This window comes from Xanthomonas sp. BRIP62415 (genome assembly GCF_003993515.1).
Lineage (GTDB): Bacteria > Pseudomonadota > Gammaproteobacteria > Xanthomonadales > Xanthomonadaceae > Xanthomonas > Xanthomonas euroxanthea.
The window spans coordinates 1-96813 of record NZ_QEZH01000030.1; the positions used below are offsets into that span (position 1 = coordinate 1).

Below are 96813 nucleotides of genomic sequence, written 5' to 3' on the forward strand. Positions count from 1 at the left end.
GGGCGAGAAGGCGCGGTGTGCGCGCCATTGGCGCGCGTGCCTTGGAGCGGCCGCGCGGCCAGCGCGGGCCGGGGCGCGGAGCGGGGATTGGGGGTGAGGGTAGGGGTGAAGCCTCGCTGGAATTCGATGCGGGTGGCGTCGCTCTTACCTCAAGGAAGGTGCATGTAGCTTCGCTCGCAGCCTCATCCGCCCCTGCGGGGCACCTTCTCCCGACGGGAGAAGGAAAGAGGGTCATGCGCGCTTCCAACGTACGCCTTGCGGGGTGTCTTCCAGCACGATGCCTTCGTCGGCCAGCTGGGTACGGATGGCATCGGCGCGGGCAAAATCCCTGGCCTTCTTCGCGGCATTGCGTGCTTCGACCAGCGCAGTGATGCGCGCATCGTCGCCGGCGTCGGTGCCGCGCGAGAACCAGGCGGCCGGATCCTGCTGCAGCAAGCCCAGTGCCAGGCCTGCGCCGAGCAGCCGCGACTTCAGTCCGGACAGCGCGGTAACACCTGCCGGTGCGTCGCCGCCATGCGCGAGTTGGGTGCGCAGCGCGCGGGCCTCGGAGGCGATGCTGGCGATGACCGACAGCGCGAGCGGCGTATTGAGGTCGTCGTCGAGCGCGGCCTCCACCTCGTCGGGAATCGCGGCCGGCGGCGCGGGGGCGATCCCTGCGGCGTGCTCGGCCGCGGCCAGGTCGCGCACGGTGCCGTACAGCCGATCCAGCGTGTTCTTGGCCTGTTCGATCAAACCATCGGACCAGTCCAGCGGCTGCCGGTAATGCGCGCTCAGCAGCGCGTAGCGCAGCGCCTCGGGCGGGTGCCTGGCGATCAGGTCGTGCACGGTCTCGATGTTGCCCAGCGACTTGCTCATCTTGGCGCCGCTGAAATTGAGCATGCCGTTGTGCAGCCAGAAGCGGGCGAAGGTGGCGCCGCCATGCGCACATTCGCTCTGCGCAATCTCGTTCTCGTGATGCGGGAACTGCAGGTCCACGCCACCGGCATGGATGTCGATGGTCGGGCCCAGGTGCGCGGCGGCCATCGCCGAGCATTCGATATGCCAGCCCGGGCGGCCGCGGCCCCAGGGCGAGTCCCAGCCGGGCAGCTCGTCGCTGGAGGGCTTCCACAGCACGAAGTCGCCCGGGTCGCGCTTGTACGGCGCCACGTCCACGCGCGCGCCGGCCAGCATCTCGTCCGGATCGCGGCGCGAGAGCTTGCCGTAGTGCGCGAAGCTGGCCACCGCGAACAGCACATGGCCCTCGGCGGCATAGGCATGCCCATTGGTGATCAGCTGCTCGATCATCGCCACGATCTGCGGGATATGCGCGGTGGCTTCCGGTTCGATGTCCGGCGGCAGCACGCCGAGCGCGGCCATGTCCTGGCGATAGATCGCCGCGAAGCGGTCGGTGATGGTCGAGATCGGCACGCCCTGCGCCTGCGCGGCGGCATTGATCTTGTCGTCCACGTCGGTGATGTTGCGCGCGTAGCGCAGCGCCCCGAAGCGCCGCCGCAGCAGTGCGGCCAGCACATCGAACACGACCGGGCCGCGGGCGTTGCCGATATGCGCGTAGTTGTAGACGGTGGGGCCGCACACATACAGGGTGGGGCTGGACGGATCGAGCGGTGCGAACGGCTCGACCCGCCGCGTCAGGTTGTTGTGCAGGCGCAGGCTCATCGGCATCTGGAAAAGGATAACCGGGCGATTCTAGCCGGTCGCGGCGGGATGGCGAACCAGCCGTCTGCCTACCACGATGCCGGTGACCGGATGGGCTGCGTTCAGCCCAAGGGATCGCAAGCTCCATACACTTACGTATTGCTTCGCTCCGCCCCCCTGGTACTGATGCGACCTTCCCCGTTCTTCCTGCTGCTGTGTGTGTTCGCTTGGCAGGCACCGTCAGCGCATGCGGCAGAGACCGATCCCAAGAACAGGGTGGTGGTGATCGAGAACGTGAAGCTGGATTACGCGCAGGTGCTCAACGTCGAGCCGGTCTACCAGACCTTGCGTGCCACCCGCATCGAAGAGCAGTGCGAGGCCGAGCCGGTCGCGCCGGTGGTGCCGGCCGAGGACGAAGGCCGCATCAACCGGATGGTGGATTCGGTCAAGGAGATGTTCTCGCGGCGCCCCGAGCCGGCCGCCGTGCCGATGGCAGTGCCACCGACCAGCACGCGGCGCAACTGCCGGGTGGTGGAAGTGCCGCGCGAGTTCCGGCGGCCGATCGCCTTCGACGTGGACTACGTCTACAAGGGCACCAAGTACCGCTCGCGGCTGCCGGAAGACCCGGGCAACCGGCTGCGCATCCGTGTGTCGGTTACCCCCTACATCCCCGACGCCATCGTCGCGCCGCCGCGTTGAGCTGCGCAGCGGTTGCGCCGTACCCGCATGCATGCGAGGATTCGCGCCCTATGCACGCAAACGCCTTTCAGCACGACACCAGCGCCGCCCGGATGGCCTCCGGCATGACCTCGCGTGCCCGCCGACCGGAATCCCACATTTTCGCTGGGTAACCGGAGCGTTTGGCTGTTCCGCTGTTGAAAACCCAGCCCTGAGGCTGGGTTTTTTCGTTTTGACGTCACAAAAGTTTCAACCGCAAGAAACGCGCATGTCGCGCACCCCGTCGCTCCTGGCGGACCACGCAGCAGAAGCACGCAGCACAAGGATCGATCGATGTCACTGAAGCACTTCTTGAACACCCAGGACTGGAGCCGCGCCGAACTGGACGCGCTGTTGACCCAGGCTGCGTTGTTCAAACGCAACAAGCTGGGAAGCGAGCTGAAGGGCAAGTCGATCGCGCTGGTGTTCTTCAACCCGTCCATGCGCACGCGGACCAGCTTCGAGCTGGGCGCGTTCCAGCTGGGCGGGCATGCAGTGGTGCTGCAGCCGGGCAAGGATGCCTGGCCGATCGAGTTCAATCTGGGCACGGTGATGGATGGCGACACCGAGGAGCACATCGCCGAAGTGGCGCGCGTGCTGGGCCGCTATGTCGACCTGATCGGCGTGCGCGCGTTTCCGAAGTTCGTCGACTGGTCCAAGGACCGCGAGGACCAGGTGCTCAGGAGCTTCGCCAGGTACTCGCCGGTGCCGGTGATCAACATGGAGACGATCACCCACCCGTGCCAGGAGCTGGCGCACGCGCTGGCCTTGCAGGAACACTTCGGCACCCAGGATCTGCGCGGCAAGAAGTACGTGCTGACCTGGACCTATCACCCCAAGCCGTTGAACACCGCGGTGGCCAATTCCGCGCTGACCATCGCCACCCGCATGGGCATGGACGTGACCCTGCTGTGCCCGACGCCGGACTACATCCTGGACGAGCGCTACATGGACTGGGCGGCGCAGAACGTGGCCGAAAGCGGCGGCTCGCTACAGGTCAGCCACGACATCGACAGCGCCTATGCCGGCGCCGACGTGGTGTATGCCAAGAGCTGGGGCGCACTGCCGTTCTTCGGTAACTGGGAGCCGGAAAAGCCGATCCGCGACCAGTACCAGCACTTCATCGTCGACGAACGCAAGATGGCGCTGACCAACAACGGCGTGTTCTCGCACTGCCTGCCGCTGCGTCGCAACGTCAAGGCCACCGACGCGGTGATGGATTCGCCCAACTGCATCGCCATCGATGAGGCCGAGAACCGCCTGCATGTCCAGAAGGCGATCATGGCGGCGCTGGTCGGCCAAGGCCGGGCATGAGCGGCCACACCCATCACTACACCGCGCAGGTCACCTGGACCGGCGATCGCGGCGAGGGCACTGGGAGCTACCGCGGCTATGGCCGCGAGCACGAGATCGCCATCGCCGGCAAGCCGACGCTGGCCGGTTCGGCCGACCCGGCGTTCCGCGGCGACGCCTCGCGGCACAACCCCGAGGATCTGCTCGTGGCCTCGCTGTCGGCCTGCCACATGCTCTGGTACCTGCATCTGGCCGCCGAGGCCGGCGTGGTGGTGCGCGGCTACGTCGACGAGGCCGGCGGCACGATGCTGACCGACGCCGGCGGCGGCCAGTTCCGCGAGGTGGTGCTGCATCCGGTCGTCACGATTTCCGCCGGTGATCCGGCGGCCGCGCAGGCGCTGCACCATGCCGCGCACGCGGCCTGTTTCATCGCCCGTTCGGTCAACTTCCCGGTGCGCTGCGAGCCGCGCGTCGTGGTTGTCGAGTAGGTTCCCTTTTCTACCTTCCCCCCAGGATCTTCGTCATGAGCAGCAAAGATATCGTTCTCGCCTTCTCCGGCGGCCTCGACACCAGCTTCTGCATTCCGTATCTGCAGGCGCAGGGCTATGCGGTGCACACCGTGTTCGCCGATACCGGCGGCGTGGATGCGGAGGAACGCGACTTCATCGAGAAGCGCGCCGCCGAGCTGGGCGCGGCCAGCCATGTCACCGTCGATGGCGGTCCGGCCATCTGGCAGGGCTTCGTCAAGCCGTTCGTGTGGGCCGGCGAGGGCTACCAGGGCCAGTACCCGTTGCTGGTGTCCGACCGTTACCTGATCGTCGATGCCGCGCTCAAGCGCGCCGAAGAACTGGGCACGCGCAGCATCGCCCACGGCTGCACCGGCATGGGCAACGACCAGGTGCGCTTCGACCTGGCGGTCAAGGCGCTGGGCGACTACCAGATCGTGGCGCCGATCCGCGAGATCCAGAAGGAGCACACCCAGACCCGCGCCTACGAGCAGAAGTATCTGGAAGAGCGCGGCTTCGGCGTGCGCGCCAAGCAGCAGGCCTACACCATCAACGAGAACCTGCTCGGGCTGACCATGTCCGGCGGCGAGATCGACCGTTGGGAAGCGCCGGGTGAAGGTGCGCGTGGCTGGTGCGCGCCGCGCAGCGAGTGGCCGGCCGAAGCGCTGACCGTCACCCTGACGTTCGTCGAAGGCGAGGCTGTTGAACTCAATGGCAAGACGCTGCCCGGCGAGCAGATCCTGGCCCAGCTCAACAAGCTGTTTGCGCCCTACGGCGTGGGCCGCGGCGTGTATACCGGCGACACCGTGATCGGTTTGAAGGGCCGCATCGTCTTCGAAGCGCCCGGCCTGATCTCGCTGCTGACCGCGCACCGCGCGCTGGAAGATGCGGTGCTGACCAAGCAGCAGAACCGCTTCAAGCCGGATGTGGCGCGCAAGTGGGTGGAGCTGGTGTACGAAGGTTTCTACCACGACCCGCTCAAGACCGATATCGAGGCGTTTTTGAAGTCGTCGCAGTCCAAGGTCAACGGCGAGGTCACGCTGGAAACCCGCGGTGGCCGCGTCGATGCGGTGGCGGTGCGTTCGCCGCATCTGCTCAACACCAAGGGCGCGACCTATGCGCAGTCGGCCGACTGGGGCGTGGAAGAGGCGGAAGGCTTCATCAAGCTGTTCGGGATGAGCTCGACGCTGTATGCGCAGGTGAATCGCTGAGGCGACCGCTCCGCAGGCAGCCGGCATCTTGCTTCTCCCGCGTGCGGGAGAAGCTGGCGCATCGCGCCGGATGAGGGCGACCTGCCGCATGCCCCCATCCGCCCTGTCGGGCACCTTCCCCCGCAGGCGGGGGAAGGGCCAGAGGGGCGTTAGAAAGACCGACCACCCTCTGGCCGACGCAATCAAGACGCGATCAATGACCACACTGCTCGACAACACACTGACGCATCTGCAAAAGCTGGTGTCCTTCGACACCCGCAACCCGCCGCGGGCGATCGCTGCCGAGGGCGGCATCTTCGATTGTCTGCGCGCGCAGCTGCCCGGGTTTCAGGTCGAGGTGATCGACCACGGTGCCGGTGCGGTGAGCCTGTATGCGGTGCGCGGTGCGCCCAAGTACCTGTTCAACGTGCATCTGGATACGGTGCCGGATTCGCCGCACTGGAGTGCCGATCCGCACGTGATGCGGCGTACCGACGATCGCGTGATCGGTCTGGGCGTCTGCGACATCAAGGGGGCGGCAGCGGCGCTGGTGGCGGCGGCCAATGCCGGGCAGGGCGATGCGGCATTCCTGTTTTCCTCCGACGAGGAAGCCAACGACCCGCGCTGCATCGCCGCGTTCCTGGCCCGCGGCGTGCCGTATGAGGCGGTGCTGGTCGCCGAGCCGACCATGAGCGAGGCGGTGCTGGCGCATCGCGGGATCAGCTCGGTGCTGATGCGCTTTGCCGGGCGTGCCGGGCATGCGTCGGGCAAGCAGGATCCATCCGCCAGTGCGCTGCACCAGGCGATGCGCTGGGGCGGCAGGGCACTGGAGCATGTGGAGTCGCTGGCGCATGCGCGCTTCGGCGGCCTGACCGGCCTGCGTTTCAACATCGGCCGCGTCGAGGGTGGCATCAAGGCCAACATGATCGCGCCGGCGGCCGAACTGCGTTTCGGCTTTCGTCCGTTGCCGTCGATGGACGTGGATGGCTTGCTGGCCACGTTTGCCGGCTTCGCCGATCCTGCGGCAGCGCAGTTCGAAGAAACCTTTCGCGGGCCGAGCCTGCCGTCGGGTGACATCGCGCGTGCAGAAGAGCGCCGCCTGGCCGCACGCGATGTCGCCGATGCGCTGGACCTGCCGATCGGCAATGCAGTGGATTTCTGGACCGAGGCCTCGCTGTTCTCGGCCGGTGGCTATACCGCACTGGTGTACGGACCGGGCGACATCGCCCAGGCCCACACCGCCGACGAGTTCGTGACGCTTGCGCAGTTGCAGCGTTACGCCGAGTCGGTCCATCGCATCATCAACGGCTGCAACTGAAGCCGCGTTCCGCGCCTGGCGCGGCCATTCCTCTCTTCGATCACGGCAATGTCCCTCTCCGCACAGCCCCACAAACAGACCCGTCAGACCATCGTGCGCCTGCTTTCGAGCATGGCCAGCGCCAAGGAAATCAGCCAGTACCTCAAGCGTTTCTCGCAGCTGGATGCCAAACGCTTTGCGGTGGTCAAGGTGGGCGGCGCGGTGCTGCGCGACGACCTGGACGCGCTGACCTCCTCGCTGTCGTTCCTGCAGGAAGTGGGCCTGACCCCGATCGTGCTGCATGGCGCCGGCCCGCAGCTGGATGCGGAGCTGTCTGCAGCGGGCATCGAAAAACAGACCGTCAACGGCTTGCGGGTGACCTCGCCCGAAGCCCTGGCGATCGTGCGCAAGGTGTTCCAGGCCTCCAACCTCAAGCTGGTCGAAGCGCTGCAGCAGAACGGCGCGCGTGCGACCTCGATCACCGGCGGCGTATTCGAAGCGCAGTATCTGGATCGCGACACCTATGGCCTGGTCGGCGAGGTCAAGGCAGTGAACCTGGCGCCGATCGAAGCCAGCCTGCAGGCCGGCTCGATTCCGGTGATCACCAGCCTGGGCGAGACGCCGAGCGGGCAGATCCTCAACATCAACGCGGATTTTGCTGCCAACGAACTGGTGCAGGAGCTGCAGCCATACAAGATCATCTTCCTCACCGGCACCGGCGGTCTGCTGGATGCCGATGGCAAGGTGATCGATTCGATCAACCTGTCCACCGAGTTCGATCACCTGATGCAGCAGCCGTGGATCAATGGCGGGATGCGGGTCAAGATCGAACAGATCAAGGACCTGCTCGATCGCCTGCCGCTGGAATCGTCGGTATCGATCACCCGGCCGGCGGATCTGGCCAAGGAGCTGTTCACGCACAAGGGCTCGGGCACGCTGGTGCGGCGCGGCGAGCGCGTGTTGCGCGCGACCTCCTGGGACGAACTGGACCTGCCACGGCTCAAGACCCTGATCGAATCCAGCTTCGGTCGCACGCTGGTGCCCGAGTACTTCAGCAACACCAGGTTGCTGCGCGCCTATGTCAGCGAGAACTACCGCGCCGCGGTGATCCTCACCGATGAGGGCATGCTGGGTGCAAGCGCGTTGATCTACCTGGACAAGTTCGCGGTGCTCGACGATGCGCAGGGCGAAGGCCTGGGCCGCGCGGTATGGAACGTGATGCGCGAGGAGACTCCGCAGCTGTTCTGGCGCTCGCGGCACAACAACCAGGTCAACATCTTCTACTACGCCGAGTCCGACGGCTGCATCAAGCAGGAGAAGTGGAAGGTGTTCTGGTACGGGCTGGAGACCTTCGAGCAGATCCAGCATTGCGTGGCGCATTGCGCGACGCGCCAGCCGACGCTGCTGGGCTGAGTACGATGGCGCCCGTCGCGTTGCCATCGCTTTGGCGCGAGCTGCCCACGCTACGTGGGCAACTCGCACTACTGGAACCCTTGCAGGCTGCGCATGCCGATGGTCTGCGCGCTGCGCTGGGCGATGGGGCCTTGTCGCGGCTGTGGTACACCGGCGTGCCGGCACCGGCGCAGGTGGACGACTACGTGGGCGCGGCGCTGGCGGCGCAAGCCGACGGGCGGGTGCTGCCTTACGTGGTACGCGATGTGGCCGGTGAGGTCGTCGGCTGCACGCGCTATTACGGGCTGGATGCGACAGTGCCCAAGCTGTCGATCGGCTACACCTGGTACGCGCCGCGCGTGCAGCGCAGCGGCGTCAATACCGACACCAAGCGGATGCTGTTGCAGCACGCCTTCGAAACGCTGGGCTGCCTGAGCGTGGTGTTCGAGACCAGCTGGTTCAATCACACCTCGCGCGCGGCGATTGCGCGGCTCGGTGCAAAGCAGGACGGCGTGCTGCGCAATCACACCCGTCACCCTGACGGCACACCGCGCGATACCGTGGTGTTCTCCATCATCGATACGGAATGGGCCGGGGTCAAACGCCACCTGCAGTTCCGCCTGGAAGCAAACGCATGACTGTTCAAGCAACGACCATCGGCATCGTCGGGGCCCGCGGGCATACCGGATCGGAATTGATCAAGCTGGTGGTGGCACACCCGCATCTGCAGCTGCTGTTCGTGTCCTCGCGCGAACTGGCCGGGCAGCCGGTGGCCGACCACAACGCTGCGTATCGTGGCGAGCTGCGCTACGAGAGCCTGGATGCCGATGCGGTGGCCGCCAAGGCCGCCGACGTGGTGATCCTGGCATTGCCCAACGGCAAGGCCGAGCCCTTCGTCGCGGCGATCGATGCGGCCAGGCCGCAGACGCTGCTGATCGATCTGTCGGCCGATTACCGCTTCGATCCGGCCTGGTATTACGGGTTGCCGGAGCTGACGCGCGGCAGCTACGCCGGGCAGCGACGCATCAGCAATCCGGGCTGCTATGCCACCGCGATGCAGCTGACGATCGCGCCCTTGCTCGACCAACTGGCCGGCCCGCCGCAGTGTTTCGGCGTGTCCGGGTATTCCGGCGCGGGCACCACGCCGTCGGACAAGAACAACCCCGAGTTGCTGGCCGATAACCTGATGCCGTATGCGCTGACCAACCACATGCACGAGCGCGAAGTCTCTGCGCAGCTCGGCGTGCCGGTGGAGTTCATGCCGCATGTGGCGCCGCATTTCCGCGGCATCACCATGACCGTCAACCTGTGGCTGCAGCAGCCGCTGACACGCGAGCAGATCCAGGCGCGCTACACGCAGCGTTACGCCGACGAGCCGCTGATCGAGATCGTCGATGAAGCGCCGTGGGTCAGCCGCATTGCCGGCAGGCATGGCGTGCAGATCGGCGGCGTGACGCTGGCGCCGGGCAACAAGCGGGTGGTGGTGGTGGCGACGCTGGACAACCTGCTCAAGGGCGCGGCGACGCAGGCGATGCAGAATCTCAACCTGGCGTTGGGCTGGGACGAATTGACTGCGATTGGCTGATGATGCGAGTCCCTCGCAAGAGCCCGCACATCCTTGTGCGGGGATTCGAAGATGCGAGTCCCTCGCAGCAGCCCGCACCTCCATGTGCGGTGATTCAACTGGACGACTTACTCGAGACGCTTTCCGATGACCAATCTGTTGTGGCAAAAACCCGGCGTGGCGGTGGACGCCAAGATCCAGAGTTTCCTGGCCGGCGACGACGTCATCCTGGACCGCGAGTTCTTCCTGTACGACATCGCCGCCAGCAAGGCGCATGCGCAGGGGCTGCAGCACATCGGCATCCTGTCGCTGCAGGAGCTGGGCGGGCTGAGCGAGCAACTGGATCTGCTGGCTGCCGATTTCCGCAGCGGCGCGTTCGTGCTGGACGAGCGCTACGAGGACTGCCATTCGGCGATCGAAGCGCGCCTGACCGAGCGGCTGGGCGATGCCGGTCGCAAGATCCACACCGGGCGCAGCCGTAACGACCAGATCCTGGTCGCCACCCGCCTGTGGTTGAAGGACAAGCTGCAGCGCGTGGCCGAGCTTGGCGCGGAGATCGCCAAGGTGGCGCTGGATCGCGCGCAGGCAGAAGCCGCGTTGCCGGTGCCGGGCTATACGCATATCCAGCGCGCGGTGGTGTCCTCGGCCGGCATGTGGTGGGCGGGCTGGGCCGAGGCCTTTATCGACAATGCGGTGCGTGCGGCCGACACCCTGCGTCTGGTGGACAGCAATCCGCTCGGTACCGCGGCCGGTTACGGCGTCAACCTGCCGCTGGACCGTGCGCATACCACCGCCGAGCTGGGCTTTGCTCGGCTGCAGGTCTCGCCGATCTATGCGCAGCTCTCGCGTGGCAAGTACGAACTGGCCGCGCTCGAGGCGCTTGGCAGCGCAACGCTGGACCTGCGCCGGATTGCCTGGGACCTGTCGTTGTTCACCAGCGGCGAGTTCGCCTTCGTCGCGCTGCCGGCGCAGTACACCACCGGCAGCTCGATCATGCCGAACAAGCGCAACCCCGACGTGATCGAGCTGATGCGCGCCACCCACGCCAGCGTGGCCGCCGCGCGTACCGAGATCGAACAGCTGCTGTCGCTGCCGTCGGGCTATCACCGGGACCTGCAGAGCAGCAAGGGCGCGATCGTGCACGGCTTCGGGCGCGGCATGGCGGCGCTGGAACTGCTGCCGGCCCTGCTGGCCAACCTGGAATGGCGCCCGGACAAGCTGCGTGCGGCGATCGATTCGGGCATGTACGCCACCGACGTGGCGGTGGAAGCGGCCGTTGCCGGTGTGCCGTTCCGCGAGGCCTACAAGGCCGCGGCGGAATCGGCCGACACCGCCGGGCAGGGCCGCACGCCGGAAGGCAGCCTGGCCGCGCGCGTCTCGCCAGGCGCCGCCGCGGACCTGCAGCTGGACGTGCTGCGTGCCCGCTGGGAGGCGCTGGTCTGATGGCCGTGATCAGTACCGACAGCGCAGAACATTATCCCTGGGGCGAGGCCAGCGATGGCTGGCACCTGCTGCGCGACCCCAACCTGAGCGTGCTGGAAGAACGCATGCCGCCGGGCGCTGCCGAACTGCGCCATCGGCACAGCCGCGCACGGCATTTCTTCTATGTGCTGGCCGGCGAGGTAATGCTGCAGCTGGACGGCGAGCAGCATGTGCTGCGCGCGGGGCAGGGCCTGCATGTGCCGCCCGGTTCCACCCACCAGATGCACAACCTGTCCGAGAGGGAAGCGCGCTTTCTGGTGATTTCCACGCCGTTTGGCCGTAGCGAAGCAACACCCGACAAGGAGGCCGGCTGATGGCGACGCGCTATCTGGTATTGGCGATACGCAAGCCGGATTTCCCGGCCGATGTGGTGCAGCCGCATCGTGCATTTCTCGACACGCTTCGTGCGGCCGGGCAGCTGGAGCTGACCGGCGGCTTCAGCGATGGCAGTGGTGGCGCCTACGTGCTGGTCAACGTGGACAGCCTGCAGCAGGCGCAGCAGATCGTGGCACGTGATCCGCTGGTACTGCGCGATGCCTCCACGCTGACCGTCCATGAGTGGAACACGCACTGAGCAGATCGTCGCCATGAGCACGCCCATCGCCACTGCTGCGTCGTTTACCGAGCAGGCGCTGCCGCCGTGGCGACGCGCAGTGCTCAAGGTCGGCAGCAGCCTGCTGGCCGCCGATGGCGGTGGCTTGTCGCCACGGTTCGCATTGGGCCTGGCGCAATTCGTCTCGGCCAATCTGGCCGCCGGGCGCGAGCTGGTGATCGTGTCGTCGGGCGCGGTGGCGGCCGGCCGGGCGATCCTGCCCAGGGCGGCCGAGGCCGGTGCGCCGATCGCCGCGCGCCAGGCGCTGGCTGCGCTGGGGCAGGCGCAGTTGATCGCGCTCTGGCAGCGTTTTTTCGAGCGCCCGGTGGCGCAGGTGTTGCTCACCCACGACGACCTGCGTAACCGCCGCCGCTATCTCAACGCACGCGCCACCCTGGGCGAGTTGTTGCGGCTGGGCGCGTTGCCGGTGATCAACGAAAACGACACCGTGTCGGTGGATGAGCTCAAGCTGGGCGACAACGACAACCTGGCCGCGATCGTCGCCGCCCTGGTCGATGCCGATGCCTTGTTCATCGCCACCGATATCGACGGGCTGTACAGCGCCGACCCGCGCAGCAATCCGCTGGCGCGGCCGCTCGACGAGGTGCCCGAGCTCACTGCCGAGGTGCTGGCGATGGCCGGCGGCAGCGGCAGCAGCGTGGGCACCGGCGGCATGCGCACCAAGCTGGAGGCCGCTGCCAAGGCCGGTGCGGCCGGCATCGAAACCTATCTGTTCAACGGCCGCAATGGCGATGTGGTGCGCGCCCTGGCGCAGGATCGCCTGCATGGCACGCGGATCCATGCCGCGCGCACGCGCATTGCCGCCCGCAAGTACTGGCTGCGCCACGCACCGGTGGAGGCTGGCGCGATCCTGATCGATGCCGGTGCCGCCGCCGCGCTGACCGACAAGGGCGCCTCGCTGCTGCCGGGCGGGGTGGCCAGTGCGCACGGCGACTTCCGGCGTGGCGACATGGTGGAGATCCGCCTGCGCGATGACGCCGGCGAGCGCTGCCTGGCACGCGGCGTCAGCCAGTATTCGGCCGTGGATATCCGCCGCATCGCGCGCCGCCACTCGCGCGAGATCGAGCCCGTGCTCGGCTACAGCTACGGCGAGAACGTGGTGCATCGCGATGATCTGGTGCTTTTGTAGCGGGGATTGGGGAATCGGGATTGGGGATTGGCAAACGCATGTGCGCCGCGTTTCTCAAACCCCGCCTCCGTGTCCCTACGACTGATTCCCTTGTGGTGATAAAACGGTGTCGTCCGCTTTTGCCAATCCCCAATCCCGACTCCCCGATCCCGGCCCTCCAATGACCATCAAATCCCTCGCCCTGCAATGCCGTGATGCGGCGCAAGTACTGTCGCAACTGTCCGCGCAGGCCAAGCAGGCCTTGTTGGAGGCGATGGCTGCCGCGCTGGAAGCCGATGCCGCATCGATCCTTGCCGCCAACGCGCGCGATCTTGAAGCCGCCCGCGCCAAGGGCACCGGCACGGCCATGCTCGACCGGCTGGCACTGGACGACAGGCGCCTGGCCGGCATCGCCGTAGCCTTGCGCGAGGTCGCGCAATTGCCCGATCCGGTCGGGCAGGTCACGCGCGAGGATGTTCGCCCCAATGGCATCGTCGTGCAGAAGGTGCGCGTGCCGCTGGGGGTGATCGCGATGATCTACGAAGCACGCCCGAATGTGACTGCCGATGCGGCAGCGCTGTGCATCAAGGCCGGCAACGGCGTGATCCTGCGGGGCGGCTCGGAAGCGATCCACTCCAATACCGCGATTGCGCGCGCCCTGCAGCGCGCCTTGCGCGAGGCCGGCGTGCCGGAAGCGGCGCTGACGCTGGTCGAGGATCTACGCCGCGAGACCATGCTGGAGCTGCTGCAACTCAGCGATATCGTCGATCTGGCGATTCCGCGTGGTGGCGAAGGACTGATCCGCTTCGTCGCCGAGCATGCGCGCGTGCCGGTGATCAAGCATTACAAGGGCGTGTGCCATCTGTTCGTGGATGCGTCGGCGGACGTGGATCTGGCCGTGCGTCTGTTGGTCGATGGCAAGGCCAGCCGGCCATCGGCCTGCAATGCGCTGGAGACCTTGCTGGTGCATGCCGACATCGCCGCGCGTTTCCTGCCGGCGGCCGCGCAGGCCCTGCGCGGCCGTAACGTGGAGCTGCGTGGCGATGCGGCAACGCGCGCACTGTTGCCGGATATTGGCGCCGCCAGCGACGAGGATTACGCCGCCGAATTTCTCGACCTGATCCTTGCCATCCGCGTGGTGCCGGATCTGGACACCGCGCTGGCGCATATCCGCCAGTACGGCTCGGACCACACCGAGGTGATCGCCACGCGGGACGCCGCCAATGCCGAGCAGTTCGTGCAGTCGCTGCGCTCTGCCGTGGTGATGGTCAACGCGTCCTCGCGCTTCTCCGACGGCGGCGAGCTCGGCCTGGGTGCGGAGATCGGCATCTCCACCACGCGCCTGCATTCCTACGGCCCGATGGGCCTGGAAGCGCTCACCGTGGAGCGCTTCGTGGTGCGTGGCGAGGGCCAGGTACGGCACTGATCGGCGATACGCAGGCCAGCCACCCGGCTACCACGACCTACCCGGCAACCACGACCTTTGACACTCCCCCGGCAGGCCGCGTCCTGCCTACAGTCGAGGACTGCCCCCGCACGTTCCGGAGTCGTCGATGCGCCGTTTTGCCGCCTGCCTGCTCGCCACCGCCATTGCCGCCGCCACCGGCGGCGCGCTGGCGCAAACCTCGCCGATGACGCCGGACATCACCGGCAAGCCGTTCGTGGCCAGCGATGCCGCCAACGACTACATCAAGCGCGAGGTGATGATCCCGATGCGCGACGGGGTCAAGCTGCATACGGTGATCGTGCTGCCCAAGGGCGCACGCAACGCACCGATGGTGCTGACGCGCACCCCGTACAACGCCAGCGGGCGCACCGAGCGCATGGCCTCGCCGCATATGAAGGACCTGCTCGCACAGGGTGATGACGTGTTCGTGGAAGGCGGCTACATCCGCGTGATCCAGGACGTGCGCGGCAAGTACGGCTCGGAAGGCGATTACGTGATGACCCGGCCGCTGCGCGGTGCGCTCAATCCCAGCGAGGTGGACCATGCCACCGATGCCTGGGACACCATCGACTGGCTGGTGAAGAACGTGAAGGAGTCCAACGGCAAGGTCGGCATGATCGGCTCGTCCTACGAAGGTTTCACCGTGGTGATGGCGTTGACCAACCCGCATCCGGCGCTCAAGGTCGCAGTGCCGGAAAGCCCGATGATCGACGGCTGGATGGGCGACGACTGGTTCAACTATGGTGCGTTCCGCCAGGTCAACTTCGACTATTTCACCGGCCAGCTCACCCAGCGCGGCAAGGGCATCGGCATCGCGCGCCAGGGCCATGACGACTACAGCAACCTGCTGCGTGCCGGCTCGGCGGGGGATTTCGCCAAGGCCGCCGGCCTGGAGCAGCTGCCGTGGTGGCACAAGCTCACCGAACACGCGGCCTACGACACGTTCTGGCAGGAGCAGGCGCTGGACAAGGTGATGGCGCGCACGCCGCTCAAGGTGCCGACCATGTGGCTGCAGGGGCTGTGGGACCAGGAGGACATGTGGGGCGCGATCCATAGCTACGCGGCGATGGAGCCGCGCGACAAGGGCAATACGCTCAACTACCTGGTGATGGGCCCGTGGCGGCACAGCCAGGTCAACTACGACGGCAGCGCGCTGGGCGCATTGAATTTCGACGGCGATACCGCGCGCCAGTTCCGTCACGACGTGCTGCGCCCGTTCTTCGATCAATACCTGGTCGATGGCGCACCCAAGGCGAACACGCCGCCGGTGTTCATCTACAACACCGGAGAGAATCACTGGGACCGTCTGCAGGCCTGGCCGCGCAGCTGCGCCAAGGGCTGTGCCGCGACCAGCAAGCCGCTGTACCTGCAGGCCGGCGGCAAGCTGTCGTTCCAGCGGCCGGCGGCGGGGCAGCCGGGCTTCGAGGAGTACGTGGCCGACCCGGCCAAGCCGGTGCCGTTCGTGCCGCGCCCGGTGGACTTCGGCGATCGCAGCATGTGGACCACCTGGCTGGTGCAGGACCAGCGCTTCGTCGACGGCCGCCCGGATGTGCTGACCTTCGTCACCGAGCCGCTGACCGAACCCCTGCAGATCGCCGGCGCACCGGAAGTGCATCTGCAGGCCTCCACCAGTGGCAGCGACAGCGACTGGGTGGTGAAACTGATCGATGTCTATCCGGACGAGATGGCGTCCAGTCCGAAAATGGGCGGTTACGAATTGCCGGTGTCGTTGGCGATCTTCCGCGGCCGCTATCGCGAGAGTTTCAGCACGCCCAAGCCGCTGGCGTCCAATCAGCCGCTGGCGTTCCAGTTCGGCCTGCCGACTGCCAACCACACCTTCCAGCCGGGCCACCGGGTGATGGTGCAGGTGCAGTCCAGCCTGTTTCCGCTGTACGACCGCAACCCGCAGACCTACGTGGACAACATCTTCTTCGCCAGGCCCGGCGATTATCAAAAGGCCACCCAGCGCGTCTACGTGACCCCGGAGCAGCCCAGCTACATCAGTCTGCCGGTACGTTGACCACGCCGGCGCCGCGCGGCGCCGGTGCCCAGACGTCTTCCAGCAGCTGCGGGCGGCAGGCCACCCAGGCTGCCGCCAGTTGCAGCAGGATGCAGATCACCAGGAAGACGAATGGCGAGCTCCAGCCGCCGTGGTGGGCGTGCAGCCAGCCGAACAGGAACGGCCCCAGGCAACTCATCGCATAGCCCATGCCCTGCGAAAACCCGGACAGGGCGGCCGAGCCGGCCGCGGTGCGGCTGCGCTGGTTGACCAGCACCAGTGCCAGCGGAAACGTGCTCGGCCCCAGGCCGAGCAGGGTCACCCACAGGATCGGCGCGGCCAATGGCGCCCACCACAGCCCGGCGAACGCGACCAGATGGCAGGCCGCGCACAGCAGCACGATCGGAAACGGGTTGGGCATGCGCACTGCCAGCGCCGGCATGGTCAAGGCACCGACCATGCCCAGTGCGGCGAACAACGCCACCATGGTGCCGCCGAACGCGGGCGAGGCGCCGGCTTCGCGCAGCAGGGTCGGCAACCAGGTGAACATCGAATAGGTGACCAGCGAGGTCATGCCGAAGGTCACCGCCATGCTCCAGCCCAGGGCGGTGCGTGCCACGCGGCCCTCGGCTTCTGGTGTGGGCGTGACCGGTGCCGGTCCGGTCGCGCGGAGACGGCGGTGGTTGGTGTGCACCATGGCCCAGGCCACCAGTGCCAACAGCGCCGGCAACACCCACACCACCATCGAGCTGCGCCAGCCCAGCGCATCGGCCACCGGTACCGCCAGCAGTGCCGGCAGCAGGGTGCCGACCTGCAGCACGGTGATGTAGAGCGTGCTGACGCCGCCGACGCGATCGCCGAAATAGCGCTTCACCAGCGGCGGCAGCACCACATTGCCCATGCCCATGCCGGCCAGCGCCACCAGCGATCCGATGAACAGTCCGGTGGTCTGCGGCAACAGCGGGCGCAACACCAGGCCGAGGGTGGCCAATGCCATCGACAGCAGCGCCGTGCGCAGCAGGCCGAAGCGGCGCAGCAACGCCGGCGTGGCGACCCCGGTCAATGCGAATGCCGCCGTCGGCAACATGCCGAGCGCGCCCATGGTGGGCGCGCCGAATGCGTACTCGTCGGCAATGCGCTCCAGCAGCGGCGTCAACGAGGTCACCGCGGTGCGCAGATTGAACGCAGACAACAAAATGGCAGCCAGCACCAGGCCGCGACCACGCAACCGGGCGGACGGGGAGGCAGCGGCAATGACAACAGACATGACAGACCATCCGCACTGCGCACCTGCATGCGCCAGCGCCTGAAAACACAAAACCGGCACGAGGCCGGTTTTGTGTTTTGAAACTGGTCGGGGAGACAGGATTCGAACCTGCGACCTCTACGTCCCGAACGTAGCGCTCTACCAGACTGAGCTACACCCCGAAGGAGCCGCGTATGTTACATAGGGAATGCCAGATCGGCAAGCATCTATCGAAAATATTTTTTACCGATGCGGCTGGCCACGCTCGGGCTCGCGTGCTTCGAACCACATGCCGTTGAGCACCGCAGCCAGTGCGGCCAGACCGGTGCCGAGGATCCAGGCGAAATACCACATTGTCATTCTCCTTGAGTCGTTGAAATACGTGAGACGTTGAAGGCCCGCCGCGGGCGCCATGCGCGCAGCAGCGCAGCGGGGCTTGCTCAGTAGGCGTTTGGATTGGCCGACAGTTCGTCGGCGGTGACCTTGCCCTTGAGCACGCGATAGACCCAGCTCGTATAGGCCAGCACGATCGGCATGAACAGCGTGGTCGCCAGCAGCATGATCCACAGCGTCAGGCGGCTGCTGGAGGCATCCCACAGCGTCAGGCTTGCGCTCGGTGCGGTGGACGAGGGCAGCAGGAACGGGAACAACGCAAAGCCGACGGTGAAGACGATGCCGACGATGGCGCAACCCGACGCGAGGAACGCCAGGCCGCCGCGACGTACGCGCAACAGCAGCGCATTCATCGCAAGCCCGATCAGGCCGACCAGCGGTGCGATCAAGGTGGCCGGCATGCTGCTGTAGTTGTGCAGCCAGCCGCCGGCCGCGGTGAGTGCGGCGGTCTTGGCCAGTGGATTGGTCGGCGCATCGGTGGCCAGCACCGAGGTCACTGCATACCCCGGCAGACCCAGCGCCACCCACGCACCGGCGGCCGCAAACAACGCCACCGCGCCGAGCGCGGCGATGCTGCCGAAACGCGCGGCGCGCGCGGCCACCGGTCCGTCGGTCTTGAGCACCAGCATCGCTGCGCCGTGCGCCATCAGCATGGCCACGCTGAGCAGGCCGGCGAGCAGCGCGAACGGTGTCAGCAGTCCGAACAGGTTGCCGGTGTAGAAGATGCGCATGCTGTCGTCGAAGTGGAACGGCACACCGAGCAGCACGTTGCCGACCGCCACGCCCATGATCAGCGCCGGAATGCAGCCGCCGACGAACAACGCCCAGTCCCAGTTATTGCGCCAGCGCTGATCGACCAGCTTGCCGCGGAACTTGAAGCCGACCGGGCGCAGGATCAGTGCGAACAGGATCAGGAACATCGCCAGGTAGAAGCCGGAAAAACTCACCGCATACAGCGGCGGGAATGCGGCGAAGATCGCGCCGCCGCCCAGGATCAGCCACACCTGGTTGCCTTCCCAGACCGGGCCGATGGTGTTGATCACCAGCCGCCGTTCGGCATCGTTGCGGGCAACCAGCGGCAGCAAGGTGCTGACGCCCAGGTCGAAGCCGCCCATCACCGCGTAACCGGACAGCAATACGCCAAGCAACAGCCACCAGATCACGCGCAGTGTGGTGTAGTCGAGCAAGATGAAATCCATGGTGTCTCTCCTGGCTTACGGTGCGCCGCCGGCCAGCGCGCCGGTGCTCAGTGGGGCGTTGGGTGAGGACGCGTGGGGCGAGTCGTTGTGCGGTGCCGGGGTGCGGTGCGTCGGCGGGAACAGCGCATCCGGGCCCTTGCGGATCGTCTTCAGCGACAGCTTGATCGCGATCACCAGCAGCGTGGTGTACAGCGCGGTGAAGCCGACCAGGGTCAACACGATTTCGTACAGGTCCAGTCCCGAGGCGGCATAGAAGGTCGGCAATACGCCTTCCACCGCCCACGGCTGGCGGCCGTATTCGGCCACGAACCAGCCGCACTCGATCGCGATCCACGGCAGCGGCAAAGTCCACAGCGCCACCGTCAGGAACCAGCGTTTGTCCTGGAAGTTGTGCTTGCAGGCGAACCAGAACGCGATGGCGAAGAACGCAATCAGGTAGATGCCGATGGCGGCCATGATGCGGAAGGTCCAGAACAACGGCAGTACCCGCGGCACCGTGTCCATGGCGGCCTGGGCGATCTGCTGCGGCGTGGCATTGCCGATGTCGTCGCGATAGCGCTTGAGCAGCAGGCCGTGGCCCAGATCCTGCCAATGCGCATTGAAGACCTGGCGTGCCTGGGCATCGTCCTTGTTGGCACGGATGCGCTCCAGTGCGCCGTAGGCGATCTGGCCCCCGCGGATACGGTGTTCGGCACGGCCGACCAGTTCCAGGATGCCGGGGATCGGCTGGTCCAGCGAACGTGTGGCGATCAACCCCATCAGATACGGAATCTTGATCGCGTAGTCGTTGCGATGGGTCTGCTGGTTGGGAATGCCGAACGCGGTGAAGTCGGCCGGCGCGGCTTCGGTCTCCCACATGGCCTCGATCGCGGCCAGCTTCATCTTCTGATGTTCGTTGGCGGCATAGCCGCTCTCATCGCCGAGCACCACCACCGACAGCGACGACAACAGGCCGAACGCGGCAGCCACCGCGAACGAACGTCGTGCCATCTCCACATGCTTGCCGCGCAGCAGGTAGAACGCGCTGATGGACATCACGAACACCGCACCTAGCACGTAGCCGGCGCTGACGGTGTGCACGAACTTGGCCTGCGCCACCGGGTTGAACAGCACCGCCATGAAATCGACCACTTCCATGCGCATGGTGTCCGGGTTGAACACTGCGCCGGTCGGGTTCTGCATCCAGCCGTTGGCGATCAGGATCCACAACGCGGAGAAGTTGCTGCCGAGTGCCACCAGCCAGGTGGTGGCCAGATGCTGCACCTTGCTCAGCCGGTTCCAGCCGAGAAAGAACAGGCCCAGGAAGGTCGCTTCCAGGAAGAACGCCATGAGGCCCTCGATCGCCAGCGGTGCGCCGAAGATGTCGCCGACGTAATGGCTGTAGTACGACCAGTTCATGCCGAACTCGAACTCCATCACGATGCCGGTACCCACGCCCATGGCGAAGTTGATGCCGAACAGCACGCCCCAGAACATGGTCATGCGCCGCCAGATCTCCTTGCCGGTCATCACATAGACGCTCTCCATGATGCCGAGCAGGAACGACAGGCCCATGGTCAGCGGCGGAAAGATGAAGTGGTACATCGCGGTGACTGCGAACTGCAGCCGCGACAGTTCAACAACTGTCGAGTCGATCATGGCGGGTGGGCCTGGTTGGGTGTCGATGAAGGAATGCAGCCGATCATCTGCGCTTGCCGCGACATGCGCGTTGATCCAGATCAATGCCGCGGCGGACGGGTGCGGCACAATGCGCAGCCCGGAGCGGGAGGTGGCGCCTTACAATCGCCTGCAACACGATGTCTTCCCAGAGAGCGATGTGAGCCAGCCCAGCGTGCGAGCCAGCGAAACGCCAGCCCAGCGCCGCCAACGCGGCCGGTGGCTGGATGCACTGGCAGCCCCGGCCACGCGTGCGCGGCGCCTGGCCGGCGTGGCGGTGGCGGTGTCCGGCGTGCTGCTGCTGGCGCAGGCGGCGGCGATCGCCTGGTTGCTGCAGGCCGTGCTGGTGCAGCATCTGGCGCTGACGCAGCTGCGCGACGTGGGCGCGGGGCTGGTCTGTGCGCTGGTGGGGCGGGCGATGCTCAATGCCTGGGCGCAGTCGCTGACCGGCGAGGTGGCCGATGTGGCCAAGCGCGAGCTGCGCGCCCGCATCGCGCGGCGCCTGGTGCAGCACGGGCCGGTATGGTTGCGCCGGCAACGCAGCGGCGAACTGGGCGAGCTGAGCCTGGCGCACACCGATGCGTTGGAGGGCTACTTCGTCGGCTACCAGCTCGCGCGCACCGAAATGACGCTGGTGCCGCCGCTGATCCTGCTCGCGGTGTTCTCGGTCGATTGGGTGGTGGGCCTGGTGTTGCTGCTGACCGCGCCGCTGATTCCGTTTTTCATGATGCTGGTGGGCTGGGGCGCCGAAGCCGCCGGGCGCGAGCAGTTGGGCGAACTGGCACGCATGGGCGGGCACTTCGCCGATCGCCTCAAAGGCTTGGGCTTGCTGCGCGTGTATGGCCGCGGCGACGCCGAGTTGAGCGGCATTGCCGCCGCGGCAGAAGGCGTGCGCGAGCGCTCGCTCAAGGTGCTGCGCATCGCCTTCCTGTCGTCCACGGTGCTGGAGTTCTTCGCCTCGGTGAGCGTGGCGATCGTGGCGCTGTACTTCGGCCTGACCTATCTGGGCATGTTGAATCTGCATGGCTTGCCGACGCTGGGCGAGGGCATGTTCTGCCTGCTGCTGGCGCCGGAATTCTTTGCGCCATTGCGGCGGCTGGCCGCGCATTACCACGACCGCGCCAATGCCCTGGCGGCGGTGGCCGAAGCCGAGCGTCTGCTGGAAGGATTCGAGCCACCGTCGGCAACGGTGCGGGTGCCGGTGCCTCCGTTGCGTGTGATGGAACCTGCCCAGACGCAGGCCCCATTGCTGCAGGCGCATGATCTTGCGCTGCGGCCGCCGGGCGCGCCACACAGCGTGGTCGCGCATTTTTCGCTGACCTTGCAGCCCGGCCAGCGCGTGGCGGTGATCGGTGCCAGCGGTAGCGGCAAGAGCACCTTGCTCGAGGGGCTGGCCGGCTGGCTTGCGCCGGAGGCAGGCAGCGTGGTGCTGCGTCCGGATGCCCGCATCGGCTATGCCACGCAGCGGCCGTACCTGTTTCACGGCAGCATCGCCGACAACCTGCGCCTGGCCGATCCACAGGCCGGCGCGGCGCGCCTGCACGCGGTGGCCGATGCCGCGCAGGTGCTGCGCTTCGCTGCGCAGTTGCCTGCGGGCCTGGACACGGTGATCGGCGAACGCGGTTTCGGGCTTTCCGGCGGCGAGGCACGGCGCGTGGCCCTGGCACGGCTGTTGCTGCGTGAGCCGGACCTGTTGCTGCTGGACGAACCCACCGCCTTTCTCGACCCGGACACCGAAGCGGAGTTGCTGCGCACGCTGGGTGTATTCGCACGCGGCCGCGCGGTGGTGGTGGCCACGCACAGTGCGGCGGTGATGCAATGGGCCGATACGGTGATCGACCTGCGCGGCGCCACCGTGGTATCGGAGCAGCCATGAACCCCGCACAGCCCGATCGTCTGCGCACCGTGTTCCGCCGGCATGCCTGGCGCCTGCTGCTGTCGGCCCTGCTGGTATTGGTCACCATGCTGGCCGGCGTGGGCCTGCTCGGCCTGTCCGGCAGCTTTCTGACCGCCGCTGCCCTGGCCGGTGTCGCGGGCATGGGCACCGGTTTCAATTTCTTCTCGCCTTCGGCCGGCATCCGTGCGCTGACCTTCGCGCGCATCTTTTCGCGCTATGGCGAAAAATTGATCGGCCACGACGCCACGCTGCGCATCGCCCGCGATCTGCGCGTATGGTTCTTCCGCCGCGCGTTGCCGCTCGCGCCGGGCCGCTTGTCGGCCACGCGCACCGGCGATCTGCTGGCGCGGCTGATGTCCGACATCGGCGAGGTCGATGGCGTGAGCGTGCGCGCGCTGGCACCGTTGAGTGCATTGCTCGGCATCTGGCTTGCCGGTGTGGTTGCCGCGGCGCTGATCCATCCGCCAGCTGGCCTGTTGCTGGTGGTGCTTGGCGTGGTCATCGGTGGTGTGGTGCCGTGGCAGGTGGCGCGCGGCGGGGCGCAGCGCGAACAGCTGCGCGCCCGGCAACGCACGGCATTGCGAACGCAGGCATTCGAGGGCCTGGAAGGTGCGGCCGATCTCGCCGCGGTGGATGCGCAAGGTGCCTGGCTGCATCAGGTCGATGCGGCGGCGGCGGCAGTGGTCGATGGCGATCGCCTGCAGCGCCGCCGGCTGATCGGCGGCAATCTGCTGCATGCAATCTGCGGCGGTCTCGGCCTGGCCGGCATGCTGTGGCTGGCACTGGGCGCGGCCGAACGCGGATCGATTGCGGCGGGCATGGCGGCCGGGCTGGTGTTCCTGACCATGGCGCTGCTGGAAGTCTGGGCCGGCGCCGGGCTCGCCTTGCAGGCGCTGCAGAGCGCACGCGTTGCAGCCAGGCGCCTGCAGTCCATCGTCGACCAGGCGCCGTCCGTGCTCGATCCCCTGCAGCCAGTGGAGGTGCCACGCAGCGGCACGCTGCAGCTGGATCAGGTCGGCTTTGCATGGCCGGGCAGCGCACGTCCGGTGCTGCAGGCGCTCGATCTGACGCTGGCGCCCGGCGAACGCATCGCCATCAGCGGCGACAGCGGCAGCGGCAAGAGCACCTTGTCCGCAGTGCTGCTGCGGCTGTGGGACCCGCAGGACGGGCAGGTGCGCTACGCCGGTATCGACCTGCGCGACGTGGCGCAGACGCACTGGCATCGCCGCATCGCCTGGCTGCCGCAGAATGCCCCGGTGTTTGCCGGCACGGTGCGCGACAACCTGATCATCGGCGATGCGGACGCAAGCGATGCGGCGATGTGGAGCGTGCTGGACCAGGTGCGTCTGCGTGCGTGGGCCACCGCGCAGAACGGCCTGGACACCTGGGTGGGCGAAAACGGCGCCACGCTCTCGGCCGGCCAGGCGCGCCGGCTGGCGCTGGCGCGAGCCTTGCTGCGCGATGCAGCGATCCTGTTGCTGGACGAACCCACCGACGGCCTGGACGTGGATACCGCGCACGCCTTGCTGCTGGATCTGTCGGCGGCACTGGGCGAACGCAGCCTGGTGATGATCACCCACGACAGCGTGCCCGAGGGCGTGGTGCAGCGGCGCTATCGCATGCGCGCCGGTGCACTGGAGCCGTTGGCCTAGGGGTCCTTGCGCAGGCGGCTGCCATCAGCGAGGATCGGGTAACCACTTCGACAGGAATCGATGATGCAGCACATGCAAGGATGGATGAAGGCAGTGCTCTGTGCGGCTGCGTGCATGACGCAGGCCGCAGTGGCCGAGGTCTCCAGGCCTTCGGCGTTCATGACACAGGTCAGGGTCGAGGTCGGTCCCGATGGTTCCATCGTTTCGGCGCAGGCCGATCAAGGCCTGCACGAGAAAGTGCGGGAATCCATCGAGCGTCGCGTAAGCGCCTGGACGTTCGCACCGCCAACCGAGCAAGGCAGGCCGGTCTCGGCGGTCACTTATGTGCAGGTCGCAGCATGTTTGGTGTCGAAACAGGATGCAGTCAGTCTGGCGATCGCCAATGCGGGCAATGGTCCTTACCGGCCGCCGCGTGTTGAGTTCCAGCCCAGATCGGCGCCACCCCCGGGCCTGCTGTCCGCCACGGCGTTGCAGCTGACAATTGACTACAACGTGCTGGCGAACGGGCGCGCAACGTTCGAGCAGGTGCACATCAACAGCCCGACCGACGTACGCGGAGCGCGCTGGTTGGAGGGAATGGCTGCGCAATGGGTCAAGGCGCAGCGTTTCAAACCCGAGCAGTTGAACAATGTGCCGGTGTCCACCCGCATGCAGACGAATATCACGTTGTCGGGCGGCCCGACCACTAAGCGCGATCTCGATAACCAGCGCTCGTTGGAGTTGCCGCGGCAGGCGTTGTCGCGGGAATGCCTCCAGGCGCTTGGAGACACCGTAGACCAGACCGTGGTGGTGGACTCGCCGGTAAAGCTGCTGTCCAGGGGCGAGTCGTAGCCGGCCGACCAAGGCACCGCGCATGCATGCGGGCAATGCTCGGTCGCAGTGAACGCGTGAGTTGCCTCAACCAGGCAATGTGTCCAACGCAACCATCAACGCGGGGTGTTGCCATGCCCAACACAAGGCAGCGACGTTCACCACGACGGTGACCCAGAACCGTAGCTGGAAGGTCGCCTTGCTGGATTTGTGCCGGAACAGTTGCTGCGCCAGCAACGCGCCCGGCCAGCCGCCGAGCAGCGCGATGAGGTGCAGGGTCGCTTCCGGTGTGCGTTGCCCGCCGCGTTGGGCCGCGCGCTTGTCGCGCCAGTAGGCGAGCATCGCCACGATGCTGGTGGCCGCGTACCACAGCGCCAGCAGCGTTGGCAGGCGACCTGCAACCGCCATCGCGGCCATGCCGACCAGAAACAGCAGGGCCAGCGTCTTGCGCGGCAGGCCATGCGGGTGCGACGGGCCACGCGGGTGCGACGAGCCACGCGGGTGCGACGAGCCACGCCGCCGTTGCGCAGGTCTGGAAATCAGCAAGCGTCCAGGAAGTTGCGTACCGCCGGCCCGAAGCGCGCGAAGTCGACCAGGAAGGCATCGTGGCCTTGTGGCGAATCCAGCCCGATGAAGCGTGCATCGGCACCGCCGGCACGCAGGCCTTCGGCGATCTGTTCCTGTTGCTGCACCGGGAACAGGATGTCGGTATTGGCACCGATCGCCAGCGCACGCGCGATGCGGATCTGCGCCAGGCCGGCCAGTACCGTGGCGTCGGTCGAGGCGCCCATGTCCGGCTTGGCGGCGAGGTGTGCGCTGTCGATCTGCGTGCCATCGACACGCGCGTCGACGGTCGGCGTATCGTCGACATACTCGGCCAGGTCGAACCAGTCCATCGAGCGGCTCAGATACAGATAGCAGTTGGGATCGAAGAAGCGCACGAAGCGGCGCGCATGGCCTTCCAGATAACTTTCGACCTGGAATTCCAGCCCGAACGGATCATCGGCAGCCTGCTCGGAATCCAGCCGCACCCGGCCAAAACGGCCGTCCCATTCCAGCGCCGAGCGATAGGTGATCACGCCAAGCTTGCGCGCCATGCGCATGCCCGATTCCGGGTAACGGGTGTCGTCGTAATGGCCGCCGTTCCAGTGCGGATCCAGGCGGATGGCTTCGCGCTGCAGCGAGCGGATCGCGATCGAGAACGGCAATGCCTGCGCACTGCCGGAGATATTGATATGGCTGCGCGCGATACCCGGGTGCCGCAGCAGCAACGCCAACGCGGTCATGCCGCCCATCGAATTACCGATCAGGCAGGCGAGTTGTGAGATGCCCAATGCGCGCACCACGTCGGCGGCGGCATCGGCCACATCTTCGATCGACAATTCCGGGAAGCTCAGGCGATACGGCGCGCCGGTGGCAGGGTCGATCGATGCCGGACCGGTCGAGCCCTTGCAGCTGCCCAGGGAATTGACGCAGACCACGAACCAGCGCCCGGTATCGATCGGCTTGCCTGGCCCCAGCATCGCCTCCCACCAGCCCGGCTCGGCATTGGCCTGATTTGCCGCAGCATGGGCGTTCGGCGACAGGCCGGTGACGATCAACACCGCGTTGCTGCGATCGGCGGCCAGCGTGCCCCAGGTTTCGTAGGCCACGTGCGCCTGGTGCAACACGCCGCCGCGCTTCATCGGAAACGGCGAGGGCAGCGCGTGGAACAGCGTGCCGGGGGGAATGAATTCGGTCATGCGGCAATTCTATCTGCCATGGCATGCGCCGGGGTGCAGGATGGAAATGGGGAATGGGGAATGGGGAATGGGGAATCGGTTTGAGGCCTTCCGCTGTGCGATGCCACTCTGCAGAGCGGCGGACCTGCGGCCTGGCTGCAAGGCCCTTGCCCGCCCACCATCGCGGGACACGCCGCAAGTACGTCCATGTAGGCTCCGGCGCGGCATCCATGCCGCTCAGGGTCCCGCGACGGTGAGCGGGCAAGAGCCAGTCAAGACGGTCGGTGTGCATGGTTTTCAATAAAGCAGCCGACCAACTGTCTGGTGCGGTGAGGGCGCCGCGCCCTCGACACTGCGAGTGTGCTGCAGGGCCCTTGCCCGCCCACCATCGCAGGACACGCCGCAAGTACGTCCGTGTAGGCTCTGGCGCGGCATCCATGCCGCTCAAGGTCCCGCGACGGTGAGCGGGCAAGGACCAGTCGAGATGGTCGGTACGCATAGTTAAGAGCAGCGCCTGATGCGCTTTGTTCGATCGTGAAGCATCGTGTTCACGTCTGATGCGCACCGCGCGACAAACAGCTCTTCAAACAAAGAGCCGACCAATTGTCTGGTGCGGTGTCCTTGCCGGTTGCGGGACCGTGTGGCGGCATGGATGCCGCCACCGAGCCCCCAGGGACGGGTTCACGGCGTGTCCCGCAAGCGGTGAGGGCACCGCGCCCTCGACGCTGCGGGTTTGCTGCAAGGCCCTTGCCCGCCCACCATCGCGGGACACGCCGCAAGTACGTCCATGTAGGCTCCGGCGCGGCATCCATGCCGCTCAGGGTCCCGCGACGGTGAGCGGGCAAGGACCAGTTGAGACGGTCGGTGTGCATGGGAAGAGCAGTGCTGGATGCGCCTCGTTGAATCACGAAGCAGCGGTTCCACGTCTGATGCACATCGCACGACAGACGGCTTTCCGATGAGTGCCGACCAACTGTCTGGTGCGGTGTCCTCACCGGTTGCGGGACCGTGTGGCGGCATGGATGCCGCCACCGAGCCCCCAGGGACGGGCTCACGGCGTGTCCCGCAAGCGGTGAGGGCACCGCGCACACGACGCTGCGAGTTGGCTGCAGGGCCCTTGCCCACCCACCATCGCCGGACACGCCGCAAGTACGTCCATGTAGGCTCCGGCGCGGCATCCATGCCGCTCAAGGTCCCGCGACGGTGAGCGCGCAAGGACCAGTCGAGATGGTCGGTGTGCGTGGGTTTCAACAGTGCAACCGACGCACTCCGGTGCAGTGTCATCGTCGATTGCGTCGCAACGACATATGGCGAGCAATCAGCGGCCGATCATCAACTCCACTGGCGCGGCGGCGGGCAGTTCCACCATCACCGGCGCGCTCTCGACATCATCGGCCTGGCGTATCGCGTTGCCGCTGCGCGAAAGTCGCGCCAACACCTGCACGGTGTCCAGCGACGATAGCGCACGTGTCGGCATCGGGCTGTCGCCATCGTCCAGGGTGATGGTCAACGGCAGCTCGCTCAGCGTGTGTCTTTCCACTGCTACCGGCATCGGGGTGTCTGCAGCGCGTGCGATGACGAAGACGCTGGTATCGCCGGGCATTCCGGCGCGTTTGGCGAACTCGGCATCCAGCGTAACCCGCACCTGGATGCGTTTGCCGCTGGCTGCATCGATGGCGGGCGCAGCCGGTGCCTGGATCGGCGCCAGCCTGGCTTCCTGTCGCGCGGCATTGATCTGTTCGAGCAGGCCGGGGCGGGTCGCGGCATCGACCACACGCAGCAACGGCTCCCAGGTCTCGCTGGCCCTGGCCGGCTGACCGGCCTGTCGTTGCACCACACCCAGGAACCAGCGTGCACGTTGATGGTCCGGTTGCACGCTGAGCGCATGTTCCAGCAGACGCATGGCCTGCGGATCCGGGTGCCCGCTGTCGTCGGCGAGCATGCGCGACTGCGCGGCAGCCACCAGTACGTCCGGCTCGTCCGGACGCAGTGCGACCGCGCGCGCAAACGCATCGCGCGCTTCGGCAAATTTCTGTTGGCTGGACAGCGAGCGCCCCAGCAACACCCAGCCTTCGGCCTGGTCGGGATCGCGCGCCAGTGCCGCGCGCAGCTGCACGATCGCTTCATCCAGCGAGCGTGGCGTGGCCGGTCGCTCGGCGGGCGCCTGGATCGCGCCAGGCGTGCCGACCTGCCAATACAGCGCCGCGCTCGCCGCCAGCAGCAACACCGCGATGCCGGCAGTCAGCCCGCGCGCATCGCGCCACAGCGGCCGCAGCGCCACGCCGAAGACGATCAGGGCCAGCACCACCGCCGCAATGACGAAGCCGACCATCACCACTCCTGCTCATCTGCGGGCAAGGCGGGCGCAGCCACGCTGCGTCGGCGCACCACCAACGCGACGGCGCCACCGCCGATCAACAGCGCCAGCAGCGGACCGAACCACAACAGCCAGGTCCGCGATTCCACACGCGGGCGGTACAGCACGAACTCGCCATAGCGCGCCACCAGGAACTGGCGGATCTGCGCATCGCTGCGCCCTTCGTGCATCAATGCCAGCACTTCGCGGCGCAGGTCCTGGGCGATCTGCGCATTGGAATCGGCCAGTGACTGGTTCTGGCACTGCACGCAGCGCAGCTCGGCGGTGAGCGCATGGAAGCGCGCCTCTTCGTCGGCCGAGGCATAGCGCAGCGGCGCCGGGTCGCCGGCCGGCTGGGCCAGGGCCAGCCAGGGCAACAGCAGCAGCGTCAGCAGCCAGGCGCGCATCATTGCTTGGCGTGCAGGTCCGGTGCGGCACTGGGCGAGCGCTCGATCTTGCGCAGCACCGGAATCAGCTGGGTGTCGATGACGGACTGGGTGAGCATGCCGCTGTACTTCCAGCGCACCACGCCGCGCCCGTCGACCAGAAAGGTCTCCGGCGCCGCGGCGATGCCGAAGTCGATCGCGGTGCGGCCATCCTTGTCGGCCACCACCAGCAGGTACGGGTTGCCCAGTTGTTCGAGCCAGCGCAGTGCATCGGTGCGCTCGTCCTTCCAGTTGTAGCCGATCACGCGCACGCGCTTGGTCAGCGCAAAGCGGCTCAATACCGGATGCTCCTCGCGGCAGGCCGGGCACCAGCTGCCCCACACATTGATGATGTACGGTGCGCCGCGTAGTTCGCGCTCGTGCACCACGATGCTGGGGTCGTGCAGCAGCGGCAGCGCGAACTCCGGCGCAGGCTTGCCGATCAGCGCAGAGGGCAGGGCATCGCGATCGTCCTGACCGGAGCGCACCACCGCATAGACCAGCAGCGCTGCCAGTGCGAGCAGCAGCACGATGGCACCCACCAGAACCGCAGTGGGCAGGCGGGGTGAACGTGACTCAACCATCTTGGATCTCCGGAGAACGACGAAAACGCCGGTCGGCCGCGGTGACCAGGCCGCCGAGCGCCATCAGCAGCGCTCCCAGCCAGATCCAGCGGACGAACGGTTTGAGGTGGACGCGGACCGCCCAGGCCTGATTGCCCAGCGGTTCGCCAAGGGCGACATACAGGTCGCCGAACGGGCCGGGGCGGATCGCCGCCTCGGTCAGGGTCTGCCCGCCGCTGGCGTAGCGGCGTTTTTCCGCATGCAGCAGGCCGACCGGCACATCATCCTCGAACACCTGCAGGTTGGCACGGTCGGAGACGTAATTGGGCCCGCGCAGTTCTTCGACGTCATCGAAGTGCAGCGCATAGCGGCCGATCTGCATCTGCTGCCCGGGCGCCAGCGCGACCTCGCGCTGCAGGCTCAGCGATTCCACCAGCAACGCACCGGCCAGGAAGACCGCCACGCCCAGGTGGGCCAGCACCATGCCTAGCATTTCGGCGGTGAATTGACGGCCCTTGGCGGCGCGCCGTGTCCACAAAAAGCGCAGCGTGCCCAACAGCACCCAGGCCGCGCCGGCCACGCCGATCGCCGCCTTCCACTGCCCCTGCGGCGCGGCGAACCAGGCCAGTACGCCTGCGGCAACCGCCAGTCCGGCCCAGGGCCCGAGCATCGCCACCGGGCGCGAGGCCTGCTCGCGCTGCCAGCGGGTCAGCGGACCGAACGGCAGCAGCGCCACCAACGGCGCCATCAGCACCACGAACAAGGTGCCGAAGTAGGGCGGGCCGACCGACAGCTTGCCCAGGCCCAAGGCGTCGGCGAGCAGCGGATACAGCGTGCCCAGTAGCACCATCGCGCAGGCGCAGGTGAGCAGCAGGTTGTTCAACAGCAACAGAGTCTCGCGCGAGCTGCCGGCAAAGGCGCGGCGCGGATCATCGACCAGCGACAGGCGGGGCGCGCGGATCGCGTACAGCACCAGCGAGCCACCGACCACCGCCAGCAGGAACACCAGAATGAACAGGCCGCGCGAGGGATCGGCCGCAAACGCATGCACGCTGGTCAGCACGCCCGAGCGCACCAGGAAGGTGCCCAGCAGCGATAGCGAAAACGCGGCGATCGCCAGCAGCAAGGTCCAGCTGGCGAAGCTGCCGCGCTTTTCGGTGACCGCCTGCGAATGCAGCAACGCGGTGCCCACCAGCCACGGCATGAAACTGGCGTTTTCGACCGGGTCCCAGAACCACCAGCCACCCCAGCCCAGCTCGTAATACGCCCACCAGCTGCCGAGCGCGATGCCGACGGTGAGCATCGCCCAGGCCACATTGGTCCATGGCCGGGTCCAGCGCAGCCAGCGCGCATCCATGCGGCCTTCCAGCAGCGCGGCGATGGCGAAGGCGAATGGCACCGCAAAGCCGACATAGCCGCAGTACAACATCGGCGGATGGATGATCAGCCCCGGGTCCTGCAACAGCGGATTGAGGTCGGCGCCTTCCAGCGGCACCGGCAACAAGCGCGCGAACGGATTGGAGGTGAACAGCAAAAAGGCCAGGAAGCCGATGCTGACCAGGGCCATCACCCCGAGCACGCGCGCGATGACGTGTGCGGGCAGCTGCCGCGACCACAACGCCACCGCACCAGTCCACAGCGCCAGCACCAGCGTCCACAGCAGCAATGAACCTTCGTGCGCGCCCCACACCGCCGAATAGCGATACATCACCGGCAGCAGGCTGTTGGAATTCTCGGCGACGTAGCGCACCGAAAAATCCTGCACCAGGAATGCATGCGTCAACAGCGCGAAGGCCGCCGCGATCAGGCCCAGCTGCACCAACGCGGCTGGCCGCGCCACGGCCATCCAGCTGCTGCGTCCGCGCTGCGCACCGGCCAGCGGCAACGCGGCCTGCAGCAGGGCCACCAGCAACGCCAGAATCAGCAGGAAGGTGCCGAGCTCAGGCAGCATCGGGTCGGCGCATTGGTGAGCATGCAGTGGGGCAACGAGTGCGGGCGCAAGGCAGAGGCGGCATCCATGCAGCATCTGCACGCGCCTGCCCGCGCACAGCGGCGGCGTCGGCCGCGCAAGCACCTTGCACGCCAACACCGTGCAGCAACGCGAACGTCGTGATGCCTGACGTCACCGCAGCGCTCCGGCCTGGTCCGCGGCCGCCGGCACATCGTGCTTGCGGTGCGCGCTGCCCATCTTGTCGGCGACTTCCTTCGGCATGTAGGTCTCGTCGTGCTTGGCCAGCACATCTTCGGCAACGAAGACGCCGTTCTGCATGCGCCCGGTCGCCACCACCGCCTGTCCCTCGCGAAACAGGTCCGGCAGGATACGGTCGTAGCGCACCGGCAACTGTGCATCGCCATCGGTGACGCGGAACTGCGCTTCCAGCGAACCGGACGCACGTTGAAACGAGCCTTTCTCCACCATGCCGCCGAGCCGGAAGCGCGCATGCTCGCCGGCGTCGCCGCGCAGCACTTCCGACGGTGTGTACAGGTAGGCCACGTTGCGCTGCAGTGCCATCGCCACCAGCGCGGTCGCCAGGCCACCGGCCAGCACCAGCGCGATCACCAGCCAGATCCGGCGGCGCCGTTGCAGGTTCACCGGATCAGCTCCGCATCGCTGGGCACCGCGCGCTTGCGCTCGCGCAAACGCCGCGCCTGCGCGATCTTCAACGCGCGGCGCAGCTGCCAGCGGCCGGCAATCAGGTCCCACAGCAGCACCAGCACGAATACCGCGTAGGCGGCGATGACGTAGGGCAGGTAGCTCATGCCGCGCCCTCCGGCGCATCGTGCACGATCCAGGCCTTGCCAGCCTCGCGGCGCAGGTTGTCGGCGCGCGCACGCGTCAGCAGCGAACCGGCGAACCAGAACTTGGTGCCGATCACCATCAGCCACAGCGGCAGCAGCATGCTGGCATCGATGCTGGAGGGGCCGAGCAGGCGGATGCTCTGGCCCTGATGCAGCGAGTTCCACCACACCACCGAATAGCGGATCACCGGCAGCAGCGCCACGCCGACGATCGCCAGCAAGGCGGCCGCGCGCGCGGCCTGACGGCGATCGTCGATGGCCTGGTACAGACCGATCACGCCCAGATACAGGAACAGCAGGATCAGCTCGGTGGTCAGGCGCGGGTCCCAATCCCACCAGGCGCCCCACATCGGCTTGCCCCAGATGCTGCCGGTCAGCAGGGTGATCACGGTGAACGCCGCGCCGATCGGCGCGCAGGCCATGGCAAGGATTTCGCAGATCTTGATGCGCCAGATCAGCGCGATCGCCGCGTACACCGCCATCAGCCCGAACACGAACAGGCTCATCCACGCGCTTGGCACATGGATATACAGAATGCGAAAGCTGTCGCCCTGCTGGTAGTCGGCCGGCACCGCAAACAAGGCCTGCCAGATGCCCGCGCCCAGCAACACCGCGGCCAGCGCGTGGCACCACGGCGCCCAGCGCGCAGTGAAACGGTCGAAGGTCGGGGGCGAGGCGAGTTGATGGAACCAGCGGACGACGACGTTCATGCGATGGCAACGGCCTTTGGAATGGCATTGGCTCTCGAAACAGCAACAACGCAGTGAGTGGAGCGTCTTATCGACAGCGCATCGACCGCACGGCTCAACTCAACGAAATCCGGATCGCGGCAGCCGCAGCCAGCGGTGCCAGCACCACGCCGATCACCAGCCCGGCGCCCAGCAACAACAACGCACCCACCGCATCCTGGCCCTGGCCGCTGGCCGCCACGCTGCCGGCACCGAACACCAGCACCGGTACGTACAACGGCAACGCCAGCAACGCCACGAGAATACCAGAGCGTTTCATCGTCACCGTCAGCGCCGCGACCACGGCGCCGAGCAGACTCAGAAGCGGTGTACCCAGCGCCAACGATGCCAGCAGCACCGGTAGTTGGTCATGTGGCAGGTGCAGCAATTCGCCCAGCAGCGGGGTCACCGCGATCAACGGCAGCGCGCTGGTGGCCCAGTGCAGCAGCACGCGCACCGCGATCAGCCACGCCAATGGCACCGGTGCCAGCAGCCATTGCTCCATCGAGCCGTCTTCCACATCGCTGCGGAACAGCGCATCCAGCGACAGCAGGCCGGCCAGCAGCACCGACAGCCACAGCACCGCCGGCGCGGCCTGCGCCAGCAGGTCGGGGCGCCCGCCCAGGCCCAGCGCGAACAACACCACGATCAGCAGGGCGAACAACGCCGGCTGCAAGGCATCGCTGCGACGGCGCCACAGCAGCTGCAGGTCGCGGCTGAGCAATGCACGCGCGGCCTGCCACAGCGACGGTTGTGGCGAATGCAGGCTCATGCCGCCGTCTCCAGCTTGAGCATGCGCGTGCGCACCGGCGGCGCCGCGTAGGCACCGTGGGTGGTGACCAGCGCCGCGCCGCCACCGCGCAGGTGCGCGGAGATCATCCGGTTGACCAGGGTGATGCCGTCCAGGTCCAGGTTGGCATAGGGCTCGTCCAGCAGCCACAGCGGGGCCGGCGACAACCACAGCCGCGCCAGCGCCAGGCGTTTGCGCTGGCCGGCCGACAGCTGCCGCACCAATGCGTCTTCGTAGCCGGCCAGGCCGACGATGGCCAGCGCGCTGCCAGGCATCTGCTTGGCGCGTCGGCCATGCAGGCCGCACAGGAAGTGCAGGTTCTCCAGCGTGCTGAGATCGGCCTTCAGGCCCGGCAAATGGCCCAGATAGGCCATGAAGCGGCTGCGATCGCCGCGCCGCGCAGTCTTGCCGTCGATCTGGATCTGCCCCCGCTCCACATGCAGCAGCCCGGCCAGCACCCGCAGCAGCGTGGTCTTGCCGGCGCCGTTGTCGCCCTGCACCAGCAGCGCTTCGCCGGCATCGACATGGAAATCCAGCGGGCCGAACACCGGCTCCTCGTTGCGGCTGAAAGCCAGCGCGCGCGCCGCCAGCAGCGGTGGCGCAGTGTGCAGCGGTTCGATCATCGGCGCAGCGGGCTCCCGTCGCAGGACGGCATGGGGTGGGCGAGCGGGTGTCTTGCCATCGCGGGGAAGCAGCTGGCACGACACGCTGTGAGGCAGGGCGCGCATTGTAGCGACGATGGCCCGCTGCCGGGGGCGCATCGGGCGGCGTGATGTGTCCGGGAACGCTGTTTTGCACCGCCCGGGCGCACCCGCCTGGCGGCTTTGCGTACACTCGCGGTCCCCCGTTTGCTGCCTGGACAGGCCCGATGCCCCTCACGACCAAGCTGCCCAAGGTGGGCACCACCATCTTCACCGTCATGTCGCAGCTGGCGGCCGAACACGGCGCGGTGAATCTGGGCCAGGGTTTTCCCGATTTCGCGGTGCCGTCGCGGCTGGTCGAAGAACTGACCAGGGCCATGGCGGCCGGCCACAACCAGTACCCGCCGATGACCGGCGTGGCGGTCCTGCGCCAGGCCATTGCCGGCAAGGCGCAGCGCTGCTATGGCGCGCAGGTCGATGCCGACAGCGAGATCACCGTCACCAGCGGTGCCACCGAGGCGATCTTCAACGCCATCCACGCGGTGGTGCGTGCCGGCGAGGAGGTCATCGTGCTGGACCCGGCCTACGACTGCTACGAGCCGGCGATCGACCTGGCCGGCGCGCGCGCGGTGCACGTGGCGCTGGACCCGCAGACCTTCGCCGTCGACTGGCCGGCGCTACGCGCGGCGATCACGCCGAAGACGCGCCTGCTGATGATCAACTCGCCGCACAATCCCTCCGGCGCGATGCTGTCTGCCGACGACATGCAGATCCTGACCGAGCTGCTGCGCGGCAGCGACATCTTCCTGCTCTCGGACGAGGTGTACGAACACATCGTGTTCGATGGCCGCCGCCACGAATCGGTGCTGCGCTGGCCGGAATTGCGCGAGCGTGCGTTCGTGATTTCCAGCTTCGGCAAGACCTATCACTGCACCGGCTGGAAGATCGGCTACGCCATCGCGCCGCCGGCACTGAGCGCCGAGTTCCGCAAGGTGCACCAGTACAACACCTTCACCAGCTTCGGGCCGGCCCAGCATGCATTTGCCGCGATGATCCGCGACGAACCCGAACACGACGAGCAACTCGGCGCGTTCTACCAGGCCAAGCGCGACCGTTTCCGCGAGCAGTTGCTGACCACGCGCCTGCAGCCGTTGCCGGTGCCCGGCGGCTATTTCCAGCTGGTGGACTATTCGGCGGTCAGCGACCTGCCTGACACCGAGTTCGTGAAGTGGCTGACGGTGGAGAAGGGCGTGGCCGCCATTCCGCTGTCGCCGTTCTACCAGACGGCGCCGCAAGGACAACGGCTGGCCCGGCTATGCTTTGCCAAGAACGATGCAACGCTGGATGCGGCGATCGCGCGGTTGCAGCAGCTCTGACGAGCTGGGATTCGGGAATCGGGAGTGGGGATTCGTAACGGCGGTTGGTCGTTTGTTGACGAGTTCGCAGACTGCCGATGACAGGAAGCCACCCGAGACCCGCCGTTCGAATCCCCAATCCCCACTCCCGAATCCCGAATCCCGAGCATCAGCATGCACGACCTCCGCATCTCGCTTGTCCAAGGCGACACCCGCTGGCATGACCCGGCCGGCAATCGCGACTATTACGGTGCGTTGCTGGAGCCCTTGGCCGGGCAGACCGATCTGGTGATCCTGCCGGAGACCTTCACCAGCGGGTTCTCCAACGATGCCATCGACAAGGCCGAGGACATGGACGGGCCGACTGTTGCCTGGCTGCGTGCGCAGGCTGCGCGGCTGGGGGCGGCGGTCACCGGCAGCGTGCAGCTGCACACCGGGCAGGGCGTGTTCAACCGGCTGCTGTGGGCCGCGCCGGACGGGGCGCTGCAGTCCTACGACAAGCGCCATCTGTTCCGCTTCGGCAACGAGCACCTGCGCTACGCGGCCGGGCGCGATCGCCTGACGGTGGAGTGGAAGGGCTGGCGGATCAATCCGCAGGTCTGCTACGACCTGCGCTTTCCGGTGTTCTGCCGCAATCGCTTCGATGTCGAGCGCCCGGGCCAGCTGGATTTCGATCTGCAGCTGTTCGTTGCCAACTGGCCGTCCGCACGTGCGTATGCCTGGAAGACGCTGCTGCGCGCACGTGCGATCGAGAACCTGTGTTTCGTGGCGGCGGTCAACCGCGTCGGCGTCGATGGCAATCAGCTGCACTACGCCGGCGACAGCGCGGTGATCGATTTCCTCGGCCAGCCGCAGGTGGAAATCCGCGAGCAGCCGCAAGTGGTCACCACCACCCTCAGCGCTGCCGCCCTGGCCGAACATCGCGCACGCTTCCCGGCGATGCTGGATGCCGATGAATTTGTGATTAGGGATTAGGGATTGGGGATTGGTGCAAGCAGGCAAGGCACAGCTATCCGTTTGCCCGCTGTTGCGAATCCCCAATCCCAAATCCCCAATCCCGTCTACTCACCCAGCTTGATCTCGTAGATCTTCGGCCACCGCTTGCCGGTGACGAACAGGCGATCGTGCTCGGCATCGTAGGCGATGCCGTTGAGCACATCGTTGCCGGGGTCGGTCAGGGTGTCGGCGTCCGGTACCAGCGCCTGCAAGTCGATCCAGGCGATCACCTTGCCGCTGGCCGGGTCGATGCGCGCGATGCGGGTGGTCAACCAGACGTTCGCCAACAGCTCGCCTTTCACCCATTCCAGCTCGTTGAGATTGTCCAGCGCCTTGCCGCCGGCAGTGACCTTGATGCTGCCGACCTGCTGCAGCGTCTGCGGATCCAGCCGCCGAATGCGGGCAGTGCCATCGCTCATGTACAGGCCGCTGTCGTCGCGGGTCAGCGCCCACCCCTCGCCGGAATAGCTGAACTGCGTGCGCGGCGTCAGCGTGGCCAGGTCGTAAACAAACCCGCGCTGGTTGCGCCAGGTCAGCTGGATCAGGCGGTCGTGCCAGGCCACGATGCCTTCGCCAAAAAAAGGCAACGGTGTCGTGACCTGCTGCAGGACGCGGCCGGTCTCCAGTTCAACCTTGCGCACGCTGGACCGGCCCAACTCACCGGTGCTCTCGTACAGGAACCCGTCGAGATAGAACAGGCCTTCGGTAAAGGCGGCGGTGTCGTGCGGATAAGTGCGCACGACGGTATAGCCCTGGGTCGGGACGGCGTCGCTGCAATGGGCGAGCGGAGGCAGCAGCAGGGCGGCGAGGAGCAGGCTGTAGGCAGTTCGTGGCATGTGGCGATCATCCCACGCCGCGGTTGCAGACCGTCATGGCGCAGGCAGCAAGCGGCGAATAATCATTCGCTGAACGGTCGCCTGCGCGGTGCCGGCATGTTGTCGCGGCTGCCACATCGGCACTGCTAGGCTCGGCGCCACGTTCACCAACCGGAATGCCCGCATGATCAAGTCACTTTCCCTTTTCGCGCTGCTGGGCGCCGCCACGCTGGCACCGCAGGCGCAGGCCGCCGGCAACATCGACTGCCAGCTGTCGTTCAACCTGTCGGGCTGGTCGGTGTTCTACAAGACCGCCAGCGGCACCGGCACCATCACCTGCGACAACGGCGCGGTGATCCCGGTCAAGATCTCCAGCAAGGGCGGTGGCCTGACCGTCGGCAAGTCTAAGATCGTCGGTGGCCGCGGCAGCTTCTCCGGCGCCTACAGCCTCAATGATCTGTTCGGCACCTATGCAGCGGCCGAAGCGCATGCCGGCATCGTCAAGTCCAGCACCGCACAGGTGGTCACCAAGGGCGACATTTCGCTGGCACTGGCCGGAACCGGCGAGGGCGTGGATCTGGGTGTCAATGTCGGCAACTTCGTGATCGAGCGCCGCAAGTAATTCGCCGGTCGAGCGCGCGGTGCCCCGCCGCTCGCGCGGCCCGCGGTGACTTCATCGAGCGGGGCAGATCACACCGACCCATCCGCGCTTTGACCTGGACGTCAGGCGTGCCCTGAGCAGCAACGAAAAACGGCCCTTCGCAGGGCCGTTTTTCATGTGCGTCTTGCCAGCTTAGCGTCCGCGATTACCGCCGCCTGGCGGGCGACGATTGCCACCACCCGGCGGACGACCACCCGGGCCGCCGGGGCCACGCGACGCGCCGCCGGGACCACCGGGACCGCGATTGCCGCCCGGACCACGGTTGCCACCGGGGCCGCCTGCACGTGCGCCGCTCGGGCGGCCGGCTGCCGGACGTGCCGCGCCATACGGGCTGAAGCCCGGGTTGGCGTGGTCGGACGGAAAGCTCGGCGCATTGCCCGGATGACCATAGGGATGCTTGCGCTGACCCTGGCCCTGCGACTGGCCCTGTCCGCCACCGGCGCCGCCACGCCCCTGGCCAGCTGCGCCGGGACGTGCATTGCCCGGGCCGCCGCCTGGACGCGCACCACCCGGACCCTTCTTCGCATACGGGCGCGCCTGGCCGGTGCCGGGGCCACTGGGGCCGGCATTGCGGTGACCGCTGGGGCCGGTACTCACGCCATCGGGCACGTACCAGCTGCGGAACGCGGCCGGGTTGCCGTCCGGCAGGGCACGGTCGCCCTTGCCGGGAGCGCGCTGCTTGAACGGGCGCTGCTGCGACTGCTTGGCCGCCGCTTCGCCGCTGACGGTGAGGCCGCCGCGGAAACCGCCCGGCTTGCCGCGGCCACGGCCGCCACGATCCTCGCGCAGATTGTCGAAGCGACGCAGCTCGCGGCCTTCGTCGGCGCCGGAGGTCTGGCCGTTGACATAGGCATTGCTGCGGCCATCGCGCGAGACGTGCACGGTGGACTTGGCGGCGCGGCGCTGGCCGATCACCGGCTGCAGCGTCAATGCCGACGGCGCGCCGTCTTCCAGCTTGAGTTCGGCGCGCAGGGCATCGACCTTGTCCTGCGCCACTTCGATCGACTGCCCACGCAGCAGCTCGCGCGGCAGCGAGATCTTGCCGTAGCGGCTGCGCTTGAGGCGACTGACCTGGCAGCCCTGCGACTCCCACAGCCGGCGCACTTCGCGGTTGCGGCCTTCCTTGACCACCACGCGGAACCAGTCGTGCGAGTCGGTGCCGCCGATGCGTTCGATCTCGTCGAACTTGGCGCCGCCGTCTTCCAGCAGCACGCCGCGCGATAGGCGCTCGATGATCGCGTCGGAGACCTTGTCCTCGCCTTCCGGCGCACGCACGCGCACTACGTATTCGCGCTCGACCTCGTAGGAGGGATGCATCATCGCGTTGGCCAGCTCACCGTCGGTGGTCAGCAGCAGCAGGCCGGTGGTGTTGATGTCCAGGCGGCCGATCGCGATCCAGCGCGAACCCTTCAATACCGGCAGCGACTCGAACACGGTCGGCCGGCCTTCGGGATCTTCGCGCGTGGTCACTTCGCCTTCGGGCTTGTTGTAGATCAGCACGCGGGCCGGTTCGGTCAGCGCGCTGGCCACGAAACTGCGGCCATCGAGCTCGATCTTGTCGCCGCTGCGCACCGACATGCCGGTCTGCGCGACGGCGCCATTGACCTTGATCAGGCCATCGGCAATGCGCTGTTCCAGTGCGCGGCGCGACCCCAGGCCGGCCTGGGCCAGCACCTTGTGCAGGCGCTCTTCCAGCTTGGGCGCTTCGGGCGCGCTGTCGCGCTTGAGGGAAAGCTTGTTCAACGACAGCTTGCGGGGGGTGTCACTCATGTGTCTGGCTCCGGCCGACGCGTTGCGGGTCGGCCTCTGGGTCGGAATCGGCTTCGTCAACAGCCACGGTCGTCGTCGCGACGGCGTTGTCTTCGTCTTCGTTCACTGCTTCCGCGCGCGTTCCCGGCGCGGTGTCGGGGTCGCCCTCACGGGCGTCATCTGGGTCCAACGGGTTCGTGTCCTGCGCCGAGGCATGCCCGGCGTGTTGCGCTGTCTGGTCACTCGCCTCATCGGCGCTGGCGCGGTCATCGACCGCGTCGGCGTGGTATTCGTTTTCTTCGTCGACGGCAGTTGCGGTGCCGGCCGTCTGATCCTCGACATCGCCATCGACGTGCATTGCATCATCGGTGTCGCCGGTTGCGTCGGCCGTGCTGTCCGCTGCCGGCAGACCATCTGCATCGCGGTATTCCGGCGCAGCGTCGCTCGGACCGGCATCGGCGTCAGCGCCACCCTCCGACTCCACGCCAGCCGCAGCGGTGGTCGCCGCACCAGCGCCGTCAGCACCTGCCATCTGCGCATCGGCGTCCGCAGCCGGACCTGCTTCGGCAAGCTCGGCATCCATTGCTGCCGACGCCGGGACCGCGCCATCCAGTTGCCCGTCGCGGTCCAGCGGCAGCTGCGGTTCCAGCTCGGCGATGTCCTTCAACTCAGACAATGGCGGCAGCTCGTCCAATCGCTTGAGCCCGAAGTAATCCAGGAAGCCCTTGGTGGTACCGAACAGGGCCGGCTTGCCGGGCACGTCGCGGTGGCCCACCACGCGGATCCACTCGCGTTCTTCCAGCGCCTGGATGATGTTGCTGCTGACCGCCACGCCGCGCACCTGTTCGATCTCGCCGCGGGTGATCGGCTGGCGGTAGGCGATCAGTGCCAGGGTTTCCAGCGTGGCGCGGGTGTACTTGGTGCGGCGCTCGGTCCACAGCCGGGCAACCCAGCCATGCACCTCGGCCTTGACCTGGAAGCGGAAGCCCGAGGCCACCTCGACCAGTTCCACGCCGCGCTCGGCGCAGCCCTCGCGCAGCAGTTCCAGCGCGCGCTCGACGCTGCCGGGCGGCGCCGGCTCTTCTTCGGGAAACAGTCCCTGCAGCTGCGCCAGCGTCAGCGGCTGGCTGCTCGCCAGCAGGGCGGCTTCGATAATGCGGGTGATCAACGCTTGATCCATTCGATGATCGGCTTCAGATAGGTTCGTTGGCGGCATCGCTGTCATCGAATTCGCTGGAGAATTGCAACGGCGCATTGGTGTTGCCCAAGGCCAGCGACTTCACGTAGATCGGCGCCAGCGGCGCTTCCTGCACGATGTCCAGCAATTGCTCCTTGGCCAGTTCGAGCAGCGCCAGGAAGGTGACCAGCACGCCGAGCTTGCCTTCCTCGGCCGTGAACAGCGATTCGAAGCGGTAGAACCTGCCATCGTCCAGACGGCTCAGCACATCGCCCATGCGCTGGCGCACACTCAGCGCCTCCCGCTTGATCGCATGGCCGGTGAACAGTTCGGCGCGCTTGAGCACGTCGTACAGCGCCATCAGCATTTCTTTCAGTTCCACCGGCGGCGGCAGCTTGACCGCGGCGCGCTCGGGCAGATGCGCCTGCACCGGCGCACTGTCGCGGCCCATGCGCGGCAGGGTGTCCAGATCCTCGGCGGCCTGCTTGAAGCGTTCGTATTCCTGCAGGCGGCGTACCAGCTCGGCGCGCGGATCGTTTTCCTCGCCTTCCTGGCTGGGCGGGCGGGGCAACAGCATGCGCGACTTGATCTCGGCCAGGATCGCGGCCATCACCAGATATTCGGCCGCCAGTTCGAAGCGCAGCTCCTGCATCACGTTGATGTAGGCCACGTACTGCCGGGTGATCTCGGCGACGGGGATGTCCAGGATGTCCAGGTTCTGGCGGCGGATCAGATACAGCAGCAGGTCCAGCGGACCTTCGAAGGCATCCAGGATGACTTCCAGCGCGTCCGGCGGAATATACAGATCCTGCGGGATCTGCAGCACCGGTTGCCCATGCACCACCGCCAGCGGCATTTCCTGCTGCTGTGGCGGCGCGCTCGTGGCTGGCGGATTCGCGTCGTGCGCGAGTTCGGAATTCATCAGGTCGACATCGGGTCTTACGGTCGCCGGCCGCGGTCTGGGCCGCGCCTGCAGGGCTTTGCCTTGAGTTATTGCAATCAATGTCGTGCCCGTGCCGGCACGATCCTACAAATCCACATACAACGTGCGCCGCGTGGCATGCGGCGACGGGACAGCGAGGAGGTCGTCTACGCGGGTCGGCGGTGGGCAGCGAATCGGTCGTCGAGTGAGGCGTGGGGCCTGGGCCGACGGGCCGCTGCGTCCGATTGCGTGTGCAGTGGTGTCAAGGGTAATGCGTGCGCAGGGCCGGTGTCCAGCGCCGAGGCGGCTAGAATCCCACGGCTGATCTTCAGGTTCTTGGCGAGGTGGTCGATGTGGTACGTAATCGAAGGGTATGACCGGGACGATGCACTGGCGGCCCGGCAGCAGGCGCGACCGGCGCACCTGGCCCGTTTGCAGGCGCTGGCGGCGGCAGGTCGCTTGCTGGTGGCGGGCCCGTGCCCGGCGATCGATGCCGAGGATCCGGGCCCGGCCGGTTTCAGCGGCAGCGTGGTCATCGCCGAATTCGACACGCTGGACGACGCGCGCGCCTGGGCCGATGCCGATCCGTATGTGGAGGCGGGCGTGTATGTGCGCACCGAGGTCCGCCCGTTCCGCCGGGTGCTGCCATGAGCCGGGTCGAGCGGATCCGCGCCGCGCTGCAGTCGGCCCTGGCGCCGACCGAGCTGGAGGTGGTGGACGACAGCCATCGCCATGCCGGGCATGCCGGTGCGCGCGACGGGCGGGGGCATTTCAATGTGCGCGTGGTCAGCGCCGCCTTTGCCGGCAAGCCACCGTTGGCACGTCACCGCGCGGTCTATGCCGCGGTCGGCGAGATGATGCAGACCGATATCCACGCGCTGTCGATCGAGGCCTTCGCACCAGGCGAGGCGAGGTAACCAGGCCGATCAAGCCGCCGCCGTAGGAGCGCACCCGGGCGCGACGCAGGTTACCGGTAAGGACGGTCGCGCCCGGGTGCGCTCCTACGGGCGGGCATTGCCGGGGTGGACATCCGACAATCGGGCGCAATGGCTGAAGGCTGGCTTTCTTGCAGGGGCGCGCCCGAGCGAAACCGCGTCACTGGCAATCCGATTGGCGCTCGCACTCGCAATATCGATACGCCAGGCGAGGCCGATGACTGAATCCGCCAACTGCGTAGTAGGAGCGCACCCGGGCGCGACGGAGGTTACCGGTAAGGCCGGTCGCGCCCGGGTGCGCTCCTACGGGGTCCATGCGCAGCGGGCCGAACCACCCCAACCGTGATCGCCGTCGGTCTTCATCCGTGGACATATGGGCAGTATTTGTTGCGTCGCAACACAGTGCTTCACGTATTCATCACTTGCAGATGCTTGATCTGTAAGCGTTTTCACGGGCGTGAAGACAGGGGTTTACGCCCTTGTATGAAAACGCTTACAGTCCGCGCCAGTTTTGGGACTCGGTCGCGGAGGGCGACACGAATGGCCAAGGGTGCGGTCACCATCAAAGATGTCGCTCGGGAAGCACAGGTCTCCGTTGCAACGGTGTCGCGTGCGCTCAATGGGCACGACAACGTCGCCGGGCCGGTGCGCCAGCTGGTGCAGGACGTGGCCGCACGCTTGCGCTACAGCCCGCATGCGGCGGCGCGCAGCCTGAGCAGCCGACGCACCCAGACCCTGGGCGTGGTACTGCCCGATCTGTACGGCGAATTCTTTTCCGAGCTGATCCGCGGGATCGACGGCGCGGCGCGTGCTGCCGGCCAGCATCTGCTGGTGTCCAGTTACCACGGCGACCCCGAAGCGCAGGGCAGGGCGTTGCAGTCCATGCGCGGGCGGGTGGATGGTCTGCTGGTGCTGTCGCCGTATGCCGAGCAGCCCGGGTTCCTCACCGACAACCTGCCGCAGGCGCTGCCCACGGTGCTGATCAACGCGCACGTCCCGGGCGACGCCTATCCGGTGCTGAGCATCGACGACCATGCCGGCGCGATGGCGATGACCGAACACCTGCTCTCGGCCGGACATCGGCGCATCGCCTTCATCGGCGGGCCGGCGCTCAACTTCGATGCGCGCGAACGCCTGCGCGGCTTCCGCGATGCGATTGCCGCACACGGCGACACCGCGCAAGGCATCGAATTTCCTGGCGACTTCGACGAGGCCTCCGGCCACCGTGCCGGGCAGGCGATGCTGGCCGACGGCGCGCTGCCCGACGCGGTATTCGCCGCCAACGACATGACCGCGCTGGGCTGCCTGTACGCCTTTGCCCAGGCCGATGTCTCGGTACCCGGCGACGTGGCACTGGCCGGCTTCGACGATATTCCGCTGGCCCGTTTCGTCCATCCGGCGCTGACCACGATGCGGGTCAGCATCGCGCGCCTGGGCGAACAGGCGATGAGCCGGCTGATGCGGCTGGTGGACCAGCCCGGCCACGATGACGGCATCCGCCAACTGCTCACGCCCGAGTTGGTGGTCCGCGCCTCCTGCGGCGCCGGCGAGCCCGGCCTCTGACGTTTCCAGCCCCTGACCCTTTCGCGGACGTCCTGTCCGCTCCCGCTGCCCCCCGCAGCGGTCGTTCCTGCAAGCCGCAACGCCACAACAACATTCTGTACCGATCCCTGGAGGGACCAATGCGCCACCACTACCCCCATTCCGCCAGTCCGGCGCGCAAGCTGCTCAGCTGCGCCCTGGCCAGTTGCCTGCTGCTGGGCGCCGCCCCGGCCTTCGCGCAGAGTGCTGCCGCGACGATCCGCGGCCAGGTCACCGTCGACTCGGCACCTGCCAGCCAGGCCCAGGTCACCGCGACCAATCTCGCCACCGGCCTGACCCGCACCGTACAGGTCAGCAACGGCGGCTACTCGCTCGGTGGCCTGCCGCCGGGTTCATACCGCCTGGACGTCACCGCCAACGGCCAGACCACCTCGCAGAACGTCACCGTGCAGGTCGGCCAGACCGCGACCCTGAACCTGGGCGTCGGCGGCGAACCGGCCACGGCCGAAGGTGGTAACGCCACCACGCTGGACGCGGTGCAGGTCAAGGCGCCGCCGGTACTGGTGGAAACCCGTACCTCCGAGAACGCCACCTATATCTCCAACGTGCAGATCCAGAACCTGCCGCGTGCCACGCGCAACTTCCTGGAACTGGCCGACACCGTGCCGAACGTGCAGTTCACCCGCGATGCCAACGGCACCACCAAGGTCCGTTCGGGCGCCACCTCGGCCGAAGGCACCAACGTCTATATCGACGGCGTCAGCCAGAAGAACTACGTGCTCACCGGCGGCGTCAGCGGCCAGGACTCCAGCCGCGGCAATCCGTTCCCGCAGTCGGCGATCGGCGAATACAAGGTCATCACCTCCAACTACAAGGCCGAGTTCGACCAGGTCAGCGGCGCGGCCATCGTCGCCTCGTCCAAGTCCGGTACCAACGATTTCCACGGCAGCTTCTTCTGGGACACCAGCAACGACAGCTGGCGTGAAGAGAGCCCGCTGGAAAAGCGCGCCGGCGTGCGTGACGACTTCGAGGAGACCCAGTACGGCGCGACCTTCAGCGGCCCGATCCTCAAGGACAAGGCACATTTCTTCGTCGCCTATGAAGCCAAGGAATACACCACCCCGAACGTGGTGATCCCCGGCTCGATCTATTCGGACCGCGTCGATCAGCTGCCTGCGCAGTTGCAGCCGCTGGTCGCCACCTACAGCACGCCGTTCAAGGAAGACCTGTACTTCGCCAAGATCGACTGGACCATCGGCGACAACAGCCTGTTCGAGCTGAGCGGCAAGTACCGCAAGGAAGACGAGCTCAACGACGTCGGCGGCACCTCGACCCTTGAGCACGGCAGCATCAACGGCCAGGAAGAAAAGCGCGCCAACCTGCGTTGGCAGTACAGCGGCGCCAACTTCCTCAACGAGGCCAACCTCAGCTACGAGAGCGCGTTCTGGAACCAGGCGCCGATCAACAACGGCAACGGCTACATCCTCAGCTACACGCCCAACCGCGGCAACGAGACCGATGTGCTTGCCGCAGGCGCCGGCAGCAGCTTCCAGCGCAAGGGGCAGAAGGGCTGGACCTTCCAGGACGACCTGACCTTGAACAGCCTGGAATGGCACGGCGCGCACACCGTCAAGATGGGCGTGAAGTTCAAGAGCATCGATCTGGATTCCACCCAGTTCAACCCGGCCAACCCGCAGTACTACTACAACATCCTCAGCGATGTGGAAACGCCGTACCGGGTGCGCTTCGGTGCGCCGCTGGTCGAAGGTGGCGGCTCGGTGGTGTCCGAGAACAAGCAGTACGGCATCTATCTGCAGGACGACTGGGAGGTCAACGAGCACTGGACCCTGAACCTGGGCGTGCGCTACGACTACGAAGAAACCCCGGCATTCCTGGACTTCGTCACCCCGTCCGACGTCGCCGGTGCCTTGCAGAACTGGACCAACCTGCGCAACGCCAACTACGACATCAACAACTTCATCAGCACCGGCAACAACCGCAAGGCGTTCAAGAATGCCTGGCAGCCGCGCCTGGGTGCCTCCTATGACCTGTTCGGCGATCAGGCCCACGTGATCTACGGCGGTGCCGGCCGCGCCTACGACCGCAACATCTTCGACTACCTGGCGCTCGAGCAGCTCAACAACTCGTTCAATTCCTACAGCTACTACTTCACCAGCGCCAACAACCAGGCCTGCCTGGGCGACCCATGCACGGCATGGAATCCGGCCTACGGCACGCAGGAAGGGCTGAACACCCTGACCGGCAGCAGCACCGGCGGCGGTGGGCGCGAGGTCTACCTGATCGACAACAACATCAAGACCCCGTACTCGGACCAGTTCAGCATCGGCATGCGCAACATGGTGCCGCTGTGGGGCCAGGACTGGTTCACCGACGTGACCCTGAGCCGTATCGAAAGCCATGACGGCTTCGCGTTCGTGCGCGGCAACCGCCTGCCGGACGGTTCCTTCTTCCAGCCAGGCACCACCTCCGGCTCGCCGACCGACGGCCCGGACGGCTACAGCGCCATCGTGCTCGGGACCAACGGCGTGGAAACCCGCAACAACCAGCTCGCCCTGCAGGTCGAAAAGCCGTTCGACGAGGAATCGGGCTGGGGCCTGACCGTGGCCTACACCTATTCCGATGCCAAGGAGAACCGCCAGTTCGGCGAGCACTACGCACTGGATCGCGAACGCATCGAGGACTATGGCTGGCGCGAGGCCGGCGGCATTCCGAAGAACCGCCTGGTGGTCACCGGCATCTACGAGCTGCCCTACGAGGTCAAACTGTCCGGCAAGCTGTCGCTGGCCAGCCAGACCGCGCGTTACGGGCAGAATTGCCTGGCCGGCAACGACCAGTGCTACATCGTCCAGTTCAAGCCGGACGGCACGCTGGGCTACAAGGAGTTCAGCATCGCCGCCAATAAAGAATGGGATACCGGCGGCGGTGTCAAATTCAACGTGCGTGCGGATATCCTCAACGTGTTCAATTGGGTGAACTACGCCAACTTTAACGGCGAGACCGGGACACTCGGAGACTTGAACACGGCTTACGGCACCCCGACCGGTGTGCTGGCGTCGCCGATGCGTACCTTCCGTCTGGCCTTCGGCCTGAACTGGTGAGGTACCCGACCGCCCCGGCAGCTGCCGGGGCGGTCGAACTCGGCGCTTGGATAGGGTAGGTTGGCGTGCGAGATGTAATCGATTACACGAGTGGGGGGCGGATGAACAGGGGCAGGACTTCGTATTGGTTGACGATTCCACTATTGCTGGGCGCGCTGGTGCTGGCGTCCTGCAAACAGGCAGAGGAGCCCAAGGTGGCCGAAAAGAAGGCACCGGTGAAAGTCATCCTGGTGGAAGCACAGCTGCCACCCAAGCCGGTCAAACCGGCGCTTCCGCCGCTGTTCTCGGACATCGAGCGTCGCACCTTCCAGTTTTTCTGGGACACCACCAACGAACTCAATGGGTTGTCGCCGGACCGCTTTCCGTCGCGCCCGTTCGCCAGCATCGCCTCGGTGGGGTTCGCGCTGACCGCGTATCCGATCGGGATCGAGAATGGCTGGGTCAGTCGCAATCAGGCGATCGACCGTACCTTGACCACACTGAAATTCTTCCGTGATGCGCCGATGGGGCCGCAGCGGACCGGTAGGGCCGGGTACAAGGGCTTCTACTACCACTTTCTGGACATGCAGCAGGGCAACCGCTACGACAGCTGGGTCGAGCTGTCGAGCGTGGATACCGCGCTGCTGATGATGGGCGTGCTGTTCACCCAGTCGTACTACGACGGCGACGACCCGCGCGAAAAAGAGATCCGCCAGATCGCCGATACGCTGTACAAGCGCGTGGACTGGCGCTGGCTGCAGCAACGCGCACCGCTGATCTCGATGGGCTGGTTCCCCGAGAGCGGCTTCATCGACCACGACTGGATGGGCTACAACGAGGCGATGATGCTGTACATCCTCGCGCTCGGCTCGCCGACCCACGGCGTGGATGTGGATGCGTGGACCAGCTGGACCCGCACCTACAACAACGACTGGGGCGTCTACCAGGGCCAGGAATACCTGTCCTTCGGCCCGCTGTTCGGTCACCAATACAGCCATGTCTGGATCGATTTCCGCGATATACAGGACCAGTACATGCGCGAACGCGGCATCGACTATTTCCTCAACAGCCGCCGCGCCACCCTGGCCCAGCGCGACTACGCCATCGACAACCCGATGAAGTGGAAGGACTACGGCGAGAACGTCTGGGGTCTGACCGCCGGCGACGGCCCGCAGAACACCAGCCAGGAATACCGTGGCGAGCAGCGCCAGTTCCGCCATTACTCCTCGCGTGGCGCCGGCCTGCGCGAGAATTTCGACGACGGCACCATCGTGCCGTCGGCGGCGATTTCCTCGATCGTGTTCGCCCCGGAAGTGGTGATCCCGGCCACCGAGGAGATGCACAAGCGCTATGGCGACTTCCTGTACTCGAGCTACGGCTTTCTGGATTCGTTCAATCCCAGCTTCAACTACGACATCCCGCTCAAGACCGGGCGCATGGTGCCGGACCGCGGCTGGGTGGCCAGCGATTACATCGCCATCGACCAGGGCCCGATCCTGGCGATGATCGCCAATTACCAGAACGAATTCGTCTGGACCGTGATGAAGAAGAACCCCTACATCCGGGCCGGTCTGGAACGCGCCGGCTTCACCGGCGGCTGGCTCACCCCCGAAGGCGAGCCGCAGCCGGCGCCGCAGAAGGACGAGCAGAAGGCCGCCGCGCGTTCGCTGGGCATGGCCGAGTCGCGTGCCGCCGCTGCCCAGGCCCAGCAAGACCCCTCGCAACGCCAAAACTCCACGCAACGCCCCAAACCCGAGTAATCCGTGCGCCTTTTGAAACTGTTGATACTGTCCGCCACACTCTGTCTGGGTGTGGCCGGATGCGAACGCTCCGATCCAGGCAAGACCACCGTGCGCTTCTGGGCCATGGGCAAGGAGGCCGAAGTGGTCGCCGAGCTGGTGACCGACTTCGAGAAGCAGAACCCGGGTATCCACGTGGATGTGCAGAACATCCCGATGACGGCGGCGCACGAAAAGCTGCTGACCGCCTTTGCCGCAGACGGCTTGCCGGACGTGTGCCAGCTCGGCAACACCTGGCTGCCGGAGTTCGCCCTGCTGGACACGCTGGAACCGATGCAGCCGTACGTGGCGCGTTCCAGGATCGTCGACCCGCAGGATTATTTCCCCGGCGTGTGGGACACCAACCTGGTCGACGGCACCTTGTATGGCGTGCCGTGGTATGTAGACACCCGGCTGCTGTTCTATCGCAAGGACCTGCTGCGCGAGGCCGGCTACAGCCAGATGCCCAAGACCTGGGTCGAGATGGAACAGGTGATGGCGGCGATCAAGCGCAAGGTCGGCCCGGACCGCTACGCCATCCTGATGCCGCTCAACGAGTTCGAGCAGCAGCTGTCGTTCGCACTGCAGCAGGACGACCGCCTGCTGCGTGACCACGACAACTACGGCAACTTCCGCGGCGAAGGCTTCCGCAAGGCGCTGGGCTTCTACGACACCATGTACCAGAAGGGCTGGGCGCCGAAGGTCTCCGAGACCCAGGTCTCCAATGTCTGGTACGAGTTCTTCAACGGCTATTACGCGTTCTACCTGTCTGGCCCGTGGAACGTGCGCGAGTTCAAGCTGCGCCAGCCGCCGGGCATGGAAGGCAAGTGGGGCACTGCGCCGCTGCCGGGGCCCAATGGCCTGGGCGCGGGCATCGCCGGCGGTTCCAGCCTGGTGATCTTCAAGTCGTCGCAGCACAAGGACGCCAGCTGGAAGCTGATCGAATACCTGTCGCAGCCGCAGGTGCAGGCGCGCTTCCACGCCATCATCGGCGACCTGCCGCCGCGTCGCAGCACCTGGAAGTTGCCCTCGCTGGCCAACGACGAACTGGCGCATGCCTTCGGCGACCAGCTGGAGCGGGTCAAGGCCACGCCCAAGGTGCTGGAGTGGGAGCGCATCGTGCAGGAAATGCGCCTGGTGACCGAGCGCGTGGTGCGTGGCGGTCAGTCACACGAGGCCGCCGTGCAGGAGCTGGATAAACGCGTGGACGAGATCTTGGCCAAGCGCCGCTGGATTTTCGAACAGGAGGGCGGGCATGTCGGTCCGGCCGGTGAATCCGCAATGCCTGCGGCGACACCCGCCGCAGCGCCAGCGCCGGCAGCAGGCAAGGGAGCGGCACGATGATGAAGCGTAATTCCGTTGCCGGCTGGGTGTTCGCCGCCCCGTCGATCCTGGTGCTGGGCATGTTCTTCGGCGTGCCGGTGTTCGCCGCGCTGGTGCTCAGCGTCACCGACTTCGACCTGTATGCATTGGCCGACAGCAGCCACCTGCGCTTCGTCGGCCTGGGCAACTACATCGACCTGCTGCAGACGCCGCTGTTCTGGAAGTCGTTGTGGAACACCACGTACTTCGTGCTGCTCGGCGTGCCGATGTCGATCGGCGTGTCGCTGGGCGCCGCGTTGCTGCTCAACGCCAAGGCCTCGCGCTTCAAGGCCCTGTTCCGCACCGCCTTGTTCGCTCCGGTGGTGACCACGCTGGTGGCGGTGGCGGTGATCTGGCGCTATCTGTTCCACATCAAGTACGGCCTGGTGAACTTCGGCCTGAGCCATCTGGGCATCGCCCCGATCGACTGGCTGGGCGATCCGCGCTGGGCGATGCCGACCATCATGCTGTTCGCGGTGTGGAAGAACTTCGGCTACAACATGGTGATCTTCCTGGCCGGCCTGCAGGCGATCCCGCAGGACCTGTACGAGGCCGCGCGCATCGATGGCGCCTCGCGCTGGAAGCAGTTCCTGCATATCACCCTGCCGATGCTCGGCCCGGTGCTGATGGTGGTCGGGGTGATCACCATTTCCGGCTATTTCCAGCTGTTCGCCGAACCCTATGTGATGACCCGCGGCGACCCATTGCAGAGCACCGTGAGCGTGCTGTACTTCATGTTCGAGGAAGGCTTCAAGTGGTGGAACCTCGGCCGCGCGTCGGCGGTGGCGTTCCTGCTGTTCCTGATCATTCTGGCGGTGACCACCGTGATGCTGCGCTTTGGCCGCAAGAGGGATTTGATATGAGTCGTGATGTCGGCCAATCGCGCTGGAATGCCGTGCTGATCAACGGTGGCCTGCTGGTGCTGGCGCTGGTCAGCCTGGCGCCGCTGCTGTGGATGCTGTCGGTGTCGTTCATGCCCACCGGCGAGGCCAGCCGCTTCCCGCCGCCGATGCTGCCCTCGGCGTTCACCACTGCCAACTACCACGAGCTGTTCGCGCGCACCGGCATGGCGCGCAACTTCGCCAACAGCCTGATGGTGTCCGGGCTGATCACGCTCGGCTCGCTGCTGATCAACACCATGGCCGGCTATGCGTTCGCCAAGCTGCAATTCGTCGGCCGCGAGCGCATCTTCAAGATCCTGATGGCCGCGCTGGTGATCCCTGCGCAGGTGGCGATGCTGCCGTTGTTCCTGTTGATGAAGCAGCTGCATCTGGTCAACAACATCGGCGGGGTGGTAGTGCCGGCATTGGCGACGGTGTTCGGCATCTTCCTGGTGCGCCAGTACGCGCGCAGCATTCCCGACGAGCTGATCGAAGCCGCCCGCATCGATGGCGCCAGCGAGATGCGGATCTTCTTCCAGATCGTGCTGCCGATGCTCAAGCCGGTGCTGGTCACCTTGACCATCTTCACCTTCATGGGCTCGTGGAACGACTTCATGTGGCCGCTGATCGTGCTGACCGACCAGGAGCAGTACACCTTGCCAGTGGCATTGGCGGCGCTGTCGCGCGAGCACATCATGGACGTGGAGCTGATGATGGCCGGCGCGGTGGTGACGGTGATTCCGGTGCTGCTATTGTTCGTGGCGCTGCAGCGTTACTACATCCAAGGTCTTCTGCTGGGGAGTGTGAAGGGGTGAAACCAGTGTTCCTGCGACTGTTTGCCATGACCGCTGTTGCGACGTTTGCGGGCACGGCGCAGGCGCAGGAGCGCGTGCTCGACGGCTTCAACGACATCGGCGCCTGGCGCCTGGTGGTGTCCAACCAGGTCAGTGGTTCGCTGCGGCCGGTAGCCACCAGTTCCGGCGGCCACGCCCTGTGCCTGGACTACAACTTCAATGGCGTGTCCGGCTATGTCGGTATCCGCCGCAACCTGCCGATCACCTATCCGGACAATTACCGCATCGGCTTTTCGCTGCGCGGCGATTCGCCATCCAACGACCTGCAGGTCAAGCTGATCGATGCCAGCGGCGACAACGTGTGGTGGGTCAACCGGCCCGGCTTCAACTTCCCGAAGGCCTGGACCACCGTCGGCTATCGCAAGCGCAACATCGAAAAGGCCTGGGGCCCGGGCCAGGACAAGCAACTGCGCAGCAGCGCAGATGTCGAGTTCACCATCTACAACAAGGTCGGCGGCAAGGGCACGGTGTGCTTCGACCGTCTGACGCTCACGCCGCTGCCGCCGGAAGACACCTCGCCGTTGAAGGCCGAGGCCATCACCGACACCGCGCCCGCGCTGGAACAACGCCTGGCCGACGGCAAGCCGGACACCTTCTGGCTCAGTGGCGCGGTCAAGCAGCAGACCGTCACGCTGGATCTGGGCAAGGTGCGCGAATTCGGTGGCGCGGTGGTGCAGTGGGTTCCTGGCCTGCAGGCCTCGCAATACGTGGTGCGCGCGTCCAGCGACGGGCGCCGCTGGCGCGATCTGCGCACCGTCACCGCCGGTGCCGGCGGCACCGACTGGCTGGCCTTGCCCGATACCGAGGCACGTTACCTGCGCTTCGATCTCAAGGACGGCCCCAACTGGCGCTACGGCATCAAGGAAGTCCAGCTGCAGCCGCTGGCCTTCGCCGCCACACCGAACGAATTCATCAAATCGCTGGCCGCGCAGGCGCCGCGCGGCAGCTATCCGCGCGGTTTCTCCGGCGAGCAGCCGTACTGGACCATCGTGGGCCTGGATGGCGGTACCGAGCAGGGCCTGATCGGCGAGGACGGCGCGGTGGAAGTGGGCAAGGGCGGCTTCAGTATCGAGCCGTTCGTGGTCACCGGCGGCAAGCTGCTGCATTGGTCCGACGTCAGCAGCGAGCAGAGCCTGCAGGACGACTACCTGCCGATTCCCAGCGTCGACTGGCATCACGACCTGATGAATCTGCGCGTCACCGCATTCGTGCAGGGCACGCCCGATCAGGCGCAACTGGTCGCGCGCTATCAGCTGCACAACACCGGCAAGGACGCGCGTGAGTTCACCCTGGCCTTGGCGGTGCGTCCGTTCCAGGTCAATCCGCCGACCCAGTTCCTCAACACCCTGGGCGGTGTCAGCCGGATCGACCAGCTGGCGGTGCAGGGCGCACAGGTCAGCGTCAACGGCAAGCCGCGCGTATTCGCCGCGCAACCTCCCGATGCCGGCTTTGCCAGTGCCTTCGACAGTGGCATGGACGTCAGCCATCTCACCGCCGCCACGCCGCCGGCGATCACCCAGGTCAAGGACGAGACCGGCCTGGCCTCGGGCGTGCTGCTGTATCGCTGGAAGCTGGAGCCTGGTCAACGGCGCGAGGTGGCGCTGGTGATTCCGCAGACCGGCACCGCGCAGCTGCCGGCCGGCTTCGATGCCGACAAGGCACAACAGCAGGTGGCCCAGCAGTGGCGCAGCAAGCTCGATCGCGTGCGCATCAGCGTGCCGGCCGAAGGCAAGCCGGTGATCGACACCTTGCGCACCGCGCTGGCGCATATGCTGATCTCGCGCATCGGCCCGCGTCTGCAGCCGGGGACGCGTTCCTACTCACGCAGCTGGATCCGCGACGGCGCAATGATTTCCGAAGGCCTGCTGCGACTCGGTCGCGAGGACGTGGTGCGCGAATACGTCGACTGGTTCGCGCCATACCAGTTCGCCGATGGCATGGTGCCGTGCTGCGTGGATGACCGCGGCAGCGACCCGGTGCCGGAGAACGACAGCCACGGCGAGCTGATCTTCAACATCGCCGAGTATTACCGCTACACCGGCGACAAGGCATTCCTGGAAAGGATGTGGCCGCACGTGACCGGTGCGTACGACTACATGGAAACGCTGCGTGCCAGCGAGCGCACCGAAGACAACTTCATGCGCAACCCGGCCTTCTACGGAATGATGCCGGTGTCGATCAGCCACGAAGGCTATTCGGCCAAGCCGGTGCATTCGTACTGGGACAATTTCTGGGCGCTGCGCGGCTACAAGGACGTGGTGATGCTGGCCGGCGCGCTCGACAAGCCCGACGAGGTCGCCCGCTTCAGCACTGCACGCGACGAATTCAGTGGCGACCTGATCGCCTCGCTGGGTGCGACGGTGCGCCAGCACTCCCTGGATTTCCTGCCCGGCTCGGCCGAGCTGGGCGACTTCGATGCGACCTCGACCACCATCGCACTGGCACCGGGGGGCGAGCAGCAACGCCTGCCGCAGGACCTGTTGAGCAATACCTTCGAGCGCTACTGGAAGGAGTTTTCCGACCGCCGCGACGGCAAGCGCGAATGGAAGGACTACACACCCTACGAATGGCGCAACGTGGCCGCGTTCGTGCGCCTGGGCTGGCGCGAACGCGCCTGGGATGCCACCGCGTTCTTCTTCAAGGACCGCGCGCCGCAACCCTGGAACCAGTGGGCCGAGGTGGTCTCGCGTACGCCGCGTACGCCGTTCTTCGTCGGCGACCTGCCGCATGCCTGGGTCGCCTCGGATTTCGTGCGCTCGGTGCTGGACATGTTCGCCTACGGGCGCGAATCCGACGCCAGCCTGGTCATCGCTGCCGGCACGCCGACGCGCTGGTTCGAGGGCAAGGGGATCGGCATCGCCGAATTGCGCACCCCGTATGGGCGCCTCAATTACACCTTGCAGCGCACCGACAAACAGCTGGTGCTGCAACTGCAGCCGGGGCTGATCCTGCCGCCGGGCGGGGTGGTGTTGCCATGGCCGTACCAGGGCACGCCGGGCAAGGCCAGCATCAATGGCGAATCGGCCGAGTGGCAGAACGGCGAATTGCGGATCCAACAGCTGCCGGCCAACGTGCAGATCGATGTGCCCAGCGCGGTGCGGCGGGCCGAGCGCGCCACGCAATGACTGACGCACCCCGACCGGCCTGGGCAGCGCCGGCGTGGCGACGTGCGGGATGGCCGGTCGTGTTGGCGGCGCTGCTGCCGTGCCCAGTTGCCGTACAAGCCACGCAGGCGACCCAGGCCGTGCAGGCCGTGCAGGCCGCGCAACCTGTGCAGGTCGACAGGCCCGATCGCGCAGAACCCGCATCCCGGGCAGTGCCATCGACCAGCGCAGTGCAGCGCGAGATGACCCTGGTCACGCTCAACCTGCATCACGACCGCGAAGACTGGCCGGCGCGTCGTGCCCATATCGCCAAGGAACTCAGGCAACTGGCGCCAGACGTGATCGCGCTGCAGGAAGTGATCGAACGCCGCGGCAGCGTGGAGAACCAGGCCGCCTGGCTGGCGCGCAAGCTGGGGTACGCCTACAGTTTTGTCTCTGTCGACCCGGTCGATGCGCCCAAGCGCTACGGCAACGCATTGCTGAGCCGGCGCAAGGTGCTGGCCCGGCATCAGCGCCTGCTGCAGCCGCTGGACGATTACCGCGTTGCCGCGCATCTGCAGGTCGACATCGACGGCCAGCCGATCAACGTCTACGTCACCCATCTCAACGAGCGTGCCGATGCACGCGGCACGGCCACGCGCACGCGCCAGGTCGCGGACCTGCTGGATTTCATTTCCTCCACCAGCAATCAGGCACCGGTCGTGATTGCCGGCGACTTCAACACCGCCGCCGATGCCCTGGATCTGGAGGCGCTACGCAAGGGCTATGGCGACAGCTACGGCAGTGTGCATCGTAATAGCGACGCCACCGTGAGCACCTTGAACCTGCATGTCTTCGACAAGCCGGCGCGTATCGACCATGTGTTCTTCCAGCAGAAGCGCCTGCTCGCCCGCGAAGCACGCATCCTGTTCGACACGCCGTATGCCGCGGGGCGCTGGGCCTCGGACCACTACGGCGTCTGGGTACGCCTGCAGCTGGCGCCCGATCAGCCAGCTACTCCGTAACTCGACCACACGTAGGAGCGCACCTGGGCGCGACGGCATTACCGATAACGCCCGTCGCGCCCAGATGCGCTCCTACAAGGCGTCGATAGACCACACGCCGTGACGGCTTTTTTAATCACCCGTGCAGGCGATTGAAGATCTGCACACCCGCCAGCCATACACCGGCCATGCTGCCGACGTTGGTCAGCAGGAACGTCAGCACCACGCGCGAGACGCGGTTGCGGTACCAGCCACGCAAGGTCTGCGCATCGTCGCGTAGCGACAGGAAATCGCCATAGGCCGGTTTGCGCATGTGCACCTCGACCAGCGCGGCAAACGCGCCGGTCGGCACGCTCAGGCGGAACGGCTTGAACGGCGCCACGACCGCCGCGGTAAGGATGCTCAGCGGGTGGCTGCCGGCCAGCAGGCAGCCCAGCGCGGCCAGGCCGCCGGTATACATCGCCCATTGCAACAACAGGTCCGCGCCCATGCTCAGGCCGCCGCGCCAGAACCCGATGCCGATGCCGGTGATGATGATCGCCAGAATGCCCAGCGTGATCCACGGAATGCGCTTGCGCTGCTGCACATACTCCAGCGACTCGCGCAATGGGCCGGGCGCGTCGGTATCCTGTTCCAGGTGGCGCGCAAGACCGGCCAGGTGTCCTGCGCCGACCACCGCCAGTATCTCGCGCTGGTCCGTCCTGGCTTCCTCGCGCAGGCGCGTGGCCATGTACTGGTCGCGCTCGGCAATCACGGTTTCGTACAGTTCCGGGCTTTCGCTGGCGAAATCGCCGAAGCTTGCCTCCAGCATGTCGCCTTGCTTGAGCTTCTCGATTTCCTCTTCGCCCACCTCGTCGGCCGCGAACAGCCCACCGAGCAGGCCACCGGCCAGTTTCATCTTGCCGAAGAATCCCAGCCGCCCGGACGCGCGCTTGAAGGTCAGGCCGACTTCGCGATCGATCAGGTGCACCGGCAGACCTTGCGCGCGTGCCAGGTTCACCGCTTCCTTCAACTCCGCGCCCGGCTCGATGCCGAGCTGCTTGGCCAGACGGCGCTGGTAGGCGGCCAGGGCGAGATTCGCCGCAAACAAGGCCACCCGGCCCTTGCGAATCACCTGCACCAGGTCCAGCCGGGCGAGGGCATCCGGGTCGCTGAGCGCCTGCAGGCGCTGTGCGTCCAGTTCCACCGCCACCGCGTCGTAGCGGCCGCTGCCGATCGCCCGCTGCACCGCAGCCACGCTGGCGAGTGACACATGCGCGGTGCCGAGCAAGGTATAGCGCACGCCATCGCGTTCGACGATGCGATGCGGCTGGCCGGACAGCGCATCGTCCAGAACGTGGGTGGTCTGCTCAGTCATGGGGTCATTCATCAGAAGGAGGGGCGGTGTCGCCGGAGCCGGGCGTGCCTTGCAACTGCACGCCGTCCAGCCGGCGACCATGCGTGCGGCCGTTACCGGTGAACATTCCGACCGTGCGAAAACCAAAACGTTCATGCAGCCGTCGCGATGCCAGGGTGTCGGCATCGCCGATCACCGCAATCATCGGTCGACCGCTGCGTTGTTTGCCGCGTGCGATCAGCTCGCCAAGCACGGCTTTGCCGCGGACAGCGCCAGCCTTGCGCAACTCGACTGGCATGCGGTCAGTCGATGTAGCGCTTGAGCAGATCGCCATACGCATCGATGCGGCGATCGCGCAGGAACGGCCAGATGCGACGCACGTGTTCGCTGCGCTGCAGGTCGACGTCGCACACCAGCACGGTCGGGTCCTGGCCGGCTTCGGCGATGAATTCGCCCTGCGGCCCCAGCACATGGCTGTTGCCCCAGAACTGGATGCCCGACGCGCCCAGCGGCGAGGGCTCATGGCCGACGCGGTTGCACGACAGCACCGGCACCCCGTTGGCGACCGCATGGCCGCGATGGCTGAGCACCCAGGCATCGCGCTGGCGCTCCTGCTCGGGTTGCCGGTCGTCCGGATCCCAGCCGATCGCGGTGGGGTAGAGCAGCAGTTCCGCACCGGCCAGCGCCATCAGGCGCGCGGCCTCGGGGTACCACTGGTCCCAGCACACCAGCACGCCCAGCCGGCCGACCGAGGTATCGATCGGCGCAAAGCCCAGATCGCCCGGGGTGAAGTAGAACTTCTCATAGAAGCCCGGATCGTCCGGGATATGCATCTTGCGGTACTTGCCGAGCAGGCGGCCGTCCTTTTCGAACACCACCGCGGTGTTGTGATACAGCCCGGCCGCGCGGCGCTCGAACAACGAAGCCACCAGCACCACGCCATGCTGCCTGGCCAGCGCGCCCAGACGCTCGGTGCTGGGGCCGGGGATCGGCTCGGCCAGGTCGAATTCGTCCACCGACTCGTGCTGGCAGAAATACGCACCGTTGTGCAGTTCCTGCAACAGCACCAGCTTGGCGCCCTGCGCGGCGGCTTCGGCCACGCGCGATTCGATGATGGCCAGATTGGCCTCGGCGTCGCCGTGGTTGCGCTCCTGGATCAGCGCGACGGGAAGGAGATGACGGGTCATGGCGATTGGTCCAGCGAAGTGGCGCACTAAGGTAGCGCGCGATGGCGTAACACCGGCCTGCCGGCCGGAACAGGAATGGATCAGCCCGCCAGCAAACCGGCGGGCAGCTGCATGGTCAGGCAGTGCAGGCTGCCGTTCTGCCAGATCAGCGGGCGGCACGGCACCGGCACGATGGTGTGCTGCGGAAACGCTTCGGCCAGCACCGCCTGCGCGCTCGCATCGGCCTTGTCGCCGTAGGCCGGCATCAGCACCGCCCCGTTGACGATCAGGAAATTGGCGTACGAGGCGGCCAGGCGCCGGCCCTGATCCAGGATCGGCTCGGCCCATGGCAACACGAACAGGCGATACGGCTGCCCATCGGCGGTGCGCAACGCCGCCAGTTCGGCGCCCATCGCCTGCAGTTCGGTGTAGTGCGAATCGGTGGCCACATCGCAGCCCTGGTAGACGATCGCATCCGGGCCGGCAAAGCGTGCCAGCGTGTCGATATGCGCGTCGGTGTCGTCGCCTTCCAGGTAGCCATGATCCAGCCACAGCACGCGGTCCTGCGCCAGCCACGCGGCAAGGTCGGCACTCAGCGAATCGCGCGTGCGCTGCGGATGCCGCTCGTGCAGGCACGTCCAGGTGGTCAGCAATGTGCCGGCACCATCGGTCTCGATCGCGCCGCCTTCCAGCGCAAAGTCGACCGTCTGCACCTGCGAGGGCACGAACACCTGCGCCGCATCCAGCGAAGTGACCAGCTGATCGTCCAGGCTGGCCTCGAACTTGCCGCCCCAGCCGGTGAAACGGAAATCCATCAGGCGGAAGCCGCCATCCTGGCGCAGCGTGATCGGGCCGGAATCGCGCAGCCAGGTGTCGTTGTAGGCCGCAATCACGAAACGCACCCGCGCCATGTCCACCCGCGCCGAGCGCAGCCGCGCTTCCGCGTAGATCTGCAGATCGTCATCGGCCACGCACACGATCACCGGCTCGAAGCGGGAAATCGCCGTGACCAGCGCGATATAGGTCTCTTCCACCTCGGCAAGGCGCTCGGCCCAATCGGTGCCCGCATGCGGCCAGGCAATCAACACGGCGGATTGAGGTTCCCACTCGGCGGGAAAGCGGACGCTATCGGTCATACCTGAAAATTACCCATCAATGCCCAGGCAAGCCCAGGCTGTTAATTCAAATCCCCGCACATGGATGTGCGGGCGCTTGCGAGGGACTCGCCTCAAATCGGCGCGTGCGGGTAACTCGCATCGACGCTCGCAATCTGCCTGCATCCGGGGTGTGCTGCACGACATCGCCGTTGCATGAAGCGCGCAGTGATCGTATCCCGCGCATCATTGGATCAGACCAGCGTTGCAGCCACCATCCGATGGCGCTCGAACGCCACCCGATCACCTGATCGGTGGCTTGGGACCGATCTCGTTGGCATCGGCCTGATTGGCCACCACGTCGATCACCCGGCTCTTTTCGAAGTACACGGTGAAGGCCGGATACACCCAGCGGTGGATCGTCGGCCACTGGCGCTTCTGGCCGCCGCGCGGTTCCAGCTTTTCCTGCGGCGCACCGTAACGGCCTTCGACCTGGCTCATGCTGTCGCCACGCAGGGGCAGGGCCGCGGCAGGCTTTTGCTGTACCCGGTCCACCAGCAGCGTATCGGCCGACGCGACGGCGCTGATCCCCATCAGTGCGATCAGCGGCAGGACAAACAAACGGTTGCGCATGTCATCTACTCCCCAGTGGACAAGATTCGGATGGGATTACAGCAAAAACTCAGGACGGGCGTGCCTGCAGGGCGGTGTTACCCAACGCCGCGCCGGATGTCGGTCAGTTTGAATGCCGCGCCAAGCCCGCCATGCCCCGACACACTCCAGCCTGCATGTAGCCATCGCCGGCGTGAAGCATCGGCCAAGAAAAAACCGCCCGGAGGCGGCTTTCTCGGGTCTTGCACGCGTGGCGAAAGCTTAGCGCTGACGCGCCTTGAAACGCGGGTTCGACTTGCAGATCACGAAGACCTTGCCGCGGCGGCGGACCACCTTGCAGTCGCGGTGACGGGTCTTCGCAGACTTCAGGGAGGACAGGACTTTCATGGCACACCTCGGCGTAAACGGTTGGATTCGATGGAAGAGTGCCCGCAATCGAGGGTGCACCCGGAATTAAGCCGGCAATTCTAACCGGCTTTTCGTCGTGCTTTCAAGTGGTTGCATCGCAATCGCTGCGAGCGGCGCTACACTACCGGCTGATGACCTTCCGGAAACCTGAATGACCGACCTTTCGCCCGTCCTTACCATCGATGGTCCCTCCGGCGCCGGCAAGGGCACCGTGAGCCGGATCGTGGCCGCCCGGCTGGGCTGGCATTACCTCGATTCGGGCGCACTGTATCGCGCCGTGGGCGTGGCGGCGAGCTGGGCCGATCTGGACGTCTCCGACCCGGCCGCTCTGGTGCGCTGCACCTTCGATACCAAGGTGGAGTTCGACGACGCGGGCGAGGCGGGGCTGCGGGTACTGGTCAACGGCGTCGATGCCACTGGCGAGCTGCGCCTGGAAACCACCGGGGCGCTGGCTTCGGCAATTGCCGCCATTCCCGAGGTGCGCAGCGCGCTGAAAGAGCGCCAGCGCGCATTCAGGCGCGCGCCCGGCCTGGTCGCAGACGGGCGCGACATGGGCACGGTGATCTTCCCCGATGCCGCCTTCAAGGTGTTTCTGACCGCCAGTGCCGAAGAACGTGCGGGCCGTCGCCATAAACAGTTGATGGAAAAGGGTGTTTCGGTTATCTTTGACGACCTGCTGCGCGAGATCATGGCTCGAGATGCCCGTGATGCGCAGCGGGTGGTGGCGCCATTGCGGCCGGCCGAAGACGCCGTGCTGATCGATACCAGCGGAATAGGGATCGAGGATGTCGTCCAGCGTGTGGTCGGGGTGTTAGCCGCCCGCACGTCGTCGTAAGCGTTCCGCAAGCGGGCATGTCCCGCCGACCGTAAGGCGTTCCAAGGCTCCGTCGCACATCCCGTGTGGCGGTTCTATGACTACTTAACCGACTCGCTGTCCGGAGTCGACCAACAGGCTGGGCGCTTGGCATCTGTCGCATTCGACGATCAACGCCCGTGTGTTCAACTGAGTAAAATTCAAATGACAGAATCTTTTGCTGAACTGTTCGAAGCCAGTCAAGCCAATCTGGCGAAGCTGAAGCCGGGCTCGATCGTCACCGGTACCGTCGTGGAAGTGCGCGGCGACGTGGTGGTGATCAACGCTGGCCTGAAGTCCGAAGGCATCGTGCCGATCGAGCAGTTCCGTAATGACGCTGGCGAGATCGATGTCGGCGTAGGCGACCAGGTCAAGGTTGCCCTCGATTCCATCGAGAACGGCTTCGGTGAGACCGTGCTGTCGCGCGAGAAGGCCAAGCGCGCAATGGTGTGGGACGAGCTGGAAGAGGCGTTGGAAAAGAACGAAACCATCACCGGCCGCATCAGCGGCAAGGTCAAGGGTGGTTTCACCGTGGACATCAAGGATGTCCGCGCGTTCCTGCCTGGTTCGCTGGTGGATGTGCGCCCGGTGCGCGACCCGGCCTACCTGGAAGGCAAGGAACTCGAGTTCAAGCTGATCAAGCTGGACCGCAAGCGCAACAACGTGGTGGTTTCGCGTCGTGCCGTGGTCGAGAGCGAGCACTCGGAAGAGCGCGAGCAGCTGATGGACAAGCTGCAGGAAGGCGCGATCCTGAAGGGTGTCGTCAAGAACCTGACCGATTACGGCGCGTTCGTGGACCTGGGCGGTATCGACGGCCTGCTGCACATCACCGACATGGCCTGGAAGCGCGTGCGCCATCCGTCCGAAGTCGTCAACGTCGGCGACGAGCTGGACGTGCGCGTGCTGAAGTTCGATCGCGAGCGTAACCGCGTCAGCCTCGGCCTGAAGCAGCTGGGCGAAGATCCGTGGGACAACATCGCCCGTCGTTACCCGGCCAACAGCCGCGTGTTCGGCAAGGTCTCCAACGTCACCGATTACGGCGCATTCGTCGAGATCGAGCCGGGCGTCGAAGGCCTGGTGCACGTCTCCGAGATGGATTGGACCAACAAGAACGTCAACCCGTCCAAGGTCGTGCAGGTCGGTGACGAAGTCGAAGTGATGGTGCTGGATGTCGACGAGGAGCGTCGCCGCATCTCGCTGGGCATGAAGCAGGTTGCCGCCAATCCGTGGGAAACCTTTGCTGCCACCCACAAGAAGAACGACAAGGTGTCCGGCCAGATCAAGTCGATCACCGACTTCGGCATCTTCATCGGTCTGGACGGCGGCATCGACGGCCTGGTCCACCTGTCCGACATCAGCTGGAACACCACCGGCGAAGACGTCGTGCGCAACTACAAGAAGGGCGACACGCTGGAAGCCGTCGTGCTGGCAGTCGATCCGGAACGTGAGCGCATCAGCCTGGGCGTCAAGCAGCTGGAGCAGGATCCGTTCGGCCAGTACATGGCGTCCAACCCGAAGGGTTCGAAGGTCGAAGGCGTGGTGCGTGAAGTGGATGCCAAGGGCGCCACGATCGACCTGGCCGATGGCATCGAAGGCTACGTCGCTGCACGCGACATCGCCAACGAGCGCGTGGACGATGCGACCCAGCACCTGAAGGTCGGCGACAAGATCGAAGCCAAGTTCGTGGGCATGGACCGCAAGGGCCGCACCCTGCAGCTGTCGATCAAGGCCAAGGACGATGCCGAAATGCGCGAAACGCTGGAGGAATACCAGTCCTCCGCTGCGTCGGGCGGCATGACTCAGCTGGGTGCGCTGCTGCGTGCACAGTTGAACAGCAACAAGTCCGAGTAAGCGCGTAGCGCTCGCAAGAGCGTGATGGATCGGCCCGGGCTTGCCCGGGCCGATTCCGATGTGTCAGTCGAAAAAGCAAGTCTTCCCATGACCAAGTCCGAATTGATTGAAATCCTGGCGCGACGTCAAGCGCATCTGAAGGCGGACGACGTGGATCTGGCAGTCAAATCGCTGCTGGAAATGATGGGGCAGGCGCTCTCCGATGGTGATCGGATCGAAATCCGCGGGTTCGGCAGCTTCTCGTTGCACTACCGCCCGCCACGTCTGGGCCGTAATCCGAAGACCGGTGAATCGGTCGCGTTGCCGGGCAAGCATGTTCCGCACTTCAAGCCTGGCAAGGAATTGCGTGAGCGTGTCAGCTCCGTGGTCCCGGTCGATCTGCTTGATGCGGCCGACTGACGCTCGTTCTGCCGCTGCGTTTATGTCGGCTCGGTTAAGCTAAGCCTCTTTCGACGGAGTCCGGCCATGAAGGTGTTTCGTTTGCTGGTGATGTTGGCCTTCCTGCTGGTCGGTCTGATCATCGGCGCGGTCAATTCCCAGGACGTCACTCTCGACTTCCTTTTCTCCAGTGTGCATACGACCTCCGGGATCGCGATCATCGTCGCGCTGCTGGTCGGTGTGTTGATCGGTGCCGGCATGGTGCTGGTCAGTGTGGTGATTCCCCTCTATTCCAAACTGCGCCAGGCCAACAAGGCCGTTGCAGTCAGTCGCACCGATGCCAGGCCGATTGCGCCTGCCGCAGTCGAGCCGCGCCCCTTTGATGGACTGTAAGCGCGTATGGACTTTCTGACCGAGTGGATCTGGTTCTTCCTGTTCGTGCCGTTGGCAGCGCTGGGGGGCTGGGTCGTTGGCCGCCGCGGTGGCCAGCGCCATGGCGATACCCAGGTCAGTCGCTTGTCCAGCACCTATTTTCGCGGGCTGAACTATCTGCTCAACGAGCAGCCGGACAAGGCGATCGAGCTGTTTCTGCATATCGCCGAACTGGACAAGGAAACCTTCGAGACCCAGGTCGCGTTGGGACATCTGTTCCGCCGTCGCGGCGAGGTCGATCGCGCGATCCGGCTGCACCAGGGCCTGGTGCAACGCGCCGACCTGACCGACCAACAGCGCGTGCAGGCCTTGCTTGCGCTGGGCGAGGACTACATGAAGTCCGGTCTGCTGGATCGTGCCGAGACCGTATTCACCGAGCTGGCGCAACTGGATCAGCGTGCGCCGCAGGCGTTGCGTCATCTGATCGGCATCTATCAGGCCGAGCGTGATTGGGAAAAGGCGATCGACAACGCCACCCGTTACGAAGAAGTCACCGGTGAGCCGATGGGCAAGCTGATTTCGCAATTCGAGTGCGAGCTTGCCGATCGCTACCGCGGCTTGAGCAAGCCCGACGAAGCGCTGCAGGCGGTCGCGCGCGCCTACCAGGCCGATGGCACCTCGGTGCGTGCGGGCATTCTGGAAGGACGCATCGAAGCCGAGCGCGGACACGACGAAGCGGCCGTCCGTGCGTTCGAACGTGCGGCGCGGCACGATCCGGAATACCTGCCTGAAATCATCCCTGCGTTGATGGCGGCCTATCGCCGGGTGGGTGATATTGCAGGTGCGCGTAATTTCCTGTCGGAGATGACCGAGCACTATCGCGGCATCGCGCCGGTGCTGGCGTTGACGCAGCTGATGGAAGCGCAGGATGGCGTGGCGCCGGCGCTGGCCTACCTGGGGCGTCAGCTCAAGGATCGGCCATCGGTCCGCGGCGAATCGGCATTGATCGACCTGACCCTGGCCGAAGGCAGCGACCCGGTCGGCACCTTGCAGGATCTCAAGCACATCACCGACCAGTTGCTGGTGCGCAACCCGAGCTACCGCTGTACCCGCTGCGGTTTCGGTGCCAAGACGCACCACTGGCAATGCCCGAGCTGTAAGGAATGGGGCACGGTCAAGCCGCTGTTGAACTACGCGGTGGTCTGATGCCGCAGGCCTGGCTGTGGTGGTGTCTGTTGCACCTGACGGTCGCGGCACTGGGGACCTGGGTGTTGCGGCGCTATGCGTTGCATCGGCGCCTGCTCGATCATCCGGGCGAACGCCGCAGCCATGTGGTCGCCACGCCACGGGGCGGTGGCATGGCAATCGTGGCGGCGATGCTGGTGGGGTGCGTGGCGGCAGGCGTGTTGTGGCCGGCGGCAGGCCTGGTCATCAACTGGTTCGCCGCTGGTCTGGTGCTGGTGGCCGGGGTCGGTTGGTGGGACGACCATCGTCCGCTCTCGGCCAGGTTGCGTTTTGCGATCCATCTGCTGGCGTCGGTCCTGCTGGGCTGGCTGGTCAGCCATCACACCGGCAAGCTCTGGGATGGCGTGCTCACCGCGATGGCGTCGGTGGTGTTGATCAACGTCTGGAATTTCATGGACGGCATCAACGGCCTGGCCAGCAGCCAGGCGGCGCTGGCTGCCCTGGCGTTTGCCGCGGTCGTGCCGGGCGCCTGGGCGTGGGCCGGTCTTGCCGTCGCCGCATCCTGCCTGGGATTCTTGCCGTTCAATTTTCCACGAGCGCGCATCTTTCTGGGCGACGGCGGCAGTGGTGCCTTGGGCTATGTGCTGGCGGCGTTGCTAGCGCTGACAGTGGCGAGCGGGCAGGTGAGCTGGTGGATCAGCTGGCTGCCGCTGACCGCATTTCTTGTAGACGCCGGCTTCACGCTGCTGTCTCGCATGCTCGACGGACAACGTTGGTGGGAGCCGCACGCCCAACATCTCTATCAGCGGCTGGCGCGCAGGCTTGAGGCACACGTTCCGGTAACCGGGATTTATTTCGCTTTCAGCGTCGCTGCCGTCTGCTTGTATGTGTTACTTCGTCATGACGCAAATTGGCTGCAAGTGTCCGGAGCCCTGGCATGGGGCCTGGGTGCCACCGCAATCTGGTTTTTTCTGCGCGATGGAGTGCGCAATTCGTGAGTAATGGACTCTTATGATTTCCTGGCGTGATCGTTTGACCAAGGCCCTGCCGCAAGCAGCGGTGGTGCTGCACGACCTGTTGATGGTGTGGGTGTGCTGGCAGCTGCTGCACGCCGGCCGCTACTCGATGCTGCGCGACGCCCCCGATCTGCCGCTATGGGATTGGCGCACCGGTGTCGTCCTGGTCGCGCAAGGCCTGGTGTTCTGGAAGATGGGCCTGTATCGCGGGCTGTGGCGGTTCGCGTCGGTGCCGGACCTGTGGAACATCTTCAAGTCGAGCTTCCTCGGCCTGGTCGCGATCGTGCTGGCGCTGTCCTATGACCGCCTGGACGGGGTGCCGCTGTCGGTGCTGGTCGTCTACCCGTTCGCCCTGTCGGCACTGCTGGGCACGCCACGGTTGCTGTATCGCGCCTGGAAGGATTACCAGATTGCACACTCCGGCGACGCCGCGCAGCGCGTATTGATCCTGGGCGCAGGTCGCGCTGCCGAGGGTCTTGTCCGCGATCTGCGCCGCACTGGTGCATTTGTGCCGGTCGGGTATCTGGACGATGCCAACAACCTGCATGGCGCCAAGATCCAGGGTCTCAACGTGCTGGGCAGCCTGGATCAGGCGGCAGCCATCGCCAAGGAGACGGCTGCCAAGCTGCTGGTCATTGCGATTCCGTCGCTGGATGCCTCCGGCATGCAGCGCGTGGTGGCCATCTGCGAAAGCACCGGGCTGCCGTTCCGCATGGTGCCGAAGCTGATCAACGTGCTGGAAGGGCGCTCGTTGCCTGGCGAATTGAGGGAAGTCGCGATCGAGGACCTGCTCAATCGCAAGCCGGTCACCCCGGATTGGCGCCTGATACGCGACTGGTTGACCAACAAGACGGTGATGGTGACCGGCGCGGGCGGCTCCATCGGTTCGGAAGTCTGCCGCCAGTGCGCCCGTCATGGCGCGCGCCGCATCGTGCTGCTGGAGATCGACGAGCTGGCATTGCTGACCGTCGATTCGGACCTGCGCCGCTTGTTCCCCGATATCGAAGTGGTGCGCGTGCTGGGCGACTGCGGCGACCCGGCGGTGGTTGCGCATGCCTTGAACACCGCACCGCCGGATGCGGTGTTCCATGCCGCCGCCTACAAGCAGGTGCCGTTGCTGGAAGAGCAACTGCGCGAGGCGGTACGCAACAACGTGCTGGCCACCGAAAACGTGGCGCGCGCCTGCCAGCGTGCACGCATCGAGACCTTCGTTTTTATCTCCACCGACAAGGCGGTCGAGCCGGTCAACGTGCTGGGTGCGAGCAAGCGCTACGCCGAGATGATCTGCCAGAGTCTTGACGCGCGCGATGCGCCGACGCGCTTCATCACCGTGCGCTTCGGCAACGTGCTGGATTCGGCCGGCAGCGTGGTGCCGTTGTTCCGCGAGCAGATCCGCCAGGGTGGCCCGGTCACGGTGACGCACCCGGATGTGACACGTTACTTCATGACCATTCCGGAAGCCTGCCAGCTCGTGGTGCAGGCAGCCGCCTCCGCCTCGCACGGGGCGATCTATACATTGGACATGGGCGAGCCGGTGCCGATTCGCCTGCTCGCCGAGCAGATGATCCGCCTCGCCGGCAAGCAGCCCGGCAGGGATGTGGCGATCCTCTATACCGGCTTGCGTCCGGGCGAGAAGCTGCACGAAACCCTGTTCTATTCCGACGAAGACTATCGCCCCACCGCGCATCCCAAGATTCTGGAGGCCGGCGTGCGTGAGTTCTCGCACGAGCAGGTGTTGCAACTGGTGACGCGCCTGCGTGAGGCGGTTAACCGCTATGACATCAAGGCGATGGAGACCTTGCTGGGCAGTCTGATGCCGGATTTTGCGGCGGCTCGACGGAAAGTCGACGCGCGATCTGATACGGTCGTTCCATTCCCCGCACGTGAGGTCAGAAGACTTTAATGAGCAAGCGTATTCGCAAGGCCGTATTCCCCGTCGCAGGTCTTGGGACCCGCTTTCTTCCGGCAACCAAAACGGTTCCGAAGGAAATGCTGCCAATCATCGACAAACCGCTGATCCAGTACGCCGTCGACGAAGCCATCCAGGCTGGTTGCGACACGCTGATCTTCGTGACCAATCGCTACAAGCACTCCATCGCCGACTACTTCGACAAGGCCTACGAGCTGGAGCAGAAGCTCGAGCGCGCCGGCAAGCTCGAGCAGCTGGAGCTGGTGCGGCATGCCTTGCCGGAAGGCGTGCGCGCCATTTTCGTGACGCAGGCCGAAGCGCTTGGCCTGGGCCATGCCGTGCTGTGTGCCAAGGCCGTCGTCGGCGATGAGCCGTTCGCGGTGTTGCTGCCGGACGACCTGATCTGGAACCGCGGCGCCGGTGCACTGACCCAGATGGCCGATGTGGCCGAGGCCTCCGGTGGCAGCGTCATTGCCGTCGAGGATGTGCCGCACGACAAGACCGCCAGCTACGGCATCGTGGCCACCGATGCGTTCGATGGCCGCAAGGGCCGCATCAACGCCATCGTCGAAAAGCCCAAGCCGGACGTGGCACCGAGCAATCTGGCCGTGGTCGGCCGCTATGTGCTCAACCCGAAGATCTTTGAATTGCTCGAAGAGACCGGCGCCGGCGCTGGCGGCGAAATCCAGCTGACCGATGCGATTGCCGGGCTGCTGCAGCAGGAAACCGTCGATGCCTACCGCTTCGAAGGCCGCCGTTTCGATTGCGGTGCGCATATCGGCCTGATCGAAGCCACCGTGCATTTCGCGCTCGAGCACGAGAAGCATGGCGGGCCGGCCAAGGAAATCCTGCGCACCGCATTGGCCGAGGCCGACGCGCGCGGCTGATTGCCTGGCCATCGCCTGCATCCACGAACGACGCCATCTGGCGTCGTTCGTCGTTTGGGCCCTTGCTGGCCAGAACGCCGTGCCGTTGGTGATCGACACGGCGGGCCAACGTGCTGGTGCGCGCCGGCGGCCGTGAGCATGCAGTGCAGTTGGTCGCCGCCGGAGTGGAGTGCCAGGGTCGCGAACCTTCGCGTCGGCGCTGGCGTCCCGGCAGGCGGCGCTGGTCGAGCTGGGCGTGGACGAGGCCGCCGCCATTGCCCGCGAGATCCGGCGTCGCGATGCAGTTGTCGTAGCCGGTCGAGAACGCCTCGGGGAATTGAGCGACCGGCGCCGAGGTGCCGGCCTGGGGGACAGGCCGATTGACTCAGCCGTGCCGGCGTTGAGCGGCCGCGAAGGCGTCCAGCTGCTCGGGCGTGGCGTCTTTCTGATGCCGCTGCTTCCAGTCGGCAAACGGCATGCCGTACACCGCTTCGCGCGCCTGCTCCTTGCTCATCGGCTGGCCCTGCGCTTCGGCGGCTTCGCGGTACCAGTCACCCAGGCAGTTGCGGCAGAAGCCGGCCAGGATCATCAGGTCGATGTTCTGCACATCCGGGCGCTGCTGGTTGAGATGCTGCAACAGACGGCGAAATGCGGCCGCTTCGATGGACGTGGTGGTGGAATCGGGTGTCGAGGTGGTGTCGGTCATGGCGGAATCGGGGACAATAGACGGCCTTCGACTCTACACCTGACGCCCCATGACCGTTTCCGCGCCAGCTGCCTCTGCTCCGGCCCGCCTTCTCGATGGTCGCCGCATCGCCGAGGAACTGCTCGACGGGTTGAAGCTGCGCGTGGATGCGCGCCTGGCCGCCGGCAAGACGCGCCCCGGGCTGGCGGTGGTACTGGTCGGTGGCGATCCGGCCTCGTCGGTATATGTGCGCAACAAGCGGCGTGCGGCGGAAAAGGTTGGTATCGAGGCCTTCGACTACGACTTGCCGCAAGGCACCAGCGAGGCCGAGCTGGCGCGGCTGATCGACCAGCTCAACGCCGACCCCAAGATTCACGGCATCCTGATCCAGCTGCCGTTGCCCGGCATCCCCGATGCCAACCGCCTGATCCAGCGTATCGATCCGCGCAAGGACGTCGATGGATTCCATCCGCAGAACGTCGGGCATCTGGCGCTGCGCGAATTCGGCCTGCGTCCGTGCACGCCGCGCGGCATCGTGACCTTGCTGGCGCACACCGACCAGCCGGTGCGCGGCCGCAATGCGACCATCGTGGGCGTGAGCAATCACGTCGGCCGGCCGATGGGGCTGGAACTGCTGATCGCCGGTTGCACGGTCACCAGCTGCCACAAGTTCACCCCGCCCGCAGTGCTGGAAGCCAGCGTGCGCAATGCCGATATCCTGGTGGTGGCGGTGGGGCGACCGGGCCTGATTCCCGGCGAATGGGTCAAGCCGGGCGCGGTGGTGATCGATGTCGGCATCAATCGACTGGATGATGGCCGCCTGGTCGGCGATGTGGGGTTCGAGGCGGCCGTGCAACGTGCGGCCTGGATCACGCCGGTGCCGGGCGGGGTGGGGCCGATGACGGTTGCCACCTTGATGCAGAACACGCTGGAAGCGGCCGACGCGGCTGGCTGAGGCGCGCGCGTAACGCTGCATTGCAGTCGCGTTGTGTCTTCGTGAAGGCTTTCAGGGTAAAATGCCGCGCTTCCCCAAACTCGGGTCCGCCGATGCTCCGCATCCAGGCTGAAGCTCTCACCTACGACGACGTTTCCCTCGTCCCCGCCCATTCGATCGTCCTGCCCAAGGACGTCAGCCTGGAAACCCGGCTGACGCGCGATCTGCGCCTGAAACTGCCGATTCTCTCGGCCGCGATGGATACAGTGACCGAACACCGCCTGGCGGTGGCCATGGCCCAGCTGGGCGGCATCGGCATCATCCACAAGAACCTGACTCCTGCGCAGCAGGCCGGCGAAGTCGCCCGGGTCAAGAAGTTCGAATCCGGCGTGATCACCGAGCCGTTCACGGTGAGCCCGGACACGACCATCGGCGAGGTGCTCAAGCTGACCCGCGCGCGCAACATCTCCGGCGTGCCGGTGGTGGATGGCAGCGAACTGGTCGGCATCGTCACCAGCCGCGACATGCGCTTCGAGAAGAAGCTCGACGATCCGGTCCGCCACATCATGACCAAGAAGGATCGCCTGATCACCGTGCGCGAAGGCGCCAGTGACGAGGAAGTGCTGGAGCTGCTGCACCGCAACCGCATCGAAAAGATCCTGGTGGTCAACGACAGCTTCGAGCTGCGCGGCCTGATCACGGTCAAGGACATCCAGAAGAAGACCGACAATCCCAACGCCGCCAAGGACGGATCCACGCGCCTGCTGGTCGGCGCGGCGGTCGGTGTGGGCGGCGATACCGAGCAGCGCATCGAACTGCTGGCTGCGGCAGGCGTGGACGTGGTGATCGTCGATACCGCACACGGTCATTCGCAGGGCGTGATCGATCGCGTGGCCTGGGTCAAGAAGGCGTATCCCCAGCTGCAGGTGATCGGCGGCAACATCGTCACCGGCGATGCCGCGCTGGCGCTGATGGACGCCGGCGCCGATGCGGTCAAGGTCGGCGTGGGTCCGGGCTCGATCTGCACCACGCGCGTGGTCGCCGGTGTCGGCGTGCCGCAGATCACCGCGGTGGACATGGTCGCCGAGGCGCTGCAGGACCGCATTCCGTTGATCGCCGATGGCGGCATCCGCTATTCCGGCGACATCGGCAAGGCACTGGTCGCCGGGGCCTCCACGGTGATGGTCGGCGGCCTGTTCGCCGGCACCGAGGAGGCCCCGGGCGAGGTCGAACTGTTCCAGGGCCGCAGCTATAAGAGCTACCGCGGCATGGGCAGCCTGGGCGCGATGGAGAAGGGGTCCAAGGACCGCTATTTCCAGGATTCCAGCGATGCCGACAAGCTGGTGCCGGAAGGCATCGAAGGGCGCGTGCCGTATCGCGGCCCGGTCGGCGGCATCGTCCATCAGCTGATCGGCGGCCTGCGCGCCACGATGGGCTACGTGGGTTGCGCGACCATCGAGGAAATGCGCACCAAGCCGAAGTTCGTCACCATCACCGGTGCCGGCCAGCGCGAGAGCCATGTTCACGACGTGCAGATCACCAAGGAACCGCCGAATTACCGGATGGGCTGATGCCCATGCGTGAATGGGGAATCGGGAGTCGGGAATCGATGAACCAGCGTCTGCGCCGCTTTTCCCATTCCCGATTCCCCGTTCCCGATTCCCGGCGCCAATGACCAACATCCATAGCGACAAGATCCTCATCCTCGATTTCGGCGCGCAGTACACCCAGCTGATTGCGCGGCGCATCCGCGAGATCGGCGTGTATTGCGAGATCTGGGCCTGGGATCACGACCCGTCGGAGATTGCCGGTTTCGGTGCCAAGGGCATCATCCTGTCCGGTGGTCCCGAGTCGACCACCTTGCCGGGTGCGCCGGTCGCGCCGCAGGAAGTGTTCGACAGTGGTTTGCCGGTGTTCGGTATCTGCTACGGCATGCAGACGCTGGCGGCGCAGCTGGGCGGTGCTACGGAAGCGGCCGATCAACGCGAATTCGGCCATGCCGAAGTCGATGTGGTGGCGGCCGATGCCTTGTTCGCCGGCTTGACCGACCATGCCGGCGCGTCGCGACTAAATGTATGGATGAGCCACGGCGATCACGTGTCGCAGGTCCCGCCGGGCTTCACCGTTACCGCAGTGACCGACCGCATTCCGGTGGCGGCAATGTCCAACGAGGACAAGCGCTGGTACGGCGTGCAGTTCCACCCGGAAGTGACGCACACGCTGCAGGGCCAGACCTTGCTGCGCCGCTTCGTGGTCGATGTCTGCGGCTGCCAGACGCTGTGGACGGCGGCCAACATCATCGACGACCAGATCGCGCGCGTGCGCGAGCAGGTGGGCGATGACGAAGTGATCCTTGGCCTGTCCGGCGGCGTGGATTCGTCGGTGGTGGCCGCGCTGTTGCACAAGGCGATCGGCGACAAGCTGACCTGCGTGTTCGTCGATACTGGCCTGCTGCGCTGGCAGGAAGGCGACCAGGTGATGGCGATGTTCGCCGAGCACATGGGCGTGAAGGTGATCCGCGTCAACGCGGCCGACCGCTATTTCGCCAAGCTCGAAGGCGTCAACGACCCTGAGGCCAAGCGCAAGATCATCGGCAACCTGTTCGTGGAGATCTTCGACGAAGAGTCCAACAAGCTGGCCAACGCCAAGTGGCTGGCGCAGGGCACGATCTATCCGGACGTGATCGAGTCGGCCGGCAGCAAGACCGGCAAGGCGCACGTGATCAAGAGCCACCACAACGTCGGTGGCTTGCCGGAGCACATGAAGCTGGGCCTGGTCGAACCGCTGCGCGAGTTGTTCAAGGACGAAGTGCGCCGCCTCGGTGTCGAGCTCGGCCTGCCGCGTACGATGGTGTACCGCCATCCGTTCCCGGGTCCGGGCCTGGGCGTGCGCATCCTGGGCGAAGTGAAGCGCGAATACGCCGAACTGCTGGCCAAGGCCGATGCGATCTTCATCGACGAGCTGCGCAAGGCCGATCTGTACGACAAGACCAGCCAGGCGTTTGCGGTATTCCTGCCGGTGAAATCGGTGGGTGTGGTCGGCGATGCACGCGCCTACGAATGGGTGATCGCGCTGCGCGCGGTGGAGACCATCGACTTCATGACCGCGCACTGGGCACACCTGCCGTACGACTTCCTCGGCACGGTCAGCAACCGCATCATCAATGAACTGCGCGGCGTCTCGCGCGTGGTCTACGACATCTCCGGCAAGCCGCCGGCGACGATCGAGTGGGAATGAGTTGAACGACAAAGGCGCCGTGAGGCGCCTTTTCGTCAGGGTGTGCAGTTAGCCGACAGGTTTGCGTTCAGTGGTGCATCGCCAGTTGCGCGCCGTGCTGGAAAGCAGTGCGTAGCGCTTGCAGATGTCGACGTCGATTGTGCTGTGCCGCGCCGCCGCCAATCTTCTTCAGTGCGCCTTGGCCAGCGCCACACGGGCATCGGCCATGAACTTCTGCGTTTCCTGCGGCGTGGAGAGGTTGGCGCCCAGCTGGTTGAGCACCTGCTCGATGTCGCTCGATGCGTCCCAGGCTTCGTCGCAGAGCATGCCGGCGATCGGGCCGAGGTAGTTCAACGCGACCTTCTCCAGTGCATCGCGGACGCGCTCGTCGGGTGCAGATCCGCCGCCGACGGATGCAGGCGACGCGCCCGGTGCCGCGACAGGCGTTGCTGCAGTCGTCACGCGTGCCGGTGCAATTGGCGCACGCGGCCCAGCCGGCGCACCACCCAGATCCTGTTCGAAACCGCCCATCAACCACTGCCGCGCGTCGTCGCTCAGCAGCGACGGCTTGCCCATGCCGGCACCGGGGTCGGCCTGGAAGCGGGCCTTGGCCGCGTTGACCATGGTGAGGCGCTGTACCGCCTCGTCATTGCGCAACATGCGGAACACCACTTCTTCGATCTGCCCGGCGTTGAGGCGGACGATGCAGGAGTGGTTCTCCTCGGTGACGACGAACAGAAAGCCGGACGCCTTCTTCAGTGCCAGCGCCTTGAGCTCGCGCAGCACGTCGATCAGCGGACGGAACTCAGTGGACATGGCGTCTTCCTTGCATCATCTGGTACGAAATGGGGGCGCGGGGCTCAGCGTTTGCTGAGCCGTTCCATCGCCAGCCGCACGCTGTTGGACAGGCGGGAAATGGCGCGCGCCAGGGTACCAATTTCATCCTTGAGGTTGACCTCGTCGATGGTGTGGTTCCACTTGCCCAGGCTCAGCTCTTCGGCCACGGTGGTCAGGTGCTGGATCGGGCGCAGCACGCGGCTCCAGATCAACGCCCATTGCAGGCCGAGCAGCAAGGCGCAAACCAGCAGGCCGATGCCGGCGATCCACAGCGACTGGCGCACGATCACGTCATTGACGTCGCTCTTGGGGTAGGCCGAGACCAGGGTGAAGCCCCAGTCCGGCACTTCCTGCTTGGTGACGACCCAGTCGTCCGGCGTGTCCTTGACGATCCGCTCGATGGTGGCGGTGTCGGTGGTGGCACCGGTGGTGGACTGGAAGCGCAGCGTGTTCTTGCTGTCGAACACGGCGATGAAGCCGGAGTCGAGCACGCGACGGCTGCTGACCACGTTTTCCAGCGCCTGCGTGTCGGCCTTGTAGCCGACGTACCAGGCACCGATCACACGCTTGTCGTTGCCGGCAAAGATCGGCTCGTAGCCAGTGACGTACGGGTTGCCGAGGATGTCGACCACGCCGTAGAAGCTTTCGCCGTTGCGCAGCTTGGCGGCGGCCTGGCCGTTGGGATCGAGCACGGTCCCGATGGCGCGGCTGCCGTCGTCCTTCTTGACGTTGGTGGAGATGCGCACGAAGTCATCGCCGGTACGCGAGAACAGCGTGGCGGTGCCTTCGTGGATGGCGGTGACATCGTCGAGCATGTCGAAGTCGTTGGCCTGCGCCTTCTGGCCCAGCAGCAGGTCGTTGGCATTGCGCTCGCCCACGCGCACTTCGTTGCCGATGCTTGCAGCGCCGTGTGCGTTGGCTTGCTTGCGCAGCTGGCGCATGGAGGAGTTGACGCGGTCCAGCATCATCGCGCGGGTGACCGAGAACAAGGTCTGCAAGGACACCGACTGGCGCTCGATCGCGTCGCCGGCCTCGAACCTGACCCGGTTCGCTTCGGTAATGGCCAGAATGACCGTCAGTGCCGCCACCACGACCAGCACCAAGGCCAGCACCGGCAACAGCAGGCGCACCCGCAAAGAGTGACGAAGCATCGCAATTCCCCTGAACGCGTTTAGTGATTGGATCGAGTGCGCCGCAGCCCCCCGGCAGCGGTCGGACCTAGCCGTTATCGGCGGTTGTACACGATGCTGAAGCGGCCCCCACGCCGCTGGCGGTGCATACGATAGCTTAAGGCGATCGATTTGGCAGCGCGGCAGGTGTGCCATGTGGCTGGGCGTTCAAGCAGGCTCGACCTTGTTGCAGGTCGCGGCGGAATGGGCGTGAGCAGAAAAAAAACGGTGTAGTGGATCTTGCGCACTTCGAACGGGCGATGCGAAGCAGGAGCGCACGAAAAAGCCGACTCTCGCGAGTCGGCTCAGTAACCCGAATCGAACCAGGTCAGGCGTTTGCAAACGCCAGCAGATCCTGGTTGAACTGATCGGCGTGGGTCACGGTGAGACCATGCGGAGCGCCGGCGTAGATCTTCAGTTCGGCGTTCTTGATGATCTTGGCCGACAGCTTGCCGGATGCGTCGATCGGCACGATCTGGTCGTCGTCGCCATGCACCACCAGTGCGGGCACGTCGATCTTCTCCAGGTCCGGGGTGTAGTCCACTTCGGAGAACTGCTGGATGCAGTCGTACTGGCCCTTGTGGCCGCCCAGCATGCCCTGCAGCCAGAACGCGTCGCGCATGCCCTGGGTGACCTTGTGGCCATCGCGGTTGGCGCCGAAGAACGGGGTGGTCAGGTCCTGATAGAACTGCGAGCGGTCCTTGGCCACGCCGTCGCGGATGCCGTCGAACACGCTCATCGGCAGGCCGCCCGGATTGGTGGGGCTCTTGACCATTTGCGGCGGCACCGCGCCGACCAGCACCACCTTGGCCACGCGCTTGCTGCCGTGGCGGCCGACGTAATGCGCCACTTCGCCGCCGCCGGTGGAATGGCCGACCAGGATCGCGTCCTGCAGATCCAGCGTTTCGATCACCGCCGCCAGGTCGTCGGCATAGGTGTCCATGTCGTTGCCGTCCCAGGTCTGCGACGAGCGGCCATGACTGCGGCGGTCATGCGCGATCACGCGGAAGCCCTGTTGGCCCATGAACAGCATCTGCGCATCCCAGGCATCGGCGCTGAGCGGCCAGCCGTGCGAGAACACGACCGGCTGGCCCTTGCCCCAGTCCTTGTAAAAAATGGTGGCGCCGTCGGGGCGGGTGACGAAATTGGACATCGGCTTGACTCCGTTGTTGGTCAGTTGGGGCGGTGGGGTGAGCGCGTCACGCCGGGGCAGCACTGGCCAAGCCCGGCAGCGGCAACGCTGCCACGACGGGCGTGCCGGAGATGAGAAAGCTGCGGCGTCCGGCGTCGGCCGTTGTGCACTCGGTATCTGCGAGGCGCCGCCAGTGCATCAGCCTCGACCGGACGGGCGGATCACTGCCGCTGGTCGCCGAGACGGATCACTGCAGCGCGGTATCCCACAGCAGCTTCAGGTTCAAGCCGACGATCACCGTCGCAATGACCCAGGCGATGCGCACCAGCCAGGGCGGTGCCACCAGCGCGCCCATCAACGCACGGTCGGACACGAAGCGCACCAGCGGGATCACCGCAAACGGCAGCTGCATCGACAACACCACCTGGCTCAGCACCAATAGCCGCGCGGTGCCGGCCTCGCCATACAGCCAGGTCACGATCACCACCGGCACGATGGCGATGCCACGCGTCAGCAGACGGCGCAGCCACGGCGGCAAGCGCAATTGCAGGAAGCCTTCCATCACGATCTGCCCGGCCAACGTGGCGGTGACGGTGGAATTGACGCCGGAGGCCAGCAGCGCGACGGCAAACAGCGTCGAGGCCAGGCCCACGCCGAGCATCGGTGCGAGCAGGGCATGCGCCTGTTCGATTTCCTGCACATCGGTGCGGCCCTGCGCATGGAACACCGCCGCCGCCAGGATCAGGATCGAGGCGTTGATGAACAGCGCGAACATCAACGCCACGGTGCTGTCGGTCACCGCCCAGCGCAGCGCCGATTTGCGGCCCACATCGGTACGCGGGTACGCACGCGTCTGCACGATCGACGAATGCAGGTACAGGTTATGCGGCATCACCGTCGCACCGATGATGCCGATCGCCAGATACAGCGCATGCGGGTCGGTGACCACTTGCGCACGCGGGATGAAGCCGCCCAGCACCGCCGCAAGCGGTGGTGCCGCCAGCGCGATCTGGATGCCGAAGCACACGAAGATGATCAACAGCAGCGCGATCACGAACGCTTCCAGCGCGCGGAAACCGCGATTCATCAGCAGCAACACCAGCACCACGTCCACCGCGGTGATGATGGCGCCCACGGTCAGCGGAATGCCGAACAACAGCTTCAACGCGATGGCGGTGCCGATCACTTCGGCCAGGTCGCAGGCGATGATCGCCAGTTCGCAGATGCCCCACAGTGCCAGGTTCACCCCGCGCGGGTAACGCGCCCGGCAGGCCTGTGCCAGATCCAGCCCGGTGGCGATGCCCAGCCGTGCCGACAGGCTCTGCAGCACGATCGCCATCAGGTTGGACAACAGGATCACCGACAGCAGCAGATAGCCGAAATGCGATCCGCCGGCCAGGTCGGTGGCCCAGTTGCCCGGGTCCATGTACCCGACCGACACCATGTAGCCCGGGCCCAGAAACGCCAGCAGCCGGAACCACCAATGGCCGCCCCCGGGCACGGCAACGCTGGCGTGGTGGTCGCCCAGCCCGCCATGGGCCGCTGCCGGCGAGGGGAGGGGCAGGGCTGCGTTGGGACGGAGATCGGCGGACATGCGGGGCAGGCTGGCTAGGGTCAGATGGATGATATAGCAACTGCTATGCTGTTGAGCATTGGCAATTTAAATCGTAATGATCGGCTGCGTGCTTCAAACTACGCATCCCGGCACTGGCGCCGGACGTGATGACGGGGATGAGGGTGGGCAAGAGCGAAAAGCTGGAAGCAGCCGCGCCGGCGCTGATCGACGCGCAGGTGCACATGGAGAGCTTCCGTCAGGTGCGCGAGGCGCGTCGCGCCGAGCTGGTCGAGGACTACGTGGAGCTGATCTCCGATCTGCTGGTCGACGGCGGTGAGGCGCGCCAGGTCGATATCGCCGCGCGCCTGGGCGTGGCCCAGCCGACCGTGGCCAAGATGCTCAAGCGGCTGGTGCGCGACGGCTGGGTTGTGCAGCGCCCCTACCGCGGGGTGTTCCTGACCCCGGCCGGCGAGGCGCTGGCGGCGTCCAGCCGGCAGCGCCATCAGATCGTCGAACGCTTCCTGCTTGCGCTGGGCATCGACGAGGCCACCGCGCGCCGCGATGCCGAAGGCATCGAGCACCATGTCAGCGAAGCCACCGTGGCCGCGTTCGCCGCCTTCCTGGATCGCCAGGGCGGCAGCGCCGCGTGAGCATGCGGGTGGAGACGTCGGTCGACGCGGCGCAGGCGCTTATCGACCGACAGTGGATGCAACGCGCCCTGCAGCTGGCCGAGCGTGCCGAACGCGACTTTGACGAGATCCCGGTCGGCGCGCTGCTGATCGATGCGCAGGGCAACGTGCTGGGCGAAGGCTGGAACTTCAATATCGCCAGCCACGATCCCAGCGCGCATGCGGAGATCATGGCCATGCGCGAAGGCGGCCGCCGCCTGGCCAACCATCGGCTGATCGGCTGCACGCTGTACGTCACGCTGGAGCCGTGCGCGATGTGCGCAATGGCGATGATCCATGCGCGTATCGCCCGGGTGGTATTCGCTGCCAGCGACCCCAAGACCGGCGCCTGCGGCAGCGTGTTCGACCTGCCCGCCGACCCGCGCCACAACCACCGCGTGCAGGTCAGTGGTGGCGTCCTGGCCGCCGAGGCGGGGCTGCGGCTGACCAATTACTTCAGGGCCAAGCGTGGCAAGCCGCCCCTCGCGCCCTGAGCGGCGCGGCCGCGGTATGATGCGCGCCCTTCAGCATCTGGCCGGCGACGGCCCTCCACAGGACGGCGACATGGCAGACACCCTTGCAGGCAACGACCGACTGATCTGGATCGATCTGGAAATGACCGGCCTGGATACCGATCGCGATTCCATCATCGAAATCGCCACCATCGTGACCGATGCGCAGTTGAACGTGCTTGCCGAAGGGCCGGAACTGGCCATCGCCCATCCGCTGGCAACGCTGGAAGCCATGGACGAATGGAACCGCAACCAGCACCGCCGTTCGGGCCTGTGGCAGCGTGTGCTCGACAGCCAGGTCACCCATGCCCAGGCTGAAGCGCAGACGGTGGCCTTCCTGGGCGAGTGGATCCGCGCCGGCGCCTCGCCGATGTGCGGCAACTCGATCTGCCAGGACCGCCGCTTCCTGCACCGCCAGATGTCGCGCCTGGAGCGCTACTTCCATTACCGCAACCTGGACGTGTCCACCATCAAGGAGCTGGCACGGCGGTGGGCGCCGACGGTGGCCAATGGGGTTGCCAAGAGCTCGGCCCACACCGCCCTGAGCGATGTGCGCGATTCGATCGACGAGCTGCGTCACTACCGCCAGTTCATGGGCGCGTTGGGTGGCGATTCCCAGGCAGAGGCGCAGGGCTGAGTGCTGGCTGCGGTGTTGCACGCGGTGGGCGTGGCGTGTTGACGGTGTCCAGTTGCGACCTGCGTGCGCCGAGCAGCGCGCGGGGTTCGCCGCTGACTGCGTAGCCAGACGCACACGGTGCCAGCGCATCCAGCAAAAAGGCCGCATCCTTCGATGCGGCCTTTTGCTTTTGCGTCACGCCATCCAGCGCGTCAACGTGCCAGCGACGGTCCCTTGCTCAGGTCGCCATCGTCGGCGATGCCTCTCAGCAGCAGGTCGGAGATCGGCTTGCCGTCGGCATCGTGGTGGTACACGTGCAGGTCGCGTTGCGGATACGGGATATTGAGCCCGTTTTCCAGCAACTGGTTGCGGATCTGCTCCAGCGTGGTGCTCTTGGCGGCGCCGAAATTGCCGTTGGTCGCATAGGCGAACAACATCAGGTCTACCGTGCTTTCGCCCAGGTTGGTGACCTGCACGAACGGTGCCGGCGACTCCAGCAGGTTCGGATTGTCCTTGGCAATCTGCAGCAACAGCTGCTGGGCTTTTTTCAGGTCGTCGCCGTAGCCCACGCCCACCGTCACTTCCAGGCGCCGGTTGGGCAGGGTGCTGTAGTTGACGATCGGCGAGGTGGTGATCGTGCTGTTGGGCAGGGTAATCATGCGCTCGTCGAACGAACGGATCCGCGTCTGGAAGATCCGGATCTCGTCGACGATGCCCTCCTGGCCGGCAATCACCACGTGGTCGCCATCGCGCATCGGCCGCAGCACGATCAGCATCACGCCTGCAGCGATATTGGACAGCGAATCCTTCAACGCCAGACCAACCGCCAGGCCGGCTGCACCCAGCACTGCAATCAGCGAGGTCGGCGGCACACCGATCTTGCTCAACGCAGTGACGAAGACCAGCACCAGCAACAACGCATAGAGCACATTGCGCAGGAAGTTGGTCAGCGTGATCTCCACGCGCGCGCGGGTCAGCGCACGGTGCAGCCACTGGCTGAGTTGCTTGGCCAGCCACATGCCGACCACCACGATCAGCAGGGCCAGTCCCCAGTTGAGCACGTACTGCGCCCACGGGATGTTTGCCCAGTTGAACGCCGGCTCCGCCGCCTTGGCCGCCACCGGCCTTGCGGCGACGGCTCCCGCCGCCGCCACTGCACCCAGCATACCCATCAGCTCTCGCTCTTCAGCTTGGCCAGACGCAGCCAGGTATCGACCACGGTGTCAGGATTCAGCGACACCGACTCGATGCCTTCCTGCATCAGCCACTCGGCCAGCTCCGGGTGATCCGACGGCCCCTGGCCGCAGATGCCCACGTACTTGCCCTTGGCGCGCGCGGACTTGATCGCCATCGACAGCAGCTTCTTGACCGCCGGATTCCGCTCGTCGAACAGATGCGCCACGATCGACGAATCGCGGTCCAGGCCCAGGGTCAGCTGGGTCAGGTCGTTGGAGCCGATCGAGAAACCGTCGAAGATCTCCAGGAATTCATCGGCCAACAGTGCGTTGGACGGCAGCTCGCACATCATGATGATCTTCAGGCCGTTCTCGCCCTGCTTGAGCCCGTTCTGCTCCAGCACCTCGATCACCTTGCGGCCTTCTTCCAGCGTACGCACGAACGGGATCATCACCCAGAGGTTGTCCAGGCCCATCTCGTTGCGCACCTTCAGCACCGCCTTGCACTCCAGCGAGAAGGCCTTGGTGAAGGACGGGTCGACGTAGCGGCTGGCGCCACGGAAGCCGATCATCGGGTTCTCTTCATGCGGCTCGTAGCGCGTGCCGCCGATCAGGTTGGCGTACTCGTTGGACTTGAAGTCCGACAGGCGCACGATCACCGTGTTCGGCGCCACCGAGGCGGTCAGCGTCGCGATGCCCTCGGCCAGGCGGTTGACGTAGAAGCTCACCGGATCGCCATAGCCGGCGGTCTTGGCGTCGATCTTCTTGCGGACGTCGGCGTCCTGCTTGTCGTACTCCAGCAGCGCGTTGGGATGGATGCCGATATGCGCGGCAATGATCATTTCCAGGCGTGCCAGGCCGATGCCGGCGTTGGGCAGCTGGCCGAAGTCGAACGCGCGCTCGGGGTTGGCCACGTTCATCATGATCTTGAGCGGGGCAGGCGGCATGTTGCCCAGGTCGGTGGTGGTGCGCTCGAACGGCAGCAGGCCGTCGTAGATGAAGCCGGTATCGCCTTCGGCGCAGCTCACCGTCACTTCCTGGCCGTCGCTGATCACGTCGGTGGCGTTGCCCGAACCGACCACGGCCGGCACGCCGAGTTCGCGCGCGATGATCGCTGCATGGCAGGTGCGGCCGCCACGGTTGGTGACGATGGCCGAGGCACGCTTCATCACCGGCTCCCAATCGGGATCGGTCATGTCGGCGATCAATACATCGCCGGCCTGCACGCGATTCATGTCGTCCAGCGAGCGCACCACGCGTGCCACGCCGCTGCCGATCTTGGCGCCTACCGCACGGCCTTCGACCAGGATCTTGGCGTCCTTGGCTTCCAGCGAGAAACGCTCGATCTGGGTGGCATGGCTGCGCGACTTCACGGTTTCCGGACGCGCCTGCACGATGAACAGCTTGCCGCTGACACCGTCCTTGGCCCACTCGATGTCCATCGGGCGGCCGTAATGCTTTTCGATCACCAACGCCTGCTTGGAAAGCTCCTGCACGTCTTCGTCGCTGATCGAGAAGGTGCTGCGCAGTTCCACCGGCGTGTCTTCGGTACGCACGCGCTCGCCGGGCACATCCGAGTAGACCATGCGGATCGCCTTGCTGCCGAGCGAGCGGCGCAGGATTGCCGGCTTGCCTGCGGTCAGCGTGGGCTTGTAGACGTAGAACTCGTCCGGGTTGACCGCACCTTGCACCACCATCTCGCCCAGACCGAAACTGGAGGTGACGAACACCACGTCGCGGAAGCCCGATTCGGTGTCCAGGGTGAACAACACGCCGGCCGCACCCACGCCCGAGCGCACCATCAACTGCACGCCGGCCGACAGGAACACGTCTTCGTGCTTGAAGCCATGATGCACGCGATAGGCGATCGCGCGATCGTTGTAGAGGCTGGCGAACACTTCCTTGACCTTGTGCACGACATCGTCGGCGCCGGTGACATTGAGGAAGGTTTCCTGCTGACCGGCGAACGAGGCATCGGGCAGGTCTTCGGCGGTGGCCGACGAACGCACCGCCACGGCCACCTCGCCGCCACCGTTTTCCGCGCACAGCTGTGCGTAGGCGGTGCGGATGTCGCGGTCCAGTTCCGGTTGCAGCGGCGCATCGATCACCCAGCCGCGGATTTCCTTGCCGGCGATGGTGAGGGCACTAACATCTTCGACGTCCAGCGTTGCAAGCTTGTCGAAGATGCGCTTGGACAGATCGTTATGCGCGATGAAGTCCTTGAAAGCTTCGGCAGTGGTCGCATATCCACCGGGAACCGAAACGCCAAGCCCGGCCAGGTTGCCGATCATCTCGCCGAGCGAGGAATTCTTACCGCCTACGCGGGCCAGGTCGGCCAGGCGTAGCTCATGCAACCACAGGATATTCTCGTTCAAGCGCGATGCTCCGTATGGCCATCGCCCGAGCGGGCTGGATGGCCGCGTCCGTAGGAAGAAGCCGCTATGATGCAGTGCACAGCGGAATCTGCACAAGCATGAACCCGTAAGTTTTGGACACCAGTTCAAAGAGGTGGTCTTGATGTCAACAATTCGGCCGGTGTTCTACGTCTCCGATGGAACCGGTATCACCGCTGAAACGATTGGGCATAGCCTGCTCACGCAGTTCAGCGGATTCAACTTCGTCACCGACCGCATGTCGTTCATTGATGATGCAGAAAAAGCGCGCGATGCGGCGTTGCGCGTGCGCGCGGCAGGCGAGCGGTACCAGGTGCGCCCGGTGGTGGTCAATTCCTGCGTCGATCCCCAACTGAGCATGATCCTGGCCGAAAGCGGCGCCCTGATGCTGGACGTGTTCGCGCCCTTCATCGAACCGCTGGAGCGCGAGCTCAATGCGCCGCGGCATTCGCGGGTGGGGCGTGCGCACGGCATGGTGGATTTCGAGACCTATCACCGCCGCATCAACGCGATGAACTTTGCGCTGAGCCACGATGACGGCATCGCACTCAATTACGACGAGGCCGACGTGATCCTGGTAGCGGTGTCGCGCGCCGGCAAGACGCCGACCTGCATCTACCTGGCATTGCATTACGGCATCCGCGCCGCCAACTATCCGTTGACCGAGGAAGACCTGGAAAACGAGCGCCTGCCGCCGCGCCTGCGCAACTACCGCAGCAAGCTGTTCGGCCTGACCATCGACCCGGAACGGTTGCAGCAGATCCGCCAGGAGCGGCGTGCCAATTCACGCTACAGCGCGGCAGAGACCTGCCGGCGCGAGGTGGCCACCGCCGAGCGCATGTTCCAGATGGAGCGCATTCCGACCTTGAGCACCACCAATACCTCGATCGAGGAGATTTCCAGCAAGGTGTTGTCCACGCTGGGGCTGCAACGCGAGATGTTTTGAGGCGGGAATGGGTGTGGCGGGATTGGGGATTGGGGCGCTGCGTAGCGCGTTCAGGATCCCGGTTTGCCGTGGGGTAATCAGGGTCTGTCGGCAAGCGTCAAGGAAACACAGCGGGCGGGGCAGTGCTCCGCCAAGGTAGGCCTGCCGGTGGCCGGTCGTCAATGCTGCCCGTGCGGCAGCGCAGCGTGTAGGATCGGTTCATGGCGCAAGCACTGAGTAAACTCGAACGCATCCCCAAGTTGAGCCGGTTCGGCTGGCTGATGGGCTTGTACGCAGAAAACTTCCAGCACCTGACCCGGTTGTTCGCACCGGCCGACCTCGCTCCGGGTTCCTACGTGTCCTCGATAGGCGATGGCCTGGACCTGCGTCTGGACGTGATCGAATGCCACCGCTACACGGTCGAGCTGCGGCTGACCTACGACCTGTGCGACCCGGTGACCGGCGAGCCGGACCCGTCGGCCTATGTGCGGCTGTACCGCGATGCCCGCCAGGCCGAGACCACCCATTGCTATGTCGGCCGTCGCTGGCAGGACGTGATGGGCCTGTTCCCGCCGCCGGCCGAGCTGATCAGCCACCGCATGCGCATGAACACCTTCCTGGGCAAGTGGCTGGACTATCTGGCCGAGCGCGGCCATGGCGTGGCCACCTTGCGCCTGGATGCCGAGTACGTGGCGCCACCGCGCCCCGGTGCGCAGGCCGCGGCCGGCTGAGTCTGCGCCACGCCGCTTGGGCGGCATCGGTCATACTGATGCGCTCGATGTCAGATCGCCCGCCATGCCCTATACGCCCATCGTCGCCACGCTCGGTTACCTGTTGTCGCCCGACGGCACCCAGGTCCTGATGATCCATCGCAATGCCCGCCCCGGCGATCAGCACCTGGGCAAGTACAACGGGCTCGGCGGCAAGGTGGAGCCGGATGAAGACGTGCTGGCCGGCATGCGCCGCGAAATTCGCGAAGAGGCCGGTGTGGAGTGCGGCGACATGCAACTGCGCGGCACCATCAGCTGGCCGGGCTTCGGCAAGCATGGCGAGGACTGGCTGGGCTTCGTGTTCCTGATCCACAGCTTCGAAGGCGAGCCTCAGGCCTCCAACCCGGAAGGCACGCTGGAGTGGGTGGCGATCGACCGCATGGACCAGGTGCCGATGTGGGAGGGCGACCGCAATTTCCTGCCGCTGGTCTTCGATGGCGACCCGCGCCCGTTCCATGGCGTGATGCCGTATCGCGACGGACGCATGCAGTCGTGGACGTACTCGCGCGTCTGAGTGGCGATCCAGTCAGGTGCAGTCGTCAAGGCGAGCGCGGCCGCAGCCGGATGGCCGCCGGTGTCTTCCTGCACCTGCGCACTGTTTCTTCCCTAGACCGTGTAGTTCGGTCAGTGACGGCAATGCACGCAGGACAAGGTTGGCGAGCGCAAGCGCAAGCGGGCGTCGCACGCTGTGGCCACATGCCGGTCGCATTCGTCTCCACGCATTTCTCCACACCCGCTGTGGATGGATCCTGCGCAAGTCTGTGGACAACTGCGCGCGCGCCTTGCGGCGCAAGGCCGCCACGTCGGCTGGTGAAAATTTCGCCAGCCGTGCTTACTGCGCGGTCCAGCCGCCGTCGATGGCGATCGCCTGCCCGGTGATGTTGCGCGCAGCATGCGACATCAGGAACGCGACCGTGCCGGCGAGTTCGTCGTAGTCGATGAAGGCGCCCTTGGGCATCGGCTTGAGCATCACATCGCGGATCACCGCCTCTTCGGCGATGCCGCGCGTGCGCGCTTGGTCGGCGATCTGGCGCTCCACCAGCGGGGTGCGCACGTAGCTCGGGCACAGCGTGTTGACGGTGATGTCGCAGTCGGCGGTCTCCAGGGCGATGACCTTGGCCAGGCCGACCAGGCCGTGCTTGGCGGCGACATACGCACTCTTGTAAGGACTCGCGACCAGCGAGTGGATGCTGCCGATATTGACGATGCGCCCGTAGCCGGCCGCACGCATGCCGGGCAGGACCGCGCGGCCGAGCCGGGCGGCGCCGGTCAGCATCACATCCACCAGCAAGGCCCAACGCTGCATCGGGAAGTCCTCCAGCGCCGACACCTGCTGCAGCCCGGCATTGTTGACCAGCACCTGCGGCGCACGCGTCGCGCATGCCAATGCCTGCGCGATGCTGTGCTCATCGGTAACGTCCAGCGCCAGCGCTTCGGCCGAACCGCCGGTCGCGCGCAGGCCCTGCGCCGTGTGTTCGGCCGCCGCCAGGTCCATGTCGCTGACGATCAGGTGGTGGCCGCCGGCAGCCAGCTCGGTGGCGATACCGGCGCCGATACCGCTGCCTGCGCCGGTGATCAGGATGCTGCGCTTCATGCTGTCCTCGTCGTTGATCGGGCCCGGCCGGGCTGGCCGCGTCGACCGCCAGACTAGCCCATGGCGCGAAACGGTCGCCTGCATGGCGTGCGCGCGTTACCCTTTGCGCCTTGCACTTCTCAGGTTCCGCATGAAACGCCATTTCTCGATGCTGCGCGATTTCCAACTGGCGGACTGGTTCACCCTGGCCAACGCCTTCTGCGGCACCGGCGCGGTGTTTGCGTCGATGCGCTTCCTGCAGGAAGGCCATCGCGGCGACCTGCTGCTGGGCATGGCGCTGATCCCGCTGGCATTCGTGTTCGATGCGCTGGACGGCCACGTGGCGCGCTGGCGCAAGGCGTCCTCGACCCTGGGCCGCGAGCTGGATTCACTGGCCGACGTGATCTCGTTCGGGGTGGCGCCTGCGGCACTGGGCTATGCCTGCGGCATGCGCGGCGGCTGGGACTGGCTGGTGCTGAGCTATTTCGTCTGCTGCGGCGTGAGCCGGCTGGCGCGCTACAACGTCACCGCCGAAGAGATCGCCGGCGAGGCCGACAAGGTGCCGTACTTCGAAGGCACCCCGATTCCCACCAGCCTGCTGCTGGTGATCCTGCTGGCGGTGGCCGCCAGCAGTGGCCATATCGGCCAGACCTTGTGGTGGGGCCAGTGGCAGCTCGGGCCGTGGCAGTTCCACCCGTTGGTGCTGCTGTTTGCGGTGTCCGGCTCGCTGATGATCAGCAAGACGTTGCGGATCCCCAAACCCTGACCGGTAAAGCCGGGCGCACGCGGTAGGATGGCTGGTGGACAGTCACGGGAAGGGATCATGGCAACCAGCGGTTCGGACAACGGCAACTTCGAAGACAAGGCGCGCCAGTACTGGAGCGCCTGGGGAGATGCCATGCGCCACGGCCAGTCCGGCGCCGCTGCGCAGCCCGGCGCCGTTCCCGGCATGGGGCCGGGCACCGAGCCACCGCAGGATTGGCGCAAGGCGATGGACTGGTGGTCGCAGCTGCTGCCCACCCAGGCCGCACCGCAGGCGCAGGAGGCGATCGACCGCTTTCGTCATCAGGCCGGCGACTGGTTTGGCACCATGCAGCAGGTGGCAGCGCAGTTTGCCGGGCGCGACACCTCGGCCACCGAGGTCTCCGAGGCCTGGCGCCGTGCCGTGCAGGGGCAGGGCGAGCAGCTGATGCAATGGACGCTGGGCTCGCTGCGTGGCGGCAGCCCGGGCGGCTTCGACCCGTGGCTGCAGGACGCCGCGCAGGCCCTGGCAAAGTGGCGGGAGGAAAACGCGCCGTGGCTGGACATGCCGGCGTTCGGCCTGAACCGCAATCACCAGGCGCGCCTGCAGACGCTGGCCCGTGCGCAGCAGGAATACCAGGCGCAGTCGCAGGCCTATGGCGAACAACTCAAGTCGGCCATCGAGCAGGCATTCGGGCGGTTTGCCTCCAAGCTGGGCGAGCACGAAAGCAGCGGCAGTCAGCTGACCAGCGCGCGTGCCTTGTTCGACCTGTGGATCGAGGCTGCCGAAGAGTCGTATGCCGACGTCGCGCTGTCCGACCAGTTTCGCGAGGTGTACGGCGGCTTTGCCAATGCGCATATGCGCTTGCGCGCCGCGCTGCAGGAAGAGGTGGAGCAGCTGAGCGAACGTTTCGGGATGCCCACGCGTTCGGAGATGGACGCCGCGCACCGCCGCATCGCCGAGCTGGAACGTGCGGTGCGGCGCCTGCTGCGCACCGCGGCCAGCCCGGCCGGCAAGCCCGCTGCAGCGGCGGCTGACCCGGTTGCGCCGGCCACGGCCAAGCGCGCCCCGGCAGCCAGGGCGGACACTGCGCCCCAGCCGCCGGCCGCCAGGAAATCGCCGGCGAAGACCGCCCCGGCCAAAGACACGAAAGACACGAAGGTGTCGAAAAACACCTCCAGGCGTTCCGGCGGCACATCCCCCGGCACGCCGGCCGCACGCAAGCCACGGGGAGCGCAGGCATGAAAGGCCCGTTGGGATTCAGCGCCGAAGACCTGATGCAGGAAACCCTGTCGATGCAGCGCAAGCTGCGCGAAGGGCTCAAGTTGCTGCCCGGCGTGGAAGACGTGGATTACGGGGTGACCGAGCGCGAGGAAATCTGGCGCGACGGCAAGGTGGTGCTGTACCGCTTTGTCGGCGAGCAGGCGCCGGTGGCCAGGACGCCGCTGCTGATCGTCTATGCGCTGGTCAACCGCCCCTACATGGTCGACCTGCAGGCCGACCGCTCGCTGGTCAAGGGCCTGCTGGGCCACGGCCAGGACGTCTACGTGCTGGACTGGGGCTACCCGGACCGCTCCGAGCGTTACCTCACGCTGGAGGACTATCTGCTGCGTTACATCGATGGCGCGGTGGACCACTTGCGTGCGCAGTCGGGGCTGGAGGCGGTCGATGTGCTCGGCATCTGCCAGGGCGGCACGTTTGCGCTGTGCTATGCGGCGCTACAGCGGCCGAAGGTGCGCAACCTGATCACCATGGTCACGCCGGTGGATTTCCATACCCCTGACAACATGCTCTCCAACTGGGCGCGCATGGTCGATGTGGATCTGTTCGTGGACACGATGGGCAACGTGCCGGCGGATCTGATGAACGCCAGTTACCTGATGCTCAAGCCGTTCCGCCTGAATCTGCAGAAATACGTCGGCTTGCTCGACATCCTCGACGACAAGCAGGCGCTGGAAGATTTCCTGCGCATGGAAAAGTGGATCTTTGATTCGCCCGACCTGGCCGGCGAGGCTTTCCGCGAGTTCGTCACCCAGTTCTATCAGCGCAATGGGCTGGTGACCGGGCAGGTGCGCATCGGCGGGGAGGCGGTCGATCTGCAGGTGGTGGACATGCCGGTGCTCAACATCTATGCCGAGCACGATCATCTGGTGCCGCCGGACGCCTCGCGTGCATTGCGCGGCCTGGTCGGCAGCGACGACTACACCGAGCTGAGTTTCCGTGGCGGGCATATCGGTATCTATGTCTCCGGGCGCGCGCAGCGCGAAGTGCCTGTGGCGATCCACCGTTGGTTGCAGGAGCGGGGCGGCAACGCGTGAGGCGAGTTCGCGTTGCGCTGCACGTGAGACCGGACGCTGCAGCCATCACGACGCGCTGTCGCTGCGCTTTCTAGACTGGGCGCCACGTTCGAAGGAGCCTTCCATGGCCACGACCACCGCATTGTCCCGTTCCCTCAACGATCGCATGATCGCCGGCGTCGTCGGCGGCATCGCCCGCCGGTTCGGCTGGAGTTCCACGCTGCTGCGCGTACTGTTCGTGATCGTGTCGATCGCTTCGGCCGCGTTTCCCGGCATCCTGGTCTATCTGATCCTGTGGCTGCTGATCCCCAACCAGGCCGACTGACGCCCACCCGGAGCGGGTGGTCCGCGCTGCATGTGCTGGGCGCGGTGTGGACGCTGCCCAACACCGTGCTCGGTCTTGCGATCGGCGCCACGGGCAGCTGCTTCGGCGCGCGTCCGCGCTGGTCCGGTGCGGAACTTGCAGTCGTGTTCCATGCCTGGCCATGGGGGCCGGGCGGGGCGATGACGCTGGGCAATGTGATCCTGCTCAAGGGCGCCTCGCTCGACCTGCAATGCAGCACCTATGCGCATGCCGCCGGGCTTTGCCGGCACCCGCCGGTACGCCTGGGCGATCATGAGCGGGCCCATGTCTATCAGTACATGCTGCTCGGCCCGCTGTTTCTGCCGGTGTATTTCCTGTGCGGCGGCATCCACGTTCGCAATCCGCTGGAACGGGCGGCCGACGGATATGCGCTGCATGGCCACGGCTGGTGGCCATGGGCGGCTCAGCGCAAGCGCGAGAAACCGAACAGGTCCGACAACGGGTGAGGCCTGCCTTCCAGTTGTGCGCGCAGTAACCCCGCACCGATGGCGCTATAGGTGATGCCGTTGCCGCCATAGGCCATGGCGAACGACACCCGCGGCCCATGCTCGGGATGCGTGCCGAAGAACGGCAATCCATCGGCGGTTTCGGCAAAGGTGCCGCCCCAGGCAAATACCGGGCGCAAGGTGATATCCGGCATCGTCTGGTGGATTTTCTTCAGCAGCGTTTTCAACTTGCTCATGACACGCGCATCGCGACGCGCGGGAAGATCGACGCTGTCGTCTTCGCCGCCGGCCACCACGCGTCCATCCGGCGTGCTGCGCAGGTAGAGATAGGGCCGCGCGGTTTCCCACATCATGGTGTGCTTGAGCGCGCCCATGTCGCTGTCGTGCAGGGGATCGGTCACGAATGCGTAGCTGCTGCGGTTGCGTGCCACCCGCTGCGACAGCCACTGCTGGTTTCCATAACCCGCGGCCAGGATGACGTGCCGGGCGCGCAGCGTGACCCCCTCCTGGGTGCGCAAATGAACATGCTGGTCATGGGGTGTGATGGCGGCAATCGTGGTGCGGTCGTAGATGCGCGCGCCGTATTGCTCGCCTTCTGCAAACAGGCGGTAGCACAGCCGGTACGGGTCGACGCCGGCGGCCAGGCGGCTGAGGATGGCGCCCTCCGAGCGCACGCCGTAGTTGTGCCACAAGGGTGCGCGCTCGATCCATTCCACCGGAAGCTTGTGGGTTCTTCGCGTATCCAGTTCGCTGCGCAGGTCGTTGAGATCCCGTGACCGGCTCGCATAGTAGAGACTGTCCTGACGGCTGAAGTCGCAGCCGCCCAACGTATTGCAAAGGCCTTGCAGGCCGAGGATGGCTTGCGCGCATGCCCCGTATGCCAGCGCGGCGGCCGGCATGCCGTAGTGGTTGGCCAGCGCGATCATCGGCGTATCGATTTCGTACTGCAGCAAGGCAGTGCTGGCCGACGTACTGCCCCAGCCGATCTCGCGCTGCTCGACCACCACCACTTCGTGCCCGTGCTTGAGCAGTTCGTGTGCGATCAAGGCGGCGGTGACACCGCCACCGACGATGGCGACTTCGCATTGGGTGTCCTGTTCCAGACGCGGGTAGGCGCGCATCAGCCCGTTGCGGATCGACCAGAACGGGTAGCCACTTTTGAGGTCCATGCGGTGTCGTACGTGCGGGCAGAGCGCAATTGGACGGGCAGGCCGGGTGAAGCGGTCGTGCAGGCGCTGGCCTGGGTGCGGCGGTCACCAAACCGCAAACAGCCGGCGTTAACGTGCGTGGAAAGCTCCTCACGGCACGGTCGGTATGCTCGCGCCACTAACGTAGTCACAGTTGTTAACGAGGGTGTGGGCATGTCGATCGTTCTGTATGTCGGTGGCAGCAAAGATGGCGACAAGGGTGTTGTGCCTTACGGGTTCAGCAAGTCGCGTGCAATGACCGACGCCGGGCCGGAGATCTATGTCGAGCGCATGGTGCCGCTGAAGGACGTCGGCAAGATCCGCGTGATGGCGCTGGAGTCGCTGCACGAGAGCATCCTGGTCGAGCGCGCTGCTACTCACTACGCAGGTCGCGCCAGCTGAGCGCGGCCAACCGGGCGCCGCCGCGCACAGGCTGACGGGCGTACCGGGAGTCCTGCACCAGCAGGTATCGCTCCGTGCTGCAGCATGCAGCCACGCCCGCCCGGAGACGTCGTGACATCCAGCCAGCTACTTCAAGCCTGGGCAGCCACTTCAGTGTGCGCCGGCACAGGTTTACGGTGATCCTGTCAACGGGTTCCCGCGGCGGGCCAGCACTGCGAAAATGCTTTTTTCAGTGAAGCGGCTTTGGCCGCGCCGCCATGCACGATAGCCAGCTTGCCCAGCAGATCGCTCGCACCATCGCCGACGAGATCGGTGCCCAACCCGCCCAGGCGCGCGCCGCCATCGCCCTTCTCGACGAAGGCGCCAGCGTTCCGTTCATTGCCCGCTACCGCAAGGAAGTCACCGGTGGGCTGGACGATACGCAACTGCGCAATCTGGAAACGCGCCTGACCTATCTGCGCGAGCTGGAAGAACGGCGCGCGGCGATCCTGGCCAGCATTGGCGAGCAGGGCAAGCTCAGCGACGAATTGCGTGGTGAGATCGTGGCGGCCGACACCAAGTCGCGGCTGGAAGATCTGTACCTGCCTTACAAGCCCAAGCGCCGCACGCGTGCGCAGATCGCGCGCGAAGCCGGCCTGGAACCGCTGGCCGATGGCCTGCTGGCCGACCCGAACCAGGCGCCGGAAGTCGCTGCTGCTGCGTTCATCGATGCAGACAAGGGCGTGGCCGATATCAAGGCGGCGCTGGAAGGCGCGCGCGCCATCCTGATGGAGCGCTGGGGCGAGGACGCCGCCCTGGTGGGCGAGCTGCGCGGCTGGTTGAACGACAACGGCGTGATCCGCGCGCGCGTTGCCGAGGGCAAGGAAGAGGCCGGCGCCAAGTACCGCGATTACTTCGATCACGCCGAAGCGCTGTCCAGGATTCCCTCGCACCGCCTGTTGGCGCTGTTTCGCGCGCGCCGCGAGGAGTTCCTGTACCTGGACCTGGAGCCGGGCAACGATGCCGAGGCCGGCCATCAGTACGCCGAAGGGCGTGTGGCGCGCAACGCCGGCATCTCCAACCAGAACCGCCCGGCCGACCGCTGGCTGCTGGATGCCTGCCGGCTGACCTGGCGCGCCAAGCTGCACATGCATCTGCTGCTGGACCTGTTCAACCAGGCGCGCGAAAAGGCCGAGGCCGAGGCGATCGCCGTGTTCGGCGACAATCTCAAGGACCTGATGCTGGCCGCGCCGGCCGGCCCGCGCGTGGTGCTGGGGCTGGACCCCGGTATCCGCACCGGCTGCAAGATCGCCGTGGTCGATGCCACCGGCAAGCTGGTGGCCACCGAGACGATCTATCCGCATGAGCCCAAGCGGCAATGGGACCAGTCGCTGCAGACGATCAAGAAGCTGTGCCTGCAGCACAACGTGGAGCTGATCGCGATCGGCAACGGCACTGCCAGCCGCGAAACCGACAAGCTGGCCGGTGAGGCGATCGCGCTGTGCGGGGCGAGCAAGCTGCAGAAGATCGTGGTCAGCGAAGCGGGGGCGTCGGTGTATTCGGCGTCCGAATTCGCGGCCAAGGAGTTCCCCACCCTGGACGTGTCGCTGCGCGGCGCGGTGTCGATCGCGCGACGCCTGCAGGACCCGCTGGCCGAGCTGGTCAAGATCGAACCCAAGGCGATCGGCGTGGGCCAGTACCAGCACGACGTGGACCAGTATCGCTTGGCCAAGGCGCTGGAAGCGCGCGTGGAAGACTGCGTCAACGCGGTCGGCGTGTACGTCAACACCGCTTCGGCGGCGTTGCTGTCGCGGGTGTCCGGGCTGTCGAGCACGGTGGCGGAAAACATCGTGCGCCATCGCGATGACAACGGCCGGTTCAAGCGCCGCAAGGACCTGCTCAAGGTGCCGCGTCTGGGCGAGAAGACCTTCGAACAATGCGCCGGCTTCCTGCGCATCGCCGATGGCGACGAGCCGCTGGACGTGTCGGCGGTGCACCCGGAAGCCTATCCGGTGGTCGAGCGCATCGTCGGCAGCACCGGCAAGCCGATCAAGGCCTTGCTGGGCGACGGCAGCTTTCTGCGCGGACTCAAGCCGGAGCTGTTCACCGACGAACAGTTCGGTGTACCGACCGTGCGCGACATCCTCAAGGAGCTGGAAAAACCCGGCCGTGATCCGCGTCCCGAGTTCAAGGCCGCGCAGTTTGCCGAAGGCATCGAGGACATCAAGCACCTCAAGCCCGGCATGGTGCTCGAAGGCGTGGTCAGCAACGTGGCCGCATTCGGTGCGTTCGTCGATATCGGCGTGCACCAGGACGGCTTGGTGCACATCTCCGCGTTGTCGGACACCTTCGTCAAGGATCCGCGCGATGTGGTCAAGGCCGGCGACATCGTCAAGGTCAAGGTGCTGGAAGTGGACGTGGCGCGCAAACGCATCGCACTGACCTGCCGTCTGGCCGACACGCCTCCACCGGCCGATGGTGCAGCCCAATCGCGCGATCAGCGCGGCAGCGGCGGCCCGGGGCAGGGCAGGCGCGACGGTGGCGGTGGACGTGGCCCGGCACAGGGCAACAACAAGCCACGCATCACTGCACCGCCGGCCGACAACGCGCTGGCCGCCGCATTCGCACGCGCCAAGCGCAGCTGACCCGGTGTGCCCGGCGGCTGTGCTGGCATGGCTGGGCAGTGTAGATAGACCCGCTCGCAAGGCGGCGGGTCTGCTGCTGTGATTGGAGCGTGCGTGGGCAGGCTGATCTGCAACTGGCTGCTGGGTCCGTGGCCTCCGACCACCGCGGTGCGCCCATGCAGATACGATCAGTCGTAAGGCGACTGATCCGGGGCCTTGCTGCAGGGCCCTTGCG

General features: G+C 66.1%; 88 protein-coding genes, 1 tRNA gene and 1 pseudogene. 54 read left to right on the top strand and 36 right to left on the bottom strand.

Annotated elements, in window-relative coordinates; all coding sequences use genetic code 11:
* Positions 1 to 231 precede the first annotated feature (231 nt).
* Positions 232 to 1656, bottom strand: coding sequence for a cysteine--tRNA ligase (gene cysS, locus EO141_RS15810; RefSeq protein WP_164739244.1), 1425 nt, complete (start codon positions 1654 to 1656; stop codon positions 232 to 234).
* Positions 1657 to 1842: 186 nt separating this feature from the next.
* On the opposite strand from cysS, the gene EO141_RS15820 reads away from it, so the two are divergent.
* The 14 genes from EO141_RS15820 (at position 1843) to EO141_RS15885 (ending at position 16264) form a co-directional block, all read left to right on the top strand.
* Positions 1843 to 2334, top strand: coding sequence for a hypothetical protein (locus EO141_RS15820; protein ID WP_164739250.1), 492 nt, complete (start codon positions 1843 to 1845; stop codon positions 2332 to 2334).
* A 312-nt stretch (positions 2335 to 2646) separates the two neighbouring features.
* Positions 2647 to 3666 carry an N-acetylornithine carbamoyltransferase gene (locus EO141_RS15825; protein WP_127169653.1) on the top strand — a complete coding sequence of 340 codons (1020 nt, stop codon included), beginning with the start codon at positions 2647 to 2649 and terminating at the stop codon, positions 3664 to 3666.
* Positions 3663 to 4133 carry an OsmC family protein gene (locus EO141_RS15830; RefSeq protein ID WP_119128679.1) on the top strand — a complete coding sequence of 157 codons (471 nt, stop codon included), beginning with the start codon at positions 3663 to 3665 and terminating at the stop codon, positions 4131 to 4133. Before EO141_RS15825 ends, EO141_RS15830 begins: the two co-directional genes overlap by 4 nt.
* A gap of 35 nt (positions 4134 to 4168) precedes the next feature.
* A complete protein-coding gene (locus EO141_RS15835; RefSeq protein WP_127169654.1) occupies positions 4169 to 5362 on the top strand; it encodes an argininosuccinate synthase in 1194 nt (397 codons plus the stop codon).
* 196 nt (positions 5363 to 5558) lie between these two features.
* Complete coding sequence (locus EO141_RS15840) at positions 5559 to 6659, top strand: acetylornithine deacetylase (RefSeq protein WP_127169655.1); 1101 nt, start codon at positions 5559 to 5561, stop codon at positions 6657 to 6659.
* 48 nt (positions 6660 to 6707) lie between these two features.
* On the top strand, positions 6708 to 8051 hold the full coding sequence (locus EO141_RS15845) for an acetylglutamate kinase (protein WP_104649014.1): 1344 nt from the start codon (positions 6708 to 6710) through the stop codon (positions 8049 to 8051).
* Positions 8052 to 8056: 5 nt separating this feature from the next.
* Complete coding sequence (locus tag EO141_RS15850; protein ID WP_127169656.1) at positions 8057 to 8668, top strand: GNAT family N-acetyltransferase; 612 nt, start codon at positions 8057 to 8059, stop codon at positions 8666 to 8668.
* Positions 8665 to 9615, top strand: coding sequence for an N-acetyl-gamma-glutamyl-phosphate reductase (argC, locus tag EO141_RS15855; RefSeq protein WP_127169657.1), 951 nt, complete (start codon positions 8665 to 8667; stop codon positions 9613 to 9615). The genes EO141_RS15850 and argC overlap by 4 nt, the downstream gene beginning before the upstream one ends.
* A 126-nt stretch (positions 9616 to 9741) precedes the next feature.
* Positions 9742 to 11037: an argininosuccinate lyase gene (locus EO141_RS15860; RefSeq protein ID WP_126947882.1), complete on the top strand. Its 1296-nt coding sequence runs from the start codon at positions 9742 to 9744 to the stop codon at positions 11035 to 11037.
* Positions 11037 to 11390: a cupin domain-containing protein gene (locus tag EO141_RS15865; protein WP_164739245.1), complete on the top strand. Its 354-nt coding sequence runs from the start codon at positions 11037 to 11039 to the stop codon at positions 11388 to 11390. Before EO141_RS15860 ends, EO141_RS15865 begins: the two co-directional genes overlap by 1 nt.
* Positions 11390 to 11650 carry a YciI family protein gene (locus EO141_RS15870; RefSeq protein WP_126947880.1) on the top strand — a complete coding sequence of 87 codons (261 nt, stop codon included), beginning with the start codon at positions 11390 to 11392 and terminating at the stop codon, positions 11648 to 11650. The genes EO141_RS15865 and EO141_RS15870 overlap by 1 nt, the downstream gene beginning before the upstream one ends.
* A 13-nt stretch (positions 11651 to 11663) precedes the next feature.
* The gene (gene proB / locus EO141_RS15875) at positions 11664 to 12818 is read left to right on the top strand and encodes a glutamate 5-kinase (protein ID WP_127169658.1); all 1155 of its coding nucleotides are present in this window, start codon (positions 11664 to 11666) and stop codon (positions 12816 to 12818) included.
* A gap of 160 nt (positions 12819 to 12978) precedes the next feature.
* A complete protein-coding gene (locus EO141_RS15880) occupies positions 12979 to 14223 on the top strand; it encodes a glutamate-5-semialdehyde dehydrogenase (protein WP_127169659.1) in 1245 nt (414 codons plus the stop codon).
* 127 nt (positions 14224 to 14350) lie between these two features.
* A complete protein-coding gene (locus tag EO141_RS15885) occupies positions 14351 to 16264 on the top strand; it encodes a CocE/NonD family hydrolase (RefSeq protein WP_104649008.1) in 1914 nt (637 codons plus the stop codon).
* Here the strand turns inward: EO141_RS15885 and EO141_RS15890 are convergent.
* From EO141_RS15890 to EO141_RS15910, 5 genes are all read right to left on the bottom strand, one after another.
* Entirely contained in the window at positions 16245 to 17471 is a 1227-nt protein-coding gene (locus EO141_RS15890) for an MFS transporter (RefSeq protein ID WP_164739251.1), read from the bottom strand. The two genes, EO141_RS15885 and EO141_RS15890, sit on opposite strands and share 20 nt — an antisense overlap.
* 123 nt (positions 17472 to 17594) lie before the next feature.
* Positions 17595 to 17671 (bottom strand) — tRNA-Pro (locus EO141_RS15895).
* 61 nt (positions 17672 to 17732) lie between these two features.
* Positions 17733 to 17843 (bottom strand): cytochrome bd-I oxidase subunit CydX, encoded by a 111-nt coding sequence (gene cydX / locus EO141_RS15900; RefSeq protein ID WP_016903201.1) that lies wholly within the window; start codon positions 17841 to 17843, stop codon positions 17733 to 17735.
* 86 nt (positions 17844 to 17929) lie between these two features.
* Positions 17930 to 19081 (bottom strand): cytochrome d ubiquinol oxidase subunit II, encoded by a 1152-nt coding sequence (gene cydB, locus EO141_RS15905; protein ID WP_126947869.1) that lies wholly within the window; start codon positions 19079 to 19081, stop codon positions 17930 to 17932.
* 15 nt (positions 19082 to 19096) lie between these two features.
* A complete protein-coding gene (locus EO141_RS15910) occupies positions 19097 to 20719 on the bottom strand; it encodes a cytochrome ubiquinol oxidase subunit I (RefSeq protein WP_104586081.1) in 1623 nt (540 codons plus the stop codon).
* A 109-nt stretch (positions 20720 to 20828) separates the two neighbouring features.
* Here EO141_RS15910 and cydD point away from each other — a divergent pair, with 109 nt between their 5' ends.
* From cydD to EO141_RS15925, 3 genes are all read left to right on the top strand, one after another.
* Positions 20829 to 22613 carry a thiol reductant ABC exporter subunit CydD gene (cydD, locus tag EO141_RS15915; protein ID WP_115676917.1) on the top strand — a complete coding sequence of 595 codons (1785 nt, stop codon included), beginning with the start codon at positions 20829 to 20831 and terminating at the stop codon, positions 22611 to 22613.
* Complete coding sequence (cydC, locus tag EO141_RS15920; RefSeq protein WP_127169661.1) at positions 22610 to 24286, top strand: thiol reductant ABC exporter subunit CydC; 1677 nt, start codon at positions 22610 to 22612, stop codon at positions 24284 to 24286. Before cydD ends, cydC begins: the two co-directional genes overlap by 4 nt.
* A gap of 63 nt (positions 24287 to 24349) precedes the next feature.
* The gene (locus tag EO141_RS15925; RefSeq protein ID WP_127169662.1) at positions 24350 to 25117 is read left to right on the top strand and encodes a hypothetical protein; all 768 of its coding nucleotides are present in this window, start codon (positions 24350 to 24352) and stop codon (positions 25115 to 25117) included.
* A 66-nt stretch (positions 25118 to 25183) separates the two neighbouring features.
* Here EO141_RS15925 and EO141_RS15930 read toward each other — a convergent pair whose 3' ends face one another.
* From EO141_RS15930 to ccmA, 11 genes are all read right to left on the bottom strand, one after another.
* Entirely contained in the window at positions 25184 to 25642 is a 459-nt protein-coding gene (locus EO141_RS15930; protein WP_241236677.1) for a DUF1294 domain-containing protein, read from the bottom strand.
* Positions 25636 to 26838 (bottom strand): homoserine O-acetyltransferase, encoded by a 1203-nt coding sequence (locus tag EO141_RS15935; protein ID WP_127169663.1) that lies wholly within the window; start codon positions 26836 to 26838, stop codon positions 25636 to 25638. The genes EO141_RS15930 and EO141_RS15935 overlap by 7 nt, the downstream gene beginning before the upstream one ends.
* 1297 nt (positions 26839 to 28135) lie before the next feature.
* Complete coding sequence (locus EO141_RS15955) at positions 28136 to 29149, bottom strand: tetratricopeptide repeat protein (protein WP_164739246.1); 1014 nt, start codon at positions 29147 to 29149, stop codon at positions 28136 to 28138.
* Positions 29149 to 29583, bottom strand: coding sequence for a cytochrome c-type biogenesis protein (locus EO141_RS15960; RefSeq protein ID WP_164739247.1), 435 nt, complete (start codon positions 29581 to 29583; stop codon positions 29149 to 29151). Before EO141_RS15960 ends, EO141_RS15955 begins: the two co-directional genes overlap by 1 nt.
* Complete coding sequence (locus tag EO141_RS15965; protein ID WP_127169665.1) at positions 29580 to 30182, bottom strand: DsbE family thiol:disulfide interchange protein; 603 nt, start codon at positions 30180 to 30182, stop codon at positions 29580 to 29582. Before EO141_RS15965 ends, EO141_RS15960 begins: the two co-directional genes overlap by 4 nt.
* Positions 30175 to 32112 carry a heme lyase CcmF/NrfE family subunit gene (locus EO141_RS15970; RefSeq protein ID WP_127169666.1) on the bottom strand — a complete coding sequence of 646 codons (1938 nt, stop codon included), beginning with the start codon at positions 32110 to 32112 and terminating at the stop codon, positions 30175 to 30177. Before EO141_RS15970 ends, EO141_RS15965 begins: the two co-directional genes overlap by 8 nt.
* Before the next feature lie 171 nt (positions 32113 to 32283).
* Positions 32284 to 32754 carry a cytochrome c maturation protein CcmE gene (ccmE, locus tag EO141_RS15975; RefSeq protein WP_024939982.1) on the bottom strand — a complete coding sequence of 157 codons (471 nt, stop codon included), beginning with the start codon at positions 32752 to 32754 and terminating at the stop codon, positions 32284 to 32286.
* Positions 32751 to 32921: a heme exporter protein CcmD gene (locus EO141_RS15980; protein WP_024939981.1), complete on the bottom strand. Its 171-nt coding sequence runs from the start codon at positions 32919 to 32921 to the stop codon at positions 32751 to 32753. Before EO141_RS15980 ends, ccmE begins: the two co-directional genes overlap by 4 nt.
* Entirely contained in the window at positions 32918 to 33670 is a 753-nt protein-coding gene (gene ccmC, locus EO141_RS15985) for a heme ABC transporter permease CcmC (protein WP_127169667.1), read from the bottom strand. Before ccmC ends, EO141_RS15980 begins: the two co-directional genes overlap by 4 nt.
* Before the next feature lie 94 nt (positions 33671 to 33764).
* Entirely contained in the window at positions 33765 to 34460 is a 696-nt protein-coding gene (ccmB, locus tag EO141_RS15990) for a heme exporter protein CcmB (RefSeq protein ID WP_006452115.1), read from the bottom strand.
* A complete protein-coding gene (ccmA, locus tag EO141_RS15995) occupies positions 34457 to 35101 on the bottom strand; it encodes a heme ABC exporter ATP-binding protein CcmA (RefSeq protein ID WP_127169668.1) in 645 nt (214 codons plus the stop codon). Before ccmA ends, ccmB begins: the two co-directional genes overlap by 4 nt.
* Positions 35102 to 35346: 245 nt before the next feature.
* Between ccmA and EO141_RS16000 the strand changes: the two genes are divergently transcribed.
* Both EO141_RS16000 and EO141_RS16005 read left to right on the top strand, forming a co-directional pair.
* The gene (locus EO141_RS16000) at positions 35347 to 36495 is read left to right on the top strand and encodes a pyridoxal phosphate-dependent aminotransferase (protein ID WP_127169669.1); all 1149 of its coding nucleotides are present in this window, start codon (positions 35347 to 35349) and stop codon (positions 36493 to 36495) included.
* 153 nt (positions 36496 to 36648) lie between these two features.
* Positions 36649 to 37449, top strand: coding sequence for an amidohydrolase (locus tag EO141_RS16005; protein ID WP_127169670.1), 801 nt, complete (start codon positions 36649 to 36651; stop codon positions 37447 to 37449).
* An 86-nt stretch (positions 37450 to 37535) separates the two neighbouring features.
* Here the strand turns inward: EO141_RS16005 and EO141_RS16010 are convergent, their stop codons facing one another.
* Positions 37536 to 38306 (bottom strand): glutaminyl-peptide cyclotransferase, encoded by a 771-nt coding sequence (locus tag EO141_RS16010; RefSeq protein WP_104582511.1) that lies wholly within the window; start codon positions 38304 to 38306, stop codon positions 37536 to 37538.
* A gap of 163 nt (positions 38307 to 38469) precedes the next feature.
* On the opposite strand from EO141_RS16010, the gene EO141_RS16015 reads away from it, so the two are divergent.
* A complete protein-coding gene (locus EO141_RS16015) occupies positions 38470 to 38907 on the top strand; it encodes a hypothetical protein (RefSeq protein ID WP_104648994.1) in 438 nt (145 codons plus the stop codon).
* Positions 38908 to 39078: 171 nt separating this feature from the next.
* On the opposite strand, the gene EO141_RS16020 is transcribed toward EO141_RS16015, so the two are convergent.
* From EO141_RS16020 to EO141_RS16030, 3 genes are read right to left on the bottom strand one after another with little or no spacing between them, the layout of a single operon-like run.
* Complete coding sequence (locus EO141_RS16020; protein WP_127169671.1) at positions 39079 to 40716, bottom strand: pseudouridine synthase; 1638 nt, start codon at positions 40714 to 40716, stop codon at positions 39079 to 39081.
* A complete protein-coding gene (scpB, locus tag EO141_RS16025) occupies positions 40709 to 41911 on the bottom strand; it encodes an SMC-Scp complex subunit ScpB (protein WP_241236678.1) in 1203 nt (400 codons plus the stop codon). The genes EO141_RS16020 and scpB overlap by 8 nt, the downstream gene beginning before the upstream one ends.
* Entirely contained in the window at positions 41889 to 42794 is a 906-nt protein-coding gene (locus EO141_RS16030; protein ID WP_104582515.1) for a ScpA family protein, read from the bottom strand. Before EO141_RS16030 ends, scpB begins: the two co-directional genes overlap by 23 nt.
* Before the next feature lie 351 nt (positions 42795 to 43145).
* On the opposite strand from EO141_RS16030, the gene EO141_RS16035 reads away from it, so the two are divergent.
* From EO141_RS16035 to EO141_RS16080, 10 genes are all read left to right on the top strand, one after another.
* On the top strand, positions 43146 to 43445 hold the full coding sequence (locus tag EO141_RS16035; protein WP_127169673.1) for a YciI family protein: 300 nt from the start codon (positions 43146 to 43148) through the stop codon (positions 43443 to 43445).
* Positions 43442 to 43711: a BolA family protein gene (locus EO141_RS16040; protein ID WP_104648990.1), complete on the top strand. Its 270-nt coding sequence runs from the start codon at positions 43442 to 43444 to the stop codon at positions 43709 to 43711. The genes EO141_RS16035 and EO141_RS16040 overlap by 4 nt, the downstream gene beginning before the upstream one ends.
* A 558-nt stretch (positions 43712 to 44269) precedes the next feature.
* Entirely contained in the window at positions 44270 to 45292 is a 1023-nt protein-coding gene (locus EO141_RS16045; protein WP_104648989.1) for a LacI family DNA-binding transcriptional regulator, read from the top strand.
* 119 nt (positions 45293 to 45411) lie between these two features.
* On the top strand, positions 45412 to 48390 hold the full coding sequence (locus EO141_RS16050) for a TonB-dependent receptor (RefSeq protein WP_104582519.1): 2979 nt from the start codon (positions 45412 to 45414) through the stop codon (positions 48388 to 48390).
* A 101-nt stretch (positions 48391 to 48491) separates the two neighbouring features.
* Positions 48492 to 50129: a glucoamylase family protein gene (locus EO141_RS16055; protein ID WP_104582520.1), complete on the top strand. Its 1638-nt coding sequence runs from the start codon at positions 48492 to 48494 to the stop codon at positions 50127 to 50129.
* 3 nt (positions 50130 to 50132) lie between these two features.
* Positions 50133 to 51491: a sugar ABC transporter substrate-binding protein gene (locus EO141_RS16060; RefSeq protein ID WP_127169674.1), complete on the top strand. Its 1359-nt coding sequence runs from the start codon at positions 50133 to 50135 to the stop codon at positions 51489 to 51491.
* Entirely contained in the window at positions 51488 to 52372 is an 885-nt protein-coding gene (locus tag EO141_RS16065; protein ID WP_104567381.1) for a sugar ABC transporter permease, read from the top strand. Before EO141_RS16060 ends, EO141_RS16065 begins: the two co-directional genes overlap by 4 nt.
* Positions 52369 to 53205 (top strand): carbohydrate ABC transporter permease, encoded by an 837-nt coding sequence (locus EO141_RS16070; protein ID WP_115046520.1) that lies wholly within the window; start codon positions 52369 to 52371, stop codon positions 53203 to 53205. The genes EO141_RS16065 and EO141_RS16070 overlap by 4 nt, the downstream gene beginning before the upstream one ends.
* Before the next feature lie 26 nt (positions 53206 to 53231).
* A complete protein-coding gene (locus tag EO141_RS16075) occupies positions 53232 to 56369 on the top strand; it encodes a discoidin domain-containing protein (protein ID WP_164739248.1) in 3138 nt (1045 codons plus the stop codon).
* A 62-nt stretch (positions 56370 to 56431) separates the two neighbouring features.
* Complete coding sequence (locus tag EO141_RS16080) at positions 56432 to 57352, top strand: endonuclease/exonuclease/phosphatase family protein (RefSeq protein WP_164739252.1); 921 nt, start codon at positions 56432 to 56434, stop codon at positions 57350 to 57352.
* Between the two features lie 115 nt (positions 57353 to 57467).
* On the opposite strand, the gene EO141_RS16085 is transcribed toward EO141_RS16080, so the two are convergent.
* From EO141_RS16085 to ykgO, 6 genes and pseudogenes are all read right to left on the bottom strand, one after another.
* Positions 57468 to 58688, bottom strand: a complete 1221-nt coding sequence (locus EO141_RS16085) for a TraB/GumN family protein (protein WP_206514813.1) — start codon at positions 58686 to 58688, stop codon at positions 57468 to 57470.
* A 4-nt stretch (positions 58689 to 58692) separates the two neighbouring features.
* Positions 58693 to 58953 (bottom strand): annotated as a pseudogene (locus EO141_RS16090) (phosphinothricin acetyltransferase); the annotation flags it as partial.
* Between the two features lie 16 nt (positions 58954 to 58969).
* Complete coding sequence (locus EO141_RS16095) at positions 58970 to 59854, bottom strand: carbon-nitrogen hydrolase (RefSeq protein WP_127169678.1); 885 nt, start codon at positions 59852 to 59854, stop codon at positions 58970 to 58972.
* 80 nt (positions 59855 to 59934) lie between these two features.
* Positions 59935 to 60969, bottom strand: coding sequence for an agmatine deiminase family protein (locus tag EO141_RS16100; RefSeq protein WP_127169679.1), 1035 nt, complete (start codon positions 60967 to 60969; stop codon positions 59935 to 59937).
* Positions 60970 to 61230: 261 nt separating this feature from the next.
* On the bottom strand, positions 61231 to 61560 hold the full coding sequence (locus EO141_RS16105) for a hypothetical protein (RefSeq protein ID WP_104582527.1): 330 nt from the start codon (positions 61558 to 61560) through the stop codon (positions 61231 to 61233).
* A gap of 240 nt (positions 61561 to 61800) precedes the next feature.
* Positions 61801 to 61926: a type B 50S ribosomal protein L36 gene (gene ykgO, locus EO141_RS16110; protein WP_005913193.1), complete on the bottom strand. Its 126-nt coding sequence runs from the start codon at positions 61924 to 61926 to the stop codon at positions 61801 to 61803.
* A 172-nt stretch (positions 61927 to 62098) separates the two neighbouring features.
* Here ykgO and cmk point away from each other — a divergent pair, with 172 nt between their 5' ends.
* The 8 genes from cmk to galU all read left to right on the top strand — a co-directional run bounded on the left by cmk (position 62099) and on the right by galU (position 70398).
* On the top strand, positions 62099 to 62782 hold the full coding sequence (gene cmk / locus EO141_RS16115) for a (d)CMP kinase (protein ID WP_127169680.1): 684 nt from the start codon (positions 62099 to 62101) through the stop codon (positions 62780 to 62782).
* Between the two features lie 183 nt (positions 62783 to 62965).
* On the top strand, positions 62966 to 64651 hold the full coding sequence (gene rpsA / locus EO141_RS16120; RefSeq protein WP_016903550.1) for a 30S ribosomal protein S1: 1686 nt from the start codon (positions 62966 to 62968) through the stop codon (positions 64649 to 64651).
* Between the two features lie 87 nt (positions 64652 to 64738).
* Positions 64739 to 65050 carry an integration host factor subunit beta gene (locus EO141_RS16125; RefSeq protein ID WP_016903549.1) on the top strand — a complete coding sequence of 104 codons (312 nt, stop codon included), beginning with the start codon at positions 64739 to 64741 and terminating at the stop codon, positions 65048 to 65050.
* A gap of 66 nt (positions 65051 to 65116) precedes the next feature.
* Positions 65117 to 65422, top strand: a complete 306-nt coding sequence (locus EO141_RS16130; RefSeq protein WP_104533506.1) for a LapA family protein — start codon at positions 65117 to 65119, stop codon at positions 65420 to 65422.
* Positions 65423 to 65428: 6 nt separating this feature from the next.
* Positions 65429 to 66607 carry a lipopolysaccharide assembly protein LapB gene (gene lapB / locus EO141_RS16135; RefSeq protein WP_104582530.1) on the top strand — a complete coding sequence of 393 codons (1179 nt, stop codon included), beginning with the start codon at positions 65429 to 65431 and terminating at the stop codon, positions 66605 to 66607.
* A complete protein-coding gene (locus tag EO141_RS16140; RefSeq protein WP_127169681.1) occupies positions 66607 to 67584 on the top strand; it encodes a glycosyltransferase family 4 protein in 978 nt (325 codons plus the stop codon). Before lapB ends, EO141_RS16140 begins: the two co-directional genes overlap by 1 nt.
* A 13-nt stretch (positions 67585 to 67597) precedes the next feature.
* Positions 67598 to 69505 carry a nucleoside-diphosphate sugar epimerase/dehydratase gene (locus EO141_RS16145; protein ID WP_164739249.1) on the top strand — a complete coding sequence of 636 codons (1908 nt, stop codon included), beginning with the start codon at positions 67598 to 67600 and terminating at the stop codon, positions 69503 to 69505.
* Entirely contained in the window at positions 69505 to 70398 is an 894-nt protein-coding gene (gene galU / locus EO141_RS16150) for a UTP--glucose-1-phosphate uridylyltransferase GalU (RefSeq protein WP_127169682.1), read from the top strand. Before EO141_RS16145 ends, galU begins: the two co-directional genes overlap by 1 nt.
* 364 nt (positions 70399 to 70762) lie before the next feature.
* On the opposite strand, the gene EO141_RS16155 is transcribed toward galU, so the two are convergent.
* A complete protein-coding gene (locus EO141_RS16155; protein WP_104582532.1) occupies positions 70763 to 71083 on the bottom strand; it encodes a DUF1244 domain-containing protein in 321 nt (106 codons plus the stop codon).
* A gap of 49 nt (positions 71084 to 71132) precedes the next feature.
* Here EO141_RS16155 and folD point away from each other — a divergent pair, with 49 nt between their 5' ends.
* From folD to guaA, 3 genes are all read left to right on the top strand, one after another.
* Positions 71133 to 72017 (top strand): bifunctional methylenetetrahydrofolate dehydrogenase/methenyltetrahydrofolate cyclohydrolase FolD, encoded by an 885-nt coding sequence (folD, locus tag EO141_RS16160; RefSeq protein WP_126970398.1) that lies wholly within the window; start codon positions 71133 to 71135, stop codon positions 72015 to 72017.
* A gap of 92 nt (positions 72018 to 72109) precedes the next feature.
* Positions 72110 to 73567, top strand: coding sequence for an IMP dehydrogenase (gene guaB, locus EO141_RS16165; protein ID WP_016903541.1), 1458 nt, complete (start codon positions 72110 to 72112; stop codon positions 73565 to 73567).
* Between the two features lie 100 nt (positions 73568 to 73667).
* The gene (gene guaA, locus EO141_RS16170; protein WP_127169683.1) at positions 73668 to 75233 is read left to right on the top strand and encodes a glutamine-hydrolyzing GMP synthase; all 1566 of its coding nucleotides are present in this window, start codon (positions 73668 to 73670) and stop codon (positions 75231 to 75233) included.
* 168 nt (positions 75234 to 75401) lie between these two features.
* Here guaA and EO141_RS16175 read toward each other — a convergent pair whose 3' ends face one another.
* The 4 genes from EO141_RS16175 to EO141_RS16190 all read right to left on the bottom strand — a co-directional run bounded on the left by EO141_RS16175 (position 75402) and on the right by EO141_RS16190 (position 79944).
* The gene (locus EO141_RS16175; protein ID WP_126947827.1) at positions 75402 to 76028 is read right to left on the bottom strand and encodes a hypothetical protein; all 627 of its coding nucleotides are present in this window, start codon (positions 76026 to 76028) and stop codon (positions 75402 to 75404) included.
* A gap of 44 nt (positions 76029 to 76072) precedes the next feature.
* Positions 76073 to 77200, bottom strand: a complete 1128-nt coding sequence (locus EO141_RS16180) for a Cache 3/Cache 2 fusion domain-containing protein (protein WP_127169684.1) — start codon at positions 77198 to 77200, stop codon at positions 76073 to 76075.
* A gap of 346 nt (positions 77201 to 77546) precedes the next feature.
* The gene (locus EO141_RS16185) at positions 77547 to 78371 is read right to left on the bottom strand and encodes an alpha/beta hydrolase (protein WP_104582537.1); all 825 of its coding nucleotides are present in this window, start codon (positions 78369 to 78371) and stop codon (positions 77547 to 77549) included.
* 226 nt (positions 78372 to 78597) lie between these two features.
* Positions 78598 to 79944 (bottom strand): Nramp family divalent metal transporter, encoded by a 1347-nt coding sequence (locus tag EO141_RS16190; RefSeq protein ID WP_127169685.1) that lies wholly within the window; start codon positions 79942 to 79944, stop codon positions 78598 to 78600.
* A gap of 143 nt (positions 79945 to 80087) precedes the next feature.
* Between EO141_RS16190 and mntR the strand changes: the two genes are divergently transcribed.
* From mntR to orn, 3 genes are all read left to right on the top strand, one after another.
* Positions 80088 to 80555: a manganese-binding transcriptional regulator MntR gene (gene mntR / locus EO141_RS16195; RefSeq protein WP_024939187.1), complete on the top strand. Its 468-nt coding sequence runs from the start codon at positions 80088 to 80090 to the stop codon at positions 80553 to 80555.
* Between the two features lie 2 nt (positions 80556 to 80557).
* The gene (gene tadA / locus EO141_RS16200; RefSeq protein WP_119128713.1) at positions 80558 to 81067 is read left to right on the top strand and encodes a tRNA adenosine(34) deaminase TadA; all 510 of its coding nucleotides are present in this window, start codon (positions 80558 to 80560) and stop codon (positions 81065 to 81067) included.
* A 70-nt stretch (positions 81068 to 81137) separates the two neighbouring features.
* Positions 81138 to 81722 carry an oligoribonuclease gene (orn, locus tag EO141_RS16205; RefSeq protein WP_127169686.1) on the top strand — a complete coding sequence of 195 codons (585 nt, stop codon included), beginning with the start codon at positions 81138 to 81140 and terminating at the stop codon, positions 81720 to 81722.
* A 191-nt stretch (positions 81723 to 81913) separates the two neighbouring features.
* Here the strand turns inward: orn and EO141_RS16210 are convergent, their stop codons facing one another.
* The gene (locus EO141_RS16210; RefSeq protein ID WP_127169687.1) at positions 81914 to 82873 is read right to left on the bottom strand and encodes a mechanosensitive ion channel family protein; all 960 of its coding nucleotides are present in this window, start codon (positions 82871 to 82873) and stop codon (positions 81914 to 81916) included.
* A complete protein-coding gene (gene ppsA / locus EO141_RS16215) occupies positions 82873 to 85251 on the bottom strand; it encodes a phosphoenolpyruvate synthase (RefSeq protein ID WP_127169688.1) in 2379 nt (792 codons plus the stop codon). The genes EO141_RS16210 and ppsA overlap by 1 nt, the downstream gene beginning before the upstream one ends.
* 142 nt (positions 85252 to 85393) lie before the next feature.
* On the opposite strand from ppsA, the gene EO141_RS16220 reads away from it, so the two are divergent.
* The 3 genes from EO141_RS16220 (at position 85394) to EO141_RS16230 (ending at position 87478) form a co-directional block, all read left to right on the top strand.
* Complete coding sequence (locus tag EO141_RS16220) at positions 85394 to 86215, top strand: pyruvate, water dikinase regulatory protein (RefSeq protein ID WP_024939184.1); 822 nt, start codon at positions 85394 to 85396, stop codon at positions 86213 to 86215.
* Positions 86216 to 86415: 200 nt separating this feature from the next.
* Complete coding sequence (locus tag EO141_RS16225; RefSeq protein WP_104582542.1) at positions 86416 to 86925, top strand: DUF1249 domain-containing protein; 510 nt, start codon at positions 86416 to 86418, stop codon at positions 86923 to 86925.
* A gap of 64 nt (positions 86926 to 86989) precedes the next feature.
* Entirely contained in the window at positions 86990 to 87478 is a 489-nt protein-coding gene (locus EO141_RS16230; RefSeq protein WP_104582543.1) for an 8-oxo-dGTP diphosphatase, read from the top strand.
* Between the two features lie 318 nt (positions 87479 to 87796).
* Here EO141_RS16230 and EO141_RS16235 read toward each other — a convergent pair whose 3' ends face one another.
* Positions 87797 to 88558, bottom strand: a complete 762-nt coding sequence (locus EO141_RS16235; RefSeq protein ID WP_127169689.1) for a 3-hydroxybutyrate dehydrogenase — start codon at positions 88556 to 88558, stop codon at positions 87797 to 87799.
* A gap of 82 nt (positions 88559 to 88640) precedes the next feature.
* Here EO141_RS16235 and EO141_RS16240 point away from each other — a divergent pair, with 82 nt between their 5' ends.
* The 5 genes from EO141_RS16240 (at position 88641) to EO141_RS16260 (ending at position 92386) form a co-directional block, all read left to right on the top strand.
* Positions 88641 to 89303, top strand: coding sequence for a CDP-alcohol phosphatidyltransferase family protein (locus EO141_RS16240; protein ID WP_180497015.1), 663 nt, complete (start codon positions 88641 to 88643; stop codon positions 89301 to 89303).
* A gap of 54 nt (positions 89304 to 89357) precedes the next feature.
* Complete coding sequence (gene phaE, locus EO141_RS16245; protein WP_164739253.1) at positions 89358 to 90524, top strand: class III poly(R)-hydroxyalkanoic acid synthase subunit PhaE; 1167 nt, start codon at positions 89358 to 89360, stop codon at positions 90522 to 90524.
* Positions 90521 to 91597 (top strand): class III poly(R)-hydroxyalkanoic acid synthase subunit PhaC, encoded by a 1077-nt coding sequence (locus EO141_RS16250; RefSeq protein WP_016904410.1) that lies wholly within the window; start codon positions 90521 to 90523, stop codon positions 91595 to 91597. The genes phaE and EO141_RS16250 overlap by 4 nt, the downstream gene beginning before the upstream one ends.
* A 103-nt stretch (positions 91598 to 91700) precedes the next feature.
* A complete protein-coding gene (locus tag EO141_RS16255) occupies positions 91701 to 91901 on the top strand; it encodes a PspC domain-containing protein (protein WP_016904409.1) in 201 nt (66 codons plus the stop codon).
* Positions 91871 to 92386, top strand: coding sequence for a hypothetical protein (locus EO141_RS16260; protein ID WP_127169691.1), 516 nt, complete (start codon positions 91871 to 91873; stop codon positions 92384 to 92386). The genes EO141_RS16255 and EO141_RS16260 overlap by 31 nt, the downstream gene beginning before the upstream one ends.
* Here the strand turns inward: EO141_RS16260 and EO141_RS16265 are convergent.
* Complete coding sequence (locus tag EO141_RS16265) at positions 92344 to 93555, bottom strand: FAD-dependent oxidoreductase (protein ID WP_127169692.1); 1212 nt, start codon at positions 93553 to 93555, stop codon at positions 92344 to 92346. The two genes, EO141_RS16260 and EO141_RS16265, sit on opposite strands and share 43 nt — an antisense overlap.
* Positions 93556 to 93747: 192 nt before the next feature.
* On the opposite strand from EO141_RS16265, the gene EO141_RS16270 reads away from it, so the two are divergent.
* Both EO141_RS16270 and EO141_RS16275 read left to right on the top strand, forming a co-directional pair.
* Positions 93748 to 93975 (top strand): hypothetical protein, encoded by a 228-nt coding sequence (locus tag EO141_RS16270; protein ID WP_016904406.1) that lies wholly within the window; start codon positions 93748 to 93750, stop codon positions 93973 to 93975.
* A gap of 257 nt (positions 93976 to 94232) precedes the next feature.
* Positions 94233 to 96599 carry a Tex family protein gene (locus EO141_RS16275; protein ID WP_127169693.1) on the top strand — a complete coding sequence of 789 codons (2367 nt, stop codon included), beginning with the start codon at positions 94233 to 94235 and terminating at the stop codon, positions 96597 to 96599.
* Positions 96600 to 96813: the final 214 nt, after the last annotated feature.

Bases quoted from the DNA above. Each gene is read 5' to 3' on its own strand.
- cysS (WP_164739244.1), bottom strand. From the start codon at position 1,656: ATGAGCCTGCGCCTGCACAACAACCTGACGCGGCGGGTCGAGCCGTTC.
- EO141_RS15825 (WP_127169653.1), top strand. From the start codon at position 2,647: ATGTCACTGAAGCACTTCTTGAACACCCAGGACTGGAGCCGCGCCGAA.
- EO141_RS15830 (WP_119128679.1), top strand. From the start codon at position 3,663: ATGAGCGGCCACACCCATCACTACACCGCGCAGGTCACCTGGACCGGC.
- EO141_RS15835 (WP_127169654.1), top strand. From the start codon at position 4,169: ATGAGCAGCAAAGATATCGTTCTCGCCTTCTCCGGCGGCCTCGACACC.
- EO141_RS15840 (WP_127169655.1), top strand. From the start codon at position 5,559: ATGACCACACTGCTCGACAACACACTGACGCATCTGCAAAAGCTGGTG.
- EO141_RS15845 (WP_104649014.1), top strand. From the start codon at position 6,708: ATGTCCCTCTCCGCACAGCCCCACAAACAGACCCGTCAGACCATCGTG.
- EO141_RS15850 (WP_127169656.1), top strand. From the start codon at position 8,057: ATGGCGCCCGTCGCGTTGCCATCGCTTTGGCGCGAGCTGCCCACGCTA.
- argC (WP_127169657.1), top strand. From the start codon at position 8,665: ATGACTGTTCAAGCAACGACCATCGGCATCGTCGGGGCCCGCGGGCAT.
- EO141_RS15860 (WP_126947882.1), top strand. From the start codon at position 9,742: ATGACCAATCTGTTGTGGCAAAAACCCGGCGTGGCGGTGGACGCCAAG.
- EO141_RS15865 (WP_164739245.1), top strand. From the start codon at position 11,037: ATGGCCGTGATCAGTACCGACAGCGCAGAACATTATCCCTGGGGCGAG.
- EO141_RS15870 (WP_126947880.1), top strand. From the start codon at position 11,390: ATGGCGACGCGCTATCTGGTATTGGCGATACGCAAGCCGGATTTCCCG.
- proB (WP_127169658.1), top strand. From the start codon at position 11,664: ATGAGCACGCCCATCGCCACTGCTGCGTCGTTTACCGAGCAGGCGCTG.
- EO141_RS15880 (WP_127169659.1), top strand. From the start codon at position 12,979: ATGACCATCAAATCCCTCGCCCTGCAATGCCGTGATGCGGCGCAAGTA.
- EO141_RS15885 (WP_104649008.1), top strand. From the start codon at position 14,351: ATGCGCCGTTTTGCCGCCTGCCTGCTCGCCACCGCCATTGCCGCCGCC.
- cydX (WP_016903201.1), bottom strand. From the start codon at position 17,843: ATGTGGTATTTCGCCTGGATCCTCGGCACCGGTCTGGCCGCACTGGCT.
- cydB (WP_126947869.1), bottom strand. From the start codon at position 19,081: ATGGATTTCATCTTGCTCGACTACACCACACTGCGCGTGATCTGGTGG.
- EO141_RS15910 (WP_104586081.1), bottom strand. From the start codon at position 20,719: ATGATCGACTCGACAGTTGTTGAACTGTCGCGGCTGCAGTTCGCAGTC.
- cydD (WP_115676917.1), top strand. From the start codon at position 20,829: ATGCGCAGCCCGGAGCGGGAGGTGGCGCCTTACAATCGCCTGCAACAC.
- cydC (WP_127169661.1), top strand. From the start codon at position 22,610: ATGAACCCCGCACAGCCCGATCGTCTGCGCACCGTGTTCCGCCGGCAT.
- EO141_RS15925 (WP_127169662.1), top strand. From the start codon at position 24,350: ATGCAGCACATGCAAGGATGGATGAAGGCAGTGCTCTGTGCGGCTGCG.
- EO141_RS15935 (WP_127169663.1), bottom strand. From the start codon at position 26,838: ATGACCGAATTCATTCCCCCCGGCACGCTGTTCCACGCGCTGCCCTCG.
- EO141_RS15955 (WP_164739246.1), bottom strand. From the start codon at position 29,149: ATGGTCGGCTTCGTCATTGCGGCGGTGGTGCTGGCCCTGATCGTCTTC.
- EO141_RS15960 (WP_164739247.1), bottom strand. From the start codon at position 29,583: ATGATGCGCGCCTGGCTGCTGACGCTGCTGCTGTTGCCCTGGCTGGCC.
- EO141_RS15965 (WP_127169665.1), bottom strand. From the start codon at position 30,182: ATGGTTGAGTCACGTTCACCCCGCCTGCCCACTGCGGTTCTGGTGGGT.
- EO141_RS15970 (WP_127169666.1), bottom strand. From the start codon at position 32,112: ATGCTGCCTGAGCTCGGCACCTTCCTGCTGATTCTGGCGTTGCTGGTG.
- EO141_RS15980 (WP_024939981.1), bottom strand. From the start codon at position 32,921: ATGAGCTACCTGCCCTACGTCATCGCCGCCTACGCGGTATTCGTGCTG.
- ccmC (WP_127169667.1), bottom strand. From the start codon at position 33,670: ATGAACGTCGTCGTCCGCTGGTTCCATCAACTCGCCTCGCCCCCGACC.
- ccmB (WP_006452115.1), bottom strand. From the start codon at position 34,460: ATGAGCCTGCATTCGCCACAACCGTCGCTGTGGCAGGCCGCGCGTGCA.
- ccmA (WP_127169668.1), bottom strand. From the start codon at position 35,101: ATGATCGAACCGCTGCACACTGCGCCACCGCTGCTGGCGGCGCGCGCG.
- EO141_RS16000 (WP_127169669.1), top strand. From the start codon at position 35,347: ATGCCCCTCACGACCAAGCTGCCCAAGGTGGGCACCACCATCTTCACC.
- EO141_RS16005 (WP_127169670.1), top strand. From the start codon at position 36,649: ATGCACGACCTCCGCATCTCGCTTGTCCAAGGCGACACCCGCTGGCAT.
- EO141_RS16010 (WP_104582511.1), bottom strand. From the start codon at position 38,306: ATGCCACGAACTGCCTACAGCCTGCTCCTCGCCGCCCTGCTGCTGCCT.
- EO141_RS16015 (WP_104648994.1), top strand. From the start codon at position 38,470: ATGATCAAGTCACTTTCCCTTTTCGCGCTGCTGGGCGCCGCCACGCTG.
- EO141_RS16020 (WP_127169671.1), bottom strand. From the start codon at position 40,716: ATGAGTGACACCCCCCGCAAGCTGTCGTTGAACAAGCTTTCCCTCAAG.
- scpB (WP_241236678.1), bottom strand. From the start codon at position 41,911: ATGCCGCCAACGAACCTATCTGAAGCCGATCATCGAATGGATCAAGCG.
- EO141_RS16030 (WP_104582515.1), bottom strand. From the start codon at position 42,794: ATGAATTCCGAACTCGCGCACGACGCGAATCCGCCAGCCACGAGCGCG.
- EO141_RS16035 (WP_127169673.1), top strand. From the start codon at position 43,146: ATGTGGTACGTAATCGAAGGGTATGACCGGGACGATGCACTGGCGGCC.
- EO141_RS16040 (WP_104648990.1), top strand. From the start codon at position 43,442: ATGAGCCGGGTCGAGCGGATCCGCGCCGCGCTGCAGTCGGCCCTGGCG.
- EO141_RS16045 (WP_104648989.1), top strand. From the start codon at position 44,270: ATGGCCAAGGGTGCGGTCACCATCAAAGATGTCGCTCGGGAAGCACAG.
- EO141_RS16050 (WP_104582519.1), top strand. From the start codon at position 45,412: ATGCGCCACCACTACCCCCATTCCGCCAGTCCGGCGCGCAAGCTGCTC.
- EO141_RS16055 (WP_104582520.1), top strand. From the start codon at position 48,492: ATGAACAGGGGCAGGACTTCGTATTGGTTGACGATTCCACTATTGCTG.
- EO141_RS16065 (WP_104567381.1), top strand. From the start codon at position 51,488: ATGATGAAGCGTAATTCCGTTGCCGGCTGGGTGTTCGCCGCCCCGTCG.
- EO141_RS16070 (WP_115046520.1), top strand. From the start codon at position 52,369: ATGAGTCGTGATGTCGGCCAATCGCGCTGGAATGCCGTGCTGATCAAC.
- EO141_RS16075 (WP_164739248.1), top strand. From the start codon at position 53,232: ATGACCGCTGTTGCGACGTTTGCGGGCACGGCGCAGGCGCAGGAGCGC.
- EO141_RS16085 (WP_206514813.1), bottom strand. From the start codon at position 58,688: ATGACTGAGCAGACCACCCACGTTCTGGACGATGCGCTGTCCGGCCAG.
- EO141_RS16095 (WP_127169678.1), bottom strand. From the start codon at position 59,854: ATGACCCGTCATCTCCTTCCCGTCGCGCTGATCCAGGAGCGCAACCAC.
- EO141_RS16100 (WP_127169679.1), bottom strand. From the start codon at position 60,969: ATGACCGATAGCGTCCGCTTTCCCGCCGAGTGGGAACCTCAATCCGCC.
- EO141_RS16105 (WP_104582527.1), bottom strand. From the start codon at position 61,560: ATGCGCAACCGTTTGTTTGTCCTGCCGCTGATCGCACTGATGGGGATC.
- ykgO (WP_005913193.1), bottom strand. From the start codon at position 61,926: ATGAAAGTCCTGTCCTCCCTGAAGTCTGCGAAGACCCGTCACCGCGAC.
- cmk (WP_127169680.1), top strand. From the start codon at position 62,099: ATGACCGACCTTTCGCCCGTCCTTACCATCGATGGTCCCTCCGGCGCC.
- rpsA (WP_016903550.1), top strand. From the start codon at position 62,966: ATGACAGAATCTTTTGCTGAACTGTTCGAAGCCAGTCAAGCCAATCTG.
- EO141_RS16125 (WP_016903549.1), top strand. From the start codon at position 64,739: ATGACCAAGTCCGAATTGATTGAAATCCTGGCGCGACGTCAAGCGCAT.
- EO141_RS16130 (WP_104533506.1), top strand. From the start codon at position 65,117: ATGAAGGTGTTTCGTTTGCTGGTGATGTTGGCCTTCCTGCTGGTCGGT.
- lapB (WP_104582530.1), top strand. From the start codon at position 65,429: ATGGACTTTCTGACCGAGTGGATCTGGTTCTTCCTGTTCGTGCCGTTG.
- EO141_RS16140 (WP_127169681.1), top strand. From the start codon at position 66,607: ATGCCGCAGGCCTGGCTGTGGTGGTGTCTGTTGCACCTGACGGTCGCG.
- EO141_RS16145 (WP_164739249.1), top strand. From the start codon at position 67,598: ATGATTTCCTGGCGTGATCGTTTGACCAAGGCCCTGCCGCAAGCAGCG.
- galU (WP_127169682.1), top strand. From the start codon at position 69,505: ATGAGCAAGCGTATTCGCAAGGCCGTATTCCCCGTCGCAGGTCTTGGG.
- EO141_RS16155 (WP_104582532.1), bottom strand. From the start codon at position 71,083: ATGACCGACACCACCTCGACACCCGATTCCACCACCACGTCCATCGAA.
- folD (WP_126970398.1), top strand. From the start codon at position 71,133: ATGACCGTTTCCGCGCCAGCTGCCTCTGCTCCGGCCCGCCTTCTCGAT.
- guaB (WP_016903541.1), top strand. From the start codon at position 72,110: ATGCTCCGCATCCAGGCTGAAGCTCTCACCTACGACGACGTTTCCCTC.
- guaA (WP_127169683.1), top strand. From the start codon at position 73,668: ATGACCAACATCCATAGCGACAAGATCCTCATCCTCGATTTCGGCGCG.
- EO141_RS16175 (WP_126947827.1), bottom strand. From the start codon at position 76,028: ATGTCCACTGAGTTCCGTCCGCTGATCGACGTGCTGCGCGAGCTCAAG.
- EO141_RS16180 (WP_127169684.1), bottom strand. From the start codon at position 77,200: ATGCTTCGTCACTCTTTGCGGGTGCGCCTGCTGTTGCCGGTGCTGGCC.
- EO141_RS16185 (WP_104582537.1), bottom strand. From the start codon at position 78,371: ATGTCCAATTTCGTCACCCGCCCCGACGGCGCCACCATTTTTTACAAG.
- EO141_RS16190 (WP_127169685.1), bottom strand. From the start codon at position 79,944: ATGTCCGCCGATCTCCGTCCCAACGCAGCCCTGCCCCTCCCCTCGCCG.
- tadA (WP_119128713.1), top strand. From the start codon at position 80,558: ATGCGGGTGGAGACGTCGGTCGACGCGGCGCAGGCGCTTATCGACCGA.
- orn (WP_127169686.1), top strand. From the start codon at position 81,138: ATGGCAGACACCCTTGCAGGCAACGACCGACTGATCTGGATCGATCTG.
- EO141_RS16210 (WP_127169687.1), bottom strand. From the start codon at position 82,873: ATGGGTATGCTGGGTGCAGTGGCGGCGGCGGGAGCCGTCGCCGCAAGG.
- EO141_RS16220 (WP_024939184.1), top strand. From the start codon at position 85,394: ATGTCAACAATTCGGCCGGTGTTCTACGTCTCCGATGGAACCGGTATC.
- EO141_RS16225 (WP_104582542.1), top strand. From the start codon at position 86,416: ATGGCGCAAGCACTGAGTAAACTCGAACGCATCCCCAAGTTGAGCCGG.
- EO141_RS16230 (WP_104582543.1), top strand. From the start codon at position 86,990: ATGCCCTATACGCCCATCGTCGCCACGCTCGGTTACCTGTTGTCGCCC.
- EO141_RS16235 (WP_127169689.1), bottom strand. From the start codon at position 88,558: ATGAAGCGCAGCATCCTGATCACCGGCGCAGGCAGCGGTATCGGCGCC.
- EO141_RS16240 (WP_180497015.1), top strand. From the start codon at position 88,641: ATGGCGTGCGCGCGTTACCCTTTGCGCCTTGCACTTCTCAGGTTCCGC.
- EO141_RS16250 (WP_016904410.1), top strand. From the start codon at position 90,521: ATGAAAGGCCCGTTGGGATTCAGCGCCGAAGACCTGATGCAGGAAACC.
- EO141_RS16255 (WP_016904409.1), top strand. From the start codon at position 91,701: ATGGCCACGACCACCGCATTGTCCCGTTCCCTCAACGATCGCATGATC.
- EO141_RS16265 (WP_127169692.1), bottom strand. From the start codon at position 93,555: ATGGACCTCAAAAGTGGCTACCCGTTCTGGTCGATCCGCAACGGGCTG.
- EO141_RS16270 (WP_016904406.1), top strand. From the start codon at position 93,748: ATGTCGATCGTTCTGTATGTCGGTGGCAGCAAAGATGGCGACAAGGGT.
- EO141_RS16275 (WP_127169693.1), top strand. From the start codon at position 94,233: ATGCACGATAGCCAGCTTGCCCAGCAGATCGCTCGCACCATCGCCGAC.